Annotated in this window: 90 protein-coding genes, 1 pseudogene and 1 riboswitch; of the genes and pseudogenes, 44 read left to right on the top strand and 47 right to left on the bottom strand. The window is 34.5% G+C overall.

Annotated elements, in window-relative coordinates; translation table 11 throughout:
* Positions 1-137: 137 nt before the first annotated feature.
* Positions 138-962 (bottom strand): glutamate racemase, encoded by an 825-nt coding sequence (gene murI / locus J3U13_RS07895; RefSeq protein ID WP_267341284.1) that lies wholly within the window; start codon positions 960-962, stop codon positions 138-140.
* A 214-nt stretch (positions 963-1,176) separates the two neighbouring features.
* On the opposite strand from murI, the gene metK reads away from it, so the two are divergent.
* The 4 genes from metK to J3U13_RS07875 all read left to right on the top strand — a co-directional run bounded on the left by metK (position 1,177) and on the right by J3U13_RS07875 (position 4,284).
* On the top strand, positions 1,177-2,328 hold the full coding sequence (gene metK, locus J3U13_RS07890) for a methionine adenosyltransferase (protein ID WP_267341283.1): 1,152 nt from the start codon (positions 1,177-1,179) through the stop codon (positions 2,326-2,328).
* On the top strand, positions 2,312-2,815 hold the full coding sequence (locus J3U13_RS07885; protein WP_267341282.1) for a SprT family zinc-dependent metalloprotease: 504 nt from the start codon (positions 2,312-2,314) through the stop codon (positions 2,813-2,815). The genes metK and J3U13_RS07885 overlap by 17 nt, the downstream gene beginning before the upstream one ends.
* A 258-nt stretch (positions 2,816-3,073) precedes the next feature.
* Positions 3,074-3,448 carry a hypothetical protein gene (locus tag J3U13_RS07880; protein WP_267341281.1) on the top strand — a complete coding sequence of 125 codons (375 nt, stop codon included), beginning with the start codon at positions 3,074-3,076 and terminating at the stop codon, positions 3,446-3,448.
* Positions 3,442-4,284, top strand: a complete 843-nt coding sequence (locus J3U13_RS07875; RefSeq protein ID WP_267341280.1) for a 23S rRNA (adenine(2030)-N(6))-methyltransferase RlmJ — start codon at positions 3,442-3,444, stop codon at positions 4,282-4,284. Before J3U13_RS07880 ends, J3U13_RS07875 begins: the two co-directional genes overlap by 7 nt.
* A 109-nt stretch (positions 4,285-4,393) precedes the next feature.
* Here the strand turns inward: J3U13_RS07875 and J3U13_RS07870 are convergent, their stop codons facing one another.
* The 22 genes from J3U13_RS07870 to pgk all read right to left on the bottom strand — a co-directional run bounded on the left by J3U13_RS07870 (position 4,394) and on the right by pgk (position 33,160).
* A complete protein-coding gene (locus J3U13_RS07870; protein ID WP_267341279.1) occupies positions 4,394-4,762 on the bottom strand; it encodes a diacylglycerol kinase in 369 nt (122 codons plus the stop codon).
* A 20-nt stretch (positions 4,763-4,782) separates the two neighbouring features.
* Positions 4,783-5,742, bottom strand: a complete 960-nt coding sequence (gene accA / locus J3U13_RS07865) for an acetyl-CoA carboxylase carboxyl transferase subunit alpha (RefSeq protein WP_267341278.1) — start codon at positions 5,740-5,742, stop codon at positions 4,783-4,785.
* Between the two features lie 237 nt (positions 5,743-5,979).
* Positions 5,980-9,462 (bottom strand): DNA polymerase III subunit alpha, encoded by a 3,483-nt coding sequence (gene dnaE, locus J3U13_RS07860; protein WP_267341277.1) that lies wholly within the window; start codon positions 9,460-9,462, stop codon positions 5,980-5,982.
* 1,454 nt (positions 9,463-10,916) lie between these two features.
* Positions 10,917-12,161, bottom strand: a complete 1,245-nt coding sequence (fabF, locus tag J3U13_RS07855; RefSeq protein WP_267341276.1) for a beta-ketoacyl-ACP synthase II — start codon at positions 12,159-12,161, stop codon at positions 10,917-10,919.
* Positions 12,162-12,308: 147 nt separating this feature from the next.
* Positions 12,309-12,542 carry an acyl carrier protein gene (gene acpP / locus J3U13_RS07850; protein ID WP_034948180.1) on the bottom strand — a complete coding sequence of 78 codons (234 nt, stop codon included), beginning with the start codon at positions 12,540-12,542 and terminating at the stop codon, positions 12,309-12,311.
* Between the two features lie 150 nt (positions 12,543-12,692).
* A complete protein-coding gene (gene fabG, locus J3U13_RS07845; RefSeq protein ID WP_267341275.1) occupies positions 12,693-13,427 on the bottom strand; it encodes a 3-oxoacyl-ACP reductase FabG in 735 nt (244 codons plus the stop codon).
* A gap of 19 nt (positions 13,428-13,446) precedes the next feature.
* A complete protein-coding gene (fabD, locus tag J3U13_RS07840; RefSeq protein ID WP_267341274.1) occupies positions 13,447-14,382 on the bottom strand; it encodes an ACP S-malonyltransferase in 936 nt (311 codons plus the stop codon).
* 34 nt (positions 14,383-14,416) lie between these two features.
* Positions 14,417-15,370 (bottom strand): beta-ketoacyl-ACP synthase III, encoded by a 954-nt coding sequence (locus tag J3U13_RS07835; RefSeq protein WP_267341273.1) that lies wholly within the window; start codon positions 15,368-15,370, stop codon positions 14,417-14,419.
* A gap of 4 nt (positions 15,371-15,374) precedes the next feature.
* The gene (gene plsX, locus J3U13_RS07830; RefSeq protein ID WP_267341272.1) at positions 15,375-16,421 is read right to left on the bottom strand and encodes a phosphate acyltransferase PlsX; all 1,047 of its coding nucleotides are present in this window, start codon (positions 16,419-16,421) and stop codon (positions 15,375-15,377) included.
* Between the two features lie 33 nt (positions 16,422-16,454).
* A complete protein-coding gene (gene rpmF / locus J3U13_RS07825) occupies positions 16,455-16,622 on the bottom strand; it encodes a 50S ribosomal protein L32 (RefSeq protein WP_025316508.1) in 168 nt (55 codons plus the stop codon).
* A gap of 4 nt (positions 16,623-16,626) precedes the next feature.
* Positions 16,627-17,136: a 23S rRNA accumulation protein YceD gene (gene yceD / locus J3U13_RS07820; protein WP_267341271.1), complete on the bottom strand. Its 510-nt coding sequence runs from the start codon at positions 17,134-17,136 to the stop codon at positions 16,627-16,629.
* 340 nt (positions 17,137-17,476) lie between these two features.
* Complete coding sequence (locus tag J3U13_RS07815) at positions 17,477-18,379, bottom strand: TPM domain-containing protein (RefSeq protein ID WP_267341269.1); 903 nt, start codon at positions 18,377-18,379, stop codon at positions 17,477-17,479.
* Positions 18,380-18,384: 5 nt separating this feature from the next.
* Positions 18,385-18,984, bottom strand: a complete 600-nt coding sequence (locus J3U13_RS07810) for a LemA family protein (RefSeq protein ID WP_267341267.1) — start codon at positions 18,982-18,984, stop codon at positions 18,385-18,387.
* 403 nt (positions 18,985-19,387) lie between these two features.
* On the bottom strand, positions 19,388-19,699 hold the full coding sequence (locus J3U13_RS07805; RefSeq protein WP_267341266.1) for an antibiotic biosynthesis monooxygenase family protein: 312 nt from the start codon (positions 19,697-19,699) through the stop codon (positions 19,388-19,390).
* 83 nt (positions 19,700-19,782) lie between these two features.
* Complete coding sequence (rpoC, locus tag J3U13_RS07800; RefSeq protein WP_267341265.1) at positions 19,783-24,000, bottom strand: DNA-directed RNA polymerase subunit beta'; 4,218 nt, start codon at positions 23,998-24,000, stop codon at positions 19,783-19,785.
* Positions 24,001-24,090: 90 nt separating this feature from the next.
* Entirely contained in the window at positions 24,091-28,119 is a 4,029-nt protein-coding gene (gene rpoB, locus J3U13_RS07795) for a DNA-directed RNA polymerase subunit beta (protein WP_267341264.1), read from the bottom strand.
* A gap of 248 nt (positions 28,120-28,367) precedes the next feature.
* Positions 28,368-28,736 (bottom strand): 50S ribosomal protein L7/L12, encoded by a 369-nt coding sequence (gene rplL / locus J3U13_RS07790; RefSeq protein WP_025316515.1) that lies wholly within the window; start codon positions 28,734-28,736, stop codon positions 28,368-28,370.
* A 60-nt stretch (positions 28,737-28,796) separates the two neighbouring features.
* Positions 28,797-29,294: a 50S ribosomal protein L10 gene (gene rplJ, locus J3U13_RS07785; protein WP_025316516.1), complete on the bottom strand. Its 498-nt coding sequence runs from the start codon at positions 29,292-29,294 to the stop codon at positions 28,797-28,799.
* A gap of 230 nt (positions 29,295-29,524) precedes the next feature.
* A complete protein-coding gene (gene rplA / locus J3U13_RS07780; RefSeq protein ID WP_065603964.1) occupies positions 29,525-30,226 on the bottom strand; it encodes a 50S ribosomal protein L1 in 702 nt (233 codons plus the stop codon).
* Between the two features lie 3 nt (positions 30,227-30,229).
* Positions 30,230-30,658, bottom strand: a complete 429-nt coding sequence (gene rplK / locus J3U13_RS07775; RefSeq protein ID WP_034884321.1) for a 50S ribosomal protein L11 — start codon at positions 30,656-30,658, stop codon at positions 30,230-30,232.
* A 180-nt stretch (positions 30,659-30,838) separates the two neighbouring features.
* The gene (gene fbaA, locus J3U13_RS07770; protein WP_267341263.1) at positions 30,839-31,918 is read right to left on the bottom strand and encodes a class II fructose-bisphosphate aldolase; all 1,080 of its coding nucleotides are present in this window, start codon (positions 31,916-31,918) and stop codon (positions 30,839-30,841) included.
* A gap of 78 nt (positions 31,919-31,996) precedes the next feature.
* Positions 31,997-33,160 carry a phosphoglycerate kinase gene (pgk, locus tag J3U13_RS07765; RefSeq protein ID WP_267341262.1) on the bottom strand — a complete coding sequence of 388 codons (1,164 nt, stop codon included), beginning with the start codon at positions 33,158-33,160 and terminating at the stop codon, positions 31,997-31,999.
* A gap of 228 nt (positions 33,161-33,388) precedes the next feature.
* Between pgk and rpsT the strand changes: the two genes are divergently transcribed.
* From rpsT to dtd, 4 genes are all read left to right on the top strand, one after another.
* Positions 33,389-33,652, top strand: coding sequence for a 30S ribosomal protein S20 (gene rpsT, locus J3U13_RS07760; RefSeq protein ID WP_025316521.1), 264 nt, complete (start codon positions 33,389-33,391; stop codon positions 33,650-33,652).
* Between the two features lie 110 nt (positions 33,653-33,762).
* Entirely contained in the window at positions 33,763-34,380 is a 618-nt protein-coding gene (locus tag J3U13_RS07755; protein WP_267341261.1) for an SPOR domain-containing protein, read from the top strand.
* Between the two features lie 10 nt (positions 34,381-34,390).
* Complete coding sequence (locus J3U13_RS07750) at positions 34,391-35,230, top strand: virulence factor BrkB family protein (RefSeq protein WP_267341260.1); 840 nt, start codon at positions 34,391-34,393, stop codon at positions 35,228-35,230.
* A gap of 7 nt (positions 35,231-35,237) precedes the next feature.
* Entirely contained in the window at positions 35,238-35,672 is a 435-nt protein-coding gene (gene dtd / locus J3U13_RS07745) for a D-aminoacyl-tRNA deacylase (protein WP_267341259.1), read from the top strand.
* Between the two features lie 62 nt (positions 35,673-35,734).
* On the opposite strand, the gene J3U13_RS07740 is transcribed toward dtd, so the two are convergent.
* The gene (locus J3U13_RS07740; protein ID WP_267341257.1) at positions 35,735-37,096 is read right to left on the bottom strand and encodes a histidine-type phosphatase; all 1,362 of its coding nucleotides are present in this window, start codon (positions 37,094-37,096) and stop codon (positions 35,735-35,737) included.
* 229 nt (positions 37,097-37,325) lie between these two features.
* Here J3U13_RS07740 and dauA point away from each other — a divergent pair, with 229 nt between their 5' ends.
* Together dauA and J3U13_RS07730 are read left to right on the top strand one after the other, a co-directional pair.
* Positions 37,326-38,999, top strand: coding sequence for a C4-dicarboxylic acid transporter DauA (gene dauA, locus J3U13_RS07735; RefSeq protein ID WP_267341255.1), 1,674 nt, complete (start codon positions 37,326-37,328; stop codon positions 38,997-38,999).
* Positions 39,000-39,190: 191 nt separating this feature from the next.
* Entirely contained in the window at positions 39,191-39,733 is a 543-nt protein-coding gene (locus J3U13_RS07730) for an HdeD family acid-resistance protein (RefSeq protein WP_267341254.1), read from the top strand.
* Between the two features lie 114 nt (positions 39,734-39,847).
* Here the strand turns inward: J3U13_RS07730 and rsgA are convergent, their stop codons facing one another.
* Complete coding sequence (rsgA, locus tag J3U13_RS07725) at positions 39,848-40,873, bottom strand: small ribosomal subunit biogenesis GTPase RsgA (protein WP_267341253.1); 1,026 nt, start codon at positions 40,871-40,873, stop codon at positions 39,848-39,850.
* A 79-nt stretch (positions 40,874-40,952) separates the two neighbouring features.
* On the opposite strand from rsgA, the gene orn reads away from it, so the two are divergent.
* From orn to J3U13_RS07700, 5 genes are all read left to right on the top strand, one after another.
* Positions 40,953-41,516 carry an oligoribonuclease gene (orn, locus tag J3U13_RS07720; protein WP_267341251.1) on the top strand — a complete coding sequence of 188 codons (564 nt, stop codon included), beginning with the start codon at positions 40,953-40,955 and terminating at the stop codon, positions 41,514-41,516.
* Positions 41,517-41,521: 5 nt separating this feature from the next.
* On the top strand, positions 41,522-42,793 hold the full coding sequence (waaA, locus tag J3U13_RS07715; RefSeq protein WP_267341250.1) for a lipid IV(A) 3-deoxy-D-manno-octulosonic acid transferase: 1,272 nt from the start codon (positions 41,522-41,524) through the stop codon (positions 42,791-42,793).
* Between the two features lie 8 nt (positions 42,794-42,801).
* A complete protein-coding gene (gene hemH / locus J3U13_RS07710) occupies positions 42,802-43,761 on the top strand; it encodes a ferrochelatase (RefSeq protein ID WP_267341248.1) in 960 nt (319 codons plus the stop codon).
* 198 nt (positions 43,762-43,959) lie between these two features.
* Positions 43,960-45,291 carry a CoA-disulfide reductase gene (locus J3U13_RS07705; protein ID WP_267341246.1) on the top strand — a complete coding sequence of 444 codons (1,332 nt, stop codon included), beginning with the start codon at positions 43,960-43,962 and terminating at the stop codon, positions 45,289-45,291.
* A 103-nt stretch (positions 45,292-45,394) separates the two neighbouring features.
* Positions 45,395-46,816, top strand: coding sequence for a cation:dicarboxylate symporter family transporter (locus J3U13_RS07700; RefSeq protein ID WP_267341245.1), 1,422 nt, complete (start codon positions 45,395-45,397; stop codon positions 46,814-46,816).
* A gap of 69 nt (positions 46,817-46,885) precedes the next feature.
* Here J3U13_RS07700 and galU read toward each other — a convergent pair whose 3' ends face one another.
* The 5 genes from galU to J3U13_RS07675 all read right to left on the bottom strand — a co-directional run bounded on the left by galU (position 46,886) and on the right by J3U13_RS07675 (position 50,729).
* Entirely contained in the window at positions 46,886-47,800 is a 915-nt protein-coding gene (gene galU / locus J3U13_RS07695; RefSeq protein WP_267341243.1) for a UTP--glucose-1-phosphate uridylyltransferase GalU, read from the bottom strand.
* 442 nt (positions 47,801-48,242) lie between these two features.
* Positions 48,243-48,596 (bottom strand): hypothetical protein, encoded by a 354-nt coding sequence (locus J3U13_RS07690; RefSeq protein WP_267341242.1) that lies wholly within the window; start codon positions 48,594-48,596, stop codon positions 48,243-48,245.
* Between the two features lie 116 nt (positions 48,597-48,712).
* Positions 48,713-48,862 carry an entericidin A/B family lipoprotein gene (locus J3U13_RS07685; RefSeq protein WP_267341241.1) on the bottom strand — a complete coding sequence of 50 codons (150 nt, stop codon included), beginning with the start codon at positions 48,860-48,862 and terminating at the stop codon, positions 48,713-48,715.
* A gap of 25 nt (positions 48,863-48,887) precedes the next feature.
* Positions 48,888-50,081, bottom strand: a complete 1,194-nt coding sequence (locus tag J3U13_RS07680; protein ID WP_267341240.1) for an aromatic amino acid transaminase — start codon at positions 50,079-50,081, stop codon at positions 48,888-48,890.
* Positions 50,082-50,345: 264 nt separating this feature from the next.
* Positions 50,346-50,729, bottom strand: a complete 384-nt coding sequence (locus J3U13_RS07675; protein WP_267341238.1) for a Rid family detoxifying hydrolase — start codon at positions 50,727-50,729, stop codon at positions 50,346-50,348.
* A gap of 188 nt (positions 50,730-50,917) precedes the next feature.
* Here J3U13_RS07675 and ffh point away from each other — a divergent pair, with 188 nt between their 5' ends.
* Positions 50,918-52,285, top strand: a complete 1,368-nt coding sequence (gene ffh, locus J3U13_RS07670; RefSeq protein ID WP_267341236.1) for a signal recognition particle protein — start codon at positions 50,918-50,920, stop codon at positions 52,283-52,285.
* 95 nt (positions 52,286-52,380) lie between these two features.
* On the opposite strand, the gene J3U13_RS07665 is transcribed toward ffh, so the two are convergent.
* Both J3U13_RS07665 and ispB read right to left on the bottom strand, forming a co-directional pair.
* Positions 52,381-53,253, bottom strand: a complete 873-nt coding sequence (locus tag J3U13_RS07665) for an EamA family transporter (protein WP_267341235.1) — start codon at positions 53,251-53,253, stop codon at positions 52,381-52,383.
* Between the two features lie 120 nt (positions 53,254-53,373).
* On the bottom strand, positions 53,374-54,360 hold the full coding sequence (gene ispB, locus J3U13_RS07660; RefSeq protein ID WP_267341234.1) for an octaprenyl diphosphate synthase: 987 nt from the start codon (positions 54,358-54,360) through the stop codon (positions 53,374-53,376).
* Positions 54,361-54,514: 154 nt separating this feature from the next.
* Between ispB and J3U13_RS07655 the strand changes: the two genes are divergently transcribed.
* Complete coding sequence (locus tag J3U13_RS07655; RefSeq protein WP_267341233.1) at positions 54,515-55,327, top strand: TonB family protein; 813 nt, start codon at positions 54,515-54,517, stop codon at positions 55,325-55,327.
* Positions 55,328-55,406: 79 nt separating this feature from the next.
* Here J3U13_RS07655 and pepP read toward each other — a convergent pair whose 3' ends face one another.
* Positions 55,407-56,717, bottom strand: coding sequence for a Xaa-Pro aminopeptidase (gene pepP, locus J3U13_RS07650; RefSeq protein WP_267341232.1), 1,311 nt, complete (start codon positions 56,715-56,717; stop codon positions 55,407-55,409).
* 40 nt (positions 56,718-56,757) lie between these two features.
* Positions 56,758-57,300, bottom strand: coding sequence for a UPF0149 family protein (locus tag J3U13_RS07645; RefSeq protein ID WP_267341230.1), 543 nt, complete (start codon positions 57,298-57,300; stop codon positions 56,758-56,760).
* 123 nt (positions 57,301-57,423) lie between these two features.
* Between J3U13_RS07645 and J3U13_RS07640 the strand changes: the two genes are divergently transcribed.
* The 4 genes from J3U13_RS07640 (at position 57,424) to crr (ending at position 60,466) form a co-directional block, all read left to right on the top strand.
* Positions 57,424-57,777, top strand: a complete 354-nt coding sequence (locus J3U13_RS07640) for a hypothetical protein (RefSeq protein WP_267341229.1) — start codon at positions 57,424-57,426, stop codon at positions 57,775-57,777.
* A 139-nt stretch (positions 57,778-57,916) separates the two neighbouring features.
* Positions 57,917-58,174 (top strand): phosphocarrier protein Hpr, encoded by a 258-nt coding sequence (gene ptsH / locus J3U13_RS07635; protein ID WP_025316545.1) that lies wholly within the window; start codon positions 57,917-57,919, stop codon positions 58,172-58,174.
* A 51-nt stretch (positions 58,175-58,225) separates the two neighbouring features.
* Positions 58,226-59,953: a phosphoenolpyruvate-protein phosphotransferase PtsI gene (gene ptsI / locus J3U13_RS07630; RefSeq protein WP_267341227.1), complete on the top strand. Its 1,728-nt coding sequence runs from the start codon at positions 58,226-58,228 to the stop codon at positions 59,951-59,953.
* A 9-nt stretch (positions 59,954-59,962) separates the two neighbouring features.
* The gene (gene crr / locus J3U13_RS07625) at positions 59,963-60,466 is read left to right on the top strand and encodes a PTS glucose transporter subunit IIA (RefSeq protein ID WP_267341225.1); all 504 of its coding nucleotides are present in this window, start codon (positions 59,963-59,965) and stop codon (positions 60,464-60,466) included.
* Between the two features lie 81 nt (positions 60,467-60,547).
* Here crr and pgi read toward each other — a convergent pair whose 3' ends face one another.
* The 7 genes from pgi to rne all read right to left on the bottom strand — a co-directional run bounded on the left by pgi (position 60,548) and on the right by rne (position 70,809).
* Positions 60,548-62,197: a glucose-6-phosphate isomerase gene (gene pgi / locus J3U13_RS07620; RefSeq protein WP_267341223.1), complete on the bottom strand. Its 1,650-nt coding sequence runs from the start codon at positions 62,195-62,197 to the stop codon at positions 60,548-60,550.
* A gap of 1,063 nt (positions 62,198-63,260) precedes the next feature.
* Complete coding sequence (gene metA, locus J3U13_RS07615) at positions 63,261-64,193, bottom strand: homoserine O-acetyltransferase MetA (RefSeq protein WP_267341222.1); 933 nt, start codon at positions 64,191-64,193, stop codon at positions 63,261-63,263.
* A gap of 207 nt (positions 64,194-64,400) precedes the next feature.
* A complete protein-coding gene (locus J3U13_RS07610; RefSeq protein WP_267341221.1) occupies positions 64,401-65,216 on the bottom strand; it encodes an ATP-binding cassette domain-containing protein in 816 nt (271 codons plus the stop codon).
* 19 nt (positions 65,217-65,235) lie between these two features.
* Entirely contained in the window at positions 65,236-66,225 is a 990-nt protein-coding gene (gene sapD, locus J3U13_RS07605; RefSeq protein ID WP_267341220.1) for a putrescine export ABC transporter ATP-binding protein SapD, read from the bottom strand.
* 2 nt (positions 66,226-66,227) lie between these two features.
* Positions 66,228-67,088: an ABC transporter permease subunit gene (locus J3U13_RS07600; RefSeq protein ID WP_267341219.1), complete on the bottom strand. Its 861-nt coding sequence runs from the start codon at positions 67,086-67,088 to the stop codon at positions 66,228-66,230.
* The gene (locus J3U13_RS07595; RefSeq protein ID WP_267341218.1) at positions 67,081-68,016 is read right to left on the bottom strand and encodes an ABC transporter permease subunit; all 936 of its coding nucleotides are present in this window, start codon (positions 68,014-68,016) and stop codon (positions 67,081-67,083) included. The genes J3U13_RS07600 and J3U13_RS07595 overlap by 8 nt, the downstream gene beginning before the upstream one ends.
* A 78-nt stretch (positions 68,017-68,094) precedes the next feature.
* A complete protein-coding gene (gene rne, locus J3U13_RS07590; protein ID WP_267341217.1) occupies positions 68,095-70,809 on the bottom strand; it encodes a ribonuclease E in 2,715 nt (904 codons plus the stop codon).
* A 744-nt stretch (positions 70,810-71,553) separates the two neighbouring features.
* Between rne and syd the strand changes: the two genes are divergently transcribed.
* From syd to J3U13_RS07555, 7 genes are all read left to right on the top strand, one after another.
* Positions 71,554-72,087: a SecY-interacting protein gene (gene syd / locus J3U13_RS07585; protein ID WP_267341216.1), complete on the top strand. Its 534-nt coding sequence runs from the start codon at positions 71,554-71,556 to the stop codon at positions 72,085-72,087.
* Positions 72,088-72,225: 138 nt separating this feature from the next.
* Positions 72,226-73,401 (top strand): aromatic amino acid transaminase, encoded by a 1,176-nt coding sequence (locus J3U13_RS07580; protein ID WP_267341214.1) that lies wholly within the window; start codon positions 72,226-72,228, stop codon positions 73,399-73,401.
* 294 nt (positions 73,402-73,695) lie between these two features.
* The gene (purB, locus tag J3U13_RS07575; RefSeq protein WP_267341212.1) at positions 73,696-75,057 is read left to right on the top strand and encodes an adenylosuccinate lyase; all 1,362 of its coding nucleotides are present in this window, start codon (positions 73,696-73,698) and stop codon (positions 75,055-75,057) included.
* The gene (locus J3U13_RS07570; protein WP_267341211.1) at positions 75,054-75,578 is read left to right on the top strand and encodes a GNAT family N-acetyltransferase; all 525 of its coding nucleotides are present in this window, start codon (positions 75,054-75,056) and stop codon (positions 75,576-75,578) included. Before purB ends, J3U13_RS07570 begins: the two co-directional genes overlap by 4 nt.
* The gene (locus J3U13_RS07565; RefSeq protein WP_267341209.1) at positions 75,575-76,357 is read left to right on the top strand and encodes an amino acid ABC transporter substrate-binding protein; all 783 of its coding nucleotides are present in this window, start codon (positions 75,575-75,577) and stop codon (positions 76,355-76,357) included. The genes J3U13_RS07570 and J3U13_RS07565 overlap by 4 nt, the downstream gene beginning before the upstream one ends.
* Positions 76,354-77,025 (top strand): amino acid ABC transporter permease, encoded by a 672-nt coding sequence (locus tag J3U13_RS07560; protein WP_267341208.1) that lies wholly within the window; start codon positions 76,354-76,356, stop codon positions 77,023-77,025. Before J3U13_RS07565 ends, J3U13_RS07560 begins: the two co-directional genes overlap by 4 nt.
* An 11-nt stretch (positions 77,026-77,036) precedes the next feature.
* Positions 77,037-77,789 (top strand): amino acid ABC transporter ATP-binding protein, encoded by a 753-nt coding sequence (locus tag J3U13_RS07555; RefSeq protein WP_267341206.1) that lies wholly within the window; start codon positions 77,037-77,039, stop codon positions 77,787-77,789.
* A gap of 39 nt (positions 77,790-77,828) precedes the next feature.
* On the opposite strand, the gene J3U13_RS07550 is transcribed toward J3U13_RS07555, so the two are convergent.
* On the bottom strand, positions 77,829-79,187 hold the full coding sequence (locus J3U13_RS07550; RefSeq protein ID WP_267341204.1) for an MmgE/PrpD family protein: 1,359 nt from the start codon (positions 79,185-79,187) through the stop codon (positions 77,829-77,831).
* 209 nt (positions 79,188-79,396) lie between these two features.
* On the opposite strand from J3U13_RS07550, the gene folK reads away from it, so the two are divergent.
* The 3 genes from folK (at position 79,397) to gluQRS (ending at position 81,393) form a co-directional block, all read left to right on the top strand.
* Entirely contained in the window at positions 79,397-79,882 is a 486-nt protein-coding gene (gene folK, locus J3U13_RS07545) for a 2-amino-4-hydroxy-6-hydroxymethyldihydropteridine diphosphokinase (RefSeq protein WP_267341203.1), read from the top strand.
* A 136-nt stretch (positions 79,883-80,018) separates the two neighbouring features.
* Positions 80,019-80,474, top strand: coding sequence for an RNA polymerase-binding protein DksA (dksA, locus tag J3U13_RS07540; RefSeq protein ID WP_267341202.1), 456 nt, complete (start codon positions 80,019-80,021; stop codon positions 80,472-80,474).
* A gap of 34 nt (positions 80,475-80,508) precedes the next feature.
* A complete protein-coding gene (gene gluQRS / locus J3U13_RS07535; RefSeq protein WP_267341200.1) occupies positions 80,509-81,393 on the top strand; it encodes a tRNA glutamyl-Q(34) synthetase GluQRS in 885 nt (294 codons plus the stop codon).
* Here gluQRS and moaA read toward each other — a convergent pair.
* A complete protein-coding gene (moaA, locus tag J3U13_RS07530) occupies positions 81,378-82,352 on the bottom strand; it encodes a GTP 3',8-cyclase MoaA (RefSeq protein ID WP_267341199.1) in 975 nt (324 codons plus the stop codon). The genes gluQRS and moaA overlap by 16 nt on opposite strands.
* Positions 82,349-82,474, bottom strand: a riboswitch (molybdenum cofactor riboswitch). It overlaps the preceding gene by 4 nt.
* A gap of 525 nt (positions 82,475-82,999) precedes the next feature.
* Here moaA and ppnN point away from each other — a divergent pair.
* Positions 83,000-84,376, top strand: a complete 1,377-nt coding sequence (ppnN, locus tag J3U13_RS07525) for a nucleotide 5'-monophosphate nucleosidase PpnN (protein ID WP_267341197.1) — start codon at positions 83,000-83,002, stop codon at positions 84,374-84,376.
* 76 nt (positions 84,377-84,452) lie between these two features.
* Here ppnN and radA read toward each other — a convergent pair whose 3' ends face one another.
* Together radA and serB are read right to left on the bottom strand one after the other, a co-directional pair.
* Positions 84,453-85,829: a DNA repair protein RadA gene (gene radA / locus J3U13_RS07520; RefSeq protein WP_267341196.1), complete on the bottom strand. Its 1,377-nt coding sequence runs from the start codon at positions 85,827-85,829 to the stop codon at positions 84,453-84,455.
* Between the two features lie 9 nt (positions 85,830-85,838).
* Complete coding sequence (serB, locus tag J3U13_RS07515; RefSeq protein ID WP_267341195.1) at positions 85,839-86,813, bottom strand: phosphoserine phosphatase; 975 nt, start codon at positions 86,811-86,813, stop codon at positions 85,839-85,841.
* Between the two features lie 167 nt (positions 86,814-86,980).
* Here serB and J3U13_RS11525 point away from each other — a divergent pair.
* A pseudogene (locus tag J3U13_RS11525) lies at positions 86,981-87,255 on the top strand (NAD(P)H-dependent oxidoreductase); the annotation flags it as partial.
* A gap of 288 nt (positions 87,256-87,543) precedes the next feature.
* Here the strand turns inward: J3U13_RS11525 and rsmB are convergent.
* Both rsmB and J3U13_RS07505 read right to left on the bottom strand, forming a co-directional pair.
* Positions 87,544-88,845: a 16S rRNA (cytosine(967)-C(5))-methyltransferase RsmB gene (gene rsmB / locus J3U13_RS07510; protein ID WP_267341193.1), complete on the bottom strand. Its 1,302-nt coding sequence runs from the start codon at positions 88,843-88,845 to the stop codon at positions 87,544-87,546.
* Between the two features lie 35 nt (positions 88,846-88,880).
* On the bottom strand, positions 88,881-90,224 hold the full coding sequence (locus J3U13_RS07505) for a Na+/H+ antiporter family protein (protein WP_267341192.1): 1,344 nt from the start codon (positions 90,222-90,224) through the stop codon (positions 88,881-88,883).
* Between the two features lie 851 nt (positions 90,225-91,075).
* Between J3U13_RS07505 and J3U13_RS07500 the strand changes: the two genes are divergently transcribed.
* The 11 genes from J3U13_RS07500 to J3U13_RS07450 all read left to right on the top strand — a co-directional run bounded on the left by J3U13_RS07500 (position 91,076) and on the right by J3U13_RS07450 (position 105,925).
* Positions 91,076-91,951 carry a shikimate dehydrogenase gene (locus J3U13_RS07500; RefSeq protein ID WP_267341191.1) on the top strand — a complete coding sequence of 292 codons (876 nt, stop codon included), beginning with the start codon at positions 91,076-91,078 and terminating at the stop codon, positions 91,949-91,951.
* A gap of 104 nt (positions 91,952-92,055) precedes the next feature.
* The gene (gene aroD, locus J3U13_RS07495) at positions 92,056-92,820 is read left to right on the top strand and encodes a type I 3-dehydroquinate dehydratase (RefSeq protein ID WP_267341189.1); all 765 of its coding nucleotides are present in this window, start codon (positions 92,056-92,058) and stop codon (positions 92,818-92,820) included.
* Between the two features lie 454 nt (positions 92,821-93,274).
* Positions 93,275-95,692 carry a glycerol-3-phosphate 1-O-acyltransferase PlsB gene (plsB, locus tag J3U13_RS07490; RefSeq protein ID WP_267341188.1) on the top strand — a complete coding sequence of 806 codons (2,418 nt, stop codon included), beginning with the start codon at positions 93,275-93,277 and terminating at the stop codon, positions 95,690-95,692.
* A gap of 323 nt (positions 95,693-96,015) precedes the next feature.
* Positions 96,016-99,084, top strand: coding sequence for a formate dehydrogenase-N subunit alpha (fdnG, locus tag J3U13_RS07485; RefSeq protein WP_267341187.1), 3,069 nt, complete (start codon positions 96,016-96,018; stop codon positions 99,082-99,084).
* A 19-nt stretch (positions 99,085-99,103) separates the two neighbouring features.
* Entirely contained in the window at positions 99,104-100,078 is a 975-nt protein-coding gene (gene fdxH, locus J3U13_RS07480) for a formate dehydrogenase subunit beta (RefSeq protein ID WP_274460379.1), read from the top strand.
* A complete protein-coding gene (locus J3U13_RS07475) occupies positions 100,071-100,766 on the top strand; it encodes a formate dehydrogenase subunit gamma (RefSeq protein ID WP_267341185.1) in 696 nt (231 codons plus the stop codon). Before fdxH ends, J3U13_RS07475 begins: the two co-directional genes overlap by 8 nt.
* A gap of 105 nt (positions 100,767-100,871) precedes the next feature.
* The gene (gene fdhE / locus J3U13_RS07470; RefSeq protein WP_267341184.1) at positions 100,872-101,780 is read left to right on the top strand and encodes a formate dehydrogenase accessory protein FdhE; all 909 of its coding nucleotides are present in this window, start codon (positions 100,872-100,874) and stop codon (positions 101,778-101,780) included.
* A 182-nt stretch (positions 101,781-101,962) separates the two neighbouring features.
* Complete coding sequence (locus tag J3U13_RS07465) at positions 101,963-102,922, top strand: ABC transporter substrate-binding protein (protein ID WP_267341183.1); 960 nt, start codon at positions 101,963-101,965, stop codon at positions 102,920-102,922.
* 251 nt (positions 102,923-103,173) lie between these two features.
* On the top strand, positions 103,174-104,124 hold the full coding sequence (locus J3U13_RS07460; RefSeq protein WP_416380302.1) for an ABC transporter substrate-binding protein: 951 nt from the start codon (positions 103,174-103,176) through the stop codon (positions 104,122-104,124).
* A 60-nt stretch (positions 104,125-104,184) separates the two neighbouring features.
* Entirely contained in the window at positions 104,185-105,138 is a 954-nt protein-coding gene (locus J3U13_RS07455) for an ABC transporter permease (RefSeq protein ID WP_267341179.1), read from the top strand.
* Complete coding sequence (locus tag J3U13_RS07450) at positions 105,131-105,925, top strand: ABC transporter ATP-binding protein (protein WP_267341178.1); 795 nt, start codon at positions 105,131-105,133, stop codon at positions 105,923-105,925. The genes J3U13_RS07455 and J3U13_RS07450 overlap by 8 nt, the downstream gene beginning before the upstream one ends.
* Positions 105,926-106,930: the final 1,005 nt, after the last annotated feature.

The following is a 106,930-nucleotide window of genomic DNA, read 5'->3' as shown; positions in this document are numbered from 1 at the left end:
TCAAAATTTTTGACCTTGCTCACTTACACCTGCTGTCTCTGTTTGTCGATGACGCCGTGTCAGTGGATGCGCATTATAGGCACTTCATTTTTTTTGGCAAGTAAAAAAGATTAAATATTTATTCGTTCGAATAACCTTTAAACAGAAAAGACATTAATACACTGATATTTATCAAGATTATATTTAGTTAATTTTTTAATCAATTTTTCAACGGACTGATTGCAGATTGTACTTAATATAATATTTTCTTTTTTAAATAATGGTATTTTGTTTACGTCATACTTGTCTTTTAATAGATTATATACCCTAGTTGCAATTGCATAACCTGAATCAATAAAATTAACTTGAGGAAAAATCATCTGCAACTCTTCTTTAATAAACGGGTAATGAGTACAGCCAAGAACTATTGTATCAGGAATAGTTTGCATATTAAGCCATGGTTGCATCAATTTTTTCAAATATTGCATATCTACAGCAATACCTTGTAATTTATTTTCTGCTATGAGTGCTAATTCAGACAAACCTAATAATTTAACTGAACAATGATTAGCAAATTGGTTAATAAGATTTGTTGTATAAGCCCTTTCAATCGTGGCTTTTGTTGCCAATAATCCTATACATCTATTTTTAGTTAGTAAACTTGCAGGTTTAATTGCAGGTACTACGCCCACTATAGGAAAAGAAAAGTTAGAGCGTAAACTTGGTAAACAAATAGTGCTAGCCGTATTGCATGCAATAACCGCTAAATCGATTTGTTGAAATTTATTAATAGTTTTAATAACAGCATTAACTCGATTAACCAAAACTTCTGACGATTTATCACCATAAGGAAACATTTCATTATCAAATGCATAAATATAATGCGCATTAGGTATTTTATTGTAAATTTCTTTATAGACGGATAATCCACCAATGCCAGAATCAAATACCAACACACTAGGAGATTGTTTTATACTATTCATAGTAAATTAAACTTTATTAGATAATAAAATAAAAAACGAGCGATATCGTAAATTGAATAGAAATTAATGCAAGTAATTTTATTTCTAATAAATTTGCTTTTATTTTATAAACTATTAAGATAGACGTCTAGATGGTAAAACTGCTAAAATAGGCACTTAAAAGCTGAATATTATATTTTCAGCGTTAGACACTATTAAGTTAAAAAGGTATTTTATGTCAGAATTTCTATTCACATCAGAATCTGTTTCAGAAGGTCATCCAGATAAAATTGCAGATCAAATATCTGATGCCGTACTTGATGCAATTTTAAAACAAGATCCAAAAGCTCGTGTTGCTTGCGAGACATATGTAAAAACAGGTATGGCGTTAGTTGGAGGTGAAATTACAACTTCTGCTTGGGTAGATATAGAAGAATTAACCAGAAAAACAATTAATGATATTGGTTATACTAGTTCAGAAATGGGATTCGATGCAAATTCTTGTGCCGTGTTAAATGCAATTGGTAAACAGTCCCCCGATATCAATCAAGGCGTGGATAAAGAAGATCCATTAGAACAAGGCGCTGGTGATCAAGGTATTATGTTTGGTTATGCAACTAATGAAATGCCTAACTTGATGCCCGCCGCAATCAGCTATGCTCATGATTTGATGCGCCGCCAAGCTGAAGTAAGAAAAAATGGTACACTTCCTTGGTTAAGGCCTGATGCAAAAAGTCAAGTCACATTAATTTATCAAAATGGTCAGATAAAAGGTGTCGATACAATTGTTTTATCGACCCAACATTCAGAAGGTATCGAACAAAAAGTTATACAAGAGGCTGTAATGGAAGAAATCATTAAACCGACATTACCTGCCGAATGGTTAACCTCTAAAACTAAATACTTTATTAATCCAACTGGGCGTTTTGTAATTGGTGGTCCTATGGGAGATTGTGGTTTAACTGGCCGAAAAATTATTGTTGATACCTATGGCGGTGCAGCTCGTCATGGTGGTGGTGCATTTTCTGGAAAAGATCCTTCAAAAGTAGACCGTTCCGCTGCCTACGCAGCAAGATATGTTGCTAAAAATATTGTTGCAGCAGGACTTGCTGATAAATGTGAGTTACAAATTTCTTATGCAATTGGTGTTGCTAATCCAACATCTGTTTATGTTAATACTTTTGGCACTGAGAAAATTGGACACGATAAAATTATTTCGTTAATCAAAGAATTTTTTGATCTAAGACCTTATGGGTTAATTCAAATGCTTGATCTGATTCAACCAATTTATCAAAAAACTGCAACTTACGGTCATTTTGGTCGAGATATCTTTCCTTGGGAAAAAACCGATAAAGCAGCACTACTTCGCGATGCGGCAGGATTATAAACATATACCAATTTATTTACATAATCAGGTGATGGCTTGTTTGAGAGAGTACTTAAATCAAGCCAATCAACTGCTAGGGACTGAATATAAAGAACCAAAAGTTATCTATAAATCAAAAGGTAGTATAGCAGGTAGTGCAGTATTAAATCATTGGGAAATTCAACTTAATATTACAATGCTTTATGAAAATGGGAAAAATTTTATTGATGAAGTCGTTCCCCATGAATTAGCTCATCTTATTACCTTTCAAAGCTATGGAAAGGTAAAACCTCATGGTAAAGAATGGCAATATGTCATGTCTGAAATAATGAAGAAACAACCTAAAGTCACCCATAATTTTATTTTCAAACGTTTCGAGTATGTATATATTTGTGATTGCCAAGAACATTATTTATCACCAATACGACATAATAAAATTAGAAAGAATAAAACTAGTTATCAATGTCGTAAATGCGGTACTATACTTAAACTTAAAAATTTTGTTTAATTCTTGAAATAAATTATGCCTAAATTTGATACGCACTTTTACAAAAGCTCTATGTTTATTGTGATTTTGAGCGTTCTTCTATATATCACTGGTAACTTTTGGCTTCCATTAGACAATAAATTAACCGTTAGCTTAATTGAACATATACAATCATTATTCTTGTTATTTATGTGTTGTTATACATATCATTATGCTAAAAGCGTCAAGTATAATTTAAACCTTTATAAATTTTGGATTTGGACAATATTTTGGTGGTTTATGCTTTTTGGACGAGGCATTAGTTGGGGACGCGATTTTTTCCCTGATATTCCTCGTATTTATTACAAAATTATTGCTAGTATTATTATTGCAATACCATTGTTAAGTATCTTTTTACCCTCTATTCGTCAAGAGATAATTCGTCGATATAAATTTGAGATAATTCCCGTTTGGCACTTATTTTTTGCATTTCTTTTCTTAGGTATTGCTGATATTGCTGAACATAGACGTTTGGGATATGAATTTTTGGTTCTAGAGCCTGATCGAAAAGATCTCATTGAAGAATTGATGGAAATTCCATGTCTTTTAAGTCTAGCATTAACAACTTTCTATATGCAGAAAAATGAACAAAAGAGGTCAAATAAGTCATGTTAAGCTATCGGCATAGCTATCACGCAGGAAATCATGCAGATGTATTAAAACATATTGTATTAACATTATGTATCAATTCACTAAAAGAAAAAGAAAAACCTTTTTTATATTTAGATACACATTCTGGTGCGGGAAGATACTTGTTAAAAAGTGAGCACTCAGAAAAAACAGGTGAATATTTATCAGGTATTAATATGCTATGGCAACAATCTAATATACCTGAGCCTCTTGATACCTATCTATCTATAATAAAACGATATAATCCTTTTAGTGAATTAAAATATTATCCAGGTTCGCCTTTAATTGCTAAACAATTATTAAGACAACAAGACAAGCTTAATTTAACTGAATTACATCCTACAGATTATCCATTATTACGCCAGGAATTCAATAAAGATAAAAGAGCAAAGGTATTACGTGAAGATGGTTTTTTACAATTAAAATCCAAGCTACCACATGAGTTTCGACGTGGAATTATTTTAATTGATCCATCTTATGAAATCAAAGAAGATTATCAAATATTACCTAAAGCATTATTTGAAGCTTATAAACGTTTTGCAACGGGTGTTTATCTAATTTGGTATCCAGTTGTATCACGAACACAAACGCAAAAAATGATCGATAGTATTATTAAATTGGGAATTAGACGAATTTCACAATTTGAATTAGCAATCAAACCAGATAATAATCAGAAAGGTATGACTGCATCTGGGATGTTGGTGATTAATCCACCTTGGAAATTACATGAACAAATGCAAACAATATTACCATGGTTGAAAAATATCTTAGATGTTGAGAGAACAGGTAGTATTATTGCTAAAGAACTGGTTTCAGAATAGTATTAACTTTGTTGAAATGCGAGTGACGATCTCGCATTTTTAATATGGTTGGCTATAGTAGATTTCCTTTCTGTCACGATGTTTCATAAAACATCACGTTTAGATAAAATTAAGAAAAAAAATGACAAGAAAATAGATAAATCCATAAAATAACTGTTAATAACAGAGACATAAATACGGCAGCAGAACCATAGTCTTTCGCTCGTCCAGATAATTCATGTCTCTCACTACCGATCCGATCAACAACGCATTCAATAGCACTATTAAGTAATTCTACAATCATAACAAAACCTATTGAACCAAGTAATAAAATTCGTTCATAGATTGTGAAATCAATTATCATTACTGTCACATAAGCTACCAACAACAAAATTAGCTCTTGTCGAAATGCCGTTTCATATTTAATTGCAGATTTAAAGCCTTTTAAAGAATACTTTGTAGCATTAACAATGCGCTGTAATCCTGTCGATTTTTCCATTATAAATTCCAGATTTAAATTTATCTCACATAACCATAGTTCATTAATCGTTGAAATCTTCTTTCAAGTAAAGTCGATAAATCCATATTTTCAAGTTCATCTAAATCGCTAATCAATTGTTTTTTCAATGATGCAGCTACTTTAGAGTAATCACGATGAGCTCCACCTAGTGGTTCAGGTACAATCGCATCAATAAGATTTAGTTTAAGTAATTTATCAGCGGTCATGTTCATGGCTTCAGCTGCAACGGATGCTTTATCAGCACTTTTCCATAAAATAGATGCGCAACCTTCTGGCGAGATAACCGAATAAGTACTATATTGCATCATGTTAACTTTATCTGCTACACCAATTGCAAGTGCACCTCCAGACCCTCCTTCACCAATAACAGTACAAATTGTAGGTACTTTTAAACGTGACATTTCTCTTAAATTTCTGGCAATAGCCTCAGCTTGACCTCTTTCTTCAGCACCAATCCCAGGATATGCACCAGGAGTATCAATAAAAGTAATAATAGGTAATTTAAAACGCTCAGCTAATTGCATTAGCCTTAATGCTTTACGATATCCTTCTGGAGCAGGCATACCAAAGTTACGATATATCTTTTGTTTGGTTTCTCGTCCTTTTTGATGACCGATAACCATAACCGCACGTTCATCAATACGAGCGATACCTCCAACTATTGCTTTATCATCAGCATATGCGCGATCGCCTGCCAACTCATCAAAATCAGTGAAAATTTCTTTTATATAATCTAATGTATAAGGTCTATTGGGATGTCTAGCTAATTGTGCTACATCCCAAGGTGATAGATTTGCAAATATTTTTTTAGTTAACTCGCGGCTTTTTCGATTTAATTGTTTAATCTCCTTATCTAAATTTAAATCTAATTCTACTTGTTGCGAATCAATGTTCTTTAAGGAATTAATTTTTGCTTCTAATTCCGCTATCGGCTTTTCAAATTCCAAAAAATTGTTCATAACGCTTATGATTGCCTCTTGTTTTATTTGTATTTCCTAAAAAATACATCATTAACTACAGTATACTGACTATTTCTTAAGATAAAATTAAGTCAATTCTACTATGTAATAGTTATTGAAGTCACCAATATTTATATCAATTTACTTCAATTATTCAAAAATAAAGTCACTAGTTTTTAATAATAGTGACTTTATTGATCCAATATTTTAAATCAATAATGCTCAATTGATAGGTAATTATGTATCAAATTCAAATTCAATACGATCGTTACCAAGCAATGTTTTTAATTCAACAATTAGAGCATCTTCTGGTATTATTCGCCATGTAGTACCAAATTGAATACGTACTACAGAATCTTCGCGATGATAATATAAATTTACAGGTACACTTCCATGGCGATAAGGCTCAAAAACTTGTTGTAATCGTTGTAGTATTGAACGATTAGTTTCAATTTCAGTTAATGTAATAGCAAGGCCTTTTACATATTTTGCTCTAGCATCTTTTAAATCTACAATATCTCGGACTGACATTTTTAGTCCACCATTGAAATCATCATGACTAACTTGTCCTGACACTATGAGAATTTTATCTTTTACAAGTAGATGCCCAAATTTTTCTAAAGAATCGGTAAACAGCATGCCATCAATACGACCAGAACGATCATCTAAGGTAAACAAACCAATTTTATTACCCTTTTTAGTTATCCTAACTCTAGCATCTGCAACTATACCTGCAAAGGTTGCGAGTTTTCCCCAACCAGTTGGAGAAGCCTCACTTATCCTTAACCCACCAGAATAACGATTTAATTCTTTTAAATACTGAGTTACTGGATGGCCTGTTAAATATAGTCCTAATGCTTCTCGCTCACCATCTAATAAAACTTGAGCAGGCAATTCGGGAACGGAGGCATAAGCATGTTCAACTTGCTCAGGCTCTTCGGCTAAAACACCGAACATATCTTCTTGACCTATATCTTGTGCTTTCGCATATTGATCTGCAGCTTGCATGGCATCATTAATACTATGTAAAATCGCCGCTCGATGTGGTCCTAATTTGTCAAAAGCTCCAGCCATAGTTAACTTTTCAAGTACACGGCGATTGATTTTCTTCATGTCTGTTCTGGCACAAAGTTCAAAGATATTTTTAAAATATCCACCGCTGTTACGAGCCTCAACAATGGCTTCAATTGGTCCTTCACCAACCCCTTTTATAGCACCTATACCATAAACAATCTCACCTTTATCATTCACATGAAAATGGTAAAGACCACTATTAATATCAGGAGGATTAACTTTTAATCCCATTCTTAAACATTCATCAACTAAACCAACAATTTTATCAGTATTATCCATATCCGCAGTCATCACTGCTGCCATAAATTCAGCTGGATAGTGCGTTTTTAACCATAATGTTTGATAGGAAACCAATGCATAAGCAGCAGAATGTGATTTATTAAAACCATAACCAGCAAACTTTTCAACTAAATCGAATATCCGCATTGCTAGTTCACCGTCAACACCTTGTTTTTCGGCTCCTTCTTTAAAGACAGATCGCTGTTTAGCCATTTCTTCAGGTTTTTTCTTACCCATAGCTCGACGCAATAAATCTGCACCACCTAAAGTATAACCGGATAAGGTTTGAGCTATCTGCATAACTTGTTCTTGATATAAAATAATACCATAGGTTGGTTCTAGTATTGGCTTTAATGATTCATGTTGATATTTTATATCAGGATAAGAAACGTCTTCCCGACCATGCTTACGATCGATAAAATTATCTACCATGCCAGACTGTAGTGGTCCAGGACGAAATAGTGCTACTAACGCTATCATATCCTCAAAACAGTCTGGTTTTAAACGCCGAATTAAATCTTTCATTCCTCTAGATTCCAGCTGAAATACCGCTGTGGTTTCGGCTTTTAGCAACAACTCAAAGGATTTTTGATCATCAAGTTCTATGCGATTGATATCAACTGGTGGTTGACCATTTTTTAACTGACGTTCATTAATCATTTTAATTGCCCAATTGATAATGGTTAATGTACGCAGTCCTAAAAAGTCAAATTTTACCAGTCCAGCATATTCAACATCATTTTTATCAAACTGCGTTACTGGATGATTTCCTTCTGGATCACAATAAATTGGTGCAAAATCAGTAATCTTAGTCGGTGAAATCACTACTCCACCAGCATGTTTACCCGCATTTCGTGTTACACCTTCTAATTGGCGGGCAATGTCGATTAATGATTTAACATCTTCATTATTATCATATAAATCTTGAAGCTGAGGTTCAATTTCAAAAGCTTTTGCCAGTGTCATCCCTGGATCAAGTGGAATTAACTTAGAAATACGATCAACAAATCCATAAGGGTGTCCAAGTACTCGACCGACATCACGTATTACCGCTTTAGCTGCCATCGTACCAAAAGTAATGATTTGTGAAACAGCATCTCGACCATACATATCAGCAACATGATCAATAACCAGATCACGTTTTTCCATACAAAAATCGACATCAAAGTCAGGCATTGAAATCCGTTCAGGATTTAAGAAACGTTCAAATAGCAAATCAAAAGCTAATGGATCTAAATCAGTAATTTTTAAAGCATAAGCAACGAGAGAGCCTGCGCCCGATCCTCGACCCGGTCCAACAGGAATATCATTATCTTTTGACCATTGAATAAATTCCATAACTATCAGAAAGTATCCTGGAAATCCCATCTGATTGATGACATTTAATTCTGTCTCTAGTCGTTTATCATATTCCGATCTTCTTTGATTTCTTGTTTCAGGATCGGGAAAAAGAAATTCAAGTCTTTCTTCTAAACCTATGAGTGATTTATGGACTAAAAACTCTTCAGTTGACATATCTCCTGTCGGAAATTTGGGTAAGAAGTATTCGCCAAGTCGAATTGTAACATTGCATCGTTTTGCTATTTCAACGCTATTTTCCAAAGCTTCAGGGATATCCGAAAATAGTTCACACATCTCTTGTTCACTACGAAGATACTGTTGAGATGAGTAGTTTTTAGGTCGATTAGGATCTTCAAGAGTATTACCATCATGAATGGCTACACGAATTTCATGAGCTTCAAAATCTGATGATTTTAAAAATCTGACATCATTGGTAGCAACAACAGGTAATTGATATTGTTCGGCAAGTTTTACGGCAGTATGAATGAATAATTCTTCATTAAGACGCCCTGTACGTACCAGTTCAAAATAAAAATGATTAGAAAAATTTTGAAAATAGAAATTGATTCCATTATCAATGATTGTTTGATTATTACGAGTGATACCAATGCCAATATCACTTTCTCTTCCTGCTAAAACAATTAATCCTGCTCTATGCTCAACCAACCATTGTTGATCTACTACTGGCATATCGCCAATATAACCTCGCTGATAAGCTTTAGAAATTAATAAAGTAAGATTTTGATATCCTTCATTAGTTGCAGCTAATAATGTTAACTGATAAATGTCATCTGTTAATTGCGGGTTTTTAATAACTAAATCCGCACCAATAATAGGTTTAATTCCTTTGGACATTGCTGAACCATAAAATTTAACCAATCCGCAAAGATTTGTAAAATCAGTGATCGCAAAAGCTGGCATCTGCAATTTGCTCACTTCACTAACTAAAGTATCCACTTTAGCAATTCCATCAATCATGGAAAAATCGCTATGTAAATGCAGATGAATAAACTTGGGGTCTGCCATAATTACCGGAAATAAAAATGATATAAAATTGATTGGCATTATAACACAAGCAAGATGAATATTCTTATCCTGTTTACATGCTCAACTTCAAACAAGTTTGCAATAATAAAAACTCTTGTACACAAAATCAACGACAGCACTCTTAATTGTAGATAGGATAATCGAAAATAGATTATTTAATGTATTTTAAGACATAACCCTTCTGCATTTATTGCTTTTATTTCGGCAGATAATGTATTTAAGTTAGCTTCAACAAGTAAGTTATAGATCGACTCCTCTTAAACACAACATAATGCATCCATTTTCATCAAGTATTCATCACAAATATCAATTTGACCTATTTCTGCAAGGATTGTTGATAATCCAATCAACTCATAAAGTTATAAAAGATTTCAATCATTTCTAAATCGCTGTCAATCGTCATTAAAATAGCGAAATACCTATTGCTACATTTGCTTTTGTATTATGCCAATAATCATGTATTGCTTCTAATGCAGTAAAACCATTATAAATTGCATGACTACAGATAATCCGCCACTTTCAAACCCAAGACCTGGAAAGCATATTTGTTTCAATGATATGTTTTAATACAAGAGCCATTAAATTTTATTCACAAGCATCTTTTACTTGTGCACCATCTTTTAATAATATATCAAACAAAATTGTTCTAATGGAAAAACAGTAAAAGTTCCAGGTCGTTCTCTCATATTTGCGGATATATTTTTTGAAAATCTTCTGCTTCAAACCCTGTTGCTATTGCATCGCCTATTCTAACCACTAAACGTCGCGTTGGTACCTTAGCTATAACATTTGAATCAACTAAAATTAAATCTGGATTTCCAGATAATACAAAATATTGTTTAAAATAATAATTAATTTAAAAATAATCAACAAAGCAGTATATGGTGCATCTGTTGTAACCAAAGTTCGTGCAACGACACAAGAATAACTGAGTTTTTCAGCTAAAGCTTTAGCTGTATTACTGGCTTTTTCCCTCCAGTATCACTAGTACATTTTAATTTTACCTTATAATGAATTATCCATCACATCAGCTAAATTTTTATATTCAGAAGGGTTTTCAACTAATAATACTTTTTCCAATCCTTGCTTATTTCTGCTTTAAGCCCTTCTCTAATGCATTAAAGCCTTGTATATAGCAGTTTTGGTAATAGTGCAGCAGCAATCATAATAGCAGCAGTTATAAAGGATAAAATAAAATTCCCCACACATAACAATGTCATTTTTAATTAAAAAGGTGAAACGTATAGATTGCATCTTATTACCTTGCAACATACACTTTGACTTTCATTAGCGATTGATGCGTTAAATAATTTGGAAAAATGGGATACACCGCATATTTTTGATTAAATAATTTTAACCATTATTAGGCAGCAATATAGAAAAGAGTTTCTTACTCCCATCACGATTTATCGTGATGGGAAAGCAAAATAGAATTAGATTTTTTTAAATAACACTGAACCATTGGTTCCACCGAAACCAAATGAGTTGCAAAGTGCATAATCCAAATTCTTAACTTGACGAGCGGTATGAGGTACATAATCAAGATCACAACCTTCATCTGGATTATCCAGATTAATAGTTGGTGGTATAGCTTGATCACGTAATGCCAGCACAGTAAAAATTGACTCAACAGCACCCGCTGCACCAAGTAAATGACCAATCATAGACTTAGTTGAACTAACCATCACTTTATTAGCATTTTCTTTAAAAATACTTTTAACCGCTTGCGTTTCAGCTTTATCACCAGCTGGTGTTGATGTACCATGAGCATTAATATATCCTACTTGATCAGGAGTTATACCTGCATCACGAAGTGCACATTTCATAGCTAACGCTGCACCGCTACCATCCGCTGGTGGTGAGGTCATGTGATATGCATCACCACTCATACCAAATCCAACTAATTCCGCGTAGATTTTAGCACCGCGTTTTTTGGCATGTTCATATTCTTCTAAGAACATAATGCCCGCACCATCACCAAGCACAAAACCATCTCGATCTTTATCCCATGGTCGACTTGCACCTTTAGGATTATCATTGTTTGTAGATAATGCACGAGCCGCACCAAATCCACCAATACCAAGTGGAGTACTTGCTTTTTCCCCACCGCCGGCTAACATTGCATCAGCATCACCATAGGCAATCATACGAGCAGCATGCCCTATATTATGAACACCAGAGGAGCAAGCTGTAGCAATAGTAATACTTGGACCTTTTAATCCGTAAATAATAGATAAGTGACCAGCAATCATATTAACAATTGTAGATGGAACAAAAAACGGGCTAATTTTTCTTGGTCCACCATTGACTAATGCACTGTGATTTTCTTCAATTAATCCAAGTCCACCAATACCTGAACCAATAGCACAACCAATACGTTCTGCATTTTCTTCCGTTATTTCAATACCCGCATCTTGCATTGCTTGTATACCTGCAGCAATACCATATTGGATAAAATAATCCATTTTACGCGCATCTTTACGTGAAATATTATAATCTTCGCCATCAAAGTTCTTTACCATAGCGGCGAAGCGCGTTGCGAAAGGGGCTGTATCAAAGTGTTCTATGAGTTCAACACCACTTTGACCAGCTAAAAGTGCTTGCCAAGTGGATTCAACTGTATTACCGACTGGAGATATCACGCCCATTCCTGTAACAACAACTCTGCGTTTAGACACATTGTCCTCCAGAAAAGGATTGAAATGAAATTTGAATCATTGAAAATTTTATTTTAAGTTTTCGTTGAATATTCTTAAATTAAAAAATAAAGATAAGAATACAAACTAGGCGATCATTTGACCGCCTAGTGTGAAAACTCTGCAATCTTATTGATTTGCAGTAATATAATCAATTGCTGATTGAACAGTTGTAATTTTTTCAGCTTCTTCATCAGGAATTTCAGTATCAAATTCTTCTTCCAAAGCCATAACTAGTTCAACTGTATCAAGAGAGTCAGCACCAAGGTCTTCAACGAAAGAAGATTCATTTTTAACTTCTTCCTCTTTCACACCAAGTTGCTCAACAATAATTTTCTTAACTCGCTCTTCAATAGTACTCATACTCTTTTTTTTCCTATAAAAATCGCCGAAAGTGGCGGTGAATGTAAGTTTATAAAATGTTGAAAAAGATGCAAATCATTTTTCAACCCAATTGCTCATTTTTTAAGCCAAATGTTAAAATATTGGCTTATTTTACACTATTTTAATCAATTACACCATATACATGCCTCCATTGACATGTAAAGTTTCACCAGTAATATAAGATGCTTCATCTGATGCTAAAAATGCAACTGCATTTGCAATTTCAGTTGGTTCACCTAAACGTCCAGCAGGAACTTGTGCCAATGTTAACGCTTTTTGTTCATCTGTTAGAGTTGCTGTCATATCAGTTGCAATAAAACCTGGAGCAACAACATTAACGGTAATGCCTCTTGAGGCCACCTCACGTGCGAGTGATTTACTAAAGCCAATTAGTCCTGCTTTAGCCGCAGCATAATTAGCCTGTCCAGCATTACCCATAGTGCCAACTACTGAGCCAATTGTTATAATTCTGCCATAACGCTTTTTCATCATTGTACGCATTAAAGCTTTAGATAAACGGAAAACAGAAGTTAAATTTGTATCTAAAATGTCTTGCCATTCCTCTTCTTTCATTCGCATTAATAAATTATCACGAGTAATGCCAGCGTTATTAACTAATATATCAATATCACCAAATTCCGTTTTAATTGTATTAATTACTGATTCAATAGATCCTTCATCGGTCACATTTAGTGCTAAACCTTTACCTTTAGTGCCTAAATAGTCACTTATGGCTTGAGCACCTTTTTCGGTTGTTGCAGTTCCAATAACGGTTGCGCCACAAGCAACAAGTTTTTCTGCAATAGCTTTACCAATGCCGCGACTCGCGCCAGTGACTAAAGCAATTTTTCCTGATAGGTTCATACTCACCTCTTTTTATCTTTTATTTAGTAATTTCTAATGCGGCATCTAATGAAGCTTTATCATTAACAGCACAGCCAGACAACGTGTCAACAATACGTTTAGTTAGACCTGTTAATACTTTACCCGGCCCTATTTCAACTAACAATGTTACGCCTTGATTAGCCATTTTTTCAACTGTTTCAGTCCAACGTACTGGACTATAAAGCTGGGCTGTTAAAGCTGCTTTAATATTATCAGCGACTGATTCAACTTTGACATCAACATTGTTAATCACTGCAAATTTCGGTGTATTAAATGTAATGCTATTTAAGGTTGATGCTAATTTATCCGCCGCTGGCTTCATTAAATCACAATGTGAAGGTACACTCACTGCAAGAGGTAGTGCTCGTTTAGCTCCAGCCTCTTTACATAAAACACCTGCTCGCTCAACCGCTTCTTTATTACCTGCAATAACGACTTGACCAGGAGAATTAAAATTTACCGGCGCAACAACTTGCCCCTGTGCCGCTTGTTCGCATGCATGGCGAATCAAGTCATTATCTAACCCAATAATTGCATACATAGCGCCGGTACCGCTTGGCACAGCTTCTTGCATTAATTTTCCGCGCAATTCAACAAGTTTAATTGCATCTTTAAAATCAATCACACCCGAACAAACTAAAGCTGAATATTCACCTAAACTATGTCCAGCCATAAAATCAGGTTCAGGGCCATTTTCTCCTTGCCATACTTTGTATATAGCTACAGATGAGGCAAGTAATGCTGGTTGTGTATGCCAGGTTTTATTTAATTCTTCCGCTGGACCAGCTTGTATTAGAGCCCATAAATCATAACCGAGTACCTCTGAAGCTTCAGCAAAAGTTGATTTCACAATTGGAAAATTGTCAGCAAGATCTTTTAACATGCCTACAGTCTGTGAACCTTGTCCTGGAAATACCATTGCAAATTTAGTCATTATTAAATCCTTGATTATTGAAATAAATCATAAATTAAAATCTAATTAGTGCAGAACCCCAAACAAAGCCACCACCAAAAGCTTCTAATAAAATTAGTTGGCCTCGTTGAATTCGCCCATCTCGTACACCTGCGTCTAAAGCACAAGGAACAGAAGCCGCGGAAGTATTACCCTGTTTATCTAATGTAACAATGACTTTACTCATATCCATATCTAAACGTTTTGCTGTTGCTGAAATAATTCTTAAATTAGCTTGATGTGGAACCAACCAATCAAGATCTGCCTTATTAAATGAATTTTCCATTAAAAGCTCATCAACTAAATTTGAAAGCTCTTTAACAGCAACTTTAAACACTTCATTACCATGCATAGTCATATAAACGGGATCATTCATATTACGACGATCAACATATGGATACTTTAACAAGTCGCCATAACGCCCATCAGCATGAAGATGTGAAGCAATAATACCCGGTTCATCTGATGCTCCAACAACAACCGCTCCGGCACCATCACCAAAAATAATAATGGTTCCTCGGTCATTTGGATCAACGCCCCGTGTTAACATATCTGAACCAACGACTAATGCATATTTAACTGCACCACTTTTAATGTATTTATCCACTATATCAAGTGCATAAACAAATCCTGAGCATGCAGCTGACACATCAAATGCAACGACATCATCAATATCTAGTTTAGCTTGTAATTCTGTTGCAGAACTTGGAAAAGCGTTAACTGAAGTTGCTGTTGCAACAATAATCATGCCAATATCATTTTTATTGATATTTGCCATATCTATTGCATTTATAGCTGCTTCATAAGCCATACTTGTAACGGTTTCGTTTGGATCAGCAATGCGTCTTTCTTTAATACCAGTGCGCGTGGTTATCCACTCGTCGCTAGTATCGACCATTTTTTCAAGATCAGCATTAGTTCTTATCTGTTTTGGAAGATAACTTCCTGTTCCTAAAATCTTTGTATACATCTAATTATTCGCTCTTGGGTAATGCGGAAGAAAGGCTCATTGCAATCTTCTCTGGTATATTTGTTTGTATCGCCAAAATAGCTTGTTCAATTGCTGCAAAAAATGATTTTTGATTGGCACTACCGTGACTTTTAATTACAATACTTCGGAGTCCAAGCAAACAAGCGCCATTATAGCGTCCAGGATCTAAATAACCAAAATTTTTTGTAATCGTCTTTTGAAGCCATTTACTTAATAGTTTTATAAAAAATGAATGGCGACCTAAAGATAATTTAAATGAGGACATAAAAATTTTAATTAATCCTTCTACAGTTTTCAGTGTCACATTACCGACAAAACCATCACAAACTAATACATCTGTTTTACCAGTTAATAGCTCATTACCTTCTAAATAACCAATATAATTAATTTGATCATTAGCTTTTAAAATCTCTGCCGCTGCTCGGATTTTATCTAAACCTTTAATATCTTCTTCACCAATATTTAGTAATGCAACTCGAGGATGATCTATCTTAAGCACTGTTTTTGCCAGGATTTCACCCATTATTGCAAATTGTACCAACATATCACTATCACATTGCGCATTAGCTCCGAGATCTAATACTACAGTATTTTGATTATTTAAAGCCGGAATTGTGGCTACTAAAGCAGGTCGATCAATTCCTGTTAATGAATGTAATAACAGCTTTGATAGTCCCATTAAGGCCCCTGTATTACCTGCACTTACACATGCTTGAACTTTGTTATCTTTAACAAGTTCCAATGCTATTCGCATAGATGAGCCTTGACTATGACGAATTGCATATGAGGGTTTCATGTCATTAGCAATTACTGAACTTGATTCAACCAAAGTTAGTCTACCATTTGATTGATATTGAGTGATAAGTTGAGAATTTTCTTTAGACAAAAAGAAATTAACTTCTGTGGGATCGCCGACCAGAAATAAAGAAAGGTTTGGATAACAATTTAGTGCTTGTATTGCTGCAGGAACAACAATACGAGGACCGAAGTCCCCGCTCATAGCATCTAACGCAATGGTTAGATTATCCAAAATGTCACCTGAGAATTTCTAATTAAATAGTAATTATTTAGAAATCACTTTACGACCACGATAATAACCATCAGCGGTTACGTGATGACGTAAATGAGTTTTACCTGATTCATCAACTGAGATATTAGCAACAGTTAATGCATCATGAGAACGACGCATACCACGTTTTGCACGAGTTTTACGATTCTGTTGAACAGCCATGGATTTACCCCTTATTCTTTAAACTAACTAAAATTGCAAATGGATTTGGTTTTTCATTCTCAGTAGGAATGTCACCAAATACCATATCTGCCTCTGACACTTCGCAGTGTTTACTATCATGTACCGGCGCAATTGGCAACGAAAGAATAATTTCGTCTTCAAGTAACGCTAATATATCTACTTCGCCGAACTCGTTCATCAGAACAGGCTCATAATGTTCCGGTAGAGTCTCTGCTTGAGCATCGCTCTTAACAGGACTAAATTTATTCATCACATGAACTTCAGTGATAAAAGGTTTAAAACAACGTTGACAAATCAACTCTAACGTCATTTTTGCATCAATTGTGATAACACAAAGTTTTTGCTCATCAAAATAAAAAGATAAGCTACATGTAATATCACTTTTCGGATAATCAACCCTAGTTATAGCTTGAACAGGATAATATCCAACGTAATCAAGCCGTTTTTGCGCTGCTTTAATAGGATCAATTATTAATGGCAATTTATTTAGCATAAGATATATGTATCTACCTTAAAATTTTATTCAGTATAGCTAAAAACTACACAATGCCGTAAGGCGCGCATATTACCTGTAAATCATGATTTCGTCAATGGGCGTAAATAAGATAATTTGTTTTAATTATTGATTATTACTTCAATATTTATTCTTATTTATATAATTTCGTTCATGTCAAAAATATTATCGCTTAACTGAATTTTTTTGTTAAATACCAAATTTAAGTTGGTCATTATTTATATGAAAACAGAATGTAATAAGGGAAAAACGATGACTTTTAATAACAAAGAAAAAGTATTCATTAGAGAATAAGGCTCCTTAAAAAACTCATTTATTATTACCAACTCCCAGATGCCCCACCGCCACCACTGCGTCCACCGCCACCACCACCAAATCCACCTCCTGATCCGCCTCCAAATCTACCAAAGCCGCCCCCACCTCGACGGTTATTACTACCACCATTACGACCTCCGGCTGACAAAATACCACTTAAAATGGTACTTGTTACAAAAGCTAAAAATAATACTGGTAATACCATATTTATGGGATATCCATGCCATAATGTGAATCCCCCAACAGAGAGACCATTGAGCAATCCGGTTCCTAAACTTCGTTTAGCGCTAACTTTATTAAATAATAAATTTGCAATAAAAAAACACATAAAGAAAGAAACTAATCCATAATTAATAAGCTGTGAGCCAAACTCGCTAGCAAGCAAAGTATTAAGATTCTGCTCTTTTTCATCACCGAAATCTGAAGCTGAAGTATCAATTTTTTCTTTTAATACTGATAATGCATTATCAATGCCTTGATAATAGTTATTTTGCTTAAATTGTGGCACTAATTGTTCACGAATAATATGGTTTGCAACTAAATCGGTTATTGTTCCTTCGAAGCCATAACCAACTTCAATACGCATCAGTTTATCATCTTTAACGATCAATAATAAAATACCATTATCAAGCCCTTTCTTGCCAATTTTCCATTGTATAAATACTCGATCTGCATATTGTTCAATCGTTTCATTATCAAGTTTAGCTATCATTAATACGGCAATTTGTGCTCCATCTGTTCTTGGCTTTTCAAATTCAAGTAAACTTGATTCTAAAGTATTTACTTGTGAAGATGTCAATGTATTAGTTGTATCAATAACACGTTGATTAAAAGAGGGGATGTCAGTTAGCCCATAACTAAGCCAACTAAACATTAATAAAAAACTAAGTAAGAAATAATTTTTCATTATACCTATTGCCCAAAATTGACAGATGGCGCATTAGATATTTGTTGTTCATTTTCAACAGTAAATTGTTGTTTTGGTTGTTGTCCTATTATGTCTGCAATCCATTTCGTTGGTAATTTGCGAATATAACTGTTAAAACTTTGAACTGTTTGAATGTATCTTCCTCTTGCTACAGTAATACGATTTTCCGTACCTTCAAGTTGACTCATTAAATCTTGATAAAGTGTATTAGCTTTAAGATCAGGATAATTTTCACTTACTGCAATTAATCGACTTAATGCAGAGCTTAATTCAGATTGTGCTTGTTGGAATTTTGAAAATAAAGCTGAATCACTAAGTTGATCAGAATTAATTTGAATTGAACCAACTTTAGCTCTAGCATCGGTCACTTGAATTAATACGTCTTTTTCATGAGAAGCGTAACCTTTTACAGTGTTCACTAAATTAGGGACCAAATCGGCACGCCTTTTATATTGATTAACAACTTCAGACCATGAAGCGGCTACAGCTTCATCTTGGTTTTGAATATTGTTATAGTCCTTAAAAAAAATAAAAGCCCCAATAATAACTAGTACAATAATAATTAATAAAGATTTTGATTTCATTGTAAGTCCTTATAAATAATTTAATTCATTGATAAATTAATAAATTATGTATAGTAAATATGTTATTTAAGAACTATATATTTTGCTATTTTACTTAGTAAAATAACTTGCTATTAACAACAAATAGATACAAATTTGATGGAAAATAATACAGATATCAGAAAATTATAAAGATAAGACGTTAAAAAATAATTTCAGGTGAACTATTAAGTATTTAATTATATCGGGTAATGATATTTATCAACTAAACTTACATTGCTCACTATTTATTAAATATTATATCTTTATTTATCAAATTTGCGAAGTATAATCCTAATTATTGATGAAATATACATCGCAATATTATTTATTAAAATTAATTCAGATAAATTTATTAAATTATCTTATTTTTATAATTTTTTGATTATAGAATTGTTTCAAAGCATTCTAATTGTGCTGACTCAAAATAAATATCTTTATTATTTGATCGATTATTTGTGTTGCGATGGGTATGTTGAAAATGTTCAGAATTAACCCAAGCATCAAAATCTTCTTTAGATTCCCACTCAGTATATGAAGAGAATAACGTATAATTTTCTTCACTTTTTCCTTGTAATAAGTAAAAACGATTAAATCCGTTCATTTCTTTTAAATGACTATCACGATTACGCCATATTTCAATAAATGTATTTTCACTCCCACGTTTAATCTTAAAACGATTCATTACAATAAACATACAAATCTCCTTTTGCATTTTAAATATTTGACAAAAAAATAGCACGCCTATGCGTGCTATTTATATTCTAGCCTTTCACAAAGCTATTGCTGTTCTTCTGCTGAGTTAAGTAATTCAGCTAAGTTAGCTGTTGCTTCTTCTGCAGAAATTGTTGTTTGAATATCATCAGTCGATGGCATTGCTCGTTTACGCATACGTTCTTTATGATAAGCATAACCAGTACCAGCTGGAATTAATCGACCAACAATTACATTTTCTTTTAAGCCACGTAATTCATCATTTTTACCAGCAACTGCTGCTTCGGTTAATACGCGCGTAGTTTCTTGGAACGACGCCGCAGATATAAACGATTCAGTCGTTAGTGATGCTTTAGTAATACCAAGCAGATCGTGTAAGTAAACAATAGGTTCTTTTCCTTGCGCTTCAAGTTCACGGTTAATAATCTTCAAGCGTGAAACCTCAAGCTGTTCCCCATCAAGTAAACGAGAACTGCCTGGATGAATAACCGTTGCTTTACGTAACATCTGACGAACGATAACTTCAATATGTTTATCGTTGATCTTTACACCTTGTAGACGATAAACTTCCTGCACTTCGTTAACAATGTAACGTGTAACCGCATTTACACCACGTAAACGTAGAATATCGTGAGCTGATTCAGGACCATCCGAAATCACATCGCCACGACCAACTTGTTCACCTTCAAATACGTTAAGTTGACGCCATTTAGGAATCATCTCTTCATATGGCTCACTACCATCTAATGGTGTAATAATTAATCGACGTTTACCTTTGGTTTCTTTACCAAATGAGATAATACCATCAATTTCAGCAAGTATAGCAGGTTCTTTCGGTTTACGAGCTTCAAACAAGTCAGCAACACGTGGTAAACCACCTGTAATATCTTTGGTACCAACAGATGCCTGTGGAATACGAGCAAGTGTATCACCAATATTGATTTCAGCTCCATCTTCTAATTGAACTAACGCTTTACCTGGTAAGAAGTATTGTGCAAGCATTTCAGTGCCAGCGACATAAATATCATCACCTTTGGCATCCACAATTTTGATTGCTGGACGTAGATCTTTACCTACACCAGTCCGCTCAGCCACATCTAATATCGCTATAGATGATAAACCTGTTAACTCATCTGTTTGACGCGTAATAGTTTGACCATCAACCATATCAACAAAACGTACGAAACCTTTTGCTTCAGAGATAACTGGCATAGTATGTGGATCCCAGTTCGCAATTGTTTCACCAGCTTCAACTGCTGAACCATTACCTTTACTTAAAATCGAACCGTAAGGAACTTTGTAGGTTTCTTTCATTCGACCTAATTCATCGATAATCGTTAATTCAGCATTACGTGAAGTAATTACTAATTTCTTATCTGGATTAGTCACAAACTTCGCATTAGTTAATTTAATGCTACCTTTGTTTTTAACTTGAACACTTGATTCTGCTGCTGCTCGAGATGCTGCACCACCGATATGGAATGTACGCATGGTTAACTGTGTACCCGGTTCACCGATTGACTGAGCCGCGATAACACCGATTGCTTCACCTTTGTTAACCAAATGACCACGAGCTAGATCACGACCATAGCATTTTGCACAAACACCAAAATCAGTATCGCATGAAACTACTGAACGTACTTTCACACTATCAACAGATTCAGCTTCTAGTAAATCACAATAGCTTTCATCTAGCAGTGTATTGCGAGGAATTAAGATATCCGCGCCACCTGGTTTTAATACATCTTCAGCTGTTACACGACCTAATACGCGTTCACGTAGTGGCTCTTTAACATCACCACCTTCAATTACTGGTGTCATTACTACACCTTCTAACGTACCGCAATCATCTTCAATAACTACTAAATCTTGAGCTACGTCAACTAAACGGCGTGTTAAGTAACCTGAGTTCGCAGTTTTTAAGGCGGTATCAGCAAGACCTTTACGTGCACCATGGGTAGAAATAAAGTACTGAAGTACGTTTAATCCTTCACGGAAGTTTGCCGTAATTGGTGTTTCGATAATTGAACCATCTGGTTTCGCCATCAAACCACGCATACCAGCTAACTGACGAATCTGAGCTGCAGAACCACGAGCACCAGAGTCAGCCATCATATAGATACTGTTGAAAGAAGATTGAACCTCTTCTTCACCATCACGATTAATGACTTTTTCTGTGGATAAGTTATCCATCATCGCTTTAGCGACACGCTCATTAGCTGCGGCCCAAATATCGATAACTTTGTTATAACGTTCACCAGCAGTAACTAAACCTGATTGGAACTGTTCTTGAATTTCAGCAACTTCAATTTCTGCTTCGTTGATGATTTGTAATTTCTTCGCAGGAATTTCCATATCATCAATACCAACTGAAACACCTGAACGAGCTGCATAAGCAAAACCTGTATACATTACTTGGTCAGCTAAAATTACAGTTTCTTTCATACCTAATTGGCGATAACAAATATTTAAAATTCGTGAAATCGCTTTTTTACCTAGTGGTTGATTAATAACTGAGAAGCTCATACCTTTAGGCATAATTAACCATAAAATAGCACGACCAACTGTAGTATCAACCACAGAAGTTGTATCTTCCCACTCACCAATACTATTACGGTGGCTTTCAGTAATACGTACTTTAACTTTAGCATGTAGCTCAACAAGACCTAAGCGATACAGTTTTTCTGCTTCTTTAGGTCCGGTTAAAATCATGCCTTCCCCTTTCGCATTAATTTTATCACGAGTCATGTAGTAAAGACCTAATACCACGTCCTGAGAAGGAACAATGATAGGCTCACCACTCGCAGGCGAAAGAATGTTGTTGGTTGACATCATTAACGCACGCGCTTCTAATTGAGCTTCTAACGTTAATGGTACGTGAACCGCCATTTGGTCACCATCGAAGTCAGCATTGAATGCCGCACAAACTAATGGATGTAATTGGATCGCTTTACCTTCAATTAGGATAGGTTCAAATGCCTGAATACCTAATCGGTGAAGTGTTGGTGCACGGTTTAGTAATACCGGATGTTCACGGATAACTTCATCTAAGATATCCCAAACAATTGCATCTTCACGTTCAACCATTTTCTTGGCTGCTTTAATGGTAGTTGCATAACCACGGCGTTCTAATTTTCCGTAAATAAATGGTTTGAATAATTCAAGTGCCATTTTTTTCGGTAAACCACATTGGTGTAAACGTAAATATGGACCTACAGTAATTACTGAACGTCCTGAATAGTCAACACGTTTACCTAATAGGTTTTGACGGAAACGACCTTGCTTACCTTTAATCATGTCAGCAAGTGATTTTAAAGGGCGTTTGTTTGATCCTGTAATTGCACGACCACGACGACCATTATCTAATAATGCATCAACCGATTCTTGTAGCATACGTTTTTCGTTACGTACGATAATATCTGGCGCAGCCAAATCTAATAAACGTTTTAAACGGTTATTACGGTTGATTACACGACGATAAAGATCATTTAAATCTGATGTTGCAAAACGTCCACCATCAAGTGGTACTAATGGGCGCAAATCAGGTGGTAATACTGGTAATACATTTAAAATCATCCATTCAGGTTTATTTTCTGATTGAATAAATGCTTCAATGATCTTAATACGTTTAGTTAATTTTTTACGTTTAGTTTCAGAATTCGTTGTTGCTAATTCGTCACGTAGTGCTTCGCATTCTGCTTGAACATCTATGTTACGTAATAATTCTTGGATAGCTTCTGCACCCATACGTGCATCGAACTCATCACCAAATTCTTCTAACGCATCTAAATACTGTTCTTCAGTTAAAATCTGACCACGTTCTAAATTGGTCATACCACCATCAAGAACCATAAATGATTCAAAATAAAGCACACGTTCAATATCACGTAGAGGCATATCAAGTAGTAAACCAATACGAGATGGTAATGATTTTAAAAACCAAATATGTGCAGTTGGAGAAGCAAGCTCAATGTGACCCATACGTTCACGACGTACTTTAGCTTGAGTGACTTCTACACCACATTTTTCACAAATTACACCACGGTGTTTTAAACGTTTATATTTTCCACATAAACATTCATAATCTTTCACTGGCCCAAAAATACGAGCACAAAACAATCCATCACGTTCAGGTTTAAACGTACGATAATTGATTGTTTCAGGTTTTTTGACTTCACCAAAAGACCATGAACGAATCATATCAGGAGAGGCAAGACCTATCTTGATAGCGTCAAAATCTTCAGTTTTAGTTTGTGCTTTTAGAAACTTTAGTAAGTCTTTCACAATTGACTCCTATGGAGTTAAATCAATTAGATAACTTATTATTGCTAATAAGTTATCCCTATAAATAGAAATCATTTGAACTAGAGAAGGTTACTCTTCGTCTAACTCGATATTAATACCTAACGAACGAATCTCTTTTAACAATACATTGAATGATTCTGGTATCGCAGGTTCCATACGATGATCACCATCTACAATATTTTTGTACATTTTAGTACGGCCGTTCACGTCATCTGACTTGACTGTTAACATTTCTTGTAAAGTATAAGCAGCACCATATGCCTCAAGTGCCCATACTTCCATCTCACCGAAACGTTGACCGCCGAATTGAGCTTTACCACCCAATGGTTGTTGAGTAACCAGACTGTATGAACCAGTAGAACGAGCATGCATTTTGTCATCAACTAAGTGATTTAATTTGAGCATATACATGTAACCAACGGTTACAGGACGTTCAAATTGCTCACCTGTACGGCCATCATACAGCGTAATTTGCCCTGACGTTGGTAAGTCACCAAGTTCAAGTAACGCCTTAATTTCTTGCTCTTTAGCACCATCAAATACTGGTGTAGCAAGTGGCATGCCATTACGTAAGTTTTGTGCCAGTGTCATGACTTCTTGATCAGTAAATTCTGCAACATTAACTTTTTGTGCAGCACCTAAGCCAAGATCATACGCTTTTTGGATAAATTCGCGTAATTTAGCTAATTCTTGCTGTTCTTTTAGCATTGCATCGATCTTCTGACCAATACCTTTAGCCGCCATACCTAAGTGAGTTTCAAGGATCTGTCCGATATTCATACGAGACGGAACACCCAATGGATTTAGTACGATATCAACAGGACGACCTTTGTCATCATATGGCATATCCTCAATTGGATTAATTTTAGAAATAACCCCTTTGTTACCATGACGACCTGCCATCTTATCACCAGGCTGGATTTGACGTTTAACAGCTAAGTAAACTTTAACAATTTTTAACACCCCAGGTTGTAAATCATCACCTTGAGTGATCTTCATGCGTTTAGCTTCAAGTTTTTTGTTAAATTCTGCTTTGATTTCTTCGTGCTGTTCTGCAAGCTGCTCTAATTGAGCTTGTTTCTCTTCATTTGCAATACCAATTGTTAACCACTTTTCACGTGGTAACACATCTAATTTATCAGCTTTAATACCACCAGCAATTAATACATCACGGATACGAGCAAACAAAGCAGCTTCTAAAATGTTAAGTTCTTCAGTTAAATCTTTACGTGCTTGTTTTAATTGCATATCTTCAATTTCAAGTGCACGTTTATCTTTTTGCACCCCATCACGCGTAAAGACTTGAACATCAATTACTGTACCAGAAACACCATTTGGTACACGTAAAGAAGTATCTTTAACATCAGACGCTTTTTCACCAAAAATCGCACGTAGTAGTTTTTCTTCCGGAGTTAATTGAGTTTCACCTTTTGGTGTCACCTTACCAACCAGAATATCACCGCCTTTAACTTCAGCACCGATATAAACAATACCTGATTCATCCAGTTTAGAAAGGGCTGCTTCACCTACATTTGGAATATCAGCAGTAATTTCTTCTGCACCAAGTTTAGTATCACGAGATACGCAAGAAAGTTCTTGAATATGAATCGAAGTAAAACGGTCATCTTGTACCACTTTTTCAGAGACTAAAATGGAATCCTCAAAGTTATAACCATTCCATGGCATGAATGCCACGCGCATGTTTTGACCTAATGCTAATTCACCTAGATCAGTTGATGGACCATCAGCAAGAACATCACCTCGCTCAACTTTTTCTCCTAATTCCACACATGGAATTTGATTGATACAAGTATTTTGGTTAGAACGGGTATATTTAGTTAAGTTATAAATATCAATACCGGTTTCGCCAGCGTACATTTCATCATCGTTAACATTAATTACAATGCGTGATGCATCAACATACTGAACGGTACCTCCACGACGAGCTACTGCCGTTACACCAGAGTCAACCGCTACAGCCCTTTCCATACCAGTACCAACAAATGGTTTTTCCGCTTTTAATGTCGGTACCGCTTGACGTTGCATGTTTGCACCCATTAAGGCACGGTTCGCATCATCATGCTCTAAGAATGGAATTAATGAAGCACCAACCGATACGATTTGCTGAGTTGATACGTCCATATAATGAACTTGTTCAGGACTATATAAACCAGACTCACCATTTAAACGGCAAGTCACTAAATCTTCTTTGAAACGTCCGTCTTCATCAAGATTCGAGTTAGCCTGAGCAATAACAAATTCGCTCTCATCAATCGCTGATAAATAATTAATTTCATCAGTTACAATACCATCAATCACACGGCGATATGGAGTTTCTAAAAAGCCATACTCATTAGTGCGAGAATAAACTGCTAATGAGTTAATCAAACCAATGTTCGGACCTTCAGGTGTTTCAATCGGGCACACACGACCGTAATGGGTAGGATGTACGTCACGAACTTCAAATCCTGCACGTTCACGAGTTAAACCACCTGGACCTAATGCTGAAATACGACGTTTGTGAGTAATTTCAGATAATGGATTGTTTTGATCCATAAACTGAGATAATTGACTAGAACCAAAGAACTCACGGATTGCAGCTGAGATCGGTTTAGCATTGATCATATCTTGTGGCATAAGTGAATCTAGATCGCCTAAAGATAAACGTTCTTTAACAGCACGCTCTACACGTACTAAACCAATACGGAATTGGTTTTCTGCCATTTCACCAACGCTACGAATACGACGATTACCTAAATGATCAATATCATCAACTTCACCATGACCGTTACGAATGCCGATTAATTTCTTCATTACGTCAACGATATCATCTTTTGTCAAGACGCTTTCGCCTTCGATATCTTCACGACCTAAAGAACGATTAAATTTCATTCTACCCACAGCTGACAAATCATAACGCTCATCAGAGAAGAATAAATTATCAAATAATGCTTCAGCCGCTTCTTTTGTTGGTGGTTCACCAGGGCGCATCATACGATAAATTTCAACTAATGCACCTAATCGATCACGAGTTGAATCAACATTTAAAGTTTCAGAAATAAATGGTCCATGATCAAGATCATTTGTAAATAATGTTTCGATCTTTCTATGACCAGCATTAGTTAATTCAAGCAATAACTCTAATGAAATTGGTGTATTAGCAAAAGCAATAACTTCACCTGTCGCTTCATTGACATAATTTTTAGCTAGAACTTTATTAACTATATATTCAACAGGTACGTCAATTTTAGTAACGTTATCTTTGTCCAATTCACGTATATGACGAGCCGTAATACGACGACCTTTTTCAGCATAAACTTTACCTTTTGATTCGATATCAAAAAGAGCTGTTTCACCACGTAAACGTTCAGGAACAAGATCCATTTTCAGTTTGGATTTGCCCACTTCAAAAATAGTTTTTTCGAAGAAAATATCTAGAATCTCTTCTGTTTCATAACCTAAGGCACGTAAAATAATTGTTGCTGGAAGTTTACGACGACGGTCAATACGGGCAAAAAGATTATCTTTTGGATCAAATTCAAAATCAAGCCAAGAGCCACGATAAGGAATAATCCGAGCATTATATAAAACTTTACCAGAAGAGTGTGTTTTACCTTTATCACTATCAAAGAACACACCAGGACTACGATGTAATTGTGATACGATTACACGTTCTGTACCGTTGATCACAAACGTACCATTATCCGTCATTAAAGGAATTTCGCCCATGTAGACGTCTTGCTCTTTAATATCTTTTACTGTTCCTTCTGGCGCATCTTTATCATAAATAACTAAACGTAATTTTACGCGCAACGGTGCTGAGTAAGTGATTCCCCTAATTTGACATTCTTTAACATCAAACACAGGTTCGCCCATTTTAAAGCTCACGTATTGTAACTCAGCGTTACCACTATAACTTTTTATCGGAAATATTGAACGGAATGCGGCTTCTAAGCCATATTGACCTTCTGGATCTTGCTCAATAAATTTCTGGAACGAATCAAGTTGAATAGAAAGAAGATACGGTATATCCAAGACTTGTGGACGCTTACCAAAATTCTTACGAATTCGTTTTTTCTCGGTATAAGAGTAAACCATTAGTTCCTCAACTTGCTTATCTGCTATTTTAGCATGATTAAATATTCATCAGGGGGTACTACCTTCAAATAATAACGCCTGACACCTCATCGAAAATATCTTTAAATATCAATTGATTAGGCTTAGAAAATATACAATTTCTTTATTACTTTTTATTGATAATCTTCAAATAAAATTCTTTGACTTTTTACAGCGCAAAAAGGCTGGAGGTAAAAAACCCCCAGCCATTTAGGTTGCTATCGATAAACTTATTTAAGTTCGACAACCGCACCAGATTCTTCAAGTGCCTTTTTAAGTTCATCTGCATCAGCTTTGCTAACGCCTTCTTTAACAGTTGCTGGAGCTGATTCAACAAGATCTTTAGCTTCTTTCAAGCCTAAACCTGTTGCACCACGAACTGCTTTGATAACAGCTACTTTGTTAGCACCAACTTCTTTTAAGATTACATCAAATTCAGTTTTCTCTTCTGCTGCTTCAGCTGGACCAGCTGCTGCAACTGCCACAGCTGCTGCTGCAGAAACGCCAAATTTTTCTTCCATCATTGATACAAGTTCAACAACGTCCATTACAGACATTTCGGCAACTGCATCTAAAATTTGTTCTTTAGTGATAGACATAATATAGTTTCCCAAATTTACAATTTTTATTAATTAATAAAGTTCACAATCATACTGCGATTAAGCAGCTTCTTTTTGATCGCGAACTGCTGCAAGAGTACGAACCAATTTGCCAGCTGCGGCTTCTTTCATGGTTGACATCAAGCGTGCTAATGCTTCTTCATAAGTAGGTAATGTTGCTAAGCGATCAATATTCGCTGCAGTAATCAACTCACCTTCAAAGGCTGCGGCTTTAATCTCAAATTTATCATTTTCTTTAGCAAACGCTTTAAAAATACGCGCTGCAGCACCTGGGTGCTCATTTGAAAATGCAATTAGAGTTGGACCAACAAACGTATCTTTTAAACACTCGTATTGAGTTCCCTCAACAACTCGGCGTAAAAGCGTATTACGAACAACACGCATATAAACACCAGCTTCACGAGCAGACTTACGTAATGCAGTCATTTTTTCTACAGTTACGCCACGAGAATCAGCAACAACTGCAGAAAGCGCACCTTTGGCGATTTCGTTAACTTCAGCAACAATTTCTTGTTTATTTTGAAGATTTAGTGCCATTGGTATTGCTCCTGGATTAAACTAGGCAAAGCCTAGACTGATTTTAACTAGCTACACATGTAGCTAGCATAACCACGATGAGCAGAATCCCTCTATTATATCTATCAGGCTCTGTCACCGTCTACGTAGGAAAATTAAGTAGTTAAAATTCAACTACACCTACGGTCTTGGACGGGGTCTGGTTAAGGCCAGACACCAACCGATTCTTATTGTTTAATTAACAAAGGTAATTAAACCGTTGCATTTAAAGTTGCTTGATCAATAGCAACTCCAGCACCCATTGTAGTAGAAAGGCTAACTTTCTTCACAAATACACCTTTAGAAGAGGCTGGTTTTGCTCGTTTTAAAGCAACAAGTAATGCTTCTAAATTTTCTTTAAGCTTCGCTGCATCAAAGTCAGCTTTACCGATAGTTGTATGGATAATACCATTTTTATCATTACGGTAACGAATCTGACCAGCTTTAGCATTTTTAACAGCTTCTGCAACATTAGGCGTTACAGTACCAACTTTAGGATTTGGCATTAAACCACGTGGTCCTAAAATTTGACCTAATTGACCAACAACACGCATAGCGTCTGGTGATGCAATAACTACATCAAAATCCATTTCGCCCTTCTTGATTTGATCAGCTAGATCATCCATTCCAACTAGTTCTGCGCCAGCTTCTTTAGCTGCTTCTGCATTTGCACCTTGAGTAAATACAGCAACGCGGACACTACGACCAGTACCGTGTGGAAGTACAATTGCACCACGTACATTTTGATCTGATTTACGTGAATCAATACCTAAATTAACAGCAACATCAACACTTTCTGTAAATTTAGCTGTTGCAAGTTCTTTCAATAAAGCAATAGCTTCATTAATCTCATATTGTTTAGTCGCATTCACTTTTTCGCGGATAAGTTTAGCTTTCTTAGATAATTTAGCCATTAATTAACCCTCCACTTCCAAGCCCATTGAACGAGCAGTTCCTTCAATAGAACGCATCATTGTTTCAATGGTAGCACCATTCATATCTGCAGCTTTTAATTCAGCAATTTCGCGAATCTGAGCACTCGTTACTTTACCTACTTTTTTCTTGTTTGGTTCACCAGAACCAGACTTAATTTTAGCAGCTTTTTTTAATAAAACCGCAGCAGGAGGAGTTTTAGTTACAAATGTAAATGAACGGTCAGAATATACTGTAATAACAACAGGAATAGGTAAACCTTTTTCCATGCTTTCAGTTTTTGCATTAAATGCTTTACAGAATTCCATAATATTAACACCATGTTGACCAAGTGCAGGACCAACTGGCGGACTAGGATTCGCTGCACCAGCTGCAACTTGCAACTTGATGTAAGCTTGTACTTTTTTTGCCATTTTTAATTTTCCTTTTCTCGGGTGCAAACGCCTCTATTAATAATAGCTATTAATAAATAGACAGCTCCCCTAAGTTAAATGAGGGCGAAATTATCCTATAACTTAAAACAAAAATCAAGATTTATTTAAAACCGGATAAATGAAAAGCAGAACCACTAGTTCTGCTTTCTTGCCATCAAATTATAGTACGTTAATTGCATTAAGTTCTTTAAATGCAAGCTCTAAACGTGCAACTAAAGAATCTTGACCTTTACGTAACCATACACGAGGATCGTAATATTTTTTATTTGGAGCATCAGGACCTTCAGGATTACCTAATTGTCCTTGTAAGTAAGCTTCATTTGCTTTGTAGTAATCTAAAATACCAGCCCAGTTAGCCCATTGTGTATCAGTATCAATATTCATTTTGATAACACCATAGTTTACCGCTTCTGCAATTTCTTCTGGAGTAGAACCAGAACCACCATGGAACACAAAGTTCAATGATTTTTCAGGTAGATTAAACTTTTCTGATACATATTTTTGTGAATTATCGAGAATTTTTGGCGTTAATTTAACGTTACCTGGTTTATAAACACCATGTACGTTACCAAATGAAGCAGCAATAGTGAAACGAGGACTAATTGCACTCAAACGTTCATAAGCATAAGCAACATCTTCTGGTTGAGTATAAAGTGCTGAACTATCCATATGGCTATTATCAACACCATCTTCTTCACCACCAGTACAACCTAATTCTAATTCTAATGTCATTTTCATTGCCGACATACGAGCAAGGTATTGACAACAAATATCAATGTTATCTTTTAATGTTTCTTCTGAAAGATCGATCATATGAGAAGAAAACAATGGTTTACCTGTTTTAGCAAAATGAGTTTCGCCAGCATCAAGTAATCCGTCAACCCAAGGCAGTAATTTTTTCGCACAATGGTCAGTATGTACAATAACAGGTACGCCATATTTTTCTGCTATTAGATGAACATGTTTAGCACCAGATACAGCACCTAACACTGCACACTCTTGACCTTCAAGTTTTAAACCTTTACCTGCGATAAATTGTGCACCACCATTGGAAAACTGAACAATAACAGGAGACCCCACTTTAGCTGCGGTTTCAATAACTGCATTGATTGTATTTGTATCAACACAGTTCACCGCTGGTAGCGCAAAATTATTTTCACGTGCAATTTGGAACACTTTTTGAACATCATCACCAGTTACTACGCCAGGTTTAACGACATCAGAAATTTTTGTAACCATTTTATTACCTATAAATTTATTAATATAAAAAGTAGTAAGGATGAGTAATTAGCTCATCCTTACTTTTAAACTATAATATTATGCTTTTGCTCTTTCTTCTAACATTGCAACGGCTGGAAGTTTTTTACCTTCAACGAATTCTAGGAAAGCACCACCGCCGGTTGAAATATAAGAGATTTTATCTTCAATACCGAATAAATCAATTGCCGCTAATGTATCACCTCCACCGGCAATTGAAAAACCTTGGCTATCAGCAATTGCCTTGGCAACAATTTCAGTACCACGACGGAAATTAGGGAATTCAAATACGCCTACCGGGCCATTCCATAGGATTGTTTTTGCATTCTTGATAATATTTGCTAATACTTCTGCTGATTTATCTCCCAAATCAAGAATTTGTTCATTTTCTTTAACGTCTTTCACTGATTTTTCAGTTGCGGTAGCTGTTTCACTAAATTCAGTGGCAACTCGTACATCAGTAGGCACAGGAATTTCACAGTTAGCCATTAATTTTTTAGCTTCAGGAATTAAATCGGCTTCGTAAAGTGATTTACCAACATTATAACCTTCCGCTGCAATGAAAGTATTAGCAATACCACCGCCAACAATAATTTGGTCGGCAATTTTTGAAAGTGAATCAAGAACAGTTAATTTAGTTGATACTTTTGAACCGGCAACAATGGCAACCATTGGTCTTGCAGGGTTATCAAGCGCTTTACCTAAGGCATCTAACTCAGCAGCTAATAATGGACCTGCACAAGCAATAGGTGCAAATTTACCCACACCATGCGTTGAAGCTTGAGCACGGTGAGCTGTGCCAAACGCATCCATTACATAAATGTCGCAAAGTGCAGCGTATTTTTTAGATAAAGTTTCATCATCTTTACCTTCACCGACATTAAAACGAACATTTTCAAGAACAACTAATTCGCCCTCTTTAACATCCACGCCATCAAGGTAATCTTTTACTAAACGAACAGGGAAAGATACATGTTCTTTTAAATAATCAACAACTGGTTGTAATGAAAATTCTGGGTTATACTCGCCTTCCGTTGGACGACCAATATGAGAAGTAACCATTACTTTAGCACCTTTCTTGATCGCTTCTTCAATAGTCGGTAGTGATGCCTTAATTCGCGCATCAGAGGTTACTTTACCATTTTTAACTGGCACATTAAGATCTGAACGAATAAATAAACGTTTTCCATTTAGATCAAGATCTTGCATTCTAATAATAGACATGTGACTTCCTCTTATAAATATCAATATAATAAAATTGTGACTATTCTAACATAAAATTTTCTTTTAGGTTACAACCATTATTGCTCATATACTGAACATCTGCCGGAAATAAAAAATTTGTTATCTTAGTAAAAATTTTTATACAACAGCATTGACAATAGGCAGAAAATCAGGCATATTTTGCCGCCTTATTAATATGTAATTTTTATCTAAACTTGGGAGTTGACTTTGGCTAATATCAAATCAGCTAAGAAACGTGCGGTTCAATCCGAAAAACGCCGTAAACATAATGCTAGTAACCGTTCAATGATGCGTACTTATATTAAAAAAGTTTACGCAGCTGTTGCAGCTGGTGATAAACAAACAGCTGAAGTGGCATTCAAAGACATGCAAGCAGTTGTTGATCGTCAAGCGGCTCGTGGCTTAATCCACAAAAATAAAGCTGCACGCCATAAAGCGAATTTAATTAAGCAGATTAAAGCATTGGCTTAATGCCATTATCTGTTAACTATTGCAGTTAGAAAGAATAATAAAAAGTGGTGTAAGCCACTTTTTTTATTTGTATACTAATCCGTTATTCGATATTAATAAGAGAGTATATTGTGGTTCAGCGTGATTATGTAAGAAAAAAGAGCCGATCAAAAAAAAATAACTCACGAAATAAGCCTAATTTAATGATATTTTTGGCCATTATTATCATTATTCTATTTTCTACTATTCTCTATTATATTGTGAATAACAAACCAACTCAATCTGTCAAACCCCCAAAAGTAAAAACACAACCTCCGGCAATAACATTACCTGAACGGCCACAAGAACGTTGGACTTATCTTAAAGAGTTAGAAACTCCCAATGCTAGTTATGGTTCAAGATCAATCGCGAGTGAACGACAACAAATTTTAGATAGTTTTGTTAATAACTCACGTCCAGTGGCGCCGACTAAAAATAATAATGTAACCAAACAAGAAATTCCCACATCTACAACTACGCAAGATTTTAGTACTTCAAATAAATGGATATTGAAATGTGGAGCATTCAAAGATAAAGCTAATGCTGAAACCCTTAAAGCGAGAATCGCGATGATTGGCATCAGTGGTAATGTATCTTCAGGTCAATTATATCGAGTCACAGCGGGGCAATATACAAATAAAAATGAGGCAAATAAGGCATTAAGCTCATTAAAAAATAATGGGATTAATGATTGTATTATTTCTAACTAAAAAGAAAAATATGAGATCATTCAAAAATATACAGTTATTCACTAAAATGTTATGGTTGCGTATCAATCAAGACCGTTTAACCACGTCTTCTGCTGGATTAGCTTATACAACAATCCTTGCTTTAGTGCCACTTATTACTGTTATATTTTCTCTACTCTCTGCTTTCCCTATGTTTGATGAGGTCAGTTTTTCATTAAAAAAAATAATTTATAACAATCTGGTTCCTACCGCTAGTGACACTATCGAAAATTACTTAGAACAATTTATTGGCAATACCAAAAAAATGACCTTTATGGGTATAATTGGTCTAATAGTTACATCGCTTTTATTAATCAATTCAATTAATACCGCGCTAAATCGCATATGGAAAACCAAAAAAAAGCGATCATTCATGTACAATCTAACGATGTATTGGACGATATTAACTTTAGGTCCTATTTTAGCAGGTTCAAGTGTTGCAATAAGTTCATATATATTTTCATTAAAATGGCTTTCTACTGCTGCACCGGGTAACTTTCTACTCAGTACCCTACCTTTTTTTATATCTGTGGCTGGTTTTTGGCTGCTTTATAGTATTATTCCAACTGAATCTGTGCCTTTCAAAGAGTCCATGGTCGGAGCCATTGTTGCAGCGATTTTATTTGAACTAGGAAAACGAGCATTTGCTCTATATATAACTTCATTCCCAACTTATCAACTTATTTATGGGGTTGTATCATCAATTCCCATTATGTTGGTTTGGATCTATTTTTCTTGGTGCATTGTTTTGTTTGGTGCCGAATTTGCAGCAACTTTAACTGACTTTAATCGCAAAAAGCACATAGTTGAAAATCAATCATTACCAGAGTAATTACTTTATGATCGCCTTAATTCAACGCGTTAAACAAGCTAGTGTTACTGTTAATAATCAAATTATTGGACAGATTAATCATGGATTACTAGTATTATTAGGTATAGAAAAAGAAGATAACGAGCAAAAAGCAATACGTTTATGTGAAAAAGTACTAGGGTATCGAATCTTTAGTGATAGTGAAGGTAAAATGAATTTAAATGTTACTCAAACTAATGGTGATCTTTTAGTTGTTTCTCAATTTACACTTGCAGCCGATACGCATAAGGGAATGCGCCCTAGTTTTACTAAAGGTGCAAAACCCGAGGAAGCCAATAAACTATACCAATTTTTTATTGAACAGTGTAAAAAGCAAATTAATACACAAACAGGACAATTTGCAGCTGATATGCAAGTTTCTTTGATAAACGATGGACCAGTGACATTCTGGTTAGAGGTCTAACCAGAATCGTAATATTAACTATTATGTCCCCATGTAGAAACATAATATTTATAGTTGTTTATTTATTGAAGGTTTTTTAACATTTCTATTTCTGAATGATTTTCAACCAAACCTAATTTATTCAGTTTGTTAACATAAAATTGTTTTACATCACTCCATAGGTAATAAGGATAGATATCTGATTTTACAGGTAAATGTACTTCTCGTTCATTTAGCAATACTTTAATCAAAATAGGTTGATGGGTTTGCTTGCTTTTATAAAAAAGCCATTGAATGTTTGCTCCCATAGGAATAATTTTATCTGCTTTCCATACAGTAGGATAATCAAATAGTGTTTTAGTAACATTAGCAGAACCTTCAATTTCAAGTAAAGTGGCTAATGGCGAAATCGTTTCAGCATGTGCAAAGCGCAAATTAGCATCCACATTATTATCTTTTATTGCCTTATCGGCAGAATGAATCATATCCCATAATAATGGTGCAGCAATTTTAATTTGAATACCTGTATTATTAAAGGCAGGGCCTATCTGCAAATAATTTTTTGCAGTAACAACCGTGTTATACCATTCCTTTTGTTCTGATGAAAAATAACGGTCTAATTCAAGATGATTATCCGTTAAAACTTGTGGCGAAAAAGCCTGTAATTCTTGATACAATTGGTATATTGCAATAACAAAATCTGATGTTTTTACTGATGCATCCTCAGATACCTCTAACCCTTTTTTTAATTTATTTAAAAAAGATTTCTTAAAAATGCCTTTGGCAACTTGTTTACTCATCTGTTCGGTTCGAGAAGCATACTCAATCGATTTCACAGCATTTTTAACGGTCTGACTTTTTTTATATTCACTATAAGCGGGAGAATACTCAAAAAAGCGTAATAATGTTTGTTCATTATCTGGTTGTTGAACAACATGAATATTGGGATATTTAACTTTAAAAGATTTAATAAAAATTTCTGCTGTCTCTTTTGCTCTAGGAGAGCTAGTTGAAATAACTTCAATTTTTTGTCCTTTAAATACCGATGGATTATTTTCCAACATCCGTCTACTGATCAAACTAATGTCTGTGCGACCCAGATTAGTGAGCTGACCATAGTGGTTCTGATTTAATTGCTTAATGATAATGAGTTGACTTAGTAGATCTTTTCCTGAATTGGTCAATTGGTGCTGACTATCAGCCAATGATAAAATGTGATAAGCAAGATCCTCATGCTTTGACTTACTGATATAGCGAGAACCATGGCGTCCAATATGATCAATATAAAAAGCTTGATAGCCTGTGGGAGCAGAAGTAAGAATTTGTTTAGGATCGTATGGATAAGCTGTTTTGGAACCAGCGATCACATAGGGTTGAGCAAAACTTAATGAAGTAAAGGTAAATAAAAAAACTGTTAATAGCTTACGAGAACCCAGTATAATCATATTTGTATCTCCATTTAGATACTAATCAGGATTAAGATAAAAAACGGTCAATAAATGCCTTAAATAACAATATCCGTTTCATATATTAACACAGCAGACCCACTAAACTTGATTAATAGTAAAATTTTACGATAAAAGATGATTATTTTTATAACACTCTTTTATTTTTTGTAAAAAAGATTATCTTATTAGGCACTCAAAATAACTTCCATTTTATTAATTAAAAATAATGAAATTATATGGCCTTTCTGGCACCAAAATTAGCTGTGCATTTATTTCAGCATGTATAAGTACCCCTTATAATACAACTCGTTTTTTTAAAGACTTAATTGCAGGGATAACCGTTGGTATTATTGCTATACCACTAGCAATGGCTCTTGCAATTGCCAGTGGAGTTCCGCCACAACATGGGCTTTATACCGCAATTATAGCTGGTCTTGTTATTGCTCTAACGGGAGGATCACGTTTTAGTGTATCCGGACCTACAGCCGCATTTGTAGTTATTTTATATCCAGTATCATTACAATATGGTATATCCGGATTGTTAATTGCAACATTATTATCAGGTGTTTTTCTAATATTAATGGGCATGATTCGATTAGGACGATTAATTGAATATATTCCATTACCTGTCGTATTAGGTTTTACCTCAGGCATTGCTATTACCATCGCCACCATGCAAATTAAAGATTTCTTTGGTTTAACTCTTGAACATATGCCTGAAAGTTATATAAGTAAAGTTATTGAATTAGCTAAGACTTTACCATCCATTAATATTGCAGATACAATTGTCGGAATGGTAACACTGATTATTTTAATTGTATGGCCAAAATTTCGAGTAAAAATATCCGGTCATCTACCAGCTTTGGTTGCAGGTATTATTATCATGTTTATTTTAAATCAATTCGGCTTTCAAATTGAAACCATAGGCTCAAGATTCACCTACACACTTGCTGATAATACTACCGGTCGTGGTATTCCTTCAGTACTACCTGAATTTGTTTTACCATGGGAAAATGCTGAATTTAATTGGGATTGGACGACACTTTCAGCTTTACTTCCGATTTCACTTACTATGGCAATGTTATGTGCCATTGAATCACTGCTTTGCGCTGTAGTATTAGATGAAATGACCCACACTAAACATCACTCAAACAGCGAACTGATAGGTCAAGGTTTAGGCAATATTATTGCTCCATTTTTTGGTGGTATTTCGGCTACTGCTGCTATCGCACGTTCAGCTGCGAATGTTAAGGCTGGTGCTACATCACCTATCGCAGCAGTCTTACATTCATTGGTAGTATTACTTGCTCTTATTTGCTTTGCACCACTTTTATCTTATATTCCACTATCAGCAATGGCTGCTCTGTTATTAATAGTAGCATGGAATATGAGTGCTGTGCAGCGGGTAATATATATCATCAAATGTGCACCTAAAGATGATATTTTAATTATGTTTATCTGTATGACACTGACCGTATTGTTTGATATGGTTATTGCAATTACACTTGGAATAGTACTGGCTTCCATATTATTTATGCGTCGTATTGCTAGAATGACTCGTTTAGTTGAACTAAATCGGAGTGATAATAAAACTTTAATTTTACGTGTTAATGGACCACTGTTTTTTGCTGCTGCAGAAAAAACTTTTGCTGAGCTTTATAAAAAAATTAACGGTTATGAGCATATTATATTACAATGGGATGCCGTACCAATTCTTGACGCTGGCGGACTTAATGCCTTAATACATTTTATTGATGAATTGCCAGAACACGTTGATTTATCAATATGTGAGTTGCAATTTCAGCCATTAAAAACATTAGCTCGCGCAAAAATTGTACCTATCCCCAATAAACTAATGTTCTTCTCAACATTAGATGAAGCATTGAAGGATAAAGAGTAGTTTCATCGTAGTTTTTATGTTATTTAATAAGTAAGTAGTAAGATCTGTGGTACATCTAAAAATACTACAGATCAGCAGTAATCATTACCTCCGCGATCTTTCTTTTCTATTGCTAACTATGATTAGCAATTCTACGATCAGAAAGATGTTTTATTTAAATGTAAACTTAAATATAAAAGTAGGAAAATAATATGATATGTGATGAAAATAACGTTCAATATATAAAACAAAAATCCAATTGGTTAATTGTAGTAGGCATTATTTTAATTGTATTAGGGTGTTTAGCCTTAGGTTATCAATTAATTGCAACTGTTTTTTCTGTCTATTTTATTGGTGCATTAATTTTAATAGCAGGAATTGCACAAACAATAAATTCATTTAACCTCAAAGGTTTTGGTCAAACGGCATTATGGACAATAATAGGTATTTTATACATTATTGTTGGCTTAATATCTTTTTTTCGACCGATTGCGGTTTCATCAGCTTTAACTTTAGTGATCTCCATCTTGCTGATTATGAGTGGCTTTACGCAAATTTTTGCTTCTTTTAGTAATCGAAATTTACCACGTTGGGGATGGGTACTCACTTCTGGTATTATTACCCTAATTTTAGGTTTGATGATTATTACTGGCTGGCCATATGATAGTCTTTGGGTATTAGGAATGTTTTTAGGTATAGACCTTATATTCCAAGGTTTTGCATATGTAGCTATTGGTTTTGCAATAAAAAACTGATAGTTTAATACTAACGGGTTGCTTAAATTGCTATTGATCCAATTTAAGCTACCCTTATCTATTGTAATAACGAAATCGCATCAATTAAATAATTAAAATTAACAATATTAAAATTTAAAAACTTTTATTTGTTCTAGCTTTTACTTCTTTCATGGTTTGTAAAATTCGATGATAATTATCTAACCTTGATGGTGCAATTTTGCTATCTTTCACAGCTTGTTGTAATAAGCAACCTGGTGTATCGAGATGATTACAATCTCGAAACTGACATCCCCCTAAATAGTCATCGAACTCTCTAAAGCCACTAATTACCTGTTCTGGCTCCAGATGCCATAAACCAAACTCACGAATACCTGGCGAATCAATAATATCACCTCCGTTTGGTAGATGATAAAGTCGAGTTGAAGTAGTAGTGTGCTGCCCCAATCCAGATAATTCGGAAATATCTCCAGTAATAGCTGATTGTGATTGATGCGGTAATAATAAATTAATAATACTTGATTTTCCCACACCTGATTGCCCAACTAAAATGGATATTTTATTCTGTAAAAGAGCTTGTAACGCAGCAATACCATGGTGATTGTGACAAGAAACATATAAAACTTGATAACCAATATTTTTGTAAATAGTTAATTGTTCTTCAACTTTTGCTCGTTGTTGATCACTCAGTAAATCGGTTTTATTTAAAACAATGATTGGCTCAATATCGGTTGCTTCGCAAGCCACCAAATAACGATCAATAATATTAAGTGATAATTCAGGTAAAACAGCTGAAATAATTATTATTTGATCGACGTTAGCAGCAACAGGTTTAACTCCATCATAAAAATCAGGGCGAACTAACTCAGAATGCCTTACATGAACCGCCTCAATAATACCATTGGTATTAGGCTCCAAACTTTCACGCCACACGACTTTATCACCTGTCACTAATGATGGTAAAGTACGCCGAATACTACAGCGATAAATGTGTCGTGAGTTATCTTCAACATCAGCTGTCTTCCCAAAACGACTTATCACCACACCATCACGTGGTGATGAAAAATTTAACAGACTTTCATCTTGTTTGGTTTCTAATCGTTGTCGGTGTTTAGCCTCAACACGTCTTTTTTGATTTTTGGATAGTTGATTTTTTGCCACAGTCACTAATTTTTGCTAAAACAGTTTGACAGTTATGCTACACTACTCGGCATCAAAAAGAAAATTTCTATAACAAATTATGACCACACAATTACAAATTAACAGTAGCAATCTCATTTGGATCGATCTTGAAATGACTGGTCTAAACCCAGAAACCGATCGTATTATTGAAATTGCAACTATCGTAACTGATTCTAATTTAAACATTTTAGCTGAAGGTCCCGTTATTGCCGTTCATCAATCCGACGAACGATTAGCCTTAATGGATGATTGGAACAAAAATACCCACGGCAAGTCAGGTTTAATTGAACGAGTACGCCAAAGTAACGTTAAAGAACAACAAGCCGAACAACTAACCATCCAATTTTTAAAACAGTGGGTACCTATAAATAGCTCACCAATTTGCGGAAACACTATTGGGCAAGACCGCCGTTTTCTATTTAATTATATGCCTAATTTAGAGAGTTATTTTCATTATCGCTATTTAGATGTTAGTACCATAAAAGAATTAGCGAAACGATGGAAACCTGAAATTTTAAAAGGATTCACAAAACGAAGTACTCATCAAGCACTTGATGATATTCGTGATTCTATTGCAGAGCTTATTTATTATCGCCAACATTTTTTTAACCTTAAGGACTGATGGATATGCAACGGATTTATACCATTTTACTCTATCTTATTCAGCCATTGGTATGGATAAGATTACTTTGGCGTAGTTACAAAACACCAGCATATCGTAAACGTTTGCTTGAGAGGTATGGTTTTTGCAAAAATAAAGTGAAGGAAAATGGCATTTTAGTTCATGCAGTATCTGTCGGTGAAACCATTGCAGCCGTTCCGCTTATTAAAGCTTTACAACAACAATATCCTGATTTACCCATTACCGTCACAACAATGACACCAACGGGATCTGAGCGAGTTAAATCATTACTAAAAGACAGTGTAAGCCATGTGTATTTACCATATGATTTGCCGTGCGCTATTAGGCGTTTTTTGCAAAGAATCCAACCTAAGTTAGTTATTATTATGGAAACCGAAATTTGGCCTAATTTTATTAGCCAATGCCATAAGTACGCTATCCCTTTAATTATTGCTAATGCTCGCTTATCCGAACGCTCAGCTAACCGTTACAGTAAACTAGGCACAAGCATTAAACATTTATTAGCTAAAATTAGCATGGTTGCGGTACAAAATAAGCAAGATGGTGAACGCTTTCTATCACTAGGCCTACCCAGTGATCATCTAACCGTAACTGGCAGTATCAAGTTTGACATTAATTTAACGACTGAGCAACAACAAAAAATTGCTGAATTAAAACAAAAATGGCAATTAAATCGTCCCGTTTTTATTGCAGCTAGTACTCATGATGGCGAAGATGAGATCATCCTAAAGGCATTTAAACAATTATTGCTGTATAATCCAGATTTATTATTAATCTTAGTACCCCGCCATCCTGAACGTTTTAAAATAATTGAAAAACTAATTAAAAATAGTCAATTTAACTATATAACTCGTAGTTTAAACCAAATACCAACAGTTCAAACTCAAGTGGTTTTGGGTGACACCATGGGTGAACTATTAGAACTTTATAGCATGGCAGATATTGCTTTTGTTGGCGGTAGCTTGGTCGATCATGGAGGACATAACCCTTTAGAACCAGCCTTGCATCATATTCCAGTTATTAGTGGTAAATATTTTTTCAATTTTAAACTTATTTGCGAGCAATTAATTGCTGCAAAAGGAATGATTATTTGTGACAGCACAGCTGAATCTTTATACTTAGTTGTAAACAATCTATTGAATAATAAAACAGAAAGCCAACAAATTGGTGAAAATGCCTATCAAGTATTAAAGAAAAATCAAGGTGCACTAGATAGGCTTGTTAGTATTATAAACGGTTATCTTTGTTCAAAATAAGGTTACTTATGAATAAAACACAAGGGTTATTACTGGTTAATATTGGGACACCTAACACAGCCACGCCTGATGCAATAAAACAATACTTAATTGAATTTTTACTTGATAGGCACGTAGTGGATTTGCCTGCTTTCTTTTGGTATCCAATTTTAAAATATCGAGTATTACCTAAACGGGTGCCTTATATTATTAATCATTATAAAAAAATTTGGATAAATGATTTATCACCATTGATGCATTACAGTCAACAACTGTGCGAGAAGTTACAACAGGCTTTATCTAATATTCATTGCCAATTAGCCATGACCTATGGCGAGCCGAATCTTCAATTTGCATTAAATAAATTACAATCATGTAACAAAATAACAGTATTACCATTATTTCCTCAATATTCGACTACGACAACATTATCTGTACTGGATAAAATAAAAACAATTGAATCCTCTCAATCAATACCCAATAATATTCATTACATCCGTGATTATGCTGATCATCCCAGTTATATTAATGCTCTATATTTACAGATTAAACAAGCGTTTGAAGAGCAAGGGAAGCCTGATGTATTAGTACTGTCTTATCATGGAATTCCCGAACGTTATATCCACAAACGCAAAGATGATTACATAGAGCGTTGCCAAATAACCACATTATTGTTAATTGAAAAATGTAAAGCTCATGGCATTAATCTTCCCATTGAAATGGCTTATCAATCTAAATTTGGCAAAGGAAAATGGGTTACACCAAATACCAGCGATTCGCTGGAAAAACTAGCGCATAACGGCGTTAAATATGTACATGTTATTTGTCCTGGATTTTCTGTAGATTGTATTGAAACTATTTACGAAATTAATGAAGAAAATCGAGAACTATTTTTACATGCTGGTGGTGAAAAATTTCATTATATTCCAGCATTAAATGATTCTAATTTACAAATTAAATTAATTAAAGATCTTATAAACTATACTTAAACGTATAGTTAATCTAAAACTTTTTGACAAAAATAAAAAATGGGGCTAAAAAGAAATTAATTATTGCTTTAAACCTTTAATACTTTGTTTTCAATTGTGCAACTGATTAATATTGAGTCACTATCTACAGCGTATACATTTTATAACCTATGATAGGATTGTCAATATTGAGAATCTGAGCCCTAAGGAGAAAATTAGATGAAAATAATCATCATTGGCGCTCAAGCTGCTGGAGCGAGTGCTGCAGCTAAAGCCAAAAGAATGAACCCCAATGCTACCATTCGTATTTATGAAAAAACTGACATCGTATCGTTTGGGGCTTGTGGTTTACCCTATTTTATTGGTGAGCATTTCACTGATGCTAATGAAATGATATCCCGTACACCACAACAATTCCAACAAGATGGCATTGAAATAAAAACATTTCACCAAGTCGTCGCTATTGATAACATACAAAAAAAATTAACAATTAAAAATATCAATACAAATGAGTGCTTTGATGATAATTATGACAAATTATTAATTGCTGTTGGTGCAAGTCCTATTATTCCAAATTTTACAAATCATCAATTGAAAAATATTTTTACTTTACGAGATCTTGATGATGGTTTAGCAATTAAACAAACATTATCCGATCCTAAAGTAAAACATGTTATTGTAGTAGGTGCAGGCTTTATAGGGCTTGAAATTGCCGAATCATGTGTAGCTTTGAATAAGCAAGTTAAACTAATTCAGTTAGATGATAGAGTCCTGATCGATGCATTCGATGAACAAATTACCGACATTATTGCAAAGAACATCAAACAACATTGTGATTTGCATCTACAAGAACAAGTACAGGGCTTTATTGGAGAAGAGCACGTCACACACGTAATTACCAATAAAAATACGTATCTTGCTGATATTGTTATTATTGCAACTGGTGTGAAACCAAACAGTGAAATTTATCAAAATATTGGTCTTAATACGTTAGCAAATGGCGCTATCATTACTGATAGCTATGGACAAACCAACCTTTCTGATATTTATGCAGCGGGTGACTGTGCAGCATTACATCATAAAGTCAGCAAAGCTTTAGTTTACATTCCTCTTGCTACAGGTGCAAATAAACTGGGGAAAGTAGTGGGCGAGAATTTAGGAGGAGGACAGAGTGAATTTCCTGGAACCATCGGTACATCAGCATTTAAGGCGTTTGATATTGAAGCTGGACGAACTGGCTTAACTGAAAAAGAAGTCCAAAAAGCGGGTATTGCATATAAAACCGTTGTAGTTAGGGATAAAAATCACAGTAATTATGTTGCCGGACAAACTGAGATAACGGCCAAAATCATTTATCACGCTGATAGCCGTATCATTTTAGGCGGTCAAATCGTGGGTGGTAGTGGTGCTGTTTTACGAGTGAATACGTTAGCTACTGCCATATGGGCAGAGATGAAAATTGATGAATTAGCAATGATGGACTTTCTGTATGCGCCTCCATTTTCAAGACCCTGGGACATTTTAAATATTGCAGGTTCAATAGCTAAATAATACAAATTATCTTACTTGATACAAAAATCAGTTCATCAAAATTAATTAAGATTATTAATATGATTTTATTCGATGATTAAATTATCACAATAAAGAGGCAATTATGTCAGATCCCATTTTTCAAGGAACTTTTTTTGAAAAGTTCCTATCAATTACACACTATCAAACTTTAATTGGTATTGGACTACTACTAGTTTGTTTTCTAGGGGTGATGAAACCACTACAGGACAAAAAAGTTAATTTTTCTATTCGAATGTTAGTTGGATTAATACTGGGTGCCGTGCTAGGTTTAGGTATACAAAGTGCAGCAGGATTCCCAGATAGATCAACTCTTTGGATGCAAGAGACGGCCACATGGTATGGTCTTTTTGGGCGTGCTTTTATTGCCTTTATTCGTATGTTAGTCATTCCCTTGATATTTGTCTCAATTGTAAAAGTTATTATCGATTTTTCGGGTAAAAAAAATCTCCCACAAATCGCATTTAGAGGGATATTCTGGTTACTATTTACCACTGCGATTGCTTGTATAGTCGGTATTGTTTTGGCTAATTTGTTTGAATTAGGAAAGATCAGCTCTACAACTATTCACCAAGCTCAAGCTAAACAGTACACTAATATTATTGATACATTTGTAAACCTTATTCCAAGTAATATCATTGCATCAATGGTTAAAGAAAATATTGTTGGATTAGTTATCTTTTCTGCTCTTATGGGACTTGCTGCCAATCGAATGGAAAAGAAAAGTCCTCAACCTATTATCCTTTTTAAAACTTTTATTGAAGCACTTTATAAAATTGTGATGTCAATTGCGATGACTATCATTAAATATATGCCATATGCAGTGATCGCTCTTCTTGCCAGAACTATTATTTCCAATGGTATACCTGCAATTGTTGAAGTATCAGGTTTTGTTGCTGCTATCTACACGGCCACTTTAATCATGTTAATTGTACATGTTTTAATTGTTATGATTCACGGCATATCACCATTTATGTATATTAAAAAAGCGATGGGAACGTGGTTATTAGCCTTTACCAGCCGCTCGTCAGTCGGTACATTACCTATGACTATCTCAACTTTAACAGTACGTATGGGAGTAAATACCGGTACAGCAAATTTAGTCTCATCACTTGGTAGCACTATGGGTATGAATGGCTGTGCTGGTTTCTTTCCAGCGTTGCTTGCCGTTATGGTTGCGCATATGGTAGGTATAGATACTAATTTTCAATTTTATATTATGCTAGTAATTGTAGTTGTGATTGGATCTATTGGCATTGCTGGGATACCTGGTACAGCAACAGTTGCTGCAACAGTAGTTTTATCTGGTATGGGCATGGCTGAATACTTCCCATTAATTGGTATGGTTTTGGCTGTCGATCCAATCATTGATATGGCACGAACCCTAGTCAACGTATCTGGGTCAATGACTGCCGCTGTCGCTACCGATCGCGAAGTGGGACTTATGGATATGAATACGTTCTATAATCCAAATATTACTCTTGAAAATGAACAGTCGGATGTTTAATACAAGTAAAGAATATACAGAATGAAAAGGACGCTTAAAGCGTCCTTTTTTGTGATCAAAAATTAATGTTTAAATTGTCTTTAACCATGCAGTAACATCATTACCTAAGCTTTTATGACGCATTGCGTATTGTACAAAGGTTTGTACATAACCCAATTTATTACCACAGTCATGACTTCGACCTTTAATACAATATGCATCTACAGGATCTTCTTCAAGTAACATTGCAATCGCATCAGTGAGCTGAATTTCACCACCCGTACCTAATGGTGTTTTCGCAAGTAAAGGCCATATTTTTTCTGATAAAACATAGCGTCCAACTACTGATTGATTGGATGGTGCTTCTTCCACTGATGGTTTTTCAACGACACTATACATTTGTCTTACATCCCCAGCAGACAATTCTTGACCATGACAATCGACAATACCATAAGAAGAAACTAATTCTTTCGGTACCGGCTCTACCATAATTTGGCTATGCTTAGTCTCATGATAGTTATTAATCATTGCTGCTAAATTATCTTTTGTTAGATCGCTTTCATACTCATCAATAATTACATCTGGTAGCACGACCGCAAAAGGTTCATCGCCAACCAAAGGATAAGCACATAATACGGCATGACCAAGCCCTTTGGCTAAACCTTGACGGACGCTGGTTATTGTAACATGTTTAGGTAAAATACTTTGTACTTCTTGTAACAGCTGACGTTTAACGCGCGCTTCTAACATTGCTTCTAATTCAAAACTGGTATCAAAGTGGTTTTCAATGGAATTTTTTGATGAGTGGGTAACAAAAATGATCTCAGTAATGCCTGCTGCAATACACTCTTTTACTACATACTGAATAAGTGGTTTATCAACCACTGGTAACATTTCCTTAGGAATGGCTTTAGTAGCAGGTAACATTCGCGTACCAAGACCGGCAACGGGGATAACGGCTTTCTTGACGTTTCCATTCAAAGTTGATTCAAAACTTAATGACATGTTATTTCCTTAAAAAAATTAGCAGATAATACACTATTGCAATAGTGTGTTATCTCTATGCCATATTAACAACATGTATTTTCAACCCTTAATGATTTTATGACTTCAACATATAGGGAATCAAAGAACATGCATGAATAATTGCCTTTGTAAAATTTCATATATTACGTTGATTCAATATCAAATTGTAATAAACGATGAAAAAATTGAAATCTAGCATCGTAAAGGCAGTATTAATAATCTTTACTGTATAATTGAAATTCTAGGGCTAAATTATCAAAAATTAAATAAGAAAGTGAAATAAATTTTGTTAATATGCTTGATACTATAATTATCAATTCAATCTATATTGCTATTAGTGTTTTTTTTATAAAATATTTCATCTATTTACATATTGATACATCGTTAGATTCAATTAATGTAAGATTATCCCTGTCTTTAACTAAAGAATCAATAGCAATATAAATAATCTCAAAATCGCTTGCCTTACTACAAATTTCGCTTTGCGATCACGTGCTTCTTTTTGCGTGGGACTCATATAAAGATCTTCATAGCCATCATCATATAATATCACTCTATCTAGTAAGGACTGTGCTCGCCAAAATGTTTGTTTTGGATAATCACGAATCTCAATATTTCCCGTGAATTTACCTTTCATGCCAGCATAACTTGCTGGTAAGTGTTTACTTTGTCGACTTTGGGCAATATAAATATGCTGATAATTTGATATGTTTGATGGTAAAGGATTTAATACAAATTCTGTATTAATCATACTTGAATAATGACAGTTTTTCATTGTTAAAGGTGCAGTTCGAAAATTTAACGAACCGCACCCAGTAAGTAAAAAAATATAACTACTAAAATATATCTCATTTTACTTTTGACAATTTATAACTTTATTTATTGTCTTTATTATAATTTATCACTAACTTTTTCTGCTGTTTTTGATATAGTCTTACCACCAGATTGGACATCTTTACCTACACCATTAACTGTATTACATCCAACAATGAGAGTTGTCATTGCAATACCGAAGACTAGCATTAACATATTACGTAACATAAATATTCTCCTTTTTGTGACTTGATTATTTTAATGTAGCAAATGCTTCCGCCACATGATGAATATTATGGTGATTTAGACCCGCCACACACATTCTTCCACTGCCCACCAAATAAACAGCAAAATTATCTTTTAATTGTGTGACTTGTTGTTTACTAAAACCAGTATAACTAAACATCCCACGCTGTTTTACTAAATAATCGAAATTTCTATCTGGAACTTGTTTTTTTAACAAGTTAACTAAAGTAGAACGCATCGCCACAATACGATTTCGCATTGATTCGACTTCCTTGAACCAATTTGCTTTCAAATCGGGATCATTTAACACGTAACTGACTAATTGGGCACCGTAAGCCGATGGGCTAGAATAGTTTCGACGGACAGTTGCCTGAAGTTGCCCTAATACATGACTCGCTACTTCAAGATTTTCACATAACACAGATAACCCCCCAACACGTTCACCATAAAGTGAAAAAGTTTTCGAAAACGAGTTACTTATAAAACCACAAAGACCAACTTCCGCAGCTTTTTTAATTGCGTAACTGTCACTTTCAATACTTTCGCCAAATCCTTGATAAGCAATATCCATAAATGGAATGAGATCACGATTTTTCAATACTGCAATTATTTTATCCCACTGTCTCTGTGTTAAATCAGCCCCAGTAGGATTATGACAACAAGGATGAAGTAATACAATGCTTCTAGCTGGCAATTGTTCTAATGTCTCAAGCATTGCATCGAATTTGACTCCACATGTTTGTGAATCAAAATAGGGATAGGTATTTACTTTAAAACCAGCACCACTAAAAATAGCGATATGATTTTCCCATGTTGGATCGCTAACCCAAACTTGTGAATTAGGGAAGTAACGATATAAAAAATCAGCGCCTATTTTTAGTGCGCCTGACCCACCCAATGTTTGTATCGTTGCAATACGTTTATCTTTATAGGCTGAATGTTCTTCACCAAATAGTAATGACTGAATTGCTTGGCAATAAGAGGATAAACCGCTCATCGGTAAATAGAGTTGCGCACCTTTTTGATTGTGATAAATATAATCACGAGCATTTTTGATACACTCTAATTGAGGTACTACACTATTTTCATCATAATAATAACCAATACTTAAATTAGTTTTACTTTCACGATGATCATTATTAAATTCAGCGACTAATGATAAAATTGGATCCCCAGCATAGGACTCTACTTTTTCAAACATATTACAACCTAATTGACACAATAACTAATAGCTGTAGATTATTGCATCAACTCAATTGGCAATCAATCACTAAATCTAAGTTTAACTATAAATAATTCAATTCAATTTTTTCGATGAATTTTAATCAGTTTTAATCTTAATAACCACGATATAATAGAGAATAAAATTATTTAATTTACATTGAATTTTATACTAAAACGTATACTTTACCTGAAACTTTTTGGATAAGATTAGCACTTTTTAGTGCTAATCAAACTAGCAAAACTATTTAGCAGCAACGACTTCTATTTCAACTTTTGCATCTTTAGGAATACGAGCAACTTGTACACAAGAACGTGCGGTGAATCCAGCATTATTTTCTATAAAAAATGCTTCATATACCGCATTAACAGCGGCGAAATCATTCATATCAGCTAAAAAAATGGTTGTTTTTACTATATTACTTACTTGATAACCGGCCGATGTGATGATTGCTTTAACATTAGCTAAACTTTGCTTTGCTTGCTCTTTAACGCAAGTTGACATTTCGCCACTTTCAGGGATTATGGGAATTTGTCCTGACACAAATAGCATATTGCCTAAATCGACTGCCTGAACATAAGGGCCGATTGCTGCTGGGGCGTTTTCGGTTTGAATCACTTTCGCCATTTTCAATTTTCTCCTTTTGTATTTCTTCTATTTTTTCATTACTTTTAATAAGTAATTTACCTTTGTTAATTTTTTTCATTTCAACAGGAAGATAATTTAGTGTCAAGTCAATACACAATGATGATCATGGGACTTCTTAAAATTTTCTGATATGATAATCAAAATTTTTTTATTTATTGAGAGTTAATATGTTTGAGAATTTAACCGACCGTTTATCGCAGACATTTCGCAATATCAGTGGTCGAGGACGACTGTCTGAAGATAATATTAAAGAAGCACTGCGTGATGTACGAATGGCTCTACTTGAAGCCGATGTTGCGTTACCTGTTGTTCGTGAATTTATTAATCAAGTTAAAGAAAAGGCTGTAGGTTTAGATGTCAATAAAAGCCTAACACCAGGCCAAGAGTTTATTAAAATTGTTCAAGCTGAATTGACCACAGCAATGGGAGAAGTCAACAGTTCACTTAACCTTGCAACACAGCCACCAGCAGTAATTTTAATGGCTGGTTTACAAGGTGCAGGTAAAACCACCAGTGTTGCCAAACTGGCCAAATTCTTAAAGGAAAAACAGAAGAAAAAAGTACTGGTTGTATCAGCCGATGTTTATCGACCAGCGGCAATTAAACAGTTAGAAACACTTGCTAAAGCCATTAATGTAGAATTTTTTCCATCCGATATTAATGAAAAACCAATTAATATTGTAAATAAAGCCATTTCACATGCTAAATTGCAATTTTTTGATGTACTTATTGTCGATACCGCAGGTCGTTTACATATCGATAATGACATGATGGACGAAATCAAGGCTCTTCATCAAGCTATAAACCCAATTGAAACCCTATTTGTTGTAGATGCTATGACGGGTCAAGATGCGGCCAATACTGCGAAAGCATTTAATGATGCATTACCGCTTACTGGTATAATTTTAACTAAAATTGATGGTGATGCTCGTGGTGGTGCTGCACTTTCTATTCGCAAGATTACTGGCAAATCAATTAAATTTTTAGGAATGGGTGAGAAGACTGATGCTTTAGAACCATTCTATCCTGATCGTATTGCTTCTCGTATTTTAGGTATGGGTGATGTGATTTCGTTAATTGAGGAATTACAGAGTAATGTCGATCGTGAGAAAGCAGAAAAAATCGCCAAAAAATTAAAAAAAGGAGATAAATTCGATTTTAATGATTTTCAAGATCAGCTTAAACAGATGCGCAATATGGGTGGTATGGGCGCAATGCTGGCAAAATTACCTGGTATTGGTCAACTGCCTGATCATATCAAAGCACAAATGGATGATAAAATAACTATCAAAATGGAAGCAATTATCGGCTCAATGACACTCAAAGAGCGCGCAAATCCAGAAATCATTAAAGGTTCACGCAAGCGTCGAATTGCGATGGGATCAGGAACCCAAGTGCAAGATGTGAATAAACTCTTAAAACAGTTTGACGATATGCAAAGAATGATGAAAAAAATGAAAGGTGGTGGCATGATGAAGATGATGCGCCAAATGAAAGGTTTAATGGGTGGCGGAATGGGATTCCCTCCTCGTTAAATCTGTGCTTGATTTCTTATTTTTTGAATTATCATAGCTGAACGTTAGATAACGACTCTCAAAATTATCGCGCTTAAAACTGCGCGATAATTTTTTTAGTGACCGGACTTAATCGATTTAATCTTTATCGGGCGATTCATCGTTAATACAGTTCCTATCGATGAAACAATAATAAACGCGATGGCTAACCACTGATACCCTGATAATTGTTCATTCAACACAATTAAACCTGAAAGTGCAGCAAATACAGGCGATAAACTCATTAAAGTACTAAACGTTTTAGCTGGCAATTTTGGAAGAGCAACCATATCTAATCCATAAGGAATAGCCGATGCTAATAACGAAACGATAAATACCAGAGGTAGTAAATCTAACGAAAACATAGCACTACCACTTTGCCATACACCAATAGGAAATAAGAAGAACGAAGCAATTACCGACCCAATAGCGACACTTGAAGATCCATAAATAGCGCCTGCTTTACGACCAAATAAAATATAGCATGCCCAAAAACTGCCTGCCAACAAAGCAAATACAATACCCAACGGATCTAAACTCCCTGATACTTGATGAATAGGCAATAACATAGCCAAACCAATGACAGCAATACCTAGCCAAATAAAATCAAACAGTTGGCGCGATGAACACATCGCCACCATTATTGGACCGGTCAATTCAATGGCAACAGCAATACCTAAAGGAACCCTAGCGATAGCACTATAAAAAGCCAAATTCATACAACCAATTGAAATACCGTATAAAAATATGAATTTTAATGCCTGTTTAGGTATTGATTTTCGCCATGGTTTAAAAATAATGATTAAAATTATAGCCGAAAAACACAATCGCCAAGCGGTCATACCTTCAGGTCCTAATACGGGGAAAAGATATTTGGCAATTGATGCACTACCTTGAATGGAGATCATCGAAACAAAAATCAAAAAAACAGGCCAAGATCTTTTAAACATAAATAAATACCTTATTTTAAGATACTGAACTTACTGTCTACTTAATTAAAGCCAAAAGTTTAAGGTAAACGATACGTTTAAGTATAAAATAGACGCCGAAATTACTAAATTAACGATTAATTAATTTTCCCTTTTTACTGATAATAAGGCTAAATCTTGTAAAGCTTGTTTATAAGGTGAATCAGGCAAAATAGCAATAGCATCGTATGCTTTACGAGCTTCTGTTTGAGCAGTTTGAAAAGTAAAATCAAACGAACCACATTCATCCATAATGTGTAAAATGCGATCCAATAAATGCCGACCATTACCTTGTTCTATAGCTCGACGAATCAATGCGGCATCCTCAGATTTTTTAGTGTTATGCATAGCGTGCAGGAGCGGTAATGTTGGCTTGCCTTCATTAAGGTCATCTCCTAAATTTTTTCCTAATTTTTGATTATTATCAGCATTATAATCCAATAGGTCATCAATAATTTGAAAGGCTGTACCTAAATATTTACCATATTCTTGTAGGGCAAACTCCTGTTGTTCATTTGCACCAGCTAACACCGCAGCAGAATGCGAAGTTGCTTCAAATAGGCGTGCTGTTTTACGATAAATAACTTCTAAATATTGTTCTTCAGTAATATCAGGATCATTACAATTAATTAATTGCTGTACTTCTCCTTCAGCAATAACATTGGTTGCTGCCGACATGATCGTCAAAACCTTAAACGATTCTGTACGAACCATCATTTGAAAAGAACGAGTATAAATATAATCACCCACTAATACGCTAGCAGCATTGCCAAACAAAGCATTTGCAGTCGATTTACCACGTCTTAAATCAGATTCGTCTACCACATCATCATGCAATAAGGTAGCGGTATGAATAAATTCAATAAAAGCAGCAGTAATAATATGCTTGTCACCTTGATAATTAAGCGCTTTAGCAATTAATAAAGCAATAACCGGACGAATACGCTTTCCCCCACTGCTAATAATATAATTGCCCAACTGGTTAATCAAAGCCACATCTGAACTGAGTTCAGCTTGTATGGCTTGATTTACTTTAACTAAATCATCTTTTACCAGATCAAGTATTTGATTCATTGATGGATTATTCATCAGCCTAACCGCTAGAAATAATAGATATTAATCTTACTATTATCTGATAAATATTTTTATGCAACAAGAGTTGTATATGATATTTTAAAAAAAACTACAAATGATAAGCATTTTCATTTAAAATACTTACCTTAGATTAGGAATGTTTATTAGTATGAAAATTAATTTTGATATAGATATCAGTGATGAAAAGATCCCTCAATCCATTGCTAAAAAAAAGCGAAGAGGTGATTGTTTATATGCATCTTTTTCTATGTTGTCACATTTTTGTTTACTTGCTTTATTATTTTGTCCTACGCTTTTTGCAGAAAATATTATTGTAGATGAGGGTGATAATTCAATTAAAGCTATCATGGTTGATCTTTCTCTGGCTGCACCAAAACAATCATTAATTGAAAATACGCCTGATATTCAAGGCATTCAAGATAGTGATATTATTGATAACAAACCAATTGAAGAGACACCAATTATTGAACACGAAATAGAAGTAGAAAAACCTGAACCTATCTCAGAAAAAAGACCTGACAAACCCACCGTAATAACTGAAAAAGATATTATTGTAAAACAGAAAGATAAGGTTAAGAAAAAACATCGTCCGATGCAAAAAGCATCACGTCAACAAGTTAGGCAAGAAGTCATTACTGAAAATATCTCAAATACTTCTGTTGCTCCCCAAATATCTGATAGTCGTCAATACTCGGGTAATCCTTCACCAATTAGTCGCAACCAACCTGAATATCCACGCCGAGCACTTGATATGCGATTGGAAGGTTATGTGATAGTACTGTTTGATATAAACAGTAATGGGCGTATTGAAAATATTCGGATTATAGAAACAAAACCCAATAATATTTTTAATCGATCAGTGATTAGTGCAATGAAAATGTGGAAATACCAACCTATTGCAGCGAAAGATCAAAAAATAAAAATTATTTTTAATCGGGATAAATCCATCAGTTTAGACTAGTTATACGGCATGTCGCTTAAGTAAGAATAACAAAGCCATAACCTCTATCTTAAAAGTTATGGCAATAGTGAGCGATACTTTATAAATGATTTAACATCAATTTTTCAATTTGTTTAGGTTCTTTGGGAACATCCGCGGTTAAAACTTCATTACCAGATTCGGTAATTAAAATATTATCTTCAATACGAATGCCAATACCTTTATAATGATCTGGTACATTGGCATCTTTATTAATATACAGTCCAGGTTCGACAGTTAATACCATTCCAGGTTCAAGAATTTGATCCCTTCCACTACCAACATCATGAACATCAATTCCAAGCCAGTGCCCTAAACCATGCATATAAAATTCCATATAAGCTTTGTTGGCAATTAAATTGTCTATATCACCTTGCATAATACCTAATTTGACTAAACCTATTACCATTGTTCGTATGACTTTGTCATTAACATTTTTAATGGATGTACCAGGTTTAAGAAGATGAATTGCTTGATATTGAGAAGCCAAAACAATATCATAAATTTCACGCTGTGCTTGGCTAAATTTGCCATTAATTGGAAATGTTCGAGTAATATCTCCTGCGTAGTATTGATATTCACAACCCGCATCAATCAAGACCATATCACCGTCTTTTAATTGCTTATTGTTATTATCATAATGCAAAATACAACCATTATTACCACTACCTATAATGGTGTTGTAAGATGGGAAGCGCGCACCATGCCAAGCAAATTCATGGTGAATTTCTGCTTCCAATTGATATTCAAACATAGAAGGCTTACATATTTGCATCGCTTTAACGTGCGCTTTAGCACTAATTTTACATGCCTTACGTAATAGTTGCATCTCAAAATCCGACTTAAACATCCGCATCTCATGAACTATTGGTCGCCAATCAATGATTGAGCTTGGTGCAACTAAATTTAATCTCATCCCTTGTCTTAAAGTAACCTGTGCTTGGTTGACAATTTGATCAGCATACTGATAAAGTTGATCAGCATGATAAATTGCGATTTTACCATTTAATAAATTGGGTAATATGGCATCAATTTCATCAAAAAGATAAGATTCATCAACTAAAACCGTTTTCAATGCAGCTTGCTGACCTAAACGATATCCTGTCCATGTCTCTGCCAAAGGATCCTTTTTTCGATTGAATAACACATACCGAGCAGTATTATCTTGTTGTTTAATCAATGCCAACACTGCCTCTGGCTCAGCAAAGAAGGTAAAATACCAAAAATCACTATTTTGTCGATATGGATAATGAGTATCATTGCTGCGTGTTACTTCAGGAGCAGCAAAAAAAAGAGCTACACTATTAGGCATCATTTTCGCAAGCAATTTTTCACGACGCAAAATCATTTCTGTTTTAATATCTTTTTTCATCATGACGACCTTAATTAAGATTACTTACTATGAGTTAATCTTAATGAATTGTTGGTGTTATTTCAGTTTCATTGAATTCATCAAAACATAACATTGATGTTATACGCACATATTCTTTGATTTCTTCAAACGCAAACTCAAGCTCTTGTTGATCTTCTTGTTCATCATAGCCCAATTTAACAATTTGACGTAGATCATAAATCGCTTCTCCTACATCTCCTTTGATTCGATTAATTTTGGGTTGTACTAACCCTATACCAAGCAAAAAATGATTTACCCAACCAACTAAATCATCAATTTGTGCGTACAAATCTTTTTCACTGATAAATAATTGAAATTCAAAATCTTCATCCAAAAGTTGTTGCTTAGTTAACTGATAAAGTTTGGTAATTTGTTCATTCAAAGGTGCAACAATAGTTTGACCATTATTTAACATATCTTCAACTAAAGGACGCCAGCTCTCATCATGGTTTCCTCCAGCTAAAATACCTACGATAAAACCATGTAACTCAGCAGCAGTGATCCCTAATTTACATTGGACTAATTGACGATTAAATTCGTCATAATTAATAGTTTCCGTCATTACTCCACCTTGATGTTGTCATATCACAAAAAATGCATCTCTGCACTTTCCCCAATTTTAGTATATAATTCTAAACTCGCTATAAATAATAAACAGGTTACTGAGCTTTATAAAGGAATTATTTTGAACTTATTAAGATTAATCGTGAAATTGCCTCTGCTACTATCTTTTTATGCAATTTTAGCTATATCATTAACCTCTTGTGGTACATTAATTTCAAATAATGGTGTGATCATCCTTAATATGCAAGATAAGTTACACACTTATGTAACCAGCCAAAATTTACCTGTAGCGTATAAATTAGGTGATGGTGAGCAAGAACTGCAACGATTCGAAACATTCTGTCATGAAGAAATTAGAGCTTCACAACTTGACGGTAGTGAAGAAGTCGTTTTTGAGAATATCAAACATGGTATCCATGGGCAGGTGGAATTTAAAAATTGTAGTGATAAAATCACTCGAATTTACCGATACTGATAAAATCTAGCTATCTTTATAAATTATGGCTAATAATATTTAATGAATGTCAAAGATCTATGAAATCTTACTAGCCTTTCATGCAGTTTTTATTTATATTGGTCGCTGAAAAGAAAATATTTTTAGGAGCAAAAATAATATGTATAAACAAGATGTAACAATTACTGCATCAAATGGTCTTCATACTCGTCCTGCGGCGCAATTTGTCAAGGAAGCCAAAAATTTCAATGCAGAAATTACCGTTACTTCAAATGGTAAAAGTGCAAGTGCAAAAAGCTTATTTAAATTACAAACTTTAGGTTTAACACAAGGAACAACGATTACTATTTCAGCTGAAGGCGAAGATGAAAAAGAAGCAGTACAACATCTTGTAAAACTAATTCCAGAATTAGAATAATAACTCCAAATTAGCTATGAACAGTTTTAAAATTGAATAAGGACTAAATTTATGGTATCAGGTATACTTGTTTCCCCCGGTATCGCTTTTGCAAAAGCGCTATTATTAAAAGAAGAGCCTATTGTTATTAGTAATAGACAAATTCTTGATAACAAAATTGACGCTGAAATTGAACGTTTCAAAGAAGCTCGAGAAAAATCAAGTGAGCAATTACATGTAATCATGGAACGAGCAAAATCTACATTAGGTGAAGATAAAGCAGCAATTTTTGAAGGTCATATTATGCTTCTTGAAGATGAAGATCTTGAACAAGAAGTTATTTCACGTATTCAAACTAAACATTCTACCGCTGATGCCGCAGTTCAATCTGTTTTTGAAACTCAAGCTAAAGAACTCGAAAATTTAGATGATGAATATTTAAAAGAGCGTGCAGCAGATATTCGCGATATCGGCAAACGCTTACTTAAAAATATTTTAGGTATTGAAATTGTTGATTTGAGTGCTATTAACCAACCATGTATTTTAGTAGCAACAGATTTAACACCATCTGAAACCGCTCAGTTGAATTTAGACATGGTATTAGGTTTTATTACTGACGCAGGTGGGCGAACATCACATACGTCAATTATGGCTCGTTCATTAGAAATTCCTGCTATTGTGGGTACGTCTAATGCAACCCAAGAAATCAAACAAGGTGATTTTGTTATTTTGGATGCAATTAATAATGCTATCTATATCAATCCAGATCACACTACTCAAGAAAAATTAAAGCAGGTCCAAGCAAAATTTATTACCGATAAAGAAGAACTTGCAAAATTAAAAGACTTACCAGCTGTAACACTTGATGGACACCAAGTCGAAATTTGCGGCAATATTGGTACAGTGCGTGATATTGCTGGCGCAGAACGCAATGGTTATGAGGGTGTTGGTTTATATCGTACAGAATTTTTATTCATGGATCGAGAAGCTTATCCTAATGAGGAAGAACAATTCAAAGCATATAAAGAAGTGGCTGAATCGACGAATGGTTTATCAGTGATTGTACGCACGATGGATATTGGTGGTGATAAAGATGTACCTTATATGCATTTACCAAAAGAAGAGAATCCATTTTTAGGCTGGCGTGCAATTCGTATTTGTTTAGATCGTAAAGAAGTACTGCACGCTCAATTACGTGCAATCTTGCGTGCATCTGCATTCGGAAAATTACGTATTATGTTCCCAATGATTATTTCAGTGGAAGAAATTCGTATATTAAAATCTGAAATTAATATTCTTAAAGAACAATTAACGACCGAAGGAAAAGCATTCGATAAAAATATCGAAATTGGTGTAATGATTGAAACCCCAGCAGCAGCAGTGATTGCACATCATTTAGCCAAAGAAGTAGATTTCTTTAGTATCGGTACTAATGACTTAACACAATATACACTTGCTGTTGACCGTGGTAATGAATTGATTTCTCATCTTTACAATCCATTATCACCTTCTGTATTAACATTGATTAAAAATGTTATTGATGCTTCGCACAAAGAAGGTAAATGGACTGGAATGTGTGGTGAACTTGCTGGTGACGAACGGGCAACAATTTTATTATTAGGTATGGGCCTTGATGAATTTAGTATGAGTGCTGTATCAATTCCAAAAATTAAGAAATTGATTCGCAATACTAATTATGAAGAGGCGAAAAAGTTTGCTGATACAGCTCTACAAAAAGCAACAGCTAAAGAAATTATTGACTTAATTGAAAATTATACCGCTGAAAAGCAAATTTGTTAGGAGACAATGATGGGTCTATTCGATAAAATTAAGCAATTAGTATCCGATGATAATAAAAATAGCATCGAAATTATTGCACCTTTAAGTGGCGAAATTGTCAAAATCGAAGATGTACCAGATGTGGTTTTTGCTGAAAAAATCGTTGGTGACGGTGTTGCAATTAAGCCCTCTGGTAATAAAATTGTTGCACCTTTAAATGGTAAAATTGGTAAAATTTTCGAAACCAATCATGCTTTTGCAATTGAATCAGATGAAGGTATTGAGCTTTTTGTTCACTTTGGTATTGACACAGTAGAATTAAAAGGTGAAGGCTTTAAGCGAATTGCTGAAGAAGGTCAACAAGTAAAAGTAGGCGATACTATTATTGAAATCGATCTGCCATTACTTGAGAGTAAAGCTAAATCAGTGTTAACACCAGTAGTTATTTCTAATATGGAAACAGTATTAGAATTAACAAAACTTTCTGGATCGGTTGAAGCAGGTAAAACGCCAATAATGCGAGTAAAAAAATAATCTTTTTATTTAATTTACTTAAAAAAAACCTTCAGTTTAAACTGAAGGTTTTTTATAAACATGTTTAATTTCTTAAACTTCTTAACGCCACTTTTTATATTGGTTAATTAAGTTATTGGTAGACTCATCATGAGAATTAACTGGCTTATCATCCGATAATTCGGGTAAAATACGTCCTGCTAACTGTTTACCAAGTTCTACACCCCATTGATCAAAACTAAAAATATTAAGAATAATACCTTGAGTAAAGATCTTATGTTCATACATAGCGACTAATGCACCAAGTGTATAAGGTGTTATTTTCTTCACTAAGATTGAATTAGTTGGTTTATTACCCTCAAAAACTTTAAATGGTACTATAGACTTAACTTCATCAAGTGTTTTACCTGCTGCAATAAATTCTTGCTCAACTTGCTGTGCAGTTTTACCAAATGCTAAAGCTTCTGTCTGTGCAAAAAAGTTTGATAACAATTTCGGGTGGTGATCACTTACTGGGTTATGGCTAATTGCTGGTGCAATAAAGTCACATGGAATTAATTTAGTACCCTGATGAATTAATTGATAAAATGCGTGTTGACCATTAGTACCAGGTTCCCCCCAAATAATTGGACCAGTTGTATAAGTCGTTTTTTGACCATTGCGATCAACACGCTTACCATTTGATTCCATATTTCCTTGTTGGAAATAAGCGGCAAAACGGTGCATATATTGATCATACGGTAAAATCGCTTCAGTTTCTGCTCCACAAAAATTGTTGTACCAAAGACCAATTAACGCAAGTAATGCTGGAATATTTTTCTCGATTGACGCGCTCTGGAAATGTTTATCCATAGCATGACCTCCAGCTAAAAACTTTTTAAAATTTTCAAAACCAATTGATAGAACAATTGATAAGCCAATTGCAGACCAAGATGAATAGCGACCACCAACCCAGTCCCAAAATTCAAACATATTGGTGGTATCAATACCAAATTTTTCGACCTCTTTAACATTGGTTGAAAGCGCAACAAAATGTAAAGCAATGGCTTTATCCTCTTTGGCTGCATCCAGTAACCACTTACGAGCAGTCTGCGCATTTGTCATGGTTTCTTGGGTGGTAAACGTTTTAGATGCCACTAAAAATAAAGTGGTTTCAGGGTTTAGATCTTTAAGCGCTTCTACAATATGAGTACCATCGACATTCGAAACAAAATGCATTGTTAGATGATTTTTATAAGGGCGTAATGCTTCGGTGATCATATGAGGACCAAGATCTGAACCACCAATACCAATATTAACTACGTCCGTAATTGCTTTACCCGTATAACCTTTCCATTCTCCACTAATGATCTTTTTACTAAACGAATCCATTTTAGCAAGTACGGTGTTAACCTCATCCATTACATTCTTACCATCGACATAAATCGGGGTATTTGAAGTATTACGCAACGCAACATGCAATACAGCACGATTTTCTGTACGATTAATTTTTTCACCGCTATACATGGCGTTAATGGCGCCATTTAAATCACATTCATCAGCAAGTTTGTAAAGCAATTCTAAAGTTTCTTGCGTCACTCTATTTTTTGACAAATCAACCAAAAACTCATCTTCAAAAGGAATGCTCAGTTTTTCAACACGCTTAGGTTCATCTTTTAAAATTTGGGCAATGGTTTTTTCATGATGCTTTTCATAACTAGCCTGAAGAGATTGCCAAGAAGAAGTGGTAGTTGGATCAATTGACTTTAACATATCTAATTCCTTAATTAATATAGCACTGCTGCCCATAATATAACTATGCCTAACATGATGCAAGATAAGGATTTTATCTTTTGTTTTTTAAATTGATATCATTTCAATCCCTTTTTTTACTATCTTCAATATATTTTGTCAGATTCTCAAAATCATCAAAGATAATAGGACCAAGATAAGGCACATATTTAGCTAAGTATATTTAAGACACAATTCCTTTTTCTTAAGCCAAAATTGTCACGTTACTAACTCTAAGGGATCTATTTATCTAATTCGTTCCGAGTAAGCGTGCTCTTTTATGCTTATGATGCTTCTACTTATAGACCTTGATAAACGACTTCACTATGAAATATGTAAAGGATTTATCTGTACATTTCTACACTAAATTCTATCCAGTTTTATTTATCAATAAAAAACAGTTCTTATTCACGTATTTCACATATTATTAATTAGTGTGGGATTTTATTTTCTGGTTGTATTGTTAAGTTTATTTCGTGAGATAACCACTTTAAATAAAAGGTAAGTGATTTTTTAGTAATAGCGCTCAATCTATAAGGAGCGCTTTTTTAGAGCTTGGGGAATGATAGTTATATCATAGATTATAGCGATAATATACACATAACTTCTCACGTGTTTCATAGATCAATTAACGTTGAATTGGTTAAGTAATGCAACACTCAATTGCTTCATCTTGAGCTGTACTATAATCAAAATGAGCTTTTTTAGAATCAGATTCTTGTAATTACATTTTAGTTAAATCAATAAAATTATAGTTAGCTAACTGACTTTTAAAACCGATTGTTGCATTTGTTACCATTCTTTTATTTAATTAATTTATAACATTTCATTGATCTTTTCTTATTTCTTATATTACTAATATCAGTAATGGATTTAAAAAATATTAATGTTTTTGGATTACATTTATCTATTGTATGATTTGTTTTTTCATTAAACCATGTGAAAAGCATGCGTTATACTTTTTTAAGAACAAATTTTTTGCTTATTTTCCATAATTAATATTATTTACTTCTATATACCAATAGGGTTTATATATTTGCTTTTTTTAATCATCAACCGTCATATTACGTGTTTTTAAATCAAATGGTGTTAATTGATAGACATAATAGTTAAGCCAATTACTAAATAGTAAATAGGCATGGCTACGCCATGTAGCTTTCGGGGGCAGATTTGGATTATTATCTGGAAAATAATTTTCTGGAATATTCGGATTAATCCCAGCGTTAATATCGCGAAAATATTCATTGGCTAAGGTGTAAGAGTCGTATTCTGGGTGTCCTGTTACAAATGCCATACGTTTATCTGTTGTTGTCATTAGATAAGGCCCTGTTATATCGGACTCAGCTAAAATTGTTAAATCGGTGTAATTTATAATTTTATCTTTGGGAAAATCAGCATTACGTGAATGAGGTGCTAAAAAAGTATCATCAAATCCTCGTGATAAAATCGCATTCGGCTGAATAATTTGATGTTGATAAACACCTGATAATTTCTGGCTGCGAGTAAATTTTGGTAAATCATATAAGACTTTCAAAGCAGCCTGTACAGCCCAACAAACAAACATTGTTGAAGTTACATGTTCTTTTGCCCAAGTAATAATTTCAGCTAATTTAGACCAATAAACTACATCAGAAAAAGGCACTTTACCTAGTGGTGCTCCAGTTATAATAAGCCCATCAAAATTTTGATGTCGAATATCATCAAAATCACAATAAAAGCTTCTCAAATGTTCCATTGGTGTATTTTTTGATTCACGTTGATCAATACGCAATAATTGAATATTCACTTGTAAAGGGGAATTTGATAATAACCGAAAAAATTGATTTTCAGTCTCTATTTTTTTAGGCATTAAATTAAGGAAGAGAAGCTTAAGTGCTCGAATTTCTTGATTTTTAGCACGCGATGAAGTCATAATAAAGACATTTTCATTGCGTAACACATCTACAGCAGGCAATGAGTCTGGGATACAAATAGGCATAACAACAGCTCCTAAAGCAATGATTTATTTTTTATAATTAAAATAGACGTCTAGATATCTACATAGCTAAATATAGTGGGTTTTATAAAATTTGTCGAGATTTTTATTAAGCAATAAGATTCAAAAAAATCAGTATACTAGAAATTTTAATAGTAAATAATGCTTAAATGGTCTTCAAAGTGAAAACGTTGATGGGAATATTAAAACTTAGAAAGTACGAGTATCAGTACGCCAAGTATCGGCGGTTAATGCTTCGCCAAAATAGCTATTAATTAATTTTTGGGTAATGTCACTTAATGGTGAAGCTAATACTTCAGCCGTATTACCATATTCAACCAGTTCTCCCTTATGCATTACTAAAATTTCATCGCTGATATGTTTCATCATTCCTATATCTTGAGTAACGTAAACATAAGAAATATTTTGCTCAGCTTGCAGTGACAACATTAAATTGACTATTTGTGATCGCATTGAAATATCTAGCGCAGCTAAAGCTTCATCTAAAATTATCACTTTAGGCTTTAAAATTAATGCTCGAGCTAGTGCGACTCGTTGTTTTTGCCCTGCTGCCATTACCGAAGGATAATAAGAAGCATGTTCAGGTAATAATCCAACTTGTTTTAAGACGTCATTAATTAACTTTTCACGTTCTTGGGCATTATATTTAGTATTGTGTTTCAACGGGATTTCTAACAATTGTCCAATACGTAATCTTGGATCAAATGAGCTCTCTACATGTTGAAATATCATACGGATAAGTTGGCAACGGTAACTATAATCACCATATTCAACTTTATTACCATCAATCCAGATATCACCGCTATCAGGTTTCAACATACCGACTAACATTTTTGCTACAGTTGACTTTCCTGAGCCATTTTGTCCAATAATGGCCAACGTCTTACCTTCACTAAGTGAAAACGACAATGGTTTAACTGCATCAATACGCAAATGCCCCAGAAAACCTTTAGGAATTTTGAATTGTTTAGATAAATTACGCACTTTTAATATTGGATTCATCATATATACCTGTTATTGACCACTACTCATCAGTATTTAACGGAAAATGGCAAGCTACTGAGTGATCTTTTATCGGTCTTAACTCAGGTGCTTCGATACACTTCTTTTGAGCATAAGGACAACGGGGTCCTAACCGGCAACCTATCGGTAAATGCTCAAGAGATGGAATAACTCCGGGTAAAGTATTGAGTGGGCTTTTATGGGGCATCGCTTTTCCAAAATCAGGAATAGCATAAATCAAAGCTTGAGTATAAGGATGATAAGGGGATTTAATTAAATCTTCACTATCAGCAACTTCCACCGTTTGGCCACAATACAATACACTAATACGATCAGTCCATCGTGTCACCATTTGTAAATCATGACTGATAAGAAGAATTGTGGTTCCAATATTTTGATTCATACTCGCAAGAAGCCTAAATATTTGTGATTCGGTTGTTGCCTCCATTGAATTAGTGGGTTCATCTGCAATTAATAATTTGGGTCGATTAGCCAGTGCAATAGCAATCATTACTTTCTGGCACTCTCCTTCAGTCAATTCAAATGGATAAGATTTTAATATTTCTTTATGGTCTTTAATTCCCACCCGATGCAACAATTCAATGGCACGATGTTTGCGCCAAAATAATCTTTGCCACCAATGCCCTTTAAATGTTCTTCTTGGAATAGCATTTATTAACTGTTGACCTATTTTCATTGAAGGATCTAAACATGATTGCGGTTCTTGAAATATCATAGATACATTATCACTAATCACTTTTCGACGCTGTTTAGGAGAAAGTTTTAATAGATCAATATCATCAAAATGAAAGCGATCAGCCGAAATCTTCCAATTATGATTAGTCACCCCTAAAATGGCTTTAGCAATAAGACTTTTTCCTGAACCTGACTCTCCAACTAAACCACGAATTTCACCTTCAGATAGCTTTAAGTTTACACGATCGATTGCTCGTAACAAACCATCAGGCGTAATAAATTCTATGGTTAAATTTCGAATATCTAACAAAGCCATAATTAATGCCCTGCTCGTCGGCCATATAATCCAAAATTGAATAAATAGACCAAAGTTATAGTAACAACTACAGCCAATCCTGGCGATAGAAAAGCTAAATAATTAGTACCGATAATATCTTTCATTTTGAACATCATCATACCTAAATCGGGACGTGAAACGTCATTTGCAAAACCTAGAAAAGTTATGGTAGTAATGGCCAAAATGATCGAACCAAATAATGAGGCAATTTCGGTCAAATACATGGGTAAAATATTAGGTAAAATGTAGTGATTAAAAATTGATAACGGTGATAACCCATCCAATCGGTAAGCTGTAATGTAAGTTTTATGCCATTCATTAATCGCTTGTTGATGAATATTATAGATAAAGCGTGGTGTATAAGATAATCCAATCACTAATAATATGTTGGTAATATCATCTTCTAATATCATACTAATTGCAATGACGCCTAGTAGCGGTGGCACAACCATACAAAACTTAAAAATAAATAGAATTAGCGGACGCAAAAAAGATATAAAGAACATCAAATAATTAATTATCCCACCAAAAATAATGACATAAAATACGGCTTTTAATGTCATGGATATGGTCGAGCGATATCCGATCAGTAAATAATCAAAAATATCTTGTCCTTTGGCATTAGTACCTAAAATATGATTTAAATCACCATTCGCCCACCAAGCTGGTGGTAATGAAGCCGGATAAATAGAATTTAAATGAGCATGAAAAAACCATTTAGTCGATAATGCTACAAATGCAATTGCTAAAATACCATAAAAGCTAATAATTAAATAAACATTACTGTGTAGCTTATTAAAGCAAGATACAATAGCATTTACTAGTTTAGTTACCCTAGACATAATTTACCTTATGACGTAATGGATAAATAGCAACAGAAGAAATTTCACCTAATAATGTTAATAGACTAATGACCGTACCACATGCCAAAATTGCAATAGCTATAATGGAATAATTATGATGGTGATAAGCAATCATCACCCATTGCCCTAGACCAACACGATTAAATAAAATTTCTATTACCATTGTCGAAAACAGCAGTGTTGTCGTATTGTATGTTAACTGTGGAATCGTTGCAGGAATAGAATTAGGTAACAAATGACGGCGTAAAATTTTAAATGGGGATCGTTCACGAATAATCGCTATTTTAATATAGTTTTGACGTGAGGTACTTTTTACCGATTGACTCACTAATTGTATTGTCATAATACTTGGTTGAATGGCTAAAATAATAATAGGCAAAAGCAAATGATGCAGATGTACAAGAAGTGCTTGTAATTTCATTGTTTTTGATGCAACAAGAATTTCGAGTAACGATGTGCCCGTTACTGACGGCGACACATCAAAATTCATTGATATCGACCAAGTAGGCGATAACCAATGCATCACAATAACAACAAACATAACTTTAGGACAAGAATACAGAAATAAAGATCCTAAGCGAATAGTATTATTAAGCCAATTAATATTACTCAAACCAAGAAAAATTCCCAATGGCAGTCCAATGACTAGAGCAACCACTAAAGCTAGTATACAAAGTTCGAAAGTCGCTAATAAAGTGTGAAAAAATGATACGGTTTCACCTGATAATAATCTAAATTGACCTTGTAGTAATTGCTTAAAAAAAGCACTATATGCATCAACAAAACTCAAATTATTAGAGTTAAGTATTGAATGTGGAGCAAAATAGACTAAACAGAAACTAATCTGAGTTAATACGCAGATAATAAATAAAAACGTTACTATTTTTTTGAAAATATAGATAATCATGTTTATCTTTATCGCTGTTATAAGTAAATAAAACACGGTAACAACTATTTATTACCGTGTTTTAAACTATTTAAAGGATTAATCTTCTGATATTAATGGTTTGCTAGCAGCTGCATAAGCATGATCTTGTGCGCTCAAACCACCCGCATTACCTTTACCATCAAAATGATAGTCTGACTCTTCACGTGACCTTATAGTTTTATTCGATACTTCATACTCTGGTGCTGATGCTTTAGTCATTACAGCCGAAGAATGCCCTGTTGTTTGTTCATTTTCATTCACTGATTTATCACTGTCATTACTTTGTTCAACTTCATTAGAATCAAGTTGTATATTAATATCTATTTGATTAACAGGAGCAATATCTAACGTTATATCTGTATTATCTTTCATATTATTTGTCACTACAACTTCATTATCCTTAACAACAATAGGGATCAAAAGTGACGGAATTAACGGTATTGTCACTTTTGGTTCCTCCTGCTTCAATTGACTATAATCGATAAATACTCGACCTAATGCCAGTTCTAATGATGAAGCTGCAAATGCCAATGGCATTGGTGACTGTTTTTGTTCAGTATTTTTTAAACGTCGCTTATTACGCTGACCATTCATACGCAAATGTCTGGATGTTCGACGTTGGCGCTTTGGTTGAGTTTCAGTAACTTTATTCTCCACTGATTCTGCGACAAGAATTGGTAACAGTAAAGTTGGAATAATAACTTTTTCACCGACAGCCTGATCGATCATCTCACTATTTTTGACTCGAACACTTTTGTTTAAAGTGCGCTGTTGACGTCGTGGTTTAGGTTCTTTTGGCTTAATAGTTGTAACTTCATTAACCGTTTTATCTACTTTAGCAGTTGTATTTATTGTATTTATTGTATTTGATGCATTTGCATTATTACTTTGTCTTGTGCGACGTCCACTATTTCTATTTGGTGTTTCTTTTGCTCGACTTTCTGTTGCCGGTGTTACCATAGCAATAATGTTATTAACAGCATTATTACTACGATTATTACGCTGGCGTCGATTATTAGAACGTTGATTATCACGTCGTTTTGGTGATGGTTGTTTAACTTCTGGTTCTGGTTTAGGTTTTTCAGCAGCAAATAATTTACATACTTTACCTAGCATATTATTGAACAAATTGACCAATTTCTCAATTTTTGGCTCAGCTTTGACTTTTGGTGTTGCACAAGCTTCAACTTTAGGTCCTGATAATATAGCTTGTTCTACAATAATGTCTGCTGTCTGATCATCTTCCTCTTCTTCAAGCTCACGAATCAGTTTAGGTAGATTATAACTTAGTACATCTGTCTCTTCACCAGTACGTTTACGAATAACTTTATAAAGAGGCGTTTCCATCTCTTCATCCCCGGCAATGACAATTTTGACATCAGGATGCATTTTTTCAATATTTGTAATCGCTCGACGTTTTTCATTGAGTAAATAACTCGCAATTGGCACAGGAACAATCACATCAATTTGAACTGTGTTATCTTTCATTGCTTCTTCTTGAATTAAACGGAGAATAGAAAGAGACAATGAATTGTTATCACGGACGGTACCTGTACCTTGACAACGAGGACAAATATGATGTGTTGCTTCACGTAATGAAGGACTTAAGCGTTGACGTGACATCTCAAGCAAACCAAAACGAGATATTCGCGTAGTTTGAATACGAGCACGGTCAGTTTTCATCGCTTCTTTTAACCGGTTTTCAACTTCACGCTGGTTGCGAATCGGTGTCATATCGATAAAATCAATAACAATCAAACCACCTAAATCGCGTAAACGTAATTGACGAGCGATTTCTTCAGCTGCTTCAAGATTTGTATTAAATGCAGTTTCTTCAATATCACTACCGCGAATTGACTTAGCAGAGTTAATATCAATAGCGGTTAATGCCTCAGTCGTATCAATAACGATTGAACCACCAGATGGTAAGCGAACTTCGCGTTGGAATGCTGACTCGATTTGTCCTTCAATCTGGAAATGATTGAATAATGGAACATCACCTTCATAAAGTTTTAAGCGGTTAACATATTCAACACGACCTAAATCAACCAATCGTTTTTTAGCCACTTCCATTACTTTAGGATTATCAATTAAAATGTCCCCTACATCATCACGTAAATAATCACGAAATGCACGGGTAATAATATCACTTTCTTTATGAATTAAACTTGGGGCTGGATAGTTTTTGGCTTCATTTTGAATTGCTGTCCAATAATTCACTAAAGCATTTAAATCTTGTTGTAACTCTTCTTGACTCTTACCCACACCAGCAGTACGAGCAATAACCCCCATTCCTCTTGGCTTTTCAATCGCATCAATAATGCGTCTTAAATCAGCTCGATCTTCACCTTCAATACGGCGCGAAACACCACCAGCTCGGGGATCATTAGGCATCAATACTAAATAGCTACCTGCAAGGCTAATATAAGTCGTTAATGCTGCACCTTTTTTACCACGAATCTCTTTTTCAATTTGGATTAGAACTTCTTGTCCTTCTTGTAAGTGCTTAATACTACGACGACCCGAAATATTGGTAGGGAAATAACTTTCAGCAATCTCTTTTAATGGTAAAAATCCATCACGTTCACCACCATAAGAAACAAAAGCAGCTTCTAAACTTGGATTTATTTTAGTGATTTTGCCTTTATAAATATTAGCCTTTTTTTGCTCATGCCCAAGACTTTCAATATCTAAATCATACAAGCGTTGTCCATCAACGAGCGCAACGCGCAACTCCTCTTGCTGGGTTGCGTTGATTAGCATTCTTTTCATTATTCTACACTCTTTATTAATCTTAATTAATTATAGGTAGAATATTATTATTAATAATAAGCGTTTATTTAACAATGATAAATAATGGTTGTTAACTAAATATTCAAATATGGTATTCATTATTTTATTTGTGCTATTTTTGTTATTATTTTATGTGAAACCGATATTATTCATACAATATCTTTTTAAAATTTAGGTATTATTAATGTTCAAAAGTTTCATACACTTTGTGAACCATCCCTAAATATATAACTCTTCGATATTATTTCTATGGTTAACTTATAAACTAAAGTTTTTTTTGACTTTGGCTACCAAATTAAATCGTTATCTGATTGTTCAAAATAAACATATTATTTAATTATAATAATCCTACTTACGCTATTTTACTTTTAAAAAAGTTGTAATGTCTAACGCCATTGCTGCATTACAAGGATAAAAAAATCCTTTCTTATTTTAACGTTTCAGCAAAGGATAGCAAGTAAATTAAAATTGCTATTTTATAAATAGTTATCAATATTTTGTATTTCTTATAAATCTTGTTCAACCAAAAAAGAAAATCTTACTTTTTAGTATGAGTACTTTATACGGAAACATCATGTAAACCTGAAACTTTTTTTACAATTTTTCGTCTTAAAGCTCATTTCACTTAATTAAAAATAAGCAACAAATTACATCGTGCAACGTTGTTCTTAATCAGTATAATAATTACGAATAAAAACAATTAACAAGAGACAAGAACGATTTATGGACTTATCGGATAAAAAAACACTCATTGAATTTACTACTCGTTGGTTGAATCAGTTTGATTACGCACCACAAAGTGAAGAATTGCATTCCATACCCTCACCTTGTATTTTAAAAACTCAACAACTCACTGTATTTTGGCGACCATTTATCTTACAACCACCAAGAGATCTCTCCATTGTTGAAGAAGTTGTAGGTATCACCTTACATCCCTGTTCACACATTTTTTATGGCACACAATATGCTGGCAATATGGCAGCTAAATTAGCTGACACAAACTTAACTTTAATTCAAACTTGGAATGATGATGATTTTTCAAACTTAGAAAGAAATTTAATAGCCCATTTATCTCAACAAAAAAAATTAAAACGCGTTCCAACCATTTTTATAGCTGCGACAGATGAAGATACTGAAATAATTTCCTTAAACAATTTAACCGGAGAGGTTGTAAAAGAAGATTTGATTACTGGAGAGTTAATTACACTAAGCCAAAATTTAACTACTTTTTTAAATAAACTCATTGTTATTAATTAAATAACAATTATTAATCGATAACTCGAGCAATAAGTCAGTAATGATATTGATCCGTAAAAGTAAATATTTTCGAAATTGTAACTTATAAACGAATGTGTATATAATGCTTTAAAAGTCATTAGATTAGATAGGTGAATTATGTTTGAATATTTAACAGCAGCGTCAGCCGATCCCATTTTAGGGCTAGCAGATCTTTATAATAAAGATGAACGCACCAATAAGATTAATTTAAGTGTTGGTGTTTACAAGGACGAAACCACCAGAACACCTATTTTAGAAAGTGTAAAGAAGGCGGAGCATTCATTATTAACTGACGAAACTACTAAAAGTTATTTACCAATTGTTGGCGCGAGTCCATTTAACGAAGCGACACAAACGTTACTTTTTGGTCATAAAAATGAACGTGCAAGAACAGCCCAAGCGCCAGGAGGAACTGGTGCCCTACGTATAATGGCTGATTTTCTATCTCGCCGTACTAAAGTAAAACGCATTTGGATAAGTAATCCATCTTGGCCTAATCACCGGAGTGTATTTCAAACAGCTGGTCTTGAAGTAAGGGAATACGACTATTACAATCCTCAGACACATAGTCTTGATTTTGATGCCATGATGAGTAGTTTAAGTCAAGTCACTACCAGTGAAGCAGTACTATTCCATGGTTGTTGTCATAACCCTACGGGTATCGATCCTACACCAGAACAATGGCAAGCAATTTCAGATCTAGCACTAAAAAATGGCTGGTTACCTCTATTTGATTTAGCTTACCAAGGTTTTGGAGAAGGTGTTGAAGAAGATGTGTATGGATTGAGATTATTTGCTAATCATCAACCAGAATTGCTTATTGCGAGTTCTTATTCAAAAAACTTTGGACTATATAATGAGCGCGTGGGAGCATTTACATTAATCGCTGCGAATGCCGAAATTGCTGAGCGTGCTTTTAGTCAAGTTAAAACTATTATCCGTGCGAATTATTCAAATCCTCCAGCTCATGGAGCTAAAATTGTCTCTTATATTTTAAACAATGACGAGTTAAAAGAAGAGTGGATTGATGAATTAACCAACATGCGTCAACGTATTCATCGTATGCGACAATTATTTGTTAAAACGTTACAAGATAAAGGTGCAAATCAAGACTTTAGCTTTATAGCTAAGCAAAATGGAATGTTCTCATTTAGTGGCTTAAGTGAAGAGCAAGTTATAAAGTTACGTAATGATTATGGCATTTATATTGTTAATTCAGGAAGGATCAATATTGCAGGAATGACTATTGATAATATGTCCAGACTTTGTGAATCAATTGTTGAAGTACTCTAAAACCTATTAATTCCTTGAATAAAAATTTAAAATATCATAGGCAAACTAAGGAAATGATACAATTTCCTTAGTCATTGCGAGAAATAATAAAAATTCTAATCCACTAAAATTGCAGTAATCCATCAAAATAAAAACAATTTTATCTCTAAGTGATTTTGAATAAACCACTGTATCTTTCATTCTCTATTTTTATTCCTTTTAGTTATATCAATATACAAACTGATTATTAGACGCTAATCCATTAATTATTAATAATTGAACAGTAGAATATAGAAAATAATTGGGGGCAATTTGGTGGCATCACACGTTTTAGATTTTTTAATTTTGGGAAATAATTTTAGCACCAGTGAAATGCGGGCGATTTGGTCAGAGCAAAATCGTTTAGAAAAGCAAGTCGATGTAGAAGTCGCCTTAGCAAAAGCCGAAGGTCAATTAGGCGTGATCCCCGCTGATGTAGCTAGTGAGATTATAAAAAAAGCAGATGCATCAAAATTATCTTTACAGCAAATTGCAAACGAAGCAGCAAAAGCTAAACACTCATTAATGTCAACCATTAACGCACTACAAAAACAGGTGGGCGAAGCGGGCCAATTTATTCATTATGGAGCAACCACTCAAGATATCGTTGATACGGCAACTGTCTTACAATTAAAGCAATCTTTTGCCATTGTTGAACGTGACACGAAACTTATTGCCATTGAACTTAAACGATTAGCTAAGCAATATCAATATCTTCCTATGGTTGGGCGCACTCACGGTATGCAAGCGCTACCGACCACTTTTGGCTTTAAATTAGCGGTTTGGTTGGATGAGTTTGTACGTCATTTACAACGTTTAACTGAAATAAAACAACGAGTGTTAGTTGGAAACATCAGCGGCGCTGTTTGCACTTATGCATCAATAGGGAAATTAGGTCCTCTAATTGAAGCTCGTGCATTATCGAGTCTTGGTCTTAATACCCCAAATATCGGTTGGCAATCAGCCCGCGACCGTTTTTCGGAATATGCCTCAGTCATTGCCTTAATTAGTGGTACACTAGGCAAAATTGGCAATGAGTTTTATAACTTAATGCGTACTGAAATAAACGAAGTCGAAGAACCGTTTTCAGAAGGTAAAATTGGTTCAACAACTATGCCTCATAAACGTAATCCAGCAGCCTTAGAAGGTTTAGCGAGCTTAACCGCCCCTCTATTAAAAAGTGTGGCGTTAATCCACGAATCGATGAAAGTTGAACATGAGCGTGATGCCATGAGTTGGCGGGCAGAATGGATTGCCTTACCCGAAATCAATTTATATATCTCTGCTCAATTGCAAAGCGCATTCACTATTTTTAAAGGTTTGAAAGTGAATAGCGATCGCATGTTAGCAAATTTGTTAATGCAAAATGGGCTTTTGTTATCCGAAAAAGTCATGTTTGAAATTGGTAAGCGTTTAGGAAAACAAACTGCCCATCATCTGGTGTATAACTGTGCTATGCAAGCCTTTGAACAAAATAGAGCGTTCAAAGAGGTGTTGTTAGATGATCCATTACTGAATAAAGAGTTTACTTTAGCAGAACTTGATAGCTGGCTTGAACCAATTAATTATCTGGGCACGGCACCAGAAAAAGTGCAGCAAGTTATCAATTATGCTGAGCAAAGTGGAGTACTAGTATGAACTTCCGCTTGATTAATCAGTCTGATATTTCCGCATATCAGACTTTATTACACAATGCGTATCAAATGGCAACCAATTTAGGGATTCATTTTGCCGCGGCCTCAGTGAATTATGAGCAAATTACCCATCATATGGAATGCAATGCAGTTTATCTGTCTGAAAAAGGAGGTGAACTAGTTTCAACCTTAAGTATCCGCTTCCCATGGGGAAATAACCCAGGACCTTATGGATTACCGCATCTAGGTTGGTTTGCTACCGATCCCAAATATAAAGGGAAAGGTTATGGCAACCAATTATGGGATTGGGTAGAACAACAAATCCTAATTAATCAATTAAAACTACCCGCGGTCACTTTAGGTACAGCACAAAATCACCCTTGGTTGGTACAAATGTATATTAAAAAAGGCTTTCGTCCAATTGGTCAAGCTGATTTAACGGTGGATCATACGACTATTTATTTCGAAAAAATCTTTAATCAACATAGCTATACCGAATGGAAAAATAGGAATTATAAAAAATGAATAAAATGATAACATTATTATCTACTGCAATATTCACTTGTTTAGCGTTAGTCAGTTGCGATAATCAATCGAGCAAGCCAACAACTGAACAAAATGTTCTAAAAGTAGGTTCCACTGGGCAAAGTTATCCCAATGGTTATAAACAAAATGATAAATTAGTAGGATTTGATGTTGAGGTCACTGAAGCTATCGCAAAAGAGCTCGGTTATAAAATTGAGTGGATTATTGCAGAATTTGGCGGTTTAATGGGACAATTTGATTCAGGGCGTTTAGATACCATTGCCAATGCCGTTGCAATTACCCCAGAGCGTGAAGCTAAATATGATTTTTCCTCTATTTACAGCTTTTATGGCAGTCAAATCGTTACTCATAAAAACAATAAAAATATAAATCAACTATATGATTTTAAAGGTAAAATTATTGCCGGAGTGCTTGGCTCTAATCATATCAATAATCTAAAACACGCTTTCCCTAAAAATGACATTATAATAAAAACCTATGAAACACGAGATGGTGCTATGTATGATACTGAATATCAGCGTGTTGATGGATATATCAATTCAAAACCTATATTACTTGCCGAAATCAAACGCAAAAACTTACCGTTTAAATTAGTCGGTAAGCCCATCACTATTGAACAGGTAGCGTTTCCATTTAGTAAAAATGAAAAAGGCCAAGCACTACGTGAAAAATTTAATCAGGCTATAGAAAAACTGCGTGCTAATGGCACATTGCAAAACATTGCAATTAAATATTTTGGTGAAGATATTACCTCATGAATTTTAATGTAACTTATTTTTTTAGTGTGTTCCCACAGATTTTACCTTATCTGCCAGTCACACTCTTTATTGCTATCGTATCGATCATATTTGCCATTGTTTTTGGGTTAGCAATTGCATTATTACGTAATCATAAAATGATCATGATTGATGCTATCTTTGCGCTATTTATTTCATTATTTCGTGGTATTCCTTCTGTTGTATTATTGTTTATTATTTACTATGGTTTACCACAAATTTTTCCGATATTAAAGCAGATTGGTGCAACGACAGCAGCAATTATTTGCTTTAGTTTAAAATATTCAGCTTATTTAGCCGAAATATTTCGTGCGGGCTTGGCATCAGTTGATCAAGGACAAAAAGAAGCTGGTTTAACCTCAGGTCTTAGTAACTTTCAAGTTTACCGTGGCATTATACTGCCACAAGCACTGGTTAATGCCCTACCCAATACAGGCAATATGTTTATTTCATTACTTAAAGACTCATCGGTGGCTTTTTTTGTTGGCGTACAAGAATTATTAGCAGCAGGAAAAATGTTAACGGCTAATTCTTTCCTTTATTTTGAAACTTACTTAGCTGTCGGTATTGTTTATTGGTTTACTGTTGTTGTCTATTCTTGGATACAAAAAAAGATTGAGAGCAAGCTCAGTAAACCCTATCATCGTTAAGGAGAAAGGTAATGATTTCTGTTTCACATTTATCTAAACGCTTTGCCGATAATGAGGTTTTAAAAGATATTAATTTAAATATTAAACAAGGTGAAGTAGTAGCCATTATTGGTCCTTCGGGTTCAGGTAAATCGACCTTGTTGCGTTGTTTGAATTTACTGGAAAAACCGAATACGGGGACAATCAAAATAGGTGAGGTTGCGCTAAATAGTAAACATTATCGCAATAAAGAAGAGATAAGCTTGCGCAAACAATCGTCCATGGTTTTTCAACACTATAATTTATTTAAAAATAAAACCGCATTAGAAAATATTACTTATCCATTAATCATTGGGCAAAAAATCGATAAAGATAACGCCAAACAACATGGGCTATCTTTACTTAAGCGAGTGGGTATGTTGCCTTATGCGAATCAATATCCAATCACCTTATCGGGCGGTCAACAACAACGAGTCGCTATTGCTAGAGCATTGGCAGTAAGACCCAAAGTACTATTATTTGATGAACCTACATCGGCACTCGACCCTGAACGAGTCCACGAGGTTCTGCAAGTGATGTTACAGTTAGCTAAAGAACATATTACGATGATCATTGTCACGCACGAAATGGAGTTTGCTAAATATGTTGCCGATCGCATCATCTTTATGGCAAATGGTGTAATTGTTGAAGAAGGTCCAGCAAAATCAATTATCGATAATCCACAAAATGAACTGACTCAACGCTTTTTATGCCAAATTACTGATAAAATTGATTTTGAAATTTAATCAAGATAAGTCAATAAAACTTACTTTAGCATTTTCATTTTACAATGTTAAAACATACTGTGCTATAAATTGGTTAATCGTTAAACCTGAGGCTAAATTTTTGATATCAGCTAATAAACTTTTTGCTTTTTGTTGGTCTTTGATTGCATCTGTTAGTTTTAATAACATCTCCATTTGGCTATAAGGATTTCTAGGTGATCCTTTTGGAACATCAATACGTTGACTAATTTTTTCTCCTGTATCTAGCTCAATTTCAATTACAACATATCGACCGTTATAGGCGTCAGCATGGGGGGCAAGGTTGATTTGATAACTACGCTGCATTTTTTGCATCAGTATTCGAATCTGTCCTGGAATAGGATTGGATCTAAATTGCTCAAAATTAAGCGGGATACCTAATAGAGTTAACGCTAAAATATATTCAGCTGAAAACCGCCCCTGCTCAGCTATTACAGGATTATTATAGATTAATGCGGCATCACTGTTTACTGGTGAAAAAAATAGGGTAATATGGCTAATATGGTGAACATTAAATTGTAGGTGTTGATAAAGTAACTGACCAGCATCAGCAATATAAGCTGCGGCAGAACAAAAACAATAGGTTTTAAACCATAGCCCAGGGTGTTCTATTCTCCAAACGATTCCCCACTGACTTAAATCAAAATTATCATTACCCTGCCCATAAACAGCTAAAAATCCTAGTTTTTCGTCTAAAAAGTCCTTCTCTGCAGTGATTCCACTGCGTAACCATTGAACAGATTGTATCGCATGCTGAGCGGCTAACCCTGCATGCAAAAACTTAATGGGGGTACCCATCACTAGACGGATACCTGATGCTTGAGTCGCCGACAATGTCAAAGCTTGCCGCAAAAAAGGTTCATTATAAAGGTAACAAATAGCAGCTGTGGCAGCGATACCACCTAAGGTGAGAGTTGCATGCCATCCTTTTTCATAATGCTTTGGATTAACGCTTTTACCTAGTCTCGCCATAACTTCAATACCAATAACATAAGCGGTCAAAAAACGCTTACCATCAATAGGAGATTGAATCTCATCTAATTGTATACTAGCAAATAGTGCTGATAAAATAACGGCGGAAGGATGTCCACGGATATCAGAATGGACATCATCATAATCTAAACAATGCGCTTGAAAACCATTAAATAATGCCGCTTGACGGGCTGTCGCTAATTTTTTTTGTCCTAGCAACCAAGCTTTGGCTTTACCCCCTTCATCATCAATCCAATTAAGCAATCGATGGATATCGACTTCATGACGAGCTTGTAAACTACTAGCAAAATAATCAACCACACCATTGATTGCGCATTCAATTGTCCTAGGATCGTTAATTATGGGAGTATTTGCTATTAAAAAACTTAATTGTTGGCCTAAATTCATTTTTCATCTCAAAAAAATCGTTACATAACAAACTGAACCTGGTTACCATAACGTATAAAAAATTATAAGTTAAAGATTGTCTGGTTATAATTTAATAACTTTTAGTCATAACCCTTAGACTTTGAATATCCATTTTTTTACTTTTAATTTATATGCTAAAATAATGTGAGCAACATTTACTTTTAACACGACAAAAAATTAAATCCATTATGTCAATTTGTTATATCGCATTAGGTAGCAATTTGGACGATCCATTTGCACAAGCCAATCGAGCTATTACCGCATTAAAACAGTTATCTGCTACTCATATTTTAGCTATTTCACCATTTTACCGTAGTAAACCGTTAGGCCCTAAAGACCAAAATGATTATCTAAATGCTGTGATTAAAATGTCCACAGATTTGTCACCAATAGCTTTGCTCGATGAACTGCAAGCAATTGAGAAATCCCAAGGGCGTATTCGCAAAGACAATCGCTGGGGAGCAAGAACCTTGGATTTGGATATTCTACTGTATGATAATTTAATTATTGATAGTGAGCGATTAACGATTCCTCATTATCATATGAAAAGTAGAGAATTTGTTCTTTATCCACTGTTTGATATCGCGCCGGATTTAATTTTACCTGACAACGATAAACTGCATGAGTTAGTGGTTAAATGTCCACTCAATGGCTTAATAAAGTGGAATAATTAATTATTTTGTTTAATAACATGGAGTTGTTTTATTTTTCTCTTACTTAACGCAAAAAAAAATTAAAAAAAATTTGCCAAAGGCTAAATTATTGCTATAGTTTACCGCCTGCAAATAATCTGTACATAAGGGGATTGTTTTGAAAAAGGAACAAAAAGTAAATACCTCTTCTCTTAGCCTGCTTTCAATTGCAGGACTTGAGCCTTATAAAGAGGCAAAAGGTGAGGAGTATATGAATCCTAACCAATTGAAACATTTTAAACTTATCTTAGAAGCATGGCTTTCACAATTACAAGGTGAAATGGGTAAAACTGTTTCTCACATGCAAGATGAAGCTGCAAATTTTCCAGATCCGGCTGATAGAGCAACTCAAGAAGAGGAATTCAGTCTTGAGTTACGCGCCCGTGATAGAGAACGTCGACTCATTAAGAAAATTGAAAAAACATTGAAGAAAATCGAAATAGATGATTTTGGTTATTGTGAATCTTGTGGCGTTGAAATTGGTATTCGTCGTTTAGAAGCGCGACCAACGGCTGATTTATGCATTGATTGTAAAACCTTAGCTGAACTTCGAGAAAAACAAATGGGTATATAATTCCATTTAATCAACGAGTTTACTTAATACGCCCATGCAATATATTGGTCGTTTTGCACCCTCACCTTCAGGACCATTACACTTTGGTTCGTTGGTGACCGCTTTAGGCAGCTACTTACAAGCCAAATACTGTCGTGGTAAATGGCTTGTTCGCATTGAAGATATCGACCCACCTAGGGAGGTTAAAGGGGCATCAACTCTCATTTTAAAAACTCTCGAAGCGCTCAATTTATATTGGGATGATGAAATTTTATATCAATCAAACTGTTGTAAACGTTATAAAACTGTTCTGCAATCGCTACTTAATAAACAACAAGCATATTACTGTGATTGCACAAGACAACGAATTCACAGTTTAGCAAATAAAATTTATGATGGATTTTGCCGTGATCGACCGTTGTCTGTTATTAATAGCGAACATATGGCGATTCGTATTAAACAAAATCATCCAGTTTTAGCCTTTACTGATAAAATACGAGGGAAACAAACTGTCCAACAAGCAGATGCCTTAGAAGATTTTATTATTCATCGCAAAAAGGGGTTATTTGCTTATAATCTAGTGGTCGTACTTGATGATCATGAGCAAGGCATTACAGAGATAGTACGCGGTGCCGATCTTCTACCTGTTACAACAAAACACATTTCACTGTATCAACTATTAGGTTTCAATGTTCCGACATATTGTCATTTACCTTTGGCCTTAGATAAAAATGGTAACAAGCTTTCTAAACAAAATCATGCCAGCCCTATTGATTTAAACAACCTTAAGGCATTAACTGTTCAAGCTTTACAATTTTTAGGACAAAAAGTGCCAAAAGATTGGCAAGATGCATCTCAACAGCAACTTTTAGATTGGGCGATTCAACACTGGCAGCTCACAAATATCCCAAAACATAATGCCAGTTATCCACCAATATAGGATAAATTCGGTGTGATACCAACATTATGATCATGTAGCAAATGTTTTTCTGGTTTAATCATTAATGAAGTAAGGATTTTGGTTTGTAATTGTGTTTTTTGATCTGGGCTTACCAACAAATCACGTAAATCAACGGCTGCATTACCAAACAAGCAATAATGTAATTTACCAACGGATGACACACGCAATCGATTACAGCTTTTACAAAAATCTTTGGAATATGGCATAATTAGCCCAATTTTACCTTGATAATCGTTATGTACATATACTTTGGCTGGTCCTGACAATGGAATCTTTGGTTGTAACTGCCATCCTTGAACAATGAGCTGTGATTCAATCATTGTACCAGCGGTATGATATCGTTCAAACACCTCATTACTATCACCGATTTCCATCAACTCAATAAAACGTAATTCTATTGGACGATGTTTAATCCATAATAGATAATCATCGAGATTGTCATTCATATTTTTCATCAAAACAGTATTAATTTTGACCTTTTTTATACCAACTTCCAATGATTTTTCAACACATTGCACTAGTTCTTTCAATTTATCTTGGCCCGTGATTAATTTGAATAAGTGTGGAGATAGGCTATCAATACTGATGTTAATTGCATTTAGCCCAGCTTGTTGCCAATGTGAAATATTTTTTAATAAACGCGATCCATTGGTAGTGATTGCCAGTTCCTTAATACTGGAATAAGAAGAAATCATTGCCAAAATATCAACAAAATCGCGTCGTAATGTTGGTTCTCCGCCGGTTAAACGAATTTTATTTACGCCAAGTTCATTGAAGGCAGATACAATATTATCAATTTCATTCAGTGAAAGAAACGTATGATTTTTATTAGGTCGATAACCATTTGGTAAACAATACTGGCACTGAAAATTACACAGCTCAGTAATCGATAAACGCAAATATTGAAATCGCCGTTGATAGTTATCAACTAATTGCATATAGAATTTAAACACCTTATCCAAATCGGGAAGCATAGCCATTTCTGCACTATACCGCGGCTAATTGACCATATGAATAACATTATCACTTAGGAAAAATAGCTTCAGAGTTTAGTTAAGTCTAGCACAGTCTTAATTTATTGACTATAAGCAACTATTTCATATCAACATAACAAAAATTGATTTATTTTTTATTTTAGACTTGACGTTATTATTACTGTTCCCTGCATAGATAGCGTTAATGTAGCAAGGAATAATAGGTGCAGTTCGAAAGAAATGAACCTACAGAATATCTTTTTGTTTATGAATTAAATTTTTTTTAATTAAATATCTTCTTTTATATCAGTATTGGATTATTCGTTTACATAGTCATTAATAAACTAAATTCATTTTCTATATCTTCATAGTGAGTTAATCAATCACTGTTATCAATGATTAAAATTGATCTAATTTTATACTACAATTACATTCAAATCCTTGTTGAATATCCTATTGAAAAATAGTTGATTAGAAAAGATCAGTTAAATTTTTCATATTCTATAAATCAACTTATTTATAAATTAAGTTATTATCAGCTTTACTTATTTTTTATTCTATTTGAATATATAATAATTTTTTGCCGATAAAACCGTCAAATGGAGGTTGTAATGATTACCCATATTAGCCCATTAGGATCAATGGACTTACTTGCTCAAGCTGAAGTTGATATTTTAAAAAAATCAGCTAATAGTGATCTTTATCAGTTATTTAGAAATTGTTCTTTAGCAACACTCAATGCCGGCAGTAAAACCGATAATACTAAAGATCTGTTAGATAGATTCCAATCTTTCGAAATTAATGTTATTAGTAAAGAAAGGGGAGTTAAACTAGAGCTTATTAATGCACCTGAAAGTGCATTTGTTGATAAAAGAATTATTCGTTCAATTCAAGCTAATCTATTTGCCGTTTTACGTGATATTCTTTTTTTAAATAGCCAAATAATTGCAATAAAACATTTAGTTCCTAATGATAAACTTGAAAAAGAACGCTCTTACTACATCACCAACCTTGTTTTTTCAATTTTACGTAATGCTAACGCACTGCATGTTGGTGAAGAACCCAATCTCATTGTTTGTTGGGGTGGACACTCAATTAATGAAAGCGAATATTATTATGCTCGTCAAGTTGGTTTACAACTAGGATTGCGTGAGCTTAACATTTGTACTGGTTGTGGCCCTGGCATAATGGAAGCACCAATGAAAGGCGCCGCGGTAGGTCATGCACAACAACGTTATAAAGATAGCCGGTTTATTGGCATGACCGAACCATCAATTATTGCTGCCGAACCCCCAAATGCATTAGTAAATGAACTGATTATTATGCCGGATATTGAAAAACGTCTTGAAGCGTTTGTAAGAATGGCACACGGTATTATTATATTCCCAGGCGGACCTGGAACAGCCGAAGAATTACTTTATATTCTGGGTATCATGTTGAATCCTGCTAATAAAAACCAGACTCTACCACTAATTTTAACTGGTCCTAAAGAGTGTGAAGGTTATTTTGCAGCCATTGATGATTTTGTACGTAATACATTAGGCGAAGAAGCAACCAAGCTTTATCAAATTGTGATTGACTCACCTGAACAAGTTGCTCGTATTATGAAAGATGGAGTAAAACACGTAAAATCTTCGCGCTTAAAAACGGGGGATGCTTATGGGTTTAACTGGCTATTAAAAATTGATGAATCCCTACAACATCCTTTTGAACCACTGCACAAAAATATGGCTGCATTAAATCTGCATAAAAACCAACCTGTTGAATTACTGGCGGCAGATTTACGTAGAGCATTCTCGGGTATTGTTGCCGGCAATGTCAAAGAATTTGGTATGAAACAAATTGCCGAACATGGGCGATATAAATTACAAGGTGATCCTGAAATTATGAAACAGCTTGATAATTTATTAAGAAGTTTTATAAAACAAGACCGCATGAAACTACCAGGAGGAACCGCTTACCAACCCTGTTATGAGATTTGTTATTAACAGAAAGCCAAAACCCAACTATTATAATATTCCGCCGAAAACAATATCGACGGAATAATCTTTATTAAACATATTGTTAAAAATCACTCAAAATATCTAAAGCTTCTGATACTTTCTTCACTGCAAAAATCTGCATATTGTCGGGTTTCTTTTTAGGCATATTTGCAAAAGGTACAATCGCTTTTTTAAAACCATGTTTAGCTGCTTCAAAAATTCTCTCTTGCCCACTTGGTACCGGACGAATTTCACCACCTAGACCAATTTCGCCCAATATCACAACGTCTTGCGGTAAAGGACGATTACGAAAACTTGATACTAATGCAGCTATCAATGCCAAATCAGCACTAGTTTCAGTAACTTTTACGCCACCAACAACATTAACAAAAATATCTTGATCGGCCATTTGTAATCCACCATGACGGTGCAAAACAGCTAACAATAACGCCAATCTATTTTGATCAAGACCTACGGTAACGCGTCTAGGGTTACCATATATAGAGTGATCAACTAAAGCCTGAATCTCAACCAATAGTGGACGCGTTCCTTCCCAAAGTACCATGACCGAACTGCCGGGCAACATCTCATCACCGCGACTTAAGAATATCGCAGATGGATTACTGACCTCTTTTAAACCTTGTTCTGTCATGGCAAATACACCAAGTTCATTTACTGCACCAAAACGGTTTTTATGACTGCGTAGCGTTCTAAAACGAGAATCGGCATCCCCATCTAATAAAATGGAACAGTCAATACAGTGCTCAAGGACTTTTGGACCTGCCAGCGAACCATCTTTAGTGACATGTCCAACCATAATAATGGCAATCCCTTTTGTTTTGGCAAAGCGTGTTAAATAAGCTGCAGTTTCCCGCACTTGTGCCACGCTTCCAGGTGAAGATTGAATATCGGCAAGGTGCATCACTTGAATTGAGTCAATTACCATAAGTTTAGGTTGTGATTGTTCAGCCTGTAGACAAATTTGTTCAATGCTGGTTTCAGATAACATATTAATATTATCGGTTGGTAAACCTAATCTATGAGCCCGCATAGCAACTTGTTGCAGTGATTCTTCACCTGTTACATACAATGTATTCATTTGTACAGATAATTTACTCATCGTTTGTAACAATAAAGTACTTTTTCCAGCCCCTGGATTACCGCCAATTAATATGGCACTGCCAGGCACAACTCCGCCACCTAACACACGATCGAATTCAAAAAATCCAGTTGAAAATCTTGGTAAGGCTTCTAAACTAATTTCCGATAATTTTTGAATCTTGGCTTGACCTGTTCCACCAGCGTAACCCGTTAATCTGTCATTACGTGATGAGGTGCTTGCTAACCTAACTTCAGTAATCGTATTCCAAGCATGGCAAGCACTACACTGACCTTGCCAGCGCGGATAATCTGCACCACAATCATTACACACATAAGCACGTTTAACGGTTTTTGCCAAGTTATTCTCCTAACCTTCACTTAATAAACTGGTTGATAAAATACACCATAAACCAGTTAAATCTGCATAATTAATACTAATTCTCGCCTTTTCAACAACTTTGGGTTTACCATGATAAGCTACGCCAAGTCCAGCAATCCGAATCATCATTAAATCATTTGCTCCATCACCAATTGCAACAGTTTGTTCAATTGGAATATCAAGCGAAGCTGCTAATTGCTGCAATGTTCTTGCCTTGTACTTAGCATCCACAATATCACCAATCACTTTACCAGTTAGTTTGTCATTTTTGATTTCTAATTGATTAGCATAAGCATCAACTAACTTTAATTTTTGTTTAAGATGATCAGCAAAATAGGTAAATCCCCCAGAGGCAATAGCAACATGCCAATTTTTTTTGTACAACTCACGAACTAAATAAGTTAGTCCTGGCGTAAGTGGTAGCCTGTCTTTCACTTCTTGTAAGATGTTTTGAGATGCACCTTTTAATGTCGCAACTCTTTTACGTAAACTAGTTGAAAAATCTAGTTCTCCGCGCATAGCTTGTTCAGTAACGGCAGCAACTTGCTCGCCAACCCCATGCAATTTAGCCAATTCATCAATACATTCAATGCCAATTGCAGTTGAATCCATATCCATGATAAGTAGACCAGGAGAATGCAACGTTGGTAGATTATCAATTGGTGCAACATCAATACCTAAAGTCAGTGAGATGGATTTAGCTTTTTTAGGCATTACCCCAGCGATACGAACAATTTGATAGGTTTTGATTGTCCACGATGACACAATCACCATTGGCATAGCCAGTTTATTTTGGAATGTTGATAATATTGTTTTATTCAATTTCTTTCCATAAATAATCCAACCGGTTTTACCTGCATTGTAATCAAGTGGAACAACCTCACAACCATTTAAAGAAAGCGGTAATCCTTGCCAATCTTGAATATTTTCAGGTAAATCATTATAGGTGAGTGTGTAAGCCATATCAGAAAATCATTATAACGTAAAACGAAATCAGAATTTAGCATATCTACAAAAGATTGTCCAAATTGGAATTTAGCTTATCTAATATTCAACTTTTAAATTCAAATATTTGAACACAAAATATTTAAAACGGTATAGACTCCTAAATATTTTTTACAAAATATGTAATTTTATATTCAAACATCCATTTTATAGCGAACAAAACCATCAAAATATTACTGCAAAAGATGATTATTAATTTGAAAATTCGTAATATTCACCAATTTTATCCAGATTACAAAATCAATGTATAAGAAGAACAAGTCGCTTTACTTAGCATGATCTAATCGTGCTAAAATACCTTGTGTATTGGTTTCACATGCCAGCAATACTTGAAATATGGTTTGATGAGGTATTAACCTATCAATTTGCTTATGGCTTACAAAGGCATAAATTAAAAGATTAAAAATGATTACAAAGGTTAACTTTAGGACAAATAGAGCAAAATTTTATAAATATCACCCTGAATTAATGAATAACTTATTCGAATCCATTAAGATTTCAGCATGATACATACCAATGTAATATCTATCCTGTACTTTTATAAGATATGACACCTGTTATTGAAGAGTAAAACGACGATAAAAGCAAAAGTATTATAACATAGTAAGCAACTAGCTAAATTAATTAAAATTACAGCAAGTAGCACAACGGTAATGCATTAATTATTTTTTAATAGAGCATGACATTTTTAAAATGCACTAACTCTTTTTTTTAAAACAGAATAGAAAAAACCATCACCACCTTGTGCAGTCGGTAAAAATTGTTTCATGTCACCCACAAGTTGGGCATTGCTGTTTTCTTGCAAAAAACGCTCAATTTGTAATTTATTTTCATCAGGTAGGATTGAACAGGTAGCATAAACTAAAATGCCATTTACTTTAAGATATGGCCAAATTTGAGTTATAATTTCGTGTTGTAATTCAGTTAATTGTGTAATATCGCTATCGCGACGTAACCACTTGATATCAGGATGGCGACGAATCACTCCTGTTGCCGAGCATGGTGAATCAAGCAAAATACGGTCAAATTGTCTGCCTTTGCACCATTTCTCAGGTGTCAACCCATCCCCCACTTTCACTTCTGCTACTTGTTTTAAGCGTGCCAGATTTTCTTCAATACGTTTAGCACGACACGCATCAACATCTACTGCTAATAAATTTGCTTTTGGTGCAATTTCTAAAATATGGGTTGTTTTACCACCTGGTGCGGCACACATATCCAAAATTTGCTCACCATTTTTGGGTGCTAACAAATATGCAGCATATTGAGCAGATAAATCCTGTACTGTAACTGCTCCTTCTGCAAAATAAGGTAACTTCGCTACATTTACAGGAGACAATAACCTAATAGCACAAGGTAAATCAGCAAAAGTCTCTGATTCAATTTGCTGTTCAGCTAACAATTGTTGATACTCACTAACAGAATAGTGATTAAGATTAACTCGTAACCACATTGGCGGTTTTTGGTTATTCGCATTGACAATATTTGTCCATTGCTGTGGATAAGCTTGTTTTAGACGATTAAGTAACCAACTTGGATGCAAGGTTTGAGTTGTCTGCTGTTTATCATCCTGTACAAATTTTTGTTGTAATGATTGCTGTTGGCGTAAAAATTCACGCAATACGCCATTTACTAATCCTTTGAGCGATGATTTGTTTAAATCATTTACGGCATTCACTGTTTCGCCTACTGCGGCATGTTCAGGGATTCGGGTATATAAAATTTGGTAAATGCCCACTAACAATAAATAGTGTAAAACTCGATTTTTTCCAGTAAGAATTTTATTCATCAAAGTATGAATATAAAAATTAAGTTCAGGCAAAACACGCATCACACCAAAACAGATTTCTTGTACTAGAGCGCGATCTTTTTCCGCTATTTTATGGGTAAATAACGTTAAGGCCGTACTAAGCGATTGCCCCTCTTCAAGCACATTGAAAATCGCTTGCGCACAAATAGCTCGAATATTTGAATGTGACTTTTTATTCATAACCAATAATGACCTTAACTCATCTATCTAAATGTTTATAAAATTAATGATCCAACCCAGCCAGCAATAAATAATGGAATATTAAAATGAGTAAATGTTGGAATAACACTATCGCGGATATGATCATGCTGACCATCACTATTTAAGCCTGCTGATGTTGATAAAATAGTATCAGAAGGCGGAGATCCTGCATCACCAATCGCTCCAGATGCACCAATTAAACAAACAGTAGCAATAGGAGAAAAACCAAGTTGTACACAAAGTGGTACATAAATAGCAGCAATAATTGGTACAGTTGAAAATGAGGAACCAATACCTAAGGTGATAACCAGTCCAACAAGCATCATCATAAATGAAGCAATAACTTTATTGCCAGCGAATAACTCAGCACTATTGATAACTAAAGGTTCAATTTCGTGAGTCTGTTTCAAAACTTCGGCAAAACCTTGAGCTGAAATCATTACAAAACCAATCATCGCCATCATTTTGATACCATCAGTAAATACGCCGTCTGCTTCACCCCACTTAATTGAGCCTGATACAATAAAGCAAATAAAACCAACTAAAGCACCTAAAATCATTGATCCGGTGTAAAGTTGAATTGCGAACGATAAAATGACAGCTAATAATGAAACAATAAGTGAACGCTTATTCACATTGTTTAGTGCATCTAAATTAATTTCTTCACGAATAATTTTATATTCTCTTGGTTTTCGGTAACTTACAAAAATAGCCCACAATAAACCAATAAACATACCCAATGCAGGAATGGCCATCGCATGCATGACATTAACATGACTGACATCCATTCCTGATGAAATAATATTTTTTAACAAAATTTGATTTAAAAAGATATTACCGAAACCAACAGGTAAGAACATATAAGGTGTAATAAGACCAAAAGTCATGATACAAGCAATCATTCTTCTATCTAATTGCAAACGCGACATCACATATAAAAGTGGTGGAATCAATAGAGGGATAAAAGCGATATGTATAGGAATAATGTTTTGTGATGAAATACTAACCAGTGCAATAATGATAATTAATAACCATTTAATACGCTTTTTAGCACTACTGGTTGTAAGCTGTTTTATTGCCTTATCTGCTAATAATTCAGGCAAGCCTGATTTTGAAATCGCTACAGCAAAAGCGCCAAGCATAGCATAAGAAAGCGCAATATTAGCACCATTACTAATACCAGTATTAAAAGCATCGATCGTTTCTTTTAACGATAAATGGCTAAATAATCCGCCTACAAACGCACCAATAATTAAGCTGATTACCACATGAACACGGCAAAGAGACAAAATTAACATACAAATTACCGCAACCACAACTGCATTTATAGACGAGAACAAATCAAGCACTGTATTCATAAAAAGATTCTGGGTTAAGAAGCAAAGTTTAACATTTTAGGCTATAGATATAGAAAGTGCAATTGATAGAGTAGAACATAGATTGTAAATAACGTTAACGCAAAACATATTGATTTTTGTATAAATTTGCAACATTTCTAAACAAATTTTAATTAAAGATTATTGAAAGAGTTGTCTGATATTTAATCGTTATTGCTTTTAATCTACTGATTTTTATTTTTTTGATGTAACTCCCATTTTAATAAAAAATCCTTTTTTAACTTAGCAAGTGAACAATATCTTTTACTTTAAATAATAAATATTTTTAATAGAAATACCTATATTTATAGAAATAATATAACAAATCATGATTAAGCTAATTCAAAAATTACAGAGAATTTATATTTCCTATGAATTAAATTTTAATTAATAAGAAAGATAGGCTAAATATTAGTACGATAATGAATGCTATCACAATAATTCAGGTATGATAGCCAATTCAATCCATTTTATTCATAAATCAAACACGCCTGAAAATCTAAAAAGTGCTAAATGAGGATTGGTGGTATATGCAATTTTTCTATGATAGAAATCTAAACTAAACTAAAAAATATAAAGGAATGACTTTACCAAACACATAATTGTCGGGTATCAAAAGAAGCTTAGAAATTGATCTTGTGACATTATGAAAAGCATTACTTTAAATATTGATTTAAATTGAATGTTGTAATGATGAGCCATCCCTGTCAAAATCACTCATTTAACGCGCTATGGTGTATATTATAGATATTCGCGCGTAACTTAACTAGTTGAAGAAAAATCTTTATGTTATAAAACCTTGTGTTTTGATAAGGTTATTTTGGAGAATGTCTATGAGAGATAATATCGACGGTCATCACTTATTAATAGGATTAATGGCCTACCCAATCCGCCACAGTTTATCGCCACAAATGCAAAATATAAGCTATTCTAAATTGAATATACCTTATGTATATTTAGCATTCGAAGTGGATCAAGAAAAGTTACCGGATGCAATAAAAGGTTTAAGGGCATTAGGGTTACGTGGAAGTGCCGTATCGATGCCAAACAAACAATTAGTATGCCAATATTTAGATAAATTAACACCAGCGGTTGAAATAAGTGGCGCTTGTAACACCATTTCAAATGATAACGGCGTACTAACAGGTTACAACACTGATGGTATAGGCTATATGCGTATGCTTAAAGAGGCGAATGTTGATGTTATTGGTAAAAAAATAACAATTATGGGAGCGGGAGGTGCGGCAACAGCAATTGTTGTACAAGCAGCACTAGATGGTGTAAGAGAGATTGCCATATTTAACCAAAAAGACGAGTGTTACAAAAAAATCAAAGCGATAGCAAAAAAATTAAATAAAGATACTCAATGTAAGGTTCATATAACTGATCTTGATGATAAAAAACAATTACGCAAAGAAATTGCAGAAAGCGTCGTAATTTGTAATGCTACTGGCGTAGGTATGAAGCCATTAGAAAATCAAAGTTTAATAACCGATCCAACTATGCTAAGAGCAGATCTTGTGGTAACTGATTGTATTTATAGTCCACGAAAAACGAAATTACTTGAAATAGCAGAGCAACAAGGTTGTAAAATACTCAATGGTATTGGCATGATGTTATGGCAAGGCGCAGCACAAATTAAAATTTGGACTGGTGAAGAGGCACCTATTGAATATATAAAAGAAAAAATGGGATTTAAAGATCAATAGATAATCAAACCTATTTTTTAGATTTAAATACCACCATTATAATTGGTGGTGAAATTGATTGAATTAGATTCAATTAACATGATTTTTTACTAGCAGGATATTAAATGAAAACCGTTACTATTAAAGGAATTGAGATAGGTTCTGGCGCACCTAAAATTATCGTCCCTGTTGTCGGTAAAACCGAAGCAGAATTACTCGAAGAAATACTATTTTTACAATCAATCGATTTTGATGTGTTAGAATGGCGTGTTGATCACTTTACTCAAGTTGACAATATCAATGCTGTAAAACAGATAGCGAAACAAATTCGAGAACTTTTACCCAATAAACCTATTTTGTTTACTTTTAGAACAGAAAACGAAGGTGGTGTAAAACCTTGGCCATTAACTTCATATATGGAATTAAATAAACAAATAGCGCATAGTGGTTTAATCGATCTTATTGATGTTGAGGTGTTTATTGGTGATAACTATGTAAAAGAGATTATTCATATTGCCCATCAGCACAATGTTTTTGTGGTAGCATCCAACCACGATTTTGACAAAACCCCCCCTAAAAGCGATATCATCTATCGATTACGAAAAATGCAAGATTTAGGCGCTGATATTTCCAAAATTGCAGTCATGCCACAAACAACTGATGATGTTTTAACGTTACTTGCTGCAACAACCGAGATGAATGAAAAATACGCTGAAAAACCCATTATTACTATGTCTATGTCAGGTCTTGGTGTTGTGAGCCGCGTAGCTGGAACAATCTTTGGATCTTCAATGACATTTGGTGCAGCAAAAAATGCATCAGCACCAGGTCAATTAGATGTGCAAGAGTTACGTTATATTTTAGAGGTTTTATATCGAAGCAAAATCTAAGAAAACATTAAGTTTATTATTAATTAAAAAGTTATATTTAATTTGTCTTTAAGTAAACATTATCAAAAATAGAATAAATCGTCGTATTGATAAGGCAAAATTGATTTAGATCAGATAATGATGTCTGAGTAATAAAAAATGCAGTTGGACATAATATTATTCAATTTATTTCTGAAAATAGGGCCAAAGAGATTTGTAGAGTTAAAATTAATCAACCTTTATAATAAGTTTATATTTCATTAAAACTTAACTATGTTAAGTAAATTGCATAGCCTAAAGATCATGCAAATTTGCTAACAATTAATTAGTAACAAGTATATACTTAAACAATCTCTTTATTTTAAAAAAACGTTTAGCTTTATAATTTTAACAGGTTCTTCTGTTTGCTTAACAAGCTCATAATTAAAGTTATTAAAATATATCAATAATGTAAAAGCCTGAGGTTTATTTTTTTATGTTTTCATGGTGGACTAAAGTCTATTTCTCTCTTATCCAAATCTTAGTCAAACTTTTTGTTAAAAGTAAACCGATTCCTACTGATCCAATAACAGAACTAAATTTGGATTTAAGTAAACCTATTTTATATGTACTCCCTTATAACTCTCAAATTGATCTGATGGTCGTCAGATCTCTCTGTTTACAATATCATTTACCAGATCCCCTAACAGGTATTGAAATCAATGGTAAAATCGTACCGTCATATCTCTATATTGATAAAGGACCAGGTATTTTTTCATCTTATCGACAACAAACTAAAGCAATTGAAATTTTAAGAGACTATATTTCTGCACATCAACACAATCATAATCTGGATGTTCAAATGTTACCTGTCTCGGTAATGTTTGGGCGAAGACCAGATAAAGAAGGCAAAAAAATACCATCATTACAAGTAGTGGGTGCAACGTATAAGTTATATAAAATAATTGTTTCCGGACGTGATTGTTACACACGCTTTTCTCGTACCGTTTCATTTAATACACTTAGACTTGATAATAACCAAGATATTTTAACATTAGCACACAAATTATCACGTGTTGCTCGAATTCATTTTGCCAAACAAAGAACGGCATCGGTTGGACCAAAACTGCCTGTTCGACAACAAATGCTTAATAAATTATTGAATAATCCTGGTATTTCAGAAGCAATACAAGAAGAAGCAAAAAGTAAAAACATTAATCTTGATAAAGCTAAAAAAAATGCCTTATCCATTTTAAATGAAATTGCGGCAAATTTTTCTTATCGAATGCTTAGAGTGACCGATTTTATTCTGACTTGGGCATGGAATAGACTTTATCAAGGATTAAAAGTCACCAATGCAGATCCAATTCGTGAATTAGCACAAAACGGATACGAGATTGTTTATGCACCTTGTCATCGTAGTCATATGGATTATTTATTATTATCCTATGTTCTTTATCGTCAAGGATTAGTTCCCCCACATATTGCCGCAGGTATTAATCTGAATTTCTGGCCAGCTGGCCCCATTTTTCGACGTTTAGGTGCTTTTTTTATTCGCCGTTCATTTCGAGGAAATAAACTCTATACCTCTGTTTTTCGTGAATATTTAGCTGAATTATTTATTCGTGGTTATTCTGTTGAATATTTTATTGAAGGCGGTCGTTCTCGCACAGGGCGATTGCTTGATCCTAAAACAGGCATGTTAACAATAACTGTACAGACCTTGTTACGTGGCGATGCCAGACCTATTACGATTGTGCCGGTTTATATTGGTTATGAACATGTTTTAGAAGTTGCAACCTACGCAAATGAATTGCGTGGAGCCAAAAAAGAAAAAGAGAGTTTATGGATCACTATTAAAGCCTTCTTTAAACTGAAAAAGTTAGGTTTTGGTTATGTTAATTTTGGGCAACCAATCCCATTAAATCAATTTTTAAATCAACATATCCCAGATTGGCGCAATGCGATTGAACCAACGGGTTCTCAACGCCCTAGCTGGTTAACACCAACAACAAACTTACTTGCCAAGCAGATAATGGAACGTATTAATTCATCGGCAGCAATCAATGCCATGAATTTATGTAGTTCAATATTACTAGCAGCAGATCAGTGCACATTAACAAAAGTGAGATTGATTGAACATATTGATTATCTGATAAAATTATTACACAAAGTACCCTATTCTGATTTAATTACTATCCCTGATCAGACGCCTGAAGAACTGTTTGAGCATGCAAAACAAATGGGAAAATTTATTATCACAACCGATGAAGTGGGTGAAATGGTTGGTCTTACAGCCGAACAAGCAGTATTAATGACTTATTATCGTAATAATATCCAACATTTATTAATTATTCCCGCAATAGTAGCCAGAATATTGTTAAAGCATAATCGAATTTCATTACAAGAAATCATTGAACAAGTAAAATTACTTTTCCCATTGATAAAATCTGAATTATTTCTTTATCACAACGATGAACAGCTCACAGAGTATGTGAATAATATAATTGCAACTTATTCTGAATTAAATTTAATCAATTCTTCTTCGGACAAATTAACGTTAAGCTATTTAAAAATATCAGAATTACAATTACTCGCTTCATCATCGAAAGATACATTACAACGTTATGTGATTGCATTTTCTTTGTTACAAAAAGATCCTTCTATCAGTCGTACTATTTTGGAAAAAGAAGGTCGATTAATTGCTGAAAGATTATCTGTGTTACACGGTATTAATGCTCCTGAATTTTTTGACAAAGGTGTATTTTCAATATTAGTCGCATCGCTACGTGAACAAGGCTATTTAGATGATAAAGATGGCGCAAATCTACCAAAAATTGAAGCTATGAACAAAATACTTAAACCGTTAATTACGGCGCAGGTCATGCAAACTATTGATGAAATTAATCCTTGAATAAAAGAATAAAAAAGCATTGTTTTTAGGAATATGTAATTATTTTTATTTGATACATTATTCAATAAATAGCGATAAATATACTTAACCATTATGTATTCCTGAAACTTTCTAACAGGAATACAACTTTTCTTTTCCTTATATTCACCGTATTGCATATACGCATAAATTTATTTTTTGACAAACATCAAATTTTACCAATTACTATTTGTTTTCTCTTTATTTCTGTTCAATAAACGATTATCATTAATATTAATAAGGATATTTATCGCCTCCAATACAATAAATTTAATAATGTAATGTCTGCTTTCTAAGGAGTCTATATGCTATTTAACCGTAGGCAGTTCTTTAAGATCTGTGCTGGTGGCATGGCAGGAACAACTGTCGCTACACTAGGATTGATGCCGAATATAGCGCTTGCACAAACTCGCCAATTTAAATTACTAAAATCAAAAGAAACCCGTAATAACTGCACTTATTGCTCTGTAGGATGTGGAATGTTGCTTTATAGTCGAGGTGATGGTGCAAAAAATGCTGAATCATCAATATTCCATATAGAGGGTGATCCCGACCATCCAGTGAGTCGCGGTTCGCTTTGTCCAAAGGGTGCTGGCGTACTTGACTATATCAAAAGTGAACAACGCGTTAAATATCCGGAATATCGAGCACCAGGCTCGGATAAATGGCAACGCATTAGTTGGGATGAGGCGATTGAACGCATCGCCCGCTTAATGAAAGAAGATCGTGACAAAAATTTTGTTGAAAAAAATGAAAAAGGTATAACTGTAAATCGTTGGACAACAACAGGATGGCTTGTGACTTCTGCTGCCAGTAATGAAACCGGTTGGTTAGCATTTAAAGTTGCACGTTCATTAGGTATGTTAAGTCTTGAAACTCAAGCAAGGGTTTGTCATGGACCATCAGTATCCAGCTTAGCAGCAACTTATGGTCGAGGGGCTATGACCAACAATTGGAACGACATTAAAAATGCAAACGTCGTTATTGTTATGGGTGGAAATGCCGCAGAGGCACACCCAGTTGGCTTTAAATGGGCTATTGAAGCTAAAATTACTAACGGTGCAGAATTGATTGCTATTGATCCACGTTTTCATCGAACAGCTTCTGTTGCTGATCATTATGTACCGATTCGAGCTGGATCGGACATTGCGTTTTTGCTTGGTATCATTAATTATCTTATTACGCACGATGAAGTGAATTATGATTATTTAATCACTCATAGTAATGCAAGTTTAATTATTCATGATGATTTTAATTTTGATGCAAATAATGGACTTTTTAGTGGCTACGATGCAACAACCAAACAATATAATCAGACCAGTTGGGCCTATCAAAAAGATGAAAACGGCTTTGCGCTTCGAGATAAAACATTAAATCATCCTCGTTGTGTATGGAATCTGCTCAAACAACATGTAAGTCGCTATACACCTGAAATGGTTAATAAAGTAACCGGCAGCCCTATTGAAGGCTTTTTACATGTTTGTCGGTCCCTAGCAAGCACCAAAACGAATGACAGAGCAGCGACCTTTTTATATGCATTAGGTTGGACACAACATAGCTATGGCACACAAATTATTCGTACAGCAGCAATGATCCAGCTAATTTTAGGTAATATTGGGGTCATGGGTGGCGGCATTAATGCACTACGTGGGCATTCGAATATTCAAGGCTTAACCGATGTTGGTTTATTATCTAATCGTTTACCTGCTTATCTTGAATTACCCAAAGACTCTCATGTTTCACTTCAACAATATTTAGAAGAAAAAACACCAAAACCACTTGGTCCAAATGAAGTTAATTTCTGGGGGAATTATCCTAAATTTTTTGTTAGCTTTATGAAGGCAATGTATGGGGATAAATCCACTATTGACAATAATTGGGGATTCGATTGGTTACCGAAATGGGATAAAACCTATGATGTTTTAAGATTCAGTAAAATGATGCGTGATGGCCAAGCCAATGGCTTTATTTGTCAAGGTTTTAACCCGCTTGCTGCACTACCTGATAAAAATAGTATTCGTGAAGGATTATCTAAACTGAAATTTCTGGTTAATATTGATCCAATGCCAACAGAAACGGCCGAGTTTTGGAAAAATCATGGCGAATCAAATGATGTTGATCCAAGCCAAATTCAAACTGAAGTATTTAGACTTCCAGCTAACTGTTTTGCTGAGGAAAACGGTACAATCGTTAACTCATCACGTTTATTACAATGGCACTGGGCAGCAGCAAGACCACCCTATGAATCACTTTATGATCCAGAAATTATAGCGCGCATTTATTTAAGAATTAAAGAACTTTATGAAGAAGAAGGTGGTGCTTATCACGAACCAATTAATAATTTAACATGGGATTACCAAGATCCTGAAGGACCAGCAGCTGAAGAACTTGCAAAAGAGTGTAATGGACGAACACTGGTAGATATAACCGATAATAATGGCAATATTATTCTTAAAAAAGGACAATTATTGAGTGGTTTCTCTCAACTAAAAGCAGACGGTACAACATCATCAGGCATTTGGATATTCTGCGGTTCTTGGACAGAGCAAGGCAACCTAATGGCTCGGCGCGATCCAAGCGATCCATCTGGTAAAGGCATTCATGCAGGCTGGGCTTGGACATGGCCAATGAATCGACGCGTCCTTTATAATCGAGCCTCTGCTGATGAAAATGGCAAACCATGGGATTCAAAACGTGTATTAATAAAATGGAATGGTTCAAGTTGGGACGGTAATGATGTTGCTGATTTCACTGCAACTTTATCGCCAACTTCTGGTGCAGGAGCTTTCATTATGAATAATGATGGCTTAGGAGGATTATTTTGTTTAAATCGATTAGTCGATGGACCATTCCCTGAACATTATGAACCCTTTGAAACACCGATTACTAACAATCCATTACATCCTAACCAGATCAACAATCCTGTGGCTCGTGCATTTAAAGAGGACTTAGCACGCTTAGGAAGTGCCAGTCAATTTCCGTATGTTGGAACAACTTACAGCATAACTGAACATTTCCATTTTTGGACTCAACATGCAAGACTGGCTGCTATTTCACAACCTGAACAATTTATTGAGTTAAGTGAAAATTTAGCAAATAAAAAAGGAATAAAACTTGGTGATACAGTTAAAGTAACGTCATACCGTGGTTATATTAAAGCTAAAGCGGTTGTAACTAAACGTCTTCCTACATTAACCGTTGATGGTAAAGAAGTTGAAACCATTGGAATTCCAATCGTATGGGGTTTTACTGGGCAGACAAAGAAAGGATTTTTAGTTAACGAATTAACCCCTCATTTAGGTGATGCTAATTCGCAAACACCAGAATACAAGTCTTTCTTAGTGAATATCGAAAAAGTGACTACAGCGGCATAAGTGAGGGAGAATAAAAGATATGTCATTACAAACTCAAGATATCATCCGCCGCTCAGCAACGAGTGCTTTAACTCCAGCTCCACGAGTTCGAGATTATCAGCAAGAAGTGGCAAAACTGATTGATGTTACAACCTGTATCGGCTGTAAAGCCTGCCAGATTGCATGTAGTGAATGGAATGATCTACGTGCTGAAATTGGTAATACTGTTGGTGTTTATGACAATCCAGCAGACTTAGAACCTAAAGCTTGGACGGTGATGCGTTATTCTGAAGTCGAAGTAAATGGTAAATTTGAATGGCTGATTCGCAAAGATGGTTGTATGCATTGTTCTGATCCAGGTTGCCTCAAAGCCTGCCCATCGGAAGGTGCAATCATTCAATACGCAAATGGTATTGTAGATTTTCAATCAGAACACTGCATTGGTTGCGGTTATTGTATTGCTGGCTGTCCATTTAATATTCCACGAGTAAGTAAAGAAGATAATCATTCGTACAAATGTACATTGTGTGTTGATCGCGTTTCTGTAGGACAAGAGCCTGCTTGTGTCAAAACTTGCCCAACAGGAGCAATTCATTTTGGCACAAAACAAGATATGATTCGTCATGCGGAACATCGCATTGAGGATCTTAAAAAACGAGGTTTTGAACAGGCTGGTCTTTACGATCCTCAAGGTGTCGGCGGTACTCATGTAATGTATGTATTACATCATGCAGATCAACCCGAACTGTATCATGGTTTACCGAAAGATCCTCACATTAGTGAAATTGTTAAATTCTGGAAAGGTGCATGGAAACCGTTATCCGCAGCCGCATTCATTGCAACATTTGGGGGGCTACTATTCCATTATATGAGTGTTGGTGCAATAGAAGTTGATGAAGAAGATATAGAGCAAGAAAAAAAAGCTGATAGACAAGCTAGAAAACGTCTAGGATTACCAATTTTTGAACGTCAAAATAGCACTAATTCAGTACAACAGGAGAATCATCATGAGTAAAAAAGACATGATATTAAGAACACCACTTATTGTTCGTTTTTGTCATTGGTGTATGGTGTGTCTTTTTATTCTAACCGCACTATCCGGTTTATTTTTATTTTTTCCATCAATGAAATTGTTTGGTTTAGTACTTGGTACACCACAATTGGTCAGAGCATTGCACCCAATGATAGGTTGTATTGTGTTCTTACTATTAATGTTTATGTTCTTGAAGCTTGTTCACCATAATATTCCAAATAAAGCAGATATTGTATGGTTAAAGAACTTTAAGCATGTAATTATGGGCAAAGAAGAAGGCATTCCAATTGGTAAATACAATGTCGGTCAGAAGTTTTTATTTTGGTGCATTATGAGCCTAATATCTGTACTATTTATCACAGGAATGATTATGTGGCGTAGGTATGTTTCTGACTATTTTCCTGTTCAAATTGTCCGTATCGCTATATTTTTCCACTCGCTTGCTGCAATAGGATTAATTTTACTCGCCATAGGTCATGCCTATATGGCTCTTTGGGTTAAAGGATCAATTAAAGGTATGATAACAGGTTATGTATCTCGAGCCTGGGCTCGTAAAAACCATTCTGCATGGTATGAAGAAGAAATGCAAAAAATACATCAAAAAGAACTTAATGCTAATACCAAATCAGAAACAAAACAAACAACAAAAGTAGAGCGTAAACCGGCATAAAAACAACTCATTACATTAAATAAATGTTATCCCTAATTTTAATTAACCGATAACATTTAATTATGAAAAATTATGGATAAAACGATAGTAAAATGGTAATTAATAATGAGTATAAAAATCATCCCACAAGAGCAACTTGAACAACAAACAACAAACACAGTTATTCGACAAATCCCACTACTCTTTTATCCATCGCCAAAGACGCTGTATATTCATCGTGCGGAACGTTTAAAAGAGCTAGCAACAAGTAGTCCATTTAGTGAATATTTGGAATTTTGTACTATAATTGTTGAACTACAAGCCAATATTGTCAAGCAAAAACCAGTAAATATCGATTTGCCAAATAGCCTTGATGGTCAATACCCCCCTTTAAGTTTATATAATTTTCCCTTATCCACTTTTTGGCAAGAATATTTAAGTGAACTATTAGGTTCGATGACAGATACAACAGAACAAATTAGATTAGTGACAGAACAGCTAAGAAAAAATAGTTCTGATCAATTACAAGATAAAGCCAACCATTTAATTAATGGTGAATTTAACTGTGTAGAAGGTAATGAAGCTATGTTTATCTGGTCCGCATTATCGGTTTACTATAGCCAGCTAGCAAGTCAAATCAAAGGCAAAGCAGTCGCAGAAAATAGCGATAAAAACTGGTTATGTCCTGTATGTAATAGTATGCCTGTCGCCAGTATTATTCAGCTAGGAAGTAACAATGGATTACGTTATTTACACTGTAGCTTATGCGAAAGTGAATGGTACGTACCTCGAATAAAATGTACCTGTTGTGATAATATGCAGGACATTCAATATTTTTCACTGGATAAAGAACTATCAGCAACAAAAACAGAATGCTGTGATATTTGCCACAGTTATCTAAAAATTCTAGATCAAGACAAAGATCCACGTATTGAGGTTATTGCTGATGATATCGCTTCGTTGATCTTGGATATAAAAACAGAAGAGGAAGGATTTGCTAAAAGTGGCATAAACCCTTTTATATTTGCTCAATAAAAAAGTAAATATACGTTATAGTTAAAATTCAGTTTCATCAAAATCAATTATTATCACAATCAATATTGCTTACTAGCGAGAGAGTTGATTAACGATATTTATTATTTGAATAAAATACAACTTAACATTTTATATTAATAAGGTTAGAATTGAACTAATGTACTAGTTTATGAGTTTATTTTATGAAGCGTTTTATTTTTTTAACAATGATGATATTACTTATACCGCTGTTTAGTTCCGCTGATACATTTAAATATGTTGCAATTACAGCAATTATTGAACATCCATCATTAGATCAAATCCGTGAGGGTGTGAAAGATGAATTAACAGATAGTGGTTATAAGTTAAACGAAAACATAACAGTACAATATAAAAGTGCGCAAGGAAGTAGCGCTACTGCCGCTCAAATTGCTAGACAATTTATTGCAGCAAAGCCTGATGTCATTGTGGCCATTGCAACACCTAGTGCACAAGCAACAGCGGCTGCGACTAAAAAAATTCCCGTTATATTTGCCGGAATTACTGATCCTATCGCAGCAAAGTTAATTAAAACCTGGCAACCAACTGGCACAAATATTACTGGTGTTTCAGATTATCAAGAGATTGTTCCTCAAATTAATTTTATGAAGAAAATTGTACCTAATGTTAGGTCAGTAGGATATATTTATAGTCCAAGTGAAATTAACTCTACCGTTGTCCTAAAAAATCTGCAAACTCATCTAGCCAAACAAAATATTTCTCTTGTTGCTGTACCCGCACAGAGAACTGCTGATATTTCAACAGCAGCCAATACATTAAAAGGTAAAGTAGATTTAATTTATACAACAACAGATAATAACGTTGTTTCAGCTTATGAATCACTTGTAAAATTTGCTAATGAAAATAAAATACCACTTTTAGCTTCGTTTCCTGATGCAATTGAACGAGGAGCTACTGCTGCTTATGGTATGAGCTATTATGATATTGGACGTCAATCTGGTAAGCAAGTTGTTCGGATATTGAAAGGTGAAAAACCTGGAAGTATTGCCCCGGAACTTGGACAAGCATTACACCTTGTTATTAATTCTAATGCAGCAAAAAAACAAGGAGTAAATTTATCTCCCGAAATTATCCAATCAGCTTATAAAATAATTGGACAATAATTAAGTATTATTTTATTAAAAATATCAAAATTAACTTTGCTCAAAGGTATGGGCAAAGTGTAATATAACAAACAATATTCCTGTTTATAGCCATTCGTCACCTGCTATGTAATGAATTATTTACATTTGCTAGTTCTTTTTTTATTCTGGAAAAATATTCAATTTTGCTTTATAGTAACTCAAAATTTCGCTTGGTTGTAAAAAAAATAGTACAGGAGTACCTTATGCGTAATTATATTATTAAACTTTTTATGATTTTCAGTTTACCGTTCGCTGCATTTTATTCTTACGCAGATACAAAAGCCGAACAAAAATTTGTAGCCATTACTGCAATTGTTGAACACCCAGCACTAGATAGTGTACGAAAAGGTGTTGAAGATGAATTAAAAGATAATGGCTATATTGCAGGGGAAAATTTAAAGCTCCAATTTGCCAGTGCACAAGGTAGCAGTGCAACTGCTGCTCAGATAGCGAAGCAATTTGTAGCGAATAAACCTGATGCTATTGTTGGTATTGCAACACCAAGTTCACAAGCTTTAGTTGCAACAACAAAACTTATTCCTATTGTTTTTACCGCTGTGACTGATCCTGTGGTAGCAAAATTAACGCCAAGTTGGGATGCATCAAAAACAAATGTGACAGGCGTTTCCGATGCCTTATCACTGGATTCTCAAATTGAAATGATGTTAAAAATTAAACCTGATGCTAAAAATATTGGTTATGTTTATAGTCCTAGTGAAGTTAATTCAATTATTATCTTGAAACAATTGCAAGTAGAACTTGAAAAAAGAGGAATGAAAATTATTGCAGCTCCTGCTCAACGAACTTCTGATATATCAACAGCGGCAAGGAGTTTAAAAGGTAAGGTTGATATGATTTATACGACTACCGATAATAATGTTGTTTCATCTTATGAAGCTTTAGCTAAAATTGCTAATGAAAGTAAAATTCCTCTTGTAGCATCAAATCCTGAATCAGCTGAACGTGGTGCTATTGCAGCATTAGGAATGAGCTATTATGATCTCGGTCGTCAAGCTGGTAAAATTGTTATCCGGATACTTAATGGCGAGAAACCAGGGGATATACCACCACAAGTTGGTAATATTACTCAATTAACAATTAATAAAAAAGCTGCTGAACGCCAAGGTATTACTTTATCTGAAGATGTATTAAAATCAGCAGCAAAAATTGTCGAAAAATAATTGTAACTTTTTGATAACTAAACCGCTATTTCAGCGGTTACTTTTTAATGGATGTTTTTCATGTCTTTTGAATTTTTTTTAGGATCTATTGGAATTGGACTTATTTATGCACTGGTTAGTTTAGGTGTTTTTATCTCATTCCGTTTACTTGATTTTCCGGATCTTACCGCTGATGCCAGTTTTCCTCTTGGAGGGGCGGTTTGCGGCCTATGTATTTACGTAGGTATTGATCCTTGGATAGCAACATTGTTAGGCATGTTTGCTGGTTGTATTGCTGGAGCAATGACTGGAATATTGTATGTTAAACTCAATATACTACAACTACTTTCAAGTATCATTGTCATGATAGGGCTTTATTCTATCAATTTGAGAATATTAGGTATTGGACCTTATATTATGGACGAAACACCAAGAATGGCTGGTTCACCTAATCTCTCTTTACTTGATGCTAAAACAATATTTTCACCATTTATTACTGAAGATTATAGTAATCAATATATTGTACAACCACTTATGATATTAGGTTTTGTCATTCTATTTTGGTTATTACTCAATCTCTTTTTAAATACCAAAATCGGCTTAGCATTAAGAGCAACAGGAACCAACCAACGAATGGCCAAATCTCAAGGTATTCCGACAGGTAGTATTACTATTCTTGGTATGGCAATATCAAATGGCTTAATAGCTCTTGGCGGTTCTTTATTTGTACAAACCCAAGGTGGAGCAGATGTTACAATTGGTGTTGGTACTATCGTTATAGGACTGGCATCAATTATTATTGGCGAAAGTATTTTTCCAACTAAGCGTATTTGGGCTGTAATGCTGGCGGTTATTTTTGGTTCAATTTTATATCGCTTATTCATTGCGTTTGCACTCAGTAATGAGTTTTTACAAGAAATTGGTGTAGGAACCGAGGATTTAAATCTTATTACAGCTATCTTGGTAGTACTTGCTTTAGTTTTACCTAAACAGTTAAAAAAACGCTCAAAAAAAAGAGGAAGTAAGCATGATTAAAGTTGGAGAATTACAATTAACTTTTAATCAAGGAACACCTATCGAAAATCATGTATTACGAGGATTAAATCTTAATATAAGCGAAGGTGAATTTGTCACAATCATAGGTAGTAATGGGGCAGGGAAAAGCTCATTACTCAATGTAATTAGTGGTGATTTACTTGCCGACTCAGGCAGTGTAATTATTAATGGAAAAAATGTAACTCGCTGGCCTGCATGGAAAAGGGCGGGATTAGTTGCTCGAGTTTTTCAAGATCCAATGGTTGGTACTTGTGAAAACCTAACTATTGAAGAAAATCTTGCTATTGCTTATAACCGAGGACATAGCTTTACATTGTCTCCAGCCCTAAATAGAAAGTTACGTGCAATATTTAAAGAAAAACTTGCGACATTAAATTTAGGTCTAGAGAATCGATTGTCCGACATGATGGGATTACTTTCTGGAGGGCAAAGACAAGCAATTAGTTTACTAATGTCAACGCTGCAACCATCTAAAATATTATTGCTTGATGAACATACCGCTGCACTTGATCCTAAAACGGCACAATTTGTTTTAGAGCTAACCGATGAAATTGTTTCAAAAAATCATTTGACAGCCATGATGGTTACTCACTCTATGAAACAAGCATTAGAATATGGCAATAGGACAGTAATGCTCCATCAGGGTCAGGTCGTACTTGATGTTGCTGGAGAACAACGTGCCAAGCTAACAGTAAATGATTTACTAGCTATGTTTGAAAAAACGCGTGGCGAAAAAGTTACTGATGATGCATTACTTTTAGGATAATAAACCAAATAACAAAGCAATATTCTTTTTAAATATTGCTTTGTTTTCCAAAATTCATTTTGAAAAATTCATAACTGTTTTCTTATTTGCGGTTAAATATTCATTAAAGTACTTCTTATCACTTTTACCTCTCACACTAGTGTATAACAATATTAAAAGCTTTTTCAGATAATTCAAATCTAAATATTTTATCAATAGAATTTACCTACAACATAATCTCGATTTAATTAATGATAACAAATCCATTAATTTTAGATTTTATGAATATTTCGTAAAGTAATAGTTATACTTATATTGATGCATTATTTGTATCAAAATTATCAGCTATAAAACTTATTTCAATAAATTAATAATTTTTTAATTTAAATCTATAGGAATTAAAGATCGTTATGAATATATCTTCTTTTCATTAAAGAACCTTTGATTCCTTACAGCATATAATATTCAACAATTACTTATTAGGCATTATCAATAATAAAAAATAAAATTAATATTATTTGCAAAGATTATTGAAATAATAGAGATGGGCAGTTTTATTTATACAATGAAAAGATAGCAATATCGTATTGATTATTTTATATTTATTGCAAAATTTTATAGAAATTTTTAACTAATGATAATTTTAATGATTAAATTCACTATTAAGATACTTATTATAAATATCTCTTAATTAAGATCTATTAGCTAAAATCAATTCTGTTTTTATTAATAATATCTTCAATAAAAACAGAATTATTGTTATAAAACTTATAAGATTGTGGTCACAATCAGGAAAATAACTCAACTAATCAAAGTTGTAAATAAGATAAATTGTCATCAAAAAGATAGCAAATTTTGTTAAATGTTAATTATAACAATTTACTAGATAGATATTTGGTATAGGTAAATGAGCTAATAATCTGCTTTCAAATAACCTTATCAGAAGTTTGTAATTTCTGTATGCAAAAAAGCCCAGCATTCCTGCTGGGCTCTCGATATATTTAAAAGTCTGGCGGCTCCCTACTC

Source organism: Gilliamella sp. B2887, assembly GCF_026537015.1.
Classification (GTDB): domain Bacteria; phylum Pseudomonadota; class Gammaproteobacteria; order Enterobacterales; family Orbaceae; genus Gilliamella.
This window is presented reverse-complemented; position numbering and strand designations above follow the sequence as displayed.

What these genes read in the sequence shown, in the direction of transcription:
- murI (WP_267341284.1), bottom strand. Translation starts at nt 962, where the DNA reads ATGAATAGTATAAAACAATCTCCTAGTGTGTTGGTATTTGATTCTGGC.
- metK (WP_267341283.1), top strand. Translation starts at nt 1,177, where the DNA reads ATGTCAGAATTTCTATTCACATCAGAATCTGTTTCAGAAGGTCATCCA.
- J3U13_RS07885 (WP_267341282.1), top strand. Translation starts at nt 2,312, where the DNA reads ATGCGGCAGGATTATAAACATATACCAATTTATTTACATAATCAGGTG.
- J3U13_RS07880 (WP_267341281.1), top strand. Translation starts at nt 3,074, where the DNA reads ATGCTTTTTGGACGAGGCATTAGTTGGGGACGCGATTTTTTCCCTGAT.
- J3U13_RS07875 (WP_267341280.1), top strand. Translation starts at nt 3,442, where the DNA reads ATGTTAAGCTATCGGCATAGCTATCACGCAGGAAATCATGCAGATGTA.
- J3U13_RS07870 (WP_267341279.1), bottom strand. Translation starts at nt 4,762, where the DNA reads ATGGAAAAATCGACAGGATTACAGCGCATTGTTAATGCTACAAAGTAT.
- accA (WP_267341278.1), bottom strand. Translation starts at nt 5,742, where the DNA reads ATGAACAATTTTTTGGAATTTGAAAAGCCGATAGCGGAATTAGAAGCA.
- dnaE (WP_267341277.1), bottom strand. Translation starts at nt 9,462, where the DNA reads ATGGCAGACCCCAAGTTTATTCATCTGCATTTACATAGCGATTTTTCC.
- acpP (WP_034948180.1), bottom strand. Translation starts at nt 12,542, where the DNA reads ATGAGTACTATTGAAGAGCGAGTTAAGAAAATTATTGTTGAGCAACTT.
- fabG (WP_267341275.1), bottom strand. Translation starts at nt 13,427, where the DNA reads ATGAACCTATCAGGAAAAATTGCTTTAGTCACTGGCGCGAGTCGCGGC.
- fabD (WP_267341274.1), bottom strand. Translation starts at nt 14,382, where the DNA reads ATGACTAAATTTGCAATGGTATTTCCAGGACAAGGTTCACAGACTGTA.
- J3U13_RS07835 (WP_267341273.1), bottom strand. Translation starts at nt 15,370, where the DNA reads ATGTATACAAAGATTTTAGGAACAGGAAGTTATCTTCCAAAACAGATA.
- rpmF (WP_025316508.1), bottom strand. Translation starts at nt 16,622, where the DNA reads ATGGCTGTTCAACAGAATCGTAAAACTCGTGCAAAACGTGGTATGCGT.
- yceD (WP_267341271.1), bottom strand. Translation starts at nt 17,136, where the DNA reads ATGCTAAATAAATTGCCATTAATAATTGATCCTATTAAAGCAGCGCAA.
- J3U13_RS07815 (WP_267341269.1), bottom strand. Translation starts at nt 18,379, where the DNA reads ATGAAAAATTATTTCTTACTTAGTTTTTTATTAATGTTTAGTTGGCTT.
- J3U13_RS07810 (WP_267341267.1), bottom strand. Translation starts at nt 18,984, where the DNA reads ATGAAATCAAAATCTTTATTAATTATTATTGTACTAGTTATTATTGGG.
- J3U13_RS07805 (WP_267341266.1), bottom strand. Translation starts at nt 19,699, where the DNA reads ATGTTTATTGTAATGAATCGTTTTAAGATTAAACGTGGGAGTGAAAAT.
- rpoB (WP_267341264.1), bottom strand. Translation starts at nt 28,119, where the DNA reads ATGGTTTACTCTTATACCGAGAAAAAACGAATTCGTAAGAATTTTGGT.
- rplL (WP_025316515.1), bottom strand. Translation starts at nt 28,736, where the DNA reads ATGTCTATCACTAAAGAACAAATTTTAGATGCAGTTGCCGAAATGTCT.
- rplJ (WP_025316516.1), bottom strand. Translation starts at nt 29,294, where the DNA reads ATGGCACTAAATCTTCAAAATAAACAAGAAATTGTTGCTGAAGTTAAC.
- rplA (WP_065603964.1), bottom strand. Translation starts at nt 30,226, where the DNA reads ATGGCTAAATTATCTAAGAAAGCTAAACTTATCCGCGAAAAAGTGAAT.
- rplK (WP_034884321.1), bottom strand. Translation starts at nt 30,658, where the DNA reads ATGGCAAAAAAAGTACAAGCTTACATCAAGTTGCAAGTTGCAGCTGGT.
- fbaA (WP_267341263.1), bottom strand. Translation starts at nt 31,918, where the DNA reads ATGGTTACAAAAATTTCTGATGTCGTTAAACCTGGCGTAGTAACTGGT.
- pgk (WP_267341262.1), bottom strand. Translation starts at nt 33,160, where the DNA reads ATGTCTATTATTAGAATGCAAGATCTTGATCTAAATGGAAAACGTTTA.
- J3U13_RS07750 (WP_267341260.1), top strand. Translation starts at nt 34,391, where the DNA reads ATGAGATCATTCAAAAATATACAGTTATTCACTAAAATGTTATGGTTG.
- dtd (WP_267341259.1), top strand. Translation starts at nt 35,238, where the DNA reads ATGATCGCCTTAATTCAACGCGTTAAACAAGCTAGTGTTACTGTTAAT.
- J3U13_RS07740 (WP_267341257.1), bottom strand. Translation starts at nt 37,096, where the DNA reads ATGATTATACTGGGTTCTCGTAAGCTATTAACAGTTTTTTTATTTACC.
- dauA (WP_267341255.1), top strand. Translation starts at nt 37,326, where the DNA reads ATGAAATTATATGGCCTTTCTGGCACCAAAATTAGCTGTGCATTTATT.
- J3U13_RS07730 (WP_267341254.1), top strand. Translation starts at nt 39,191, where the DNA reads ATGATATGTGATGAAAATAACGTTCAATATATAAAACAAAAATCCAAT.
- orn (WP_267341251.1), top strand. Translation starts at nt 40,953, where the DNA reads ATGACCACACAATTACAAATTAACAGTAGCAATCTCATTTGGATCGAT.
- waaA (WP_267341250.1), top strand. Translation starts at nt 41,522, where the DNA reads ATGCAACGGATTTATACCATTTTACTCTATCTTATTCAGCCATTGGTA.
- hemH (WP_267341248.1), top strand. Translation starts at nt 42,802, where the DNA reads ATGAATAAAACACAAGGGTTATTACTGGTTAATATTGGGACACCTAAC.
- J3U13_RS07705 (WP_267341246.1), top strand. Translation starts at nt 43,960, where the DNA reads ATGAAAATAATCATCATTGGCGCTCAAGCTGCTGGAGCGAGTGCTGCA.
- J3U13_RS07700 (WP_267341245.1), top strand. Translation starts at nt 45,395, where the DNA reads ATGTCAGATCCCATTTTTCAAGGAACTTTTTTTGAAAAGTTCCTATCA.
- galU (WP_267341243.1), bottom strand. Translation starts at nt 47,800, where the DNA reads ATGTCATTAAGTTTTGAATCAACTTTGAATGGAAACGTCAAGAAAGCC.
- J3U13_RS07690 (WP_267341242.1), bottom strand. Translation starts at nt 48,596, where the DNA reads ATGAAAAACTGTCATTATTCAAGTATGATTAATACAGAATTTGTATTA.
- J3U13_RS07685 (WP_267341241.1), bottom strand. Translation starts at nt 48,862, where the DNA reads ATGTTACGTAATATGTTAATGCTAGTCTTCGGTATTGCAATGACAACT.
- J3U13_RS07680 (WP_267341240.1), bottom strand. Translation starts at nt 50,081, where the DNA reads ATGTTTGAAAAAGTAGAGTCCTATGCTGGGGATCCAATTTTATCATTA.
- J3U13_RS07675 (WP_267341238.1), bottom strand. Translation starts at nt 50,729, where the DNA reads ATGGCGAAAGTGATTCAAACCGAAAACGCCCCAGCAGCAATCGGCCCT.
- ffh (WP_267341236.1), top strand. Translation starts at nt 50,918, where the DNA reads ATGTTTGAGAATTTAACCGACCGTTTATCGCAGACATTTCGCAATATC.
- J3U13_RS07665 (WP_267341235.1), bottom strand. Translation starts at nt 53,253, where the DNA reads ATGTTTAAAAGATCTTGGCCTGTTTTTTTGATTTTTGTTTCGATGATC.
- ispB (WP_267341234.1), bottom strand. Translation starts at nt 54,360, where the DNA reads ATGAATAATCCATCAATGAATCAAATACTTGATCTGGTAAAAGATGAT.
- J3U13_RS07655 (WP_267341233.1), top strand. Translation starts at nt 54,515, where the DNA reads ATGAAAATTAATTTTGATATAGATATCAGTGATGAAAAGATCCCTCAA.
- pepP (WP_267341232.1), bottom strand. Translation starts at nt 56,717, where the DNA reads ATGAAAAAAGATATTAAAACAGAAATGATTTTGCGTCGTGAAAAATTG.
- J3U13_RS07645 (WP_267341230.1), bottom strand. Translation starts at nt 57,300, where the DNA reads ATGACGGAAACTATTAATTATGACGAATTTAATCGTCAATTAGTCCAA.
- ptsH (WP_025316545.1), top strand. Translation starts at nt 57,917, where the DNA reads ATGTATAAACAAGATGTAACAATTACTGCATCAAATGGTCTTCATACT.
- ptsI (WP_267341227.1), top strand. Translation starts at nt 58,226, where the DNA reads ATGGTATCAGGTATACTTGTTTCCCCCGGTATCGCTTTTGCAAAAGCG.
- crr (WP_267341225.1), top strand. Translation starts at nt 59,963, where the DNA reads ATGGGTCTATTCGATAAAATTAAGCAATTAGTATCCGATGATAATAAA.
- pgi (WP_267341223.1), bottom strand. Translation starts at nt 62,197, where the DNA reads ATGTTAAAGTCAATTGATCCAACTACCACTTCTTCTTGGCAATCTCTT.
- metA (WP_267341222.1), bottom strand. Translation starts at nt 64,193, where the DNA reads ATGCCTATTTGTATCCCAGACTCATTGCCTGCTGTAGATGTGTTACGC.
- J3U13_RS07610 (WP_267341221.1), bottom strand. Translation starts at nt 65,216, where the DNA reads ATGATGAATCCAATATTAAAAGTGCGTAATTTATCTAAACAATTCAAA.
- sapD (WP_267341220.1), bottom strand. Translation starts at nt 66,225, where the DNA reads ATGGCTTTGTTAGATATTCGAAATTTAACCATAGAATTTATTACGCCT.
- J3U13_RS07600 (WP_267341219.1), bottom strand. Translation starts at nt 67,088, where the DNA reads ATGTCTAGGGTAACTAAACTAGTAAATGCTATTGTATCTTGCTTTAAT.
- J3U13_RS07595 (WP_267341218.1), bottom strand. Translation starts at nt 68,016, where the DNA reads ATGATTATCTATATTTTCAAAAAAATAGTAACGTTTTTATTTATTATC.
- rne (WP_267341217.1), bottom strand. Translation starts at nt 70,809, where the DNA reads ATGAAAAGAATGCTAATCAACGCAACCCAGCAAGAGGAGTTGCGCGTT.
- syd (WP_267341216.1), top strand. Translation starts at nt 71,554, where the DNA reads ATGGACTTATCGGATAAAAAAACACTCATTGAATTTACTACTCGTTGG.
- J3U13_RS07580 (WP_267341214.1), top strand. Translation starts at nt 72,226, where the DNA reads ATGTTTGAATATTTAACAGCAGCGTCAGCCGATCCCATTTTAGGGCTA.
- J3U13_RS07570 (WP_267341211.1), top strand. Translation starts at nt 75,054, where the DNA reads ATGAACTTCCGCTTGATTAATCAGTCTGATATTTCCGCATATCAGACT.
- J3U13_RS07565 (WP_267341209.1), top strand. Translation starts at nt 75,575, where the DNA reads ATGAATAAAATGATAACATTATTATCTACTGCAATATTCACTTGTTTA.
- J3U13_RS07560 (WP_267341208.1), top strand. Translation starts at nt 76,354, where the DNA reads ATGAATTTTAATGTAACTTATTTTTTTAGTGTGTTCCCACAGATTTTA.
- J3U13_RS07555 (WP_267341206.1), top strand. Translation starts at nt 77,037, where the DNA reads ATGATTTCTGTTTCACATTTATCTAAACGCTTTGCCGATAATGAGGTT.
- J3U13_RS07550 (WP_267341204.1), bottom strand. Translation starts at nt 79,187, where the DNA reads ATGAATTTAGGCCAACAATTAAGTTTTTTAATAGCAAATACTCCCATA.
- folK (WP_267341203.1), top strand. Translation starts at nt 79,397, where the DNA reads ATGTCAATTTGTTATATCGCATTAGGTAGCAATTTGGACGATCCATTT.
- gluQRS (WP_267341200.1), top strand. Translation starts at nt 80,509, where the DNA reads ATGCAATATATTGGTCGTTTTGCACCCTCACCTTCAGGACCATTACAC.
- moaA (WP_267341199.1), bottom strand. Translation starts at nt 82,352, where the DNA reads ATGCAATTAGTTGATAACTATCAACGGCGATTTCAATATTTGCGTTTA.
- ppnN (WP_267341197.1), top strand. Translation starts at nt 83,000, where the DNA reads ATGATTACCCATATTAGCCCATTAGGATCAATGGACTTACTTGCTCAA.
- serB (WP_267341195.1), bottom strand. Translation starts at nt 86,813, where the DNA reads ATGGCTTACACACTCACCTATAATGATTTACCTGAAAATATTCAAGAT.
- rsmB (WP_267341193.1), bottom strand. Translation starts at nt 88,845, where the DNA reads ATGAATAAAAAGTCACATTCAAATATTCGAGCTATTTGTGCGCAAGCG.
- J3U13_RS07505 (WP_267341192.1), bottom strand. Translation starts at nt 90,224, where the DNA reads ATGAATACAGTGCTTGATTTGTTCTCGTCTATAAATGCAGTTGTGGTT.
- J3U13_RS07500 (WP_267341191.1), top strand. Translation starts at nt 91,076, where the DNA reads ATGAGAGATAATATCGACGGTCATCACTTATTAATAGGATTAATGGCC.
- aroD (WP_267341189.1), top strand. Translation starts at nt 92,056, where the DNA reads ATGAAAACCGTTACTATTAAAGGAATTGAGATAGGTTCTGGCGCACCT.
- plsB (WP_267341188.1), top strand. Translation starts at nt 93,275, where the DNA reads ATGTTTTCATGGTGGACTAAAGTCTATTTCTCTCTTATCCAAATCTTA.
- fdnG (WP_267341187.1), top strand. Translation starts at nt 96,016, where the DNA reads ATGCTATTTAACCGTAGGCAGTTCTTTAAGATCTGTGCTGGTGGCATG.
- fdxH (WP_274460379.1), top strand. Translation starts at nt 99,104, where the DNA reads ATGTCATTACAAACTCAAGATATCATCCGCCGCTCAGCAACGAGTGCT.
- J3U13_RS07475 (WP_267341185.1), top strand. Translation starts at nt 100,071, where the DNA reads ATGAGTAAAAAAGACATGATATTAAGAACACCACTTATTGTTCGTTTT.
- fdhE (WP_267341184.1), top strand. Translation starts at nt 100,872, where the DNA reads ATGAGTATAAAAATCATCCCACAAGAGCAACTTGAACAACAAACAACA.
- J3U13_RS07465 (WP_267341183.1), top strand. Translation starts at nt 101,963, where the DNA reads ATGAAGCGTTTTATTTTTTTAACAATGATGATATTACTTATACCGCTG.
- J3U13_RS07460 (WP_416380302.1), top strand. Translation starts at nt 103,174, where the DNA reads ATGATTTTCAGTTTACCGTTCGCTGCATTTTATTCTTACGCAGATACA.
- J3U13_RS07455 (WP_267341179.1), top strand. Translation starts at nt 104,185, where the DNA reads ATGTCTTTTGAATTTTTTTTAGGATCTATTGGAATTGGACTTATTTAT.
- J3U13_RS07450 (WP_267341178.1), top strand. Translation starts at nt 105,131, where the DNA reads ATGATTAAAGTTGGAGAATTACAATTAACTTTTAATCAAGGAACACCT.